Source organism: Anaerostipes butyraticus (assembly GCF_016586355.1).
GTDB lineage: Bacteria > Bacillota > Clostridia > Lachnospirales > Lachnospiraceae > Anaerostipes > Anaerostipes butyraticus.
Map to the genome: position 1 here is coordinate 112853 of NZ_BLYI01000006.1, position 115343 is coordinate 228195.

The following is a 115343-nucleotide window of genomic DNA, read 5'->3' on the forward strand; positions in this document are numbered from 1 at the left end:
TTTTCATTCAGTCCATGATCCCGGAACTGTTCGAGATGACAGCCTATTATATGAATCTGGTAACAGTTTCCAGACTTCAGAGAAATCCGACGGTAAAAAATGAAATTCAGATGCGTAATTTCGAGGCGAGCATACCGGTAGGATTTTTCACCTATCCGATCAGTCAGGCAGCGGATATCACGGCGTTCCGGGCCAATACTGTACCGGTAGGAGAAGATCAGATGCCAATGATCGAACAGACCAGGGAAATCGTTCACAAATTTAACAGTGTCTATGGTGAGGATGTCCTGGTTATGCCGGAGATCCTTCTTCCGGAAAATGACGCCTGCAGACGTCTGCCGGGAATTGATGGAAAAGCGAAGATGAGCAAATCTTTAAATAACTGTATTTATCTGGCAGACACGGAAAAAGAAGTGCAGCAGAAAGTTATGTCCATGTTTACAGATCCGAATCATATTAAGATTACAGATCCGGGACAGGTAGAAGGCAATACTGTATTTACATATCTGGATGCCTTCTGTAAAGATGAGTATTTTGAGGAATATCTGCCGGATTATGCGAGTCTGGAAGAATTGAAAGATCACTACCGCAGAGGAGGACTTGGAGATGTGAAGATCAAGAAATTCTTAAATAAAGTCCTTCAGGAAGAATTAGGTCCGATTCGTGAGAGAAGAGCATACTGGGAAAGCAGAATTCCGGAAGTGTATGAAATCTTAAAGAGTGGAAGCGAGAAAGCACAGAAGGTTGCGGCTGAGACATTAAAGAGCATGCGCACAGCTATGAAGATCAATTATTTTGATGACAGTGCGCTGATTGAAGAACAGATCCAGAAATATCAGGGATAGGATATGAAGACAGGATTCATATCGGATGTGAACCAGATAGCCGGGTTCCTGGCAGAGCGGAATATAGAAACTCTGAGCAGAGAAACCCTGAAGGCAGTGTCTGGACAAGAGCAGGCAGATGCGGTGCTGGTATTTGGAAATGATCTTCCATATACGGCGGAATTTGCGTCTGAAGTATTTAAAAAAGGAATTGCAAAAAAGATGATTTTCTGCGGCGGCATCGGTCATTCCACAGGACGTCTCAGGAAAGCCGTGGGGGAGTCACCTGCATATCCGTGGGATACGCAGGAGCTGGAAGACTTAACAGAGGCGGAAATTTATGCCCGGATTGCCTGTCAGATTTATAAAACGGATCCGGCAGACATTTATCTGGATAAAGAATCCACAAACAGTGGAGAGAATGCAGAAAACGCGCTGAAAATCATAAAGGAGCATGGGATTGGAAAACAGATTTTGATTCTGATTCAGGATCCGCTGCTTCAGAAGAGAGCGTCTGCTTCCCTGAAACGCTATGAGACAGAGAGCCGGATCATAAGTTATGCGCCATTTATTCCCCGGCTGAAGGAAGACGGCGCCTGGCAGACGGAGATAAAAAATTTGTGGAGCAGAGAGAGAATGCTCCAGCTGATTCTCGGGGAGATTTCCAGACTGCGGGATGATGAGAATGGATACGGACCCAGAGGAAAAGATTTTATTGTCCATGTGGATGTGCCGGAACCGGTGATCGGGGCGTATGAGAGATTGAAAAAAGAATATCCGGAGATAGAAAGCGGAGCCAGATAGGCTTCGCTTTTTTGCCTCCATAAGCCCGGAAATCTGTACAGATCCGGTGATATAAGAAATTTGTTTAAAAAAAGTTTAAAAAGTATCAGGAGATTTTTAAATAATTTCTGTTAGACTTTGCGTTAAAAGAAAAAACAGGAGGCGCAGAGCGTATGAAAGAAAACGTATCCGGATTGTCCCTGCAGGAAGTGGAAGAAAGGCGCAGGCAGGGTCAGGGAGAAGGAAAAACAGAAAGTATAACGAAGAAGACATCACAGATCATATATGAAAATATTGTTACCTTATTTAATTTTCTGAACTTTTTGATCGCAGGATTGTTATTTGCGGCAGGCGCATATTCCAATATGCTGTTTATTGCCATTATCATCTGCAATATCTGTATCGGAATCTTCCAGGAATTAAAGGCGAAAAAGCTGGTGGATGAACTGTCTATCTTAAACCGGCCTTCCGTTAAAGTCATACGGGAAGGGAAGGAAGTGCAGATCGAACTGGATGAAATCGTAAAAGATGATCTGATGGTGTTAGAAAGCGGAAATCAGATCTGCAATGACGCGGCAGTTGCGGAAGGGAACCTGGAGGTCAATGAGTCGCTGCTGACAGGAGAAAGTGATCCCATCATCAAAGAAAAAGAAAGTGAGCTTTATTCCGGCAGTTTCGTGATTTCCGGAAAAGCCTATGCCAGAGTGACTCATGTAGGAGAAGAAAATTATGCGGCGAAACTGGCCAGTGAGGTAAAAAAGGAAAAAAAGGTGGCGTCAGAGCTGCTGGGTTCCATGCGGAAAGTAACAAAATTTACCAGTTTTTTTATTCTGCCGCTGGGAATTTTATTGTTCCTTGAGGCATATTTCCTTAGAAATACACCGGCAGATACAGCCATTGTATCCACATCAGCAGCGCTTCTTGGCATGCTGCCAAAAGGACTGGTTCTTCTGATTTCTGTATCACTGGCAGCAGGAGTGATCCGGCTGGCGAAGATGAAGATCCTCGTGCAGAATATATATTCTCTGGAGACGCTGGCCCATGTGGACACTATTTGTCTGGACAAGACTGGAACGATCACAGATGGAAATCTAAAAGTCCGCCGAGTCATTCCCATGTCAGATTTCAATCAGGGAGAGATAGAAGCTCTGGTAAAGTCATATATGGCTGCAAGTGACGACAATAATGCCACATTCCAGGCGTTGAAAGAACAGTTTGCGCCGGAAACGGTTTATTTACCGTCTCATAAAATCTCATTTTCCTCCAAAAGAAAATGGGGAAGCGTAAGCTTTCAGGAAGCAGGAACCATATTTGTGGGAGCGCCGGAACGGCTGCTTGGGGAGCTGCCGGAAAATCTGGAACAGGAGATGGAAAAAGGACACCGCGTAATCGTGATCGGTTATACAGGAAGCGGATGGGATCATGAAGAATCCCTTCCTGAAAACAGGATACAGCCGGTATATGCTGTGGTGCTGGAAGATACCATACGAAAGAATGCCAGGGAAACCCTGGATTTCTTCCGAAAGGAAGGTGTGGATGTCAAGGTGATTTCCGGAGATCATGTAAAGACAGTTTCCATGATTGCGAAAAGAGCTGGATTAAACCGATGGGCAGATGCGCTGGATATGTCGGCTTTGGAAGGAAAGATTGATTATGACAGAATCTGCCGGGATTTTGCTGTATTTGCCAGAGTAACGCCAAAACAGAAACAGGAACTGGTGAAGGCGATGAAACGTCAGGGACATAAAGTGGCAATGACAGGAGACGGAGTCAATGATCTGCTTGCCTTGAGAGAGGCAGACTGCTCCATCGCCGTGGCGGACGGCAGTGATGCGAGCCGTCAGATTTCACAGATCGTTCTGATGGATTCTGATTTTACGAATCTGCCGCAGGTTGTAATGGAAGGAAGAAAAGTAGTGCACAACGTAACAAGAACTGCCGGTGTTTTCTTTATAAAAACGATTTATTCTGTGCTGGCATCCCTGTTTTGTCTCGTGTCCAATGTTCCGTTTCCCTTTATCCCGATACAGATTACATTGATTGATGCTTTTGTGGAAGCATTTCCATCTTTTGTAACGATCCTGGAGTCTGATACAAGGAGAATCCAGGGAACATTTTTAAAGACAGCCCTTTTGAAAGCCATGCCGTATGGAGTGACAGCCGCGCTTATGATTGCACAGATCAGCTGGATGGCACCGTTTACAGAACCGCAAAGACAGACGGTTATGTATCTGCTGTTGATTTTTATTTCTGCTGCTGCGGTCATCAGGAGCTGTATTCCATTTACAAAACTCAGGATAGGAATCTGCACCCTGATGATCATAGGAATCACAGGTTCGCTGATCGTGCTGCCTGGTCTGTTTGAAATTGCTCCGATAACATTCTCCATGGGAGTTTTTGCGGCGGCAGAAGCCTTTGGAACTGTGGCGGCAGTCGCTCTTTTTGAAATGATCCGGAATGGAATTTTTGGAAGAAACTATGGCAAAAGGACAGAACTTCCGGTATGATGAAGAAAAGGACAGGGTAAAGGAGAAAAATATGTCTTTAAAAAAGAGGATGTTTCGCAGCAATATGATGATCTTGTTTCTGGCGCTGTTTTCTCTGATGATGATCATACTGCTTGTGCTGCTTGCATTTGAGGATTCCTTTGAACAACGTCTGGACGCGCTGGAACAGAGGAAACTGGATTCAAATGTTGTACAGGCTGTCTCGGAAATTCAAAAAACAGAAATAGAGAATTTCTCCGGGACACAGCAGAGGCTGAAAGAGTGGGGATATGAAACTGCGGTGATTTCCGGAGGAAAAATAGAACAAGGAAGCAGAAGTGAACAGATGTCAGAACTTTTGGAGGTTACTGCACAGCTGGATTTATCGGAAGAGAAACCGGAAATCTTTTTCCGCCGGAATGTTACATTGATTGCCCAATATCATCCGGAAGGAAAGTATTGTGTGGCTGCGGCGCATTTTCCGAAAGAAGACTGGAAAAAGTCAATGGTAAAAAATTTGTTTCGCCCGTTTTTGATTGCTTTTTTTCTGATCGGCACGGGAGCCATTCTTGTGATTCTCCTTCTGTCTGCTTTTTTTACAAGACGGATGAACCGGGTGGTGATGGAGCCCCTGGAGAAACTGGGAAAAGGAGTCAGACGGATCAAAGACGGAAATCTTCGGGAGGACATTGTATATCAGGGTGAGCAGGAATTTGAAGATGTATGCCAGGTATTTAATGATATGCAGCATACGATCCTTGCGGAGCAGGAGCAGCAGGCCAAAAATAAAAAAGCGAGAACAGATATGGTGGCAGGCATTTCACACGATCTGAGGACTCCACTGACTTCAGTTCAGGGATATATTAAAGGTGTGCTGGATGGGGTGGCGGATACGCCGGAAAAAGAATATCTGTATCTGAAGACTGCTTACGAATCTACAGAAGAGATGAACGTTCTTCTTCAGAAACTTTTTGATTTTTCCAGAATGGAGAGCGGACAGATGCCGTTTCATATGGTTTCTGCGGAACTTGGGGAATTTACCGCAGCCTGTATGGCACAGAAAGAAGCGGTTATGGATTCTAAGCAGGTACAGATTACAATGAAACAGGAACCGGAGTGGATTCCGGAAGTTATGCTGGATGTAGATCAGGTAAGGCGTATTTTTGATAATCTTCTGGAAAACAGTTTAAAATATGCCATGGTCCGGCCGGTGAAAATCCAGATCCGGGTCAGTGAGATAAAAGACTTTGTTTTGCTGGAGTGGAAGGATAATGGAAAAGGGGTTCCGGAAGAAAAACTGGACCGGATTTTCGAACGGTTTTACCGCTGCGATGAATCCAGAAATGAAAAAGGAAGCGGAATCGGACTTTCTGTAGTAAAATATATTATGGAACGCCACAATGGGAAAGTGGCGGCCGAGAATGACCAGGGATTAAAAATACAGCTCTATTTTCCGAAGGAGAGATAAGATGGCGAAGATTTTGATAGTAGAAGACGATAAAAAGATTGCCCAGCTGGAGAAAGATTATCTGGAAAGCAGCGGTTATGAGGCAGATGTCATAGGGGATGGAACACAGGTTATCCCTGAAGTAAAGAAAAATTCCTATGACTTGATTCTTCTGGATCTGATGCTGCCGGGACTGAGCGGTTATGATATCTGCCGGACCATACGGGATGAGATTGATATTCCGATTCTTATGGTAACGGCACGGTCGGAAGCAGCCGATATCATCCGGGGACTGGGGCTTGGAGCGGATGACTATATTACAAAACCTTTCGATCCTTCCCAGCTGATTGCCAGAGTACGTTCCCATCTGAAACGATATGCCCGTCTGACGTCTGACCGGGATACGGGAAGCAAAAATAAGGAAAATCAGGATCAGATTGCTGTGGCAGATTTGATTATAGAACCAAAGACCTGGAGAGTATGGAAAAACGGGAGAGAGATTAAACTGCCTAACAGGGAATTTAAACTGCTTTGTTTTCTGGCGGAAAATCCAAATCTTGTTTTTTCTAAAGAACAGCTGTTTGAAAAAATATGGGGATATGATTATGTTTCAGACGCGGCTACAGTTTCTGTTCATATTAATCGATTGCGGGAAAAAATAGAAGATGACGCAAGAAATCCTCAGATCATAGAAACCATCTGGGGAGCGGGATACCGGCTGAATCTTTAAAAATCAGCAAAGAAAAAGAAACGATGCATTGAGAACGCATCGTTTCTTTTTTATAGATCTGCAGATTATTTCTGGCTTTCCTCAATTTCTTTCATCTTCATAGCGCGAACCTTTAATGGAAGTCCGAACAGAGTGATGAATCCTTCTGCATCATGATGATCATATAAATCACCTGTTGTGAAAGATGCAAGAGATTCGCTGTATAAAGAATATGGAGAAGTAGTTCCGGCTTTGATGATATTTCCTTTGTACAGTTTGAATTTTACTTCACCTGTTACATACTCCTGTGTGGATTCTACAAATGCCTGGATTGCCTCACGGAGAGGAGTAAACCATTTTCCTTCGTATACAACCTGAGCCAGTTTGTTGCCCATATCTTTCTTTACTTCCATGGTAGCGCGGTCTAATACCAGTTCTTCCAGCTGAGCATGTGCTTCCATAAGGATGGTTCCGCCTGGAGTTTCATAAACACCGCGGGATTTCATTCCTACGACACGGTTTTCCACGATATCAACGATACCGATTCCATGTTTGCCGCCCAATGCGTTCAGCTTACGGATAATATCAGACACTTTCATCTTTTCACCGTTGATGGAAGTAGGGATACCTTTCTCAAATGTCATGGTAACGTATTCACCCTCATCCGGAGCTTTTTCAGGAGAAACTCCAAGAACCAGAAGGTGATCATAATCCGGCTCGTTTGCAGGATCTTCCAGCTCCAGTCCTTCATGGCTGATATGCCATAAGTTGCGGTCGCGGCTGTAGCTCTGGTCAGCAGAGAATGGAAGATCGATGCCATGTTCTTTGCAGTATGCAATCTCAGATTCACGGGAATCCATGTTCCATTTGTCATCTCTCCATGCAGCAATGATCTTTAAGTCCGGAGCGAGAGCTTTGATACCAAGTTCAAAACGGATCTGGTCATTTCCTTTTCCGGTTGCGCCGTGGCAGATCGCAGTAGCGCCTTCTTTTCTTGCGACATCAACCAGTGCTTTTGCGATTCCAGGACGAGCCATGGAAGTTCCGAGCAGATATTTGTTTTCATATACAGCGCCTGCCTGTACGCAAGGCATAATATAATCATCGCAGAATTCATCTGTGATGTCTACAATATATAATTTGGAAGCACCGGAATATTTTGCTCTTTCTTCCAGTCCGTCCAATTCTTCTTCCTGTCCGCAGTCAACACAGCAGCAGATAACTTCATAATCATAGTTCTCTTTCAGCCAGGGAATGATGGCTGTAGTGTCGAGTCCTCCGGAATACGCTAAAACAACTTTTTCTTTCATCTTATATATCCTCCTAAGTAAATAAGTAATTGTCTGTCTAATAATATACGTGATATGAGCGGGTTTTGCAAGGACTTTTTTCATTTTGAATGAATATTTATTGGAAAAGAATGAATAAAACGAAAAATAAATGTATATTTATGCAAAACTATTGCATATTTTCAATTTCAGTTGTATACTTAGGAACAATTGATGATAAATATATGAAGAAAAACTAAAGAAAGTGCAGGGATGAGAAATATGATAAAAGCAGGAATCATTGGATCTACCGGGTATGCCGGCCAGGAGCTGGTAAGACTGCTGATGCAGCATAAGGATGCGGAAATTGTCTGGTATGGTTCCAGAAGTTATATTGATCAGAAATATTATGATGTGTTTCATAATATGTTCGAAATCGTAGATGACAAATGTCTGGATGATAATATAGAAGAACTGGCAGAGAAAGCGGACGTTGTATTTACCGCAACACCTCAGGGACTGTGCAGTTCTCTTGTATCAGAAGATGTTTTGTCTAAAACAAAGATTATTGATCTGAGTGCGGACTTCAGGATCAAAGATGTTAACCGTTATGAGGAATGGTATAGATTAAAACATCAGAGTCCGGAATTTATCAAAGAGGCAGTATATGGACTGTGTGAGATCAATCGTGAAGATATTAAAAAGGCAAGGCTGATCGCCAATCCGGGCTGCTATCCGACATGCTCCACGTTATCCATTTATCCAATGGCGAAAGAAGGACTGATTGATATGAACAGTATCATCATCGATGCAAAATCCGGTACTTCCGGAGCAGGACGAGGAGCAAAGGTAAACAATCTTTACTGTGAAGTCAATGAAAATATCAAAGCGTATGGAGTTGCGACCCATCGTCATACGCCGGAGATTGAAGATCAGTTAAGTTATGCGTCAGGAGAAAAAGTCGTATTGAATTTTACTCCGCATCTGGTGCCGATGAACCGGGGAATCCTGGTGACCGCTTATGCGAATCTGAAAAAAGAAGTGTCTTATGAAGAAATTAAGGAAATTTATGATTCTTATTATAAAGAAGAAAAATTTGTAAGAGTTCTGGAAAAAGATGTCTGCCCGGAAACCCGATGGGTGGAAGGAAGCAACTATGTAGATGTAAACTTTAAGATTGACCAGAGAACGGGACGCATTATTATGATGGGTGCCATGGATAATCTTGTAAAAGGGGCGGCAGGACAGGCTGTTCAGAACATGAACCTGATGTTTGGTCTGGATGAAGCAGAGGGACTGGAATTAGTTCCGATGTTCCCGTAAAAGTTATAAGATAGGACAGAAAATGAAATACAGAAAGGAATCATAGAATATGAAGATAATCGATGGAGGAGTTACCGCTCCAAAAGGTTTTCTGGCAGCAGGAATCCGTGCAGGTATCAAACCGGGAAGTGAAAAAAAGGATATGGCCATGATCTACAGTGAACAGCCGGCTGTCCTTGCGGGAACTTTTACAAGAAATATTGTAAAGGCAGCACCGGTTAAGTGGGATCAGAAACTGGTAAAAGAACAGGAAGCTATTCGGGCGGTTGTCGTAAATACAGGAATCGCCAACGCCTGTACCGGGACGGAAGGCTATGAAAATACGCAGGAAGAAGCGGCTCTTGCAGCCGGACTTCTGAACCTGAAACAGGAAGAAATCGCCATTGGCTCTACGGGAGTCATCGGGCAGCAGCTGCCAATGGATATTATTAAGGAAGGAATCCATCAGCTGGTGCCAAAGATTGCTCATGACCGGCAGAGCAGCCGGGATGCGGCAGAGGCAATCCTGACAACAGATACAAAGTCAAAAGAAGCCGCTGTTTCCGTTGAGATTGACGGCAAAGAAGTAATCATAGGGGGCATCTGCAAAGGTTCTGGCATGATCCATCCAAATATGGGCACAATGCTTGGGTATATCGCAACAGATGCAGCCATTGATAAAGAGCTGCTGCAGGAACTGCAGAAAGAGATCGTAGAAGATACATTCAATATGATTTCCGTAGATGGAGATACTTCCACAAATGACACCGTTCTGGTTATGGCAAACGCAATGTCAGGCTGTAAAAAGATACAGGAAAAAGACAGAGACTATGAAGCATTCAGGGAAGGTCTCCTTTATGTAAACCGGGAACTGGCCAAACAAATTGCCGGAGATGGAGAGGGATGCACCAAGCTGTTTGAAGTTCACGTAGAAGGTGCGGATACGAAAGAGAATGCCAGGATCCTGAGTAAATCTGTTGTAACTTCAAGTCTTACCAAAGCGGCGATTTACGGAAAAGATGCCAACTGGGGAAGAATTTTATGTGCACTGGGGTATTCTGGAGTAAATTTTGATCCGGAAAAGGTAGATATTGCTTTTGAAAGTGCTGTGGGAACGATCGATATCGTAAAAGATGGAATCGCGGCAGATTACTCAGAAGAAGAAGCAACAAAGATTTTATCAGAAGAGAAAGTAACAGCAAAGATCCATGTCCACAATGGAGAAGAAGAAGCAACTGCATGGGGATGTGATCTGACACATGATTATGTCAGCATCAATGCAGATTACAGATCATAAAAACTGAAAAAAGAGAAAGAAGGAGAAAAAAGATGAATCAGGCAGAACAGATTGAACAGTCCAAACAGAAGGCGGAAGTACTAACCGAAGCACTGCCATATATCCGCCGTTTTAATAATTGTTATGTTGTTGTAAAATACGGCGGAAGCGCAATGAAAGATAAAGAACTGCAAAAAAGTGTAATCCGGGATGTGGCATTGCTGAAACTGATCGGAATGAAACCGATCATAGTCCATGGCGGCGGAAAAGAGATCAGCAAATGGGTGCGCATGTCAGGAAAGGAACCGGAATTTTATCATGGACTTCGCGTGACTGATAAAGATACCATGGAAGTAGCGGAAATGGTATTGTTTAAAGTAAATCAGGAACTGGTTGCCATGATGGCAGAGGCTGGAGTCAAAGCCGTTGGGCTGTCTGGAAAAGACGCGGAGATGATCCATGTCACTAAAAAAGAAATGCCGGGCAAAGATCTGGGATATGTGGGAGAAGTAAAATCTGTAGATACAGAGCTTCTGGAAGCTCTTATTGAAGATGATTTCGTGCCGGTTATTTCACCGATCGGACTGGGAGATGACTTTGAGCCATATAATATCAATGCGGATGATACAGCCTGTGCGGTGGCTTCTGCGCTGAACGCGGAAAAACTGGTATTCCTGACAGATATCGAAGGAGTCTTTGTAGATCCGGAAGATAAGTCCACACTGATTTCAGAAATGGATCTTGCCCAGGCAAGAGAATTTATCGAAAAAGGTGTTGTAGGAGGCGGAATGCTTCCAAAACTGCAGAACTGCATTGAAGCCATTGAAAAAGGAGTTGCAAGAGTCCATGTGCTGGACGGACGGGTTCCTCACTGCCTGCTTCTGGAGTTCTTTACGGAAAAAGGTGTAGGAACGGCAATCCTGAAAGAGCCATTATTCTAGGAGGCACATTATGAATCAGAAAGATTATATTGAACAGGGAGAAAAATACATATTAAAAACCTACAACAGGTATCCGGTGGTGCTGGAAAAAGGAGAAGGCGTATATTTATACGACGCAGAAGGAAAAAGATATCTGGATTTTGGAGCAGGGATTGCTGTATTTGCTCTCGGGTATGGAAATAAAGCTTATAACGATGCGCTCAAAGATCAGATTGACAAGTTGATCCACACATCCAATCTTTTTTATAATATCCCGGCAGTGGAAGCTGCGAAAAAGATTGTGGAAGCATCCAAAATGAAAAAAGTATTTTTTACAAACAGTGGAACAGAAGCCATTGAAGGGGCGCTGAAAGTTGCAAGAAAATATGCCTATAATAAGGATAAGACAAAAGATTACGAATTTATTGCCATGGATCAGTCTTTCCACGGAAGAAGCCAGGGAGCGCTGTCTGTTACGGGGAACGCCCATTATCAGGATGGATTTATTCCAAAGGAATTTCGTGCTGTCTTTGCAAAATTCAATGATCTGGAAGACGTGAAATCCAAAGTTACAGATAAAACATGTGGAATTATCTGTGAAGTGGTACAGGGAGAAGGAGGAATCTATCCGGCAGAACCTGAGTTTCTTAAGGGGCTTAGGAAACTTTGTGATGAGAAAGACATTCTGCTGATCTTCGATGAAATTCAGTGCGGCATGGGAAGATGCGGGTCCATGTTTGCTCATGATCTTTATGGAGTAAAACCAGATGTTATGACACTGGCAAAGGCTCTGGGATGCGGAGTTCCGGTAGGAGCGTTTGTTGTCAATGACAAAGCAGACGGAGCGCTGGTGCCGGGAGACCATGGAACAACATATGGAGGAAATCCTTTTGCCTGCGCTGCCATCAACGCGGTATTTGAGCAGTTTGAGGAAAAGAAAGTGCCGGAGCATGCCAAAGCGGTCGGAGAATATCTGTGGGATCAGCTGGAACAGCTCAAAGACCAGTATGATTTTATTTCCGGCCACAGGGGAATTGCTCTGATGCAGGGGCTGGAGTTTGTTCCGGAAAAACCTGCGGGAGAGATTGTAAACGCCGCGTTGAAAAAAGGACTCATTCTTATGACTGCGGGAAATAATGTCATAAGATTTGTACCGCCTCTGGTCATCGAAGAAAAAGATGTAGATGAAATGATCCGGATTTTAAAAGAAATCCTGGATGAGGCATAGAAGGAAATTGAATAGAAAAAGCTTTCATGGAAAAACTAAGGGTAATATAGTTTGAAATGGAGGCTTTTTTCTATGTTTGGATTTATAATCGCGCTGGTTTCCGGTGCGCTGATGAGCATTCAGGGAGTCCTGAATACAGAAGTGACAAAACAAAGCAGCACCTGGACGACCAGTTCTTTTGTTCAGTTTACAGGTTTTCTGGCATGCATTTTAATCTGGGCGGTGACAGAACATGACAAGAGCTTTTTAATGCTTGCAAAAGTCCATCCCAGATATCTCCTGCTGGGCGGTGTGATTGGAGCCGCGATTACATTTACTGTCATTAAAAGTATAGGAGCTCTGGGACCGGCACAGTCTGCGATGCTGATCGTGGCGTCTCAGGTCATTGTTTCTTATCTGATCGAGGTGTTTGGGTGGTTTGGAGCAGAGAAAACAGGCTTTCAGTGGATCCGTCTGATTGGTGTGATTTTGTTTGTTGCAGGCCTTGTAATATTTAAATGGAAATCGTAAATATCTCTTGTAAAGTATTATTATTTTCGTTACAATAGTAAGAGATTTACATGTTCAAAGCTCTTTGCAGCGACCGGGAGGTTAACGTTGTTTCAAAGAGTCCGAACCATATTTTTAATATTGATTTTGATGTTTACTGCACCAGCGGGGTGCTCTTCCGGCCATCATGTGGAAGTGTCGCAGGATACGGAAGCGGAGAAGAAGGGAAGCACGGCCAAAGCAGAGAAGAAGATCGTGATCTATATCTGCGGGCAGGTGAAACATCCGGGAGTTTATGAATTTTCTGCCGGTGACAGGATCGCGGCAGCTGTGAAGGCGGCAGGAGGCTTCACTTCAAAGGCGTCCTGGGAGAGCGTCAATCAGGCGGAGAAGATGAAGGACGGACAGCAGATTTATGTTCCGTCAGAAGAAGAAGCGAAGGAACCGTCTTCGCAGAATGCGGCGGAAGGTGCGGGGACTTCTGCCGGAAAAGTCAATATCAATACGGCAGGCAGAGAGGAGCTGATGACTCTCTCAGGAATTGGAGAATCGAAGGCTGAGGATATCATTGCTTACAGAGAGGAACATGGTCCTTTTTCAAAAACCGAGGATATTATGAAGATACAGGGAATCAAGGAAGGAATATACAACAAGATTAAAGACAGCATTACAATATAATAATAGAGGTGTAAGAAATGAAAAAGGTTTTAGTGGTTGATGATGAAAAATTAATCGTCAAAGGGATTAAATTCAGCCTGGAACAGGATGAGATGCAGGTGGATTGTGCCTATGACGGTGAAGAAGCATTAGAAAAAGCAAAAGCGAATACATATGATATTATTCTTCTGGATGTCATGCTTCCGGGGTTGTCCGGATTTGAAGTATGCCAGGCAATCCGTGAGTTTTCCAATGTTCCGATCATTATGCTGACCGCAAAAGGTGAGGACATGGATAAGATTCTTGGACTCGAGTATGGGGCAGATGACTATATCACGAAGCCTTTTAATATTCTTGAGGTAAAAGCGAGGATTAAGGCGATCATGAGGAGAACCGCACATCATGATGCGCCGGCGGAGGAGACACCGAAAGTTGTGGAATACAGAGGCCTTAAGATCGATTGTGAGAGCCGAAGAGTCCATGTTCACGGGAAAGAGGTGAATCTCACCGCAAAAGAATTTGATCTGCTGGAACTGCTGGTGTTCCATCCGAATAAAGTATACAGCCGGGAGGATCTGCTGAATACCGTATGGGGGTATGATTATCCTGGAGATGCCAGAACTGTGGATGTGCATATCCGAAGACTCAGGGAGAAGATAGAAGCGAACCCGGGAGTGCCGGATTATGTACATACGAAGTGGGGGGTAGGTTACTATTTCCAAGGATAAGAAGAGATGGAAGAAGCGGTTTGCCTATTTGGGAAGCCTGCAGTTTCTGATCTGCATTTCAGTTCTTACTGCTTCTGTATTTATTGCTGTCCTGTTCAGCAAATTTTTGAATGACGGATACAGTGAGAAAGCCTTTAATCAGAAGGTAGACAGTGTGGAAGCGCAGTGCAGATGGCTTGGCAATCAGGTTGTAGGGGTGGATTTTATTTTGAATGACAATTCCAATACCCTGTCGTCCCAGACTAATGACCTGGCTGCAAGTATGAATGGGCGGATCATTATCATCAAGAAGAATTATAAGATTATTAAAGATACCCATACGGATTTTCAGGGGAAATATTTCCTGAATCGGGATGTTCTGCGGATTATGAAAGGAAAAGAAGAACGGGTTGTCAATGAAAAAGGCAATTATATTGAGATCATGTGTCCGATTTATTCCGCAGGATCAGAGGGCGGTGAGGTGCTCGGAGTTGTGATTGCCACAGTTCCGCGGGAGGATCTTATGGCCGCGAGCATAGAGATGAATCAGCGCAGGAATATGCTGCTGGTGGCATTTATTGTTTTCGGACTGGCATTTGCGATGGTTGTCAGCTATCTGCTGACAAAAGATCTGAGAAAGATCCAGAAAGATGTGGACTTTATTGCCATGGGGCATGAAGATGAATCAATTGAAGAAACAGGATTTCTTGAGATTCGAAGAATCGTATCCCGGTTCAATGAGATTCTGACAAGGATGCAGGTGCTGGAAGACTCCAGGAAGGAATTTGTGTCCAATGTCTCTCATGAGCTGAAGACGCCGATGACGTCTATGAAAGTGCTGGCGGATTCCCTGCTGCAGCAGGGGGATCAGGTTCCGGCGGAATTATACCGGGAATTTATGTCAGACATGGTAAAAGAAATTGACCGGGAGAATGTCATCATATCGGATCTGCTTTCCCTGGTGAAAATGGATAAGAAGGCGTCAAAACTGGAGATTTCCAATGTTGATATCAATGAACTGCTGCAGATTATCATGAAAAGGCTGAAGCCGATCGCGGCCCAGAGAAATATTGAGCTGATTTTCGAGAGTTTTCGGCCGGTAACCGCAGAGATTGATGAGGTAAAACTGACACTTGCGCTGTCCAATCTGATTGAAAACGGAATTAAGTATAACAAGGACAATGGATGGGTCAGAGTCAGTGTAAATGCCGATCATAAATACTTTTATGTGAAGGTTGCGGATGCAGGAGTCGGCATTCCGGAAGATTGTCAGGACCGTGTGTTTGACCGCTTTTACCGTGTGGATAAGGCAAGATCCAGAGACACGGGAGGTACGGGTCTTGGACTTGCAATCACGCAGAATGCGGTGCTGATGCATAAAGGTGAGATCAAGCTATACAGCAAGCTTGGTGAAGGAACAACGTTTACTGTCAGAATTCCGTTGAAATATAATGCGTAGGAGGGAGTCATGAAGAAAAAGATTGGGTTTATCTTCTTGTGCTGTCTGTGTTTTGCGCTGATATTTGGCGGATGCGCCGGTCAAGATAAGAAACAGACCGACAGCAGCGAAGAAGGAACGGCAGTTTATTATACGAATGAGAGCGGAACCCGTCTGATTCCTGTGAAAAAAAAGCTGGATCTGACGTCAGATGACCCTCAGGAGAATGTGAAGACTATGCTGAAACAGATGAAAAATGTTAATGATGATGCGGAATATAAGTCTGCGATACCGGATGGTGTGATCATTAACAGTGCCGCAGTGAGCAACAACATCGTTGCGGTGGATTTCTCGACCGGATATAATAAGCTGGATGAGAATGAAGATCTGATCTGCAGAGCAGGGATTGTATATACGCTGACGCAGATAGACGGTATTAATTATGTATCGTTCAGTGTTTCAGGGAAGGCAATGCTTGATACCGATGGAAAAGCAATCGGCGCGTTGGGACGTGACAGCTTTGTGTTTGGAGAACTGCCGATGGAATAAAATATGAAAAAAAGACCAGTTGTGTTATTTTTTGCCGGATGTGTTTCCGGCATGGCCGCTGTCTGGAATGAGGAAATTCCAGCGGCGGTTTTTTATTGTCTGGGAGGAGTGATTTTCTGGGGGCGGCAGATCCTCCGGGACCGGAGATATCTGATCGGACTGCTGGGAATGGCCATAGGGATGCTTCTTCTTTTTGCTCAAAGGCATACGGCAGAGCAGGAAATCCGCATGGTGGAGAAAAAGGCCCCGAAGGAAATATCGGGAGTGGTCCTTAAAAGTTCACAGACAGAAAGGAGCATGGCCTATCTGATTCAATGCCAGGGGTGGGATGGGAAACTTCTGCTTTATGATACCAGCAATGCAAAGGTGCGGACAGGAGATTGGATTCAGGCAGAGACCAAAGTAGAAATCCAGGAGAAAGCGGGAAATCCGGGGCAGTTTTCTGCCAGAAATTACTATTTTGCCAGAGGAATTTATTACCGGGGATTTGCAGAAAGAATTTATGTGAAGGGATACAGGAAAAATCCGCTGGAAAATGTTTTGGAAAAATCCAGAGAATGGATGAAAGATCAGATTCAGGAGCAGTACAGTAAAGAGGAGGCAGGGCTGATCCAGGGGATGCTTTTAGGCGATAAGAGCCTTATGGAAGAAGAACAGAAAGATGATTTTAAAGAAAGTGGTCTGATTCATCTTCTGGCAGTCTCCGGACTGCATATTTCTCTGGCAGGAAGAAGCATTTACCGGATTTTAAGGCGGATTGGAGCTGGATTTCTTTTAAGTTCAACTGCAGGTTTTTTCACAGCCCTGTATTATGGCATGCTGACAGGAGGTTCTGTTTCCTCCATCCGGGCTGTCCTTATGCTGGGAATTTATTTTTTGTCACAGGTTCTGGGAAAAAACTATGATCTTTTGTCGTCTGCCTCTCTGGCCGGCAGCCTGATCCTGATCAGGAATCCTCTGTACTTTGGCGACACAGGTTTTTTGCTGTCCTTTTGTGCGGTGATCATCATCGGGTGCATCGGACAGGAAACAGGGAAAAAGAAGAAAGTGTGGGGAAAAGTCTTAAGCCGTATTGTATTTCCTTTAAAACTTCAGATGGGAATGCTGCCGCTTATGATTTATCTTCAGTATGAAACGCCAGTGTTTTCGTTTCTGGCAAATGCGGCGGCGGTTCCGGCGGCGTCTGTGGGATTTGCCATGGCGCTGGCTTTTGTGTGGCTGCCGCCCCTCTTTCTTCATCGGTGGATCCAGGCTTTCTTTTGGGCTGTTCTGAAGATTTCGCAGATCAAATATGGCATGATTACCATAGGACAGGTTCCGTTGTGGTGGGTCGCGGCAGGATATATCGTATTTTACCTGGCAGGAAAGAAAAAAGTGAAAATGCCTTTCTCTGTCCGCGTTGGTGTGATCTATATGGGAATCCTGTGCATGACGGCAGTGCCGGTGATGAGACCAAAGACCATAGCGTTTCTGGATGTGGGACAGGGAGACTGCATGATGGCAGAAACAGCAGGAGGAATGATCCTGGCAGACGGTGGAAGCAGCAGCGTTAAGAAAACAGGGCGGTACCGTATGCTTCCATACCTTAAGAGCCGGGGAAAACAAAAAATCAAGATTGCGGTCATTTCCCATATGGATGAAGATCATTATTCGGGAATACTGGAACTTTTGGAGATGGGCCGGATTGAATATCTGGGGCTTCCGGACGTTCCCCGGGATGCGGCTTATGAGTCGGTAAAAACAGCAGCGGAAAAAGCAGGAACCGTCATATTTCTTCTGGCAGAAGGCAAAGTGATCAAAGGAGCGGATTTTTATCTGAAAGTCCTGCATCCGCCGGCCGGAAGCAGCCTGGAAAAAAATGCGGCATCTCTCGTGCTGCAGGGAAATATCAATGGGAAAAGAATCCTTCTGACAGGAGATGTTGAAAAAGAAGGGGAGAAAGAATTATTGAGAAAGGAACTAAAACAGGCGGATATTTTGAAAGTGGCTCATCACGGATCAAAAAATTCTACATCAGAAGAATTTCTGAGTCTTGTAAAGCCGGTACATGCGGTCATTTCCTGCGGAAAGGAGAATCGTTACGGGCATCCTCACAAAGAAGTGACGGAAAAAATTTTAAAATACAACAGCAGAATACACAGAACAGACAAAGAAGGCGCGGTTATTTTTTGGTAGATTTTTTTATGAACAGGTAAAAAATTTCAATTTAATTGTGGAGAACAGAAAAATAATGATAAAAATAAAAGAGAATCTATTGCATTTTCCACAATGCATGTCTATAATAAAGAATATAATCTTTGTTTTAAAGAAAAAATCTTTGAAATAAACAAAAGGAGGATGTTTTAAATGTTTAATTTACCAATGGATCATATCGGACTTCACTGCAGTGATGTGGAATTGAATGCAAAGTGGTATCAGGACGCAATGGGATTTAAGGTTGCAGGAAAATTCCCGGGAAAAGGCGGACATAATGTCTATTTTCTGGAGAACCCTTCTGACGGAAAAATGTATGAAATTTCTCAGAGGGATCAGCTTCCGGGAGGAGCGACTACAAGAGTAGATCATATTGCGTATCGTTCTGAGGATCTGGAAGCTGATTATGCTTACTGTAAAGAAAATGGATATAAAATCGTATCAGACGGAATCGAATTAAGTCCGAATTTCTGGGAAAAAGGATCCCGCTGTTTTAAGATTGAAAGCCCATGCGGTGAAGTAATTGAAATCTGCCAGAAAGTATCATAATAATGATATTTTCAAAATAAATACCCGTCCGGCCGGTCTGCGGAAGAATTTTCTGCGGATCGGCCTTTTTTGGCAGTATGAGCCAATGATTTTTTTTTAACGGCTGCTGGACGTTCTCTCTGGGATGGGGTATACTTAGGAAAGCAGAAAGAAAGAGCAGGCATAAAAGCAATGAAAAAGATATTAGAACATATAAAAACAAATACATATCCCAGGTTTTATCTGTTTTACGGCAGTGAAAAATACATGATCGCTCAGATGAAAAACCAGCTGAAAAAGGCGCTGGTTTCTCCGGAAGATACAATGAATTATTCTTATTTTGAAGGGAAAAAAGCAGATGTGGAGGAGATCGCGGAACTGGCAAAGACGCTGCCGTTTTTCAATGACCACCGCCTGATCATTCTGGAAGATACAGGGCTTGGAAAGAAAACCAATGAAGATTTCCTGGAGCAGTTAAAAGAATGCGCAGACACAACTGTAATGATTTTTATTGAAGATGATGCAGACAAACGTTCTAAAATTTATAAATTTCTGTCGAAGGAAGGACATGCGGTATCTTTTGAACCGGCAAAAGATGCAGAACTGATTCGGTGGCTTCAGTCGCTTTTAAAAAAAGAAGGGAAGCAGATGTCATCTTCCGTGATCCGAAGTTTTTTAAACCGCTGTGGATCAGATATGTTTACATTGAAAAATGAACTGGAAAAACTGATTTCTTATACAGGAGAGCGGCAGGACATTACGATCAGAGATCTGGATGAACTGACCTCTTCTCAGACAACCAATCAGATTTTTGCTATGCTGGAAGCGATTGCAAGAAAACAGAGAGATAAAGTGCTGGGATTATATTATGATTTGATTGAACTGAAAGAGTCGCCTTTTGGAATTCTTGCTCTTTTGGTCAGACAATGCAATCAGCTGATTCAGGTAAAAGACCTGACATCCAGGAATTCATCCAATGCGGCCATGGCAAAAGCAATGAAAGTACCGCCGTTTGTGGTGGGGAAATTAAAGGATCAGGCGAAATTGTTTCGCATGGAAACGCTTTACCGGATGACGGAAGCCTGTGCCAGAACGGATGAACAGATTAAGAACGGACGGATCAACGACCGGGTCGGAGTAGAGCTTCTCCTGATAGAATTCAGCGGGAAAGAAGCAGAAATCGGATAGGAGAAGTTTCGTTTTCCTTTTTTGCTGGGGCGCTTCGGCCGGCGGATGATACAAATAAAAAAGAAGCCTGACGGTTGGCTTCTTTTTTTATGGGTTAATGATTTGTTTTATATCTATATTCGAATTAAGCTACTTTGTTTACAGCTTTTGTCAGACGGGAAATCTTTCTGGAAGCTGTATTTTTGTGGTAGATTCCTTTAGAAGCTGCTTTGTTGATTTCAGCGATGCATGCTTTTAATGCGTCTTCAGCTGCTGCTTTATCAGCTGCTGCGATGGCTGCTTCTACCTTTTTCACATAAGTTTTAACTTTAGATTTGATTGCTTTGTTTCTTGCTGTTTTTGTTTCGATTACTTTAATTCTCTTTTTTGCAGATTTAATGTTTGCCAATGTGGGCACCTCCAATATGATAACATTCTTTTTATTTGATTCGTTTCGTGATTCATCTATAGCGAGACACGGTTTAAGCCATAGACAAACATACTGTTATATCTTATAGAATTCCGGTTTTTTTGTCAATATCCTGATGGGAAAAAATACATAAATTATTGAAAAAAATACAATACTAACTCAAAAAAAGGAGGCAGCTATGCAGAATCGAACCGATCTGGCTCTGGAACTGAAGGAAGATGCAAAGGAAAGTTCCTTGTTATCCGGAATTGCGGTTACCACAAGGATTGACGCTTCTCATCATATCAAGGAGACGAAGATTACCATTAAAAATAGAAAAGGAGAAGAAGCCCTTGGAAAACCAAAAGGACAGTACATTACGATTGAAACAAAAGATTTGTCGAGAAATGATCAGGGATTTCATAGGGAGATGAGTGATGCGCTGTTTTCTAATTTGAAAAGCATGATCTCAGAAGACAGCAAAATTCTTGTGGCAGGACTGGGAAACGCGGGAGTTACGGCGGATTCCCTGGGCCCGAAAGTCGTAGAAAATCTCTATATTACCCGGCATTTGAAAAAAGAAGGGATGATAAAAGAAGCGAGAGAGTTAAGCGCTATCGCGCCAGGAGTCATGGCGCAGACTGGAATAGAAACCAGCGAAATTTTAGAGGCCCTGGTAGAAAAAACAAAGCCGGATGTTATGATTGCTATTGACGCACTGGCAGCCAGAAGTTCCAAACGTCTGAACCGAACCATTCAGATCAGTGATACAGGAATCGCTCCGGGATCCGGAGTAGGAAATCACAGGAATGAGATTACCAGACATACAGTAGGAATTCCTGTGCTGGCTATCGGAGTGCCAACGGTAATTTCTGTGCCGGCGATTATCAATGATCTTCTGGAAGAGGAAGAACAGGAGACAGCTTATAAGAAACTGGATAAAGAATTTATTTCCATGCATGTTACGCCTAAAAATATTGATGAATCTATAAGAAGGATCAGTTATACGATCTCAGAAGGAATTAATCAATTGCTGCATATTCGTGAAAATCGTGAATAGAATGAAAACATGGGGAAAAAAAAGAGATGGACCATGCTCCTTTGTTTCTGCTTGTTTGTGATTTTCACGGCAGCCGGGACGGTAAGAAACCAGGAATTTGCAGTAGAGGCAGTGACTGGGTATTATGACGGCCTGATGGAAAGTTTTTTTCCGTCCTATCGAAATAAAAGTCAGCCTGTTTATGGGACAGTCCTGTCCAGAATGATCGGAATTTACCGGGAAGAAGTAAACCCGCTGCTTCAGTACAGCAGTGATTACCGAAAGACTACAGGGGAAGATCTGGTATCAGGAGAATACTATTATTTTGAAGATGATGAAGACAGAGACAACAGTGTAGAGGAAGTGGCAGAAGGAACAAAGAAATTTAATCTGAAAAACTGGGAAAAACCGGCATACCTGAGAAAATATATTTACCAGATTGACAGTACGACCATGGTAACCAACAGTGAGATCAATGGAAAAGAACTGCTGGGAATGGATTTAAGTCTTTCAAAATCAGATTCTCCCCAGGTACTGATCTATCATACACATGGAAGCGAGCAGTATAAAGACAGCCGTCCGGGCAGTAAGAGTGATACAGTGATCGGTGTCGGAGATGAACTGACCAGAGAGCTGAAGGAAAGAGGAGTTTCTGTAATCCATGACCGAAAGGTTTACGATATGAGAAATGGAAAAGAAGAGCGTTCCAAAGCCTATGATTATGCGGCAAATGCCATAGAAAAGTATTTAAAAAAATATCCGGGGATTCAGGTGATCATTGATCTTCACCGGGATGGTGTCAATGAAAACACTCATCTTGTGACAACGCAGAATGGGAAGAAAATGGCGCAGATCATGTTTTTTAACGGGGTCAGCCGAACAGCCAGCAATGGAAATCTTTCCTATCTGAAAAACCCAAACAAAAAAACGAATCTTGCTTTCAGCCTTCAGCTTCAGGCAGAGGCTATGAAAAAATATCCGGGATTTACCAGAAAGATTTATATCAAGGGATACCGGTATAATCTTCATTACCGGGGCAGAAGTCTCCTGGTAGAGGTAGGAGCCCAGAATAATACGGTAAAACAGGCAAAAGCATCCATGAGTTTACTTGCTGAATTATTGAATAATGTGTTATACTGAACCGTAAGTTCTATGGAAAGAACGAGTAGATGTGTTTAGGAGGAAACTTATGGCTGCTGATCAGAGCAAAATTCGTAATTTTTGTATCATTGCCCATATTGATCATGGAAAATCAACGCTGGCAGACCGGATCATCCAGATGACAGGAACGCTGACTGACCGGGAGATGCAGGAGCAGGTCCTTGATAATATGGATCTGGAGAGAGAGCGTGGAATCACTATCAAATCTCAGGCAGTGAGGATCATATATAAGGCAAAAGACGGAGAAGAATATATTTTTAATCTGATAGACACGCCGGGACATGTGGACTTTAACTATGAAGTGTCAAGAAGCCTGGCGGCTTGTGAGGGCGCAATTCTTGTAGTGGATGCGGCCCAGGGGATTGAGGCTCAGACCCTTGCTAATGTTTATCTGGCATTGGACCATGATCTGGAAATCATGCCGGTAATCAACAAGATCGATCTTCCAAGCGCTGAGCCGGAAAGGGTAAAAGCGGAAATTGAAGATGTGATCGGGATTGACGCAGAAGATGCGCCGCTGATTTCCGCAAAGAGCGGTCTTAATGTAGATCAGGTGCTGGAACAGATCGTAGAAAAGATACCGGCTCCCCAGGGAGATCCGGATGGACCGCTGCAGGGCCTGATCTTTGACAGCATATATGATGCTTATAAAGGGGTCATCATTTTTACCAGGATCAAGGAAGGCACCATTAAGGCCGGCACCCGCATGAAGATGATGGCAACCGGAGAATCTGCGGAAGTCGTGGAGGTAGGAACCTTTGGAGCCGGGCAGTTCCTGCCGTGTGATGAACTGACGGCAGGAATGGTAGGCTATGTAACCGCAAGCCTTAAGAATGTTCATGGAACCAGAGTTGGTGACACCATCACAGATGTGGATCGTCCGTGTTCCGAGCCTCTGCCGGGATATAAAAAAGTCAATCCGATGGTTTACTGCGGATTATATCCGACAGATGGAGCAAAATATCCGGATCTGAGGGATGCGCTGGAAAAACTGCAGCTCAATGACGCAGCGCTTCAGTTTGAGCCGGAGACGTCTGTGGCGCTGGGATTCGGATTCCGCTGTGGTTTTCTGGGGCTTCTTCATTTGGAGATTGTTCAGGAACGTCTGGAGCGAGAATATAATCTGGATCTCGTAACGACAGCTCCGGGAGTTATTTACCGGGTATACAAAACAGACGGAACGATGGTGGAACTGACGAATCCGTCCAATCTGCCGGATCCGTCTGAGATTGACCATATGGAAGAACCAATCGTGACAGCGGAGATCATGGTGACATCAGAATATGTAGGAGCCATCATGGGATTATGCCAGGAACGCCGGGGCGTGTATCTTGGAATGGAGTATATTGAGGAGACCCGGGCGGTGCTTCGCTATGAACTTCCGTTAAATGAGATCATATATGATTTCTTCGACGCACTGAAATCCAGATCCAGAGGATATGCCTCTCTGGATTATGAAATGAAGGGTTATGAAGAAGCGCGTCTTGTGAAACTGGACATCCTGATCAACAAAGAAGAAGTGGATGCCCTTTCCTTCATTGTCCATGAAGATACCGCATATGAAAGAGGCAGAAAGATGTGCGCCAAGCTGAAGCAGGAGATCCCGAGACACCTGTTTGAAATTCCGATTCAGGCGGCAATTGGAAGCAAGATTATCGCCAGGGAGACAGTCAAGGCTATGCGCAAGGATGTCCTGGCCAAATGTTACGGCGGAGATATTTCAAGGAAGAGAAAACTTCTGGAAAAACAGAAAAAAGGAAAGAAGAGGATGCGTCAGGTGGGCAGCGTAGAGATCCCGCAGGAAGCGTTCATGAGTGTGCTGAAGCTGGATGAAGATTAAAGACATGGAATTATATATTCATATTCCTTTTTGCAGGAAAAAATGCAATTACTGTGATTTCTGCTCATTTTCATCATCCAAAGGACAGGTGGAAGCTTATATGGCACAGCTGGAGTCAGAAATCAGAGCCTGGGGAGAGTCCCTGCCGGGCCGGAAAATTTCCACGGTTTTCATTGGAGGAGGCACGCCGTCTCTTTTAAATGCCGGACAGATCAGACATTTGATGCAGACAGTGAGGGACAGCTTTCAGGTAGAGAAAAAAGCGGAAATCACAATGGAGGCAAACCCGGGGACGGTCTCTTTCGACCGGCTGAAAGGATATCTGGAAGCCGGAGTCAGCCGGCTCAGTTTTGGCCTTCAAAGTATGCAGGAAGAGGAACTCCAGTATCTGGGCAGGATTCACAGCCGGGAGGATTTCCTTTCTGGATTTGAGGCTGCCAGGGCTGCCGGATTTCAGAATATCAGTGTAGATCTGATGAGCGGGATTCCAAAGCAGACAATGGAATCATTTGAAGATACCTTAAGAAAAACGGCAAAGCTTGGACCAGAACATATTTCTGCCTATAGTCTGATCATTGAGGACGGCACGCCTTTTGCGGAGGATGAGAATCTGGAAGAACTGCTGCCTTCGGAAGAAGATGACGTCAGAATGTATGAGATGACGGAAAAAATCCTTGAAGAATATGGATATCATAAATATGAAATTTCTAATTATTCCAAACCGGGATATGAATGTCGGCATAATCTTGGCTACTGGTCCCGGATTCCGTATCTGGGAGTTGGACTGAATGCCGCTTCCTATTTGGAAGAGAAACGGTTTCAGCAGACGGAATCCATGAAGGAATATCTGGATCAAAAAAATTTCCTCAGATATTTTGAGGAAGCGCGGCCATTATCCTGGGAAGAACAGGTGGAAGAATTTATGTTTCTGGGACTTCGCAGAACAGCGGGTGTAAAGGAAACAGAATTTGAAGAGTGTTTTGGACGTTCTATGGAGTCAGTTTACGGACCAGTGATTGAGAAGGCGGAAAAAGGCGGATGGATAAAAAGAAATCCGGACCAGATCGCTTTAACACAGCAGGGAATTCTGTTTAGCAATCAGGTATTAAGTGAATTTCTTTTATCGGAATAAAAAGGAATGTGAGGAACCGATTTTTGAATCGGTTCCTCTTTTTTGGTTATACTTTTAGAAAGGCCGCATTATGGAAGTTCCAGAAGTTTTTGCACATTGATCCGTCCCCAGCCCTGGTGGGATTTTGGTGTGTTAAGCTGATCACAGTTGAATTTCAGCTTCTTTTTTGCGTCCTTATTTGTATAATACGGGTATTTTTCCAGAAGCAGAGCCATGGCTCCGGAAACGACCGGGGTTGCCATGGAAGTGCCGCTTTTCACAGCGTAGCGGTTATGGAGACTGCAGGAATAGATATTGGTTCCCGGAGCGACGACATCCGGCTTCATAACACAGGAACGGGTCGGTCCTCGTCCGGAATAATGACTTGGAAGTCTGCGGTTTCCCCAGATTTTCAGGGAGTCATCGCTGGAGCCCACGGTAATGATCTTATGACTGTTGCCTGGGATTGAGATACTCTGCGGCCGGGGTCCATGGTTGCCTCCTGCGATACAGACGATCAGTCCGTCATCCCACAGCTGGTTTACCTGACGAAGGATTTCGCGGCTGGTCTGGTCTTCGTCAGTTCCCGGACTTCCGATGGAAATATTTACAATACGGATTTGATAGATCCTGTAATTTTCGTGGATCCATTGAAGACCATGGATGAATGCTGAGGGCACGCCGTTTCCAAGAGAATTTAAAACTTTCAGGGATATGATATGAGCTTTTGGAGCGATGCCGATATAATCTTTGCCGGTTCTGCCTGCGGAACAGGCAATTCCTGTGATATGAGTGCCGTGGCTGTTATCATCGTAGCATTCATATTTATGATGAACGAAGTCAACAAAGGCTTCGATACGCTGACTGACAGGGGAAAAATCCCGATGGGGAGACAGTCCGGTATCCAGAAAAGCGATGCCGATGCCGTCTCCCAGAAAGCCGTTTTTATGGGCCAGATCCGCATGGATCTGAGCGGAAACAGGTTGTATCATTTCTTTTCTCCTTTTTGTTCTATTATAGAATACGTAAAAAGGCAGAAAAGGGTTTGTGGGAGAAGTTATGAAATATTTAAAACAATGGATGCTGATACTGATCTTTACTCTGCTGGGAGAGCTTCTGAAGGCGATTCTGCCGTTTCAGATTCCGGCAGGAATATACGGACTGATTCTGATGTTTTTTTGTCTCTGGTCAGGGATTCTGCGAAAAGATCAGATTCAGGAAACCGCAGGGTTCCTGCTTCATATTATGCCGGTCATGTTTATACCAGCGGCAGCAGGAATCCTGCAGGCGGGAGAAGAATTAAGAAAAATCTGGGTGCCGGCGCTTTTTGCAGCTGTGATCGTTACGGCGGCGGTTATGGCCGTGTCAGCGGCGGCAGCTCAGAAAACATCAGGAAAAGGAGAATGAGATGGGTGCGTTTTTTCGAAATTCCATATTTGCAGGCGCGGCTCTGACGCTGGCTTCTTATGAAATCGGACAGATCATCAGAAAAAAATACCGGTCGGCCCTGTTTCATCCGCTGTTCCTGGCGTCAGTGATCGTGATCCTGATTTTGAAAATATTTCAGATCGAGTATGAAGATTATTTCAGAAGTGCCAGGTATATTTCTTTTTATTTAACACCGGCGACGGTCTGTCTGGCCCTGCCGCTTTATGACCAGCTTCATCTGTTAAAACGAAATGCCCGTGCGGCGGCAGCCGGAATCATGTCAGGCACGCTGACCAGTTTTTTGTCCGTGTATCTGCTCGCCAGATGGTTTCGGCTGTCAAGGCAGGAATATGTAACGCTTCTTCCAAAATCCATTACAACCGCCATTGGGATTGAGATTTCAGAAGAACTGGGTGGAATTATTTCTGTAACAACAGCGGTGATTCTTATGAGCGGGATTTTTGGAAGTCTGATGGCAGAATTTATTTTTAAGATTTGTAAGATAGAAGATCCGATAGCAAGAGGAATTGCCCTTGGAACGGCCTCTCATGCGGTAGGGACAGCAAAAGCCATGGAGTCAGGAGGCGAAGAAGGGGCGATGGGAAGTTTTGCCATTGTCGCTTCCGGGCTGGTTTCGGTTCTTCTTGCGCCAGTTTTTGTAAAGTTGTTTTAAGTGAAAATTTTCGACATGCAAAAAGCTGCCGGTTTTAAAAGGCAGCTTTTGTTATGGTTATTTAATTGAACCCGATAAATTTACGGGCAGCTTTGTAGATACCGATCGTTGTTTTCCTTCCGCCGTATCCAGGAAGGTTAACGGCAAATCCGACAATGCTGTGGCGGATTTTGCGGTAAAGCTGTTTGTCCTGATCGTACAGGTAGCGCCATAGTTCTTTCTTCATCTTAAGATGTTCTTTCTTTCCGGATTTCAGTGCAATAATGGAAGAAATGCACATGATGATAGAAAGATAATGACGCATATATCTGGCCAGAGGCTTGCTGTCCAGCTGGAATCCGGCAAGATAATCGATCATGACTTTTGTGACATAAAACTGCTGATCGATTCTCTTGATCATGTTGGCTTCGTTAACAGACTGATCGTCTCTTCCAATAAAATAGCGATAGAAATTTACGTCCAGATAGTACATGGTCTTCACATAAGGAAGAGGTTTGAAGACGTAAATATTGTCAACATAAAAAGTATGTTCCGGAAGCTTTAAGCCGCATTCCCGCAGAAGAGCGGTCCGGTAAATAACGGAATGCATCAGAATATACTGTCCAATCGGAAAACGTTTTACATCGCTCCATCGGAAAATCTTTTCTTTTGGAATAGCGTGACGGTAGTGGATGACTGTCTTGTGTTTTGCGCCCTGTTTCTCATATACATAGTTGGCAAGCAGCATGTCAAGGACAGTACCCTTGTCGTAGAAATCTGAGAGCGTCTCCATGATCTTATCGTATGCGGCACGGTTTACCCAGTCATCACTGTCGACAACTTTCAGGTAGATGCCGGACGCATTGGCGATTCCGGTGTTGACAGCACCGCCGTGGCCTTTGTTTTCCTGGTGGATGGCACGGCAGATGGAAGGGTATTTTTTTTCATATTCATTAGCAATATCGGCCGTATGGTCGGAAGAACCGTCATTGACGATCAGGATTTCCACTTTTTCACCGCCTGCAAGAAGCGTATCAATGCAGTGGCGCATATATTCCTGGGAGTTGTAACATGGTACAACAAAGGATAATAATTTCATAGTTACCTCCAAATTCTGTTAATGATTTTGGTCATTTTCCTATTATAAACTCTTTTTGGGAAATTAGCAAAGAGTTTCCCACTCTTCATATAATTGTTCCAGAGATTCTGTGATGGAAGCCTGTTCTTTTCCGAGTTCCATCAGACGGGAGACGTCTGTAGCAACTTCAGGGGCGGACATTTCTTCTTCCAGTTCTGTCTGGCGTTCTTCCAGCCGGGTGATTTCATCTTCTACTTTTTTCAGCCGGTTTTCTTTTTTTCGCTGCTTTGCCTGAAGTTCTTTCTGCTGCTGCCAGTCCAGCTTTGATTCAGTGGTCTTGGTTTCCTTGACTGCAGTTTCAGAAGAAGCGGCCTCTTTTTCCTTTTGATGAAGGTAATCCTGATAGTTTCCGGGATAGGAAGTCAGTCCGTCTTTGGAAATCTCCAGAATTCTTGTGGCTGTTTTGTTGATAAAATAGCGGTCATGGGAAACATATAAAATAGTTCCCGTATAGGAATTCATGGCGGATTCCAGAATCTCCTTGGACTGGATGTCCAGATGGTTGGTCGGCTCATCCAGGATCAGGAAATTTGCGTGAGAGAGCATGAGCTTAGCTAAAGAGACCCTTCCTTTTTCTCCTCCGCTTAATGAAGAAATCGGGCGAAAGACATCCTCGCCGTAAAAGAGAAAGGCCGCTAACGTATTCCGGATCTTGGTATTGTTTAGATCCGGATGAGCATCGGAAATTTCATCAAAAATCGTCTTTTCATTATCCAGATTGTCCTGTGCCTGATCATAATATCCAATGGATACTCCGGCACCCAGCTGGATGGTGCCGCTGTTTTTGCTGATTTTCCTGCAGATGATCTTTAAGAGAGTCGTTTTTCCGGTTCCGTTTGGTCCGATCAAAGCAACTCTTTCCCCGCGGAACAAATGGCAGGATAATCCGGAAAATAATGGCCTGGATCCGAAGGATTTAGATACATCTGTTAACGTCAGGACATCATTGCCGCTGACAACTTCCGGTTCAATGGAAAGGCGCATATCGCCATGGTATTCCTGAGGTTTTTCAAGAAGTTCCATTTTATTCAGCGCCTTTTCCCTGCTTTCTGCCCGCCGGATGGACTTTTCCCGGTTAAACTGGCGGAGTTTGCGGATTACTTCCTGCTGATGCTTGATTTCCTGCTGCTGATTTTCATATTCTTTTTGACGAATGGCTTTGACCTGATCTCTCTTTTGGATAAACTGTGTATAATTTCCATTAAACAGCATGGAACGGCCAAATTCGATTTCCATGACTTTGTTGACAATCTTATCAAGAAAATACCGGTCATGGGATACAATGATAACAGCGCCTTTATATCTGGAAAGATAGGTTTCGAGCCACTGGATGGAAGCCACGTCCAGGTGGTTGGTCGGCTCGTCCAGAAGAAGAATATCCGGATTCTTCAGCAGAAGCTTTCCAAGAGCGACACGGGTCATCTGTCCGCCGGACAGAGTATGGACTTGTTTTTGAAAATCTTCCTCAGAAAATCCAAGTCCCTTTAGAATCCCCGTTATCTCACTTTTATATGCAAAGCCGTTCATCTGTTCAAATTTATGAGTGGCATTGGTGTACTGGTCCATTTTCTGCTGGAGAGCTTCTCCCTCCAGATGTTCCATCTCTTTTTCGTAGGTGCGCATCTGCTGATCCAGTTCGATGATCTCTTTTTTTACGGATAAAAGCTCATCAAAGATTGTTCGCTGGAAATCATGTTTCTGATGCTGAGCCAGATAGCCGATGGAAGCATCTTTCTTTGTGGAAATTTCCCCTTCATCCGGGCTCAGTTCCCCTACAATGATCTTAAGCAAAGTTGATTTTCCTGCCCCGTTATATCCAATAATCGCCAGGCGGTCATTTTCATTTAAATGAAACGAAATATTTTGTAAAACAGGTTTGTCTACAAATGTTTTGCAAATGTTCTGGCATGATAAAATCATAATTGACTCCTTCTTTTTGGATTGAGCCATCGATAAGATGGCATTATGAATCAGAATATCATATTTTCAGTTAAAATGGAATATTTTATGAAAAAATGTACAGAACCAATTGTGGAATGTTGCCGGGAATGAGATTGACAGATATTAGACAATCTTATATAATAAAAGAAGAAAATTTGTTTGGAGGAAATAAAATGGGGAACTCAGAAAAGAGTATTTCATCGGCGGTCATTAAGAGGCTTCCAAGATATTTCCGGTACCTTGGCGTTTTGAAAGCCAACAATATTACAAGGATTTCTTCAAAAGAACTGAGCGAGCAGATGATGGTGACGGCGTCTCAGATCCGGCAGGATCTGAATAACTTTGGAGGATTCGGACAGCAGGGGTATGGTTATAATGTAGATAATCTTTATACAGAGATCGGCAAGATCCTTGGACTGGATAAGCGCAATGATATGATCATTGTGGGAGCGGGAAATCTGGGTCAGGCTCTTGCGAATTATCAGTCATTTAATGAAGATTATGGATACAAAGTAATGGCTCTGTTTGATGTGAATCCGAAACTGATCGGGATCTCTGTGCGCGGGGTGAAAGTACTGGACATTGATGAGATGGAATCGTTTATCAAGGCCCATGACATTAAGATCGCAGCGCTGACGCTGCCGAAAGATCAGGCGCCGGAGATGGCGAAACGCCTGGTGGAATGGGGAATCAAGGGCATCTGGAATTTTGCTCCGATCGATCTCCATCTGCCGGAGGATGTCACAGTGGAGAATGTACATCTGGCTGAGAGCCTGATGACACTGACTTATAATATCCATAACCGGGAAGAAAGCGGAGATTGACCAGTATGATCGTAGGAATCGGAACAGATCTTGTGGAGATCCGGAGAATGCGGGATATGATGGACCGCCACAGAGGGTTGGAGCGAATATTTACGAAAAATGAATTAGCGCACGCAAAAGACCGGGCAGATGTTCTGGCCGGTACATTTGCGGTAAAAGAGGCCGTTTCCAAAGCGTTTGGAACCGGCTTTTTCGGTGCAGAACCTTATGAGATTGAGGTGCTTAGAAATGAAAAGGGCGCGCCTTATGTCAGGCTGACGGGAAGAGCCCTGCGTCTGGCAGAGACTCTTCATATGGACCGGATCCATGTGTCCATTACCGATACGAAGAAATACGCCCAGGCTTTTGTAATAGGAGAATGTCTATGAAATATGTATTAAAGAATCAGGAAATGCAGGATACAGACTATGAAACAATTCATCAGATTGGAATTCCCGGACTGGTTCTGATGGAAAGAGCATCAAAGGCTGTGGCAGACTGTGCCATGCGGCATGTCAGAGAGAACGGCAGGATTCTTGTGATTGCGGGAATCGGGAACAATGGGGGAGACGCGCTGGCGGCAGCCAGGATTCTCCTGGAAGAAGATAACCGGACAGATTATATGGTCGTGGGGAATCTGGAAAAAGCATCTGAAGATTTGAAACTTCAGATGCAGATCCTTCAAAATCTTGGATATGAACCGGCAGAAGATCCTGATTTTAAGAATTATGATCTTTTGGTGGAAGGAATTTTTGGAGTAGGACTTTCACGGGAAGTCGGAGGCGTTTACCGGGATGTCATCGAAAGGATCAACCAATCAGAAAGACCGGTCATCGCTGTTGATATTCCTTCCGGTATCAGCGGAAATACAGGAAAGGTGATGGGATGTGCTGTAAAGGCCGTGGAAACTGTAACGTTTGGAGGCTATAAGAGAGGGCATCTTTTGTATCCGGGAAGAGAGTACTGCGGAAAGGTTACTTTGGAGAAGATAGGATTCCATGATCAGACCATAGAAAAATATGCGTCAGGGTTTACGCTGGAAGAACCGGAGGGCCTGATGCCGCCAAGGCTTTCTTATTCTAACAAGGGCACTTACGGAAAGATTCTGATGATCACAGGAAATGAAACCATGTCCGGCGCGGCGGCATTTGCCGGCGAGGCGGCGCTGCGTATGGGCGCGGGACTTGTAAAGATTTTGTCAGATGCGTCAAACCGGCCGATTCTTCAGAGCCGTCTTCCGGAAATCTTGTTTGGAGAACGCGGGGACCTGGAAAAATCTCTGGACTGGTGTGACTGTATTTTGTTTGGTCCTGGCCTTGGAGCAGGGGATGAGACAAAAGAAATGCTGGAATATGTCTTAAAACATGGAACCAAACCTCTGATCCTGGATGCAGATGGATTGAACACGATCAGCAGATACCAGATGGAAATCGATTATCCATATGGCGTTATCATGACGCCGCATCTTATGGAAGGGGCGAGACTTCTTTCCAAAGAAATAGATGAGGTAAAAGCGGATATCTGCCAGGCGGCAGAAGAAATTGCCAGCCGCTATCATGCCATTGCTGTTTTGAAAGATGCGGCAACGATAGTTGCGAAGAATCGGGATAAGTTGTATATTAATCAGAGTGGCAATCATGGTATGGCATCTGGCGGAAGCGGAGATGTTCTGGCAGGGATGATCACAGGACTGGCGGGAACCGGATGTGATCTTTATGACGCCGCAGTCCGCGGAGTATATCTTCATGGACTGGCAGGAGACGCTGCCATGAGAGAAAAAGGGCCGTACAGTATGATTGCGTCAGATATTTTACATCATATAAAAGACGTCACAGGAGGAAAAAATGAATCAATATTACCGGGTGAATGCAGTCATTGATCTGGATGCGATCTGTCATAACATAAAAGAGGTAAAGCGGGTAATCGGGCCGGGTGTGAAAGTCATGCCGGTGATCAAGGCAGATGGATACGGACATGGGGCGGTTCCCATAGCCAAGGCTTTAAATGAGATTGGCGTGGACGCGTTCGCGGTTGCAATCATTGAGGAAGGAATCACTCTGAGAAATAATGGAATTACCCAGCCTATCGTAATTTTGGGGTATACTTCAGAATACCAGTACAGTTCTCTGATTCAATACGAGATTCAGCCAACAGTATTTTGTTATGAAATGGCGGAATCTTTATCAAGGATTGCGTCTGCTCTTGGAAAAGACGCAAAAATCCATATTAAGCTGGATACGGGAATGAACCGCATTGGTTTTAAGCCGACAAGGGAATCCCTTGAGATTGTAAAAAGGATTGCAGGGCTCCCTCATATTATCATCGAAGGAATTTTCACACACTTTGCCTGTGCAGATGAAGCGGACAAAACATCAGCGAAAAAGCAGAAAGAAGAATACGATAAATTTGTCGGATGGCTGGAAGAAGAAGGAATCCACATACCGGTAAAACATGTTTCCAACAGCGCGGCGATCATTGATATGGACGGCTGGAGAATGGATATGGTTCGCTCCGGCATCATTACGTATGGACTGTACCCTTCCGAGGAAGTATCAAAAGAAGTGCTGGATCTGAAGCCGGCTATGTCGTTAAAGACTCATATCGTATATATCAAAGAAGTTGGACCGGGAGAAGGAGTCAGCTACAATCATACGTTTGTAACGAAAAGAAATACCAAAATCGCAACGATACCGGTAGGATATGCAGACGGATATCCGAGGGCTCTTTCCTCTAAGGGAAAAGTTCTGATCCGCGGACAGTATGCGCCGATCATTGGAAGAATCTGTATGGATCAGTTTATGGTTGATGTGACCGATATCGACGGTGTGGAGACCATGGATGAGGTAACTCTGGTAGGACAGGATGGCGATCAGCGTATTTCCGTGGAAGAAGTCGCCAGCGAGGCAGGCTCCTTTAACTATGAATTTGTCTGCGGCATCAGCAAAAGAGTGCCAAGAGTCTATATGCAGCATGGAAAAATGAAGAAAGCAGTGGAATATCTGGAAAAATAAAAGCCTTCTTTGAATACTTTTGAAAGAATCGGAGATACTCTTCATAAAATAAATGAAAGAAAGAAATGGAGAGTGAGAAGGCTTATGGTAATTAAGCGAGGAGATATATTTTATGCGGATTTAAGGCCTGTGATCGGATCTGAACAAGGCGGAATACGCCCTGTTATCATTCTGCAGAACGATGCAGGCAACCGTTATAGTCCTACGGTAATCTGCGCGGCAATCACAAGCAAGATGAACAAAGCAAAACTGCCAACTCATGTTCCTCTGGACTGCAGAAAATGTGAGCTGGAAAAAGATTCTGTGATTTTGCTGGAACAGATACGAACCATTGATAAGAGCCGTCTTCGGGAAAAGGTATGTCATTTAAATTGTTCTTTGATTCAGAGAGTAGACCGGGCTTTACGAATCAGTTTAAGCCTTGATACATAGAAGGAAACAGGAACATTGACCTTTTGACCTGAAAATGGTATATTATTTCCAGTTTAAGACATGAAATTTAGAATGGAAAATAGAAACAGAAAGGAAGATAAAAATGTCAGGACACAGTAAATTTGCGAACATCAAACATAAAAAAGAGAAAAATGACGCAAAGAAAGGAAAGATCTTTACCGTCATCGGTCGTGAGATCGCGGTAGCGGTAAAAGAAGGAGGAGCGGATCCGGACAATAACAGCAAACTGCGAGACGTAATCGCAAAAGCGAAAGCAAACAATATGCCAAACGATACCATCGAGAGAGGAATTAAAAAGGCAGCCGGTGATGCGGATTCCGTTAATTATGAACAGATTACATATGAAGGATATGGGCCAAGCGGAGTTGCGATCATCGTAGATACTTTGACGGACAATAAAAACCGTACTGCTTCCAATGTAAGAAGCGCATTTACAAAGGGAAACGGAAATGTTGGAACGCCAGGATGTGTTTCCTACATGTTTGAGAAAAAGGGTCAGATCATCATTGATAAAGAAGAATGTGAAATGGACGCAGATGATCTGATGATGATGGCACTGGATGCCGGAGCAGAAGATTTTGTAGAAGAAGAGGACAGTTTTGAAGTTCTTACAGCTCCGGAAGATTTCAGCCAGGTGCGTGAGGCGCTGGAAAAAGAAGGAATCGCAATGGCAGATGCGAATGTGACCATGATTCCGGGAACAACGGTACAGCTTACAGATCCTGAAGATATCAAAAATCTCCAGAAAACCCTGGATCTGCTGGATGATGATGACGACGTCCAGGAAGTATATCATAACTGGGAAGAGTAATAAGATATTGATATCAGTATGAAAAAGTATGAAAAACAGGGGATACATAAGTGAAAAAGTTTTTTAAGACAAAATATCGTGCTGTCATGGCAGTGGTATTATCTTTACTGGTATTTTCTGCTTATGGAAATATAGTCCAGCTGCAGAAAGCCGGCAATCAGCAGCAGCAGGTGAAAGAGCTGAAGGCTGATTTAAAAAGTAAAGAAGAAGAATACGATAGTCTGAGAGAAGAATACAGCAGTACTTTGTCACAAAAAGCAGATTATGAATCAGATTATTATGATTTATCGGAAGAATATGACGAATTAGAAGAAAAATATAATGAGCTGAATGAGAAACAGAATCAAAAAGAGGAAAAGAAAAGCGCAGCTTCTTATGATACAGCATCATCGGAAGCGCCATCTGCGGCCGTTTCTTCTTATAGTTCTAATCATAGTGATGACTCAGACGTGACGGATTCGTCAGATTCGTATAGTGTACATATTACAAAAACGGGAGATAAGTATCATTCTGCAGGATGTCAGTACTTAAGGCAAAGTGATATTGTGATCACAAAATCAGAAGCGGTACAGCGTGGACTGGATCCGTGCAGTAAATGTAATCCATAACAAATGAGAATCTCAATCGTTTTTTGTAAAGGATAGAGATAAAAATTATTTTATGAAAAAAATCAGGTGTGTGAAAACATCTGATTTTTTTCTTTCACAGGAATTTTCCTGTGAAAGAAAATGTTCCATACGGACAGACTATGGACCGGGGGATATAGATTATTTCAGAATATAAGATCTGATAATTCCGCCGACAGGATTATAAGACAGGATCTTATCGTAAAACTGAATCAGTTCATCCAGTTTGGAAGCGGCAAATTTCTGAAGAATATCCGCAGATGTAATATGAGAGATAAAATCAATTTTGGAGAATGCCCTTTGATACAGTTCTTCTCCACCGGTATAATAGTGATCTGTATCGAGAGCCAGTCTTTGTGCATAATAATGATATCCGATCTGGTGACGTTCCAAAGTGTATTCTCCGGCACGGATTTTCCTTCCAATAATAAAATTAACCGGCTCTTGATTGGAAGCATCAGAAGACATTTTGATCAGAAGGGTTTGGAAAAAATCAGCGTCCAGTGTCTGCCGGGACCGGAGATGCTCAAAGACAAAATCTTCAATATTTACTTTTTCCGGAAAAAGACGGTTGGGATTGAGCGTTTTAATCTGATTCGCTCCGTATGTAACGGCAACGCCGTTGGGAAAAGGAAAAAGTTTTTGAGGTTTTCTCTCAGGATCTTCTACATATTTCCCGTTTTCTTCAATAGACCCTTTGGAATCGGCAATGGCGACAATTCCGTCCTTCGCTTTAAAGATACCTGTAAATGACATAGTGATTTCCTCGTTTCTAATTACTGTCTGAAATTATACACTTGCATAAAAGGGATTTCAAGAAAGAAAAGAATTCATTGAATGATATGAAGAATGATGGTATACTGGCATTTGCTGGAAATTATACTGTTGAAAAAAGGAGATAAGTATGAAAATAAAAATTGGAATATTAGGATATGGAAATTTAGGCCGAGGGGTGGAATGCGCAGTCAGGCAGAATCCGGATATGGAACTGGCGGTTGTTTTTACAAGAAGAAACCCTGAGGATGTTGCGATCCTGACGAAATCCGCGCAGGTGTGCCATGTATCAGAGGCAGAACAATGGAAGGATAAGATTGATGTTATGATCTTATGTGGAGGAAGCGCTACAGATCTGCCGGAGCAGACACCGAGATATGCCGCAATGTTTAATGTGGTGGACAGCTTCGATACTCATGCAAGAATTCCGGAACATTTTGCCAATGTAGACGAAGCAGCCAAAAAGGCAGGAAAGGTAGGAATCATTTCTGTAGGCTGGGATCCGGGAATGTTTTCTTTAAACCGCATGTATGCCAATGCCATTCTTCCGGAAGGGAAAGATTATACATTCTGGGGGAAAGGAGTCAGCCAGGGGCATTCTGACGCAATCCGAAGGGTAGAAGGAGTCAGAGACGGCAGACAGTATACCATTCCGGTGGAAACTGCTTTGGAAGCGGTAAGAAATGGAGAAGATCCGGAACTTACAACGAGAGAAAAGCATACGAGGGAATGCTTTGTTGTGCTGGAAGAGGGAGCAGATGCCGATGCAGTAGAAGCACAGATCAAGAATATGCCAAACTATTTTTCAGATTACGACACAACTGTTCATTTTATCAGTGAAGAAGAGTTAAAGAGAGATCATAGTAAGATTCCGCATGGAGGATTTGTTCTTCGAAGTGGAAGAACCGGATGGGAAGGAGAGAATCATCATTTGATCGAATATCGTCTGAAATTAGATTCTAATCCGGAATTTACATCCAGTGTTCTTATTGCTTACGCAAGGGCAGCTTATAAGATGGCTCAGGAAGGACAGACAGGCTGCAAGACTGTATTTGATATCGCGCCGGCTTATTTAAGTCCAAAATCAGGAGAGGAACTTCGTGCAGCTTTATTATAGAGAGGCAGGAAGCGGAGAACCATTGATCCTGCTCCATGGAAACGGAGAGGATGGGAGTCATTTTGCAGATGTGATGAAGCATTTTGCTTCCCGGTACCGGGTGATTGCAGTCGACACCCGTGGACACGGAAAGTCTCCGAGAGGGGAGGCCCCATTTACAATTCGGCAGTTTGCAGAAGATCTCAGAGAATTTATGGATCAGCAGAAAATTGAGAAAGCAAATCTTCTGGGATTTTCAGACGGAGGCAATATTGCCCTGATTTTTGCCCTTCAGTATCCGGAAAGAGTACTCAGGCTGATTCTAAATGGAGCGAACCTGAATGCGGAAGGCGTCAAGCCGTCTGTGCAGATTCCGATTGAAATCGGATATCGAATGGCCAGAATCTGTTCAAAAATCAGTCAGAGAGCAAAGAAAAATGCAGAGATAGTGGGACTAATGGTCCATGATCCTAATATAGATCCGGATCAGCTTCGCAGTCTCTGCATGCCTGTACTGGTGATTGCAGGAAAGCAGGATATGATCAAACAAAAGCATACGGAACTGATCGCGAAAAGCATTCCGAATGCCTGGCTGTCCATTATCCCGGGAGATCATTTTATCGCTTACAAAGAATCGAAAATGTTCTGTAAAGAGGTGGAAGGATTTCTGGAAAACGCTTAAGTGATCAGAAAATAAAAGATAAAATAGGAAAAAAAGTGACAAATCATACCAAGGAATGAAATGATTCTAAAATAAGTATAAACTCTATTGATTTCGTTATATACTAACGTTATAATGCTATCAAGCAGAGAAGAAAGAAGGGAGCATTTATGTTTTACCCATACGGATTTTATTTTGATGGAACGTATCTTTTAATCATCATAGGAGCGGTTATAACAATGATTGCATCTTCCAAGATGAATTCTACGTTCCGCAGGTATTCCAGAGTGAGATGCCACTGCGGACTGACAGGATCTCAGGCTGCAGAGAGAATCTTGAATCAGGCTGGAATCTATGATGTTTCTGTGCAGCGGGTCAGAGGAAATCTGACAGATCATTATGACCCAAGGAATAAAGTGCTGCGCCTGTCTGATTCTACCTATGGATCAGATTCTATTGCGGCAATCGGAGTCGCAGCCCATGAGTGCGGCCATGCAATTCAGCATCAGAAGGGATATGTGCCTTTGACGATTCGGGGAGCTTTGGTGCCAATCGTCAATATCGGATCCAATTTGTCATGGGTGTTCATTATCGCAGGAATCTTTTTGGGAATGAATCAGTCACTGATTCATTTTGGAATCATTTTGTTCTCTCTGGCAGTTGTTTTTCAGCTGGTTACACTTCCGGTTGAGTTTAACGCTTCAGCCAGAGCATTGAAGATTCTTGGAAATACAGGAATCATGTACGGAGATGAAGTTGCGCAGACAAGGAAAGTGCTGTCAGCGGCAGCGCTGACTTATGTCGCAGGTGCAGCAGCGGCACTGCTGGGTCTGCTGCGCCTTGTCCTTCTGTTCGGAGGAAATGACAGAGACTGATAGTCTTATGGTGATATTTAATCTCATAACAGGAAGAAAAAAACACCTCCAGGCTTTTATGCGGCCTGGAGGTGTTTTTTTGCGGAAATTATGAAAGCGGCTGCTGCCGTTTGTCTTTGTCCGGAAGCGATTCGTGAATTTTTGTTGTTCCGGCCTTCAGAGCAGTTTCATAGTACCAGCATTTGTAATCAATCATTTCCAATGTATGCTTCAGTTCCTCAATTTTTCGCAGGGTTTCTTCCCGGCGTTCCAAAAACATTTCATAGCGGAGTTTGATCGTGGAATCACCTTCAGAACACCAGTCGATAAATTGTTTGATTTTTTTGATAGGCATACCGGTTTTTTTCAGACATTCTATGACAGACAGACGATCAAGATCATCATCATCGAATTTGCGGATTCCAGAGTCCGTACGGCTGACGGATGGAAGGAGACCTTCTTTTTCATAATAGCGCAGGGTAGAAGGTGAAATATTCGTCTTTTTTGCAACTTCTCCTATCGAATACATAATACTCCTTTCTTTCTTGACTTCGAGTTAACTTTAAGTGATAAGATAATTGTACAATGAAAAAGTTCAGTCTGCAAGAATGAATCTTGAGATGTACGGGAATTCGAAGTACAATGAAAAGACGGAATAGAATAGTACGGGAGGTATACGGCTTACAGATGGAAGTACAGGAGATATTATCAAAGGTAAAAGAAGGCACAATGTCTGTAGAAGAAGCCCAGAGGTATCTGAAGAGACAGCCTTTTGAGGAACTGGGGTATGCCAAACTGGATACTCATAGAAAAATTCGTTCGGGATTCGCGGAAGTAATCTTCTGCAGCGGCAAGGCAGATGAACATCTGCGCCAGATTGTTGGGAAACTGTATGAGGAAGAAGGAGAAGTTTTCGGAACACGGGCAAGCAAAGAACAATATGAAATGCTGAAAAAGACGTATCCTGAATTAGAGTATGATGAGATTTCCGGAATTATAAAAATAGAAAAAAAGGGGAAAAAACAGGAAGGAAAGATCGCTGTATGTACCGCGGGAACTGCAGATATATCAGTGGCGGAAGAAGCGGCGCAGACGGCAGAATATTTCGGCTCCAGAGTAGAAAGAATTTATGATGTTGGCGTCAGCGGACTGCATCGTCTGCTGGCGAGACTGGATGCGATTCAAAGCGCCAACTGTGTCATTGCGATCGCAGGAATGGAAGGAGCTCTTGCCAGTGTGATCGGAGGTCTGGTGGATAAGCCGGTTATCGCAGTTCCTACTTCTGTGGGATACGGTGCGAATATGCATGGATTATCGGCGCTTTTGACGATGATCAATTCCTGTGCCAATGGAATTGCAGTGGTGAATATTGATAATGGTTACGGAGCCGGATATATGGCAACGCAGATTAACAGATTGGGGGTAAGACATGAATAAGACACTGTATCTGGAATGCTGCAGCGGAATCAGCGGAGACATGTTTGTCGGTGCTTTGCTGGATCTGGGAGCAGATGAAAAAGGTTTAAAAGAAATGCTGGAGAGTCTGCCGGTGGATGGTTTTGAAGTAAAGATCACCAGAAAGAAAAAGGCGGGACTGGATGGCTGTGATTTTGATGTTGTCCTGGATCAGGAACATGAAAATCATGATCATGATATGGAATATCTCCATGGACATGATCCGGAATATCAGAAGGAACACAGCCATGCCCATGTTCACAGCCATTCGCATGAACATTCCCATGAGCATCCGCATGAACATGCCCCTCACGGGCATCACCATCATGGACATCATCATGCGCACAGAGGACTGACGGATATTTTAGGCATTATTTCCCGGTCAGGGCTGAATCAGCATGCCAGACAGACTGCCTCAGATATCTTTGAAATTATTGCTCAGGCAGAAGCAAAAGCCCATGGAGAACCGGTGGATCAGGTGCATTTCCATGAAGTGGGAGCAGTGGATTCCATTGCGGATATCTGTGCGGCAGCGTTTTGCCTGGATGATCTGGGAATCAGTGAGGTGATCGTTCCGGAATTATATGAAGGAAGCGGCACGATCCGCTGCCAGCACGGCATCATTCCGGTTCCGGTGCCGGCAGTTACTCATATTGCGGCAGATCATCATCTGACCCTGCATATGACAGGGGTTCGTGGTGAACTGGTAACGCCGACCGGAGCGGCTATTGCGGCGGCTGTCCGCACGGCAGATCGCCTTCCGGAAAAATTTAAGATTTTGAAAACAGGAATCGGAACCGGCAAAAGGGATTATGACTGCCCGGGTATTTTAAGAGCGATGCTCATTGAACCGGAGGCAGGAAAAAAAGATGAAATCTGGAAACTGGAAACTAATATTGATGACTGCAGCGGGGAAGTGTTTGGAGGTCTTATGGAAACTCTGCTCCGGGCAGGCGCCAGGGATGTTCATTATTTTCCTGTTTATATGAAGAAAAATCGTCCGGCATATCAGCTGAATGTTGTTTGCGACGAGGACAGGATAGAGCCGCTGGAACAGATTATTTTTCAGGAGACGACAACCATAGGAATCCGGCGGATCCGGATGGAACGTACGGTTCTTTCGCGCAGGGAAACAGAAGTTAAGGGATGGTTCGGTACGGCAAAAGTAAAAGTCTGCAGTCTGCCTTCCGGGGACCGGGCGTATCCGGAGTACGAGAGCGTAAAGAAAATCAGTGAAAAGCACGGAATTTCTTATATGGAAGCCTATCATGAAATCGTACAGGCATGGAAAGAAAGAGGAAAATATGAACAGTAAACAGGAGCATCTTTGTCAGATGATGGAACAATATGCGGCAGATGATGTAATGGTTGCGTTTTCCGGGGGCGTCGACAGCGCCCTGCTTTTAAAACTTGCCTGTGAGGCAGCTAAAAAGACAGGGAAGAGAGTTCATGCAGTGACAGTCCATACAATGCTGCACCCGGCAGGCGAACTGGAAGCGGCAGAAGAAGAGGCGAAAGCGATGGGCGCCATTCATCATGTAATTCAGATGGACGAGCTTAGAGACGCCGGGATTTCTGAAAATCCTCCGGACCGGTGTTACCGGTGCAAACGGCATCTTTTTCTTGAAATCCGGAAACTGGCACAAGAAAATGGAATATCTGTTGTCATTGAAGGAACCAATGAAGACGATCTGCATGTCTACCGGCCCGGAATCCGTGCAGTCAGAGAACTTCAGATCAAAAGTCCGCTGGCAGAGGCGGAGATGACAAAAGAAGATGTCCGTGCTCTTGCAGGGAAATATGGATTAAAGGTTTCATCAAAGCCGTCCATGCCCTGCCTGGCGACCCGGTTTCCGTACGGAGCCAGATTATCTTACGAAAAATTAAAACAGGTGGATCAGGGAGAAATTTTCCTCAGAAATCTGGGATATCGAAACGTAAGGATCCGGGTTTACGGGGATCTGATCCGGATTGAAATTGACAGTGATGAGATGAGGCGGTTTGTGGATCAGAAAGAGGAAATCATTTCCTATTTAAAAGAACTGGGATATTTATATATTACAGTGGATCTGGAAGGCTTCCGTTCCGGAAGCATGGATCTGCAGATCGATCAGCAGAAAGAAGGGAGAAAGTAGTTATGCATATGGCTGACGCGCTGGTAGCGCCGGCGGTTGCGGGAACTATGTATGTGTGTTCCGCAGCGGCAATGACATATTCAATAAAGAAAGTTCACCTGGAGGTGGATACTAAAAAAATTCCTGTTATGGGAGTCATGGGGGCATTCGTATTTGCGGCCCAGATGATTAACTTTACGATTCCGGGGACAGGATCTTCCGGACATTTATGCGGCGGCATGATGCTGTCTGCGATTTTAGGACCGTTTGCGGGATTTTTGACTATGATAGGAGTCCTGCTGGTACAGTGTTTATTGTTTGCAGACGGAGGTCTGCTGGCTCTGGGAGCCAATATATGGAACATGGCATTTTACGGATGTTTTATTGGCGGAATGGTCATCTGGAGGATGATCATGAAAAATGGAATGTCAAAGAAAAAGATTATGGCAGCTTCTGTTTTAGGGTGCATCCTGACGCTCCAGCTGGGAGCATTTTCCGTCACACTGGAAACGTTAGCTTCAGGAATCACAGAACTGCCGTTTGCGGTTTTTGCTGGAACCATGCAGCCAATTCATCTGGCGATTGGACTTGTGGAAGGACTTATTACATCAGCGGTTCTCTGCTTTATTTATGACGCGAGACCGGAACTGCTCTGGATGTATCAGAAAAAAGAAAGAGGGAAGCTTTCTTACAAAGGAACGGTTGGAGCACTGGCCTGCGCTGCGCTGGCGGTCGGAGGTCTGCTGTCCCTGGCAGCTTCTTCCAATCCAGACGGGCTGGAATGGTCCATGGAAAAAGTGTCAGGAACAACAGAATTGTCTGCTTCAGGAACCATACACCAGGCTGCACAGAAAATACAGGAACTGACAGCTTTTCTTCCAGATTATTCTTTTAAAGGATCAGAAGGGGCTGTGGGAACTTCGGTTTCAGGAATTGTGGGAGCAGTGATCGTGGCAGCCTTGTGTATTGTAATCTGTATCTGTATAAGGAACATAAGGAAGAAGAAAGTGAAGTAGCCGTGGGGAAAATCAGAGAAGCAATTTATGGAATTCATCATATGGATGAAACAGCGTCAAAAGATCGATGGATGCAGAATCTCCATCCTCTGGCAAAGCTCCTGACAGCTTTTGTCTATATCTTTGTTGTAGTCTCTTTTGACAAATATGACCTGCCGGGACTTGCGGTCATGGGGCTGTATCTTTTTGTCCTGTTTTTCTTTGGAAAGTTTTCGCTTTTTCGGGCGGTACGGCAGATGAAAGTCATTCTGGCGGTTTCTGCTGCTGTGGGAATTGCAAATCCGTTTTTAGACCACAGCGTCTGGATGGAGGCTGGAGGGTTTGTGATTACCGGAGGAATGATATCCATGATCACATTGATGTTAAAAGGCATTTATGCAGTGCTGGAATCCTATCTTCTGATTGTGTCTACTTCGATTGAGGAAATTTGTTATGCTCTTCAGTGTCTTAAGATTCCGAAGACATTCATCACAGTTATTTTACTGATTTACCGTTATATGATCGTTCTTCTAAAAGAGGCAGAAAGAATCATGCTGGCCTATGAAATGCGGGCTCCCGGTCAGAAAGGCGTCCATTGGAAAGCATGGGGATCCCTGGCAGGGCAGCTGCTTCTGCGGAGCATTGACCGGGCCCAGATTGTTTATGAAAGCATGATGCTCAGAGGATATGACGGAACGTTTCGTCTGATACGGAAAAAAGAAAATACGGCACAAAGTCTGGTCTATGGGATCGGATGGATTCTGATTTTTCTCTTATATCGATGTTTTTGCGAATATTTGAGATAACAGGGAAAATGTTTTCAGTGCCATGATAGGAGGAAATGTGACATGCAGACAATTGAGATCAGTCATCTGTCTTTTGCCTACGGTGATGAGCCGGTGCTTTCTGATGTTTGCTTTCAGGCAGAGGGAGAGGAGACCATAGGGATCATCGGCGCCAATGGAGTGGGGAAATCTACTCTTCTGAAAATCATAGTAGGAATTCTGCCGGAATATCAGGGAAGTTTAAAAATCTGCGGTATGGAGGCAGAAAGGAAAAACCTGGCGCAGATCCGGGAAAAGACGGGTTATGTATTTCAGGATTCTGAAAGCCAGCTTTTTATGTCCAATGTTTATGAAGATGTGGCGTTTGCGCCGAGAAATTATGGATATCCGGAGGAGGAAGTTCGAAGAAGGACGGAAAGAGCTCTGGACATGGTCCATATCAAAGATCTTCAGGAAAAGCAGATTTACCGTTTGTCAGGAGGACAGAAAAAACTGGCATCGATTGCTACGATTTTATCGACGAATCCGGAAATCATTCTTCTGGATGAACCTTCTGTCGCTTTGGATCCGAAAAACCGGAGAAATCTGATTCGGATTTTGAAAGAACTTCCGGGAATGAAGATCATTGCATCCCATGATCTGGATATGGTATGGGATACATGCAGCCGTACGATATTAATGTCAGACGGAAGGATCATAGCGGATGGAAATACAAAAGAACTATTAACAAAGCAGGATTTGCTGGAAGCACATGGACTGGAACTTCCGATGTTCGTGGCAGGACAGCAGAGTATGCAGCAGAAAAAATAACCAGCAGGGGGAATGTTAAATGAAACAGGTGACATTAGGAAAGACAGGGATTACGGTACCGCAGAATGCGTTTGGAGCACTTCCGGTTCAGAGAGTCGGGATGGAAGACGCCGTAAAGATCCTGCGGCGGGCATATGAGGGAGGAATGCGCTTCTTTGACACGGCCCGCGCCTACAGTGACAGCGAGGAGAAGCTGGGAAATGCTTTTGAAGGAATGCGGGATAAGATTTATATCGCCACAAAGACCATGGCAAGAACACCAGAAGATTTCTGGGATCAGCTGGAGACTTCTCTGAAGTTATTAAAAACAGATTATATTGATATATATCAGTTTCATTGTGTGGATGTCTGTTATCGGGAAGGAGACGGCACAGGGATGTATGAGTATATGCTGGAGGCGAAGAAACAAGGAAAGATCCGTCATATTGGCGTAACGGCCCATAAACTCAATGTTGCCAGGGAATGTGTCGAGTCCGGTCTTTATGAAACACTGCAGTATCCGTTCAGCTACCTGTCATCCGAAAAGGAGCGGGAACTTGTGAAGCTGTGCAAAGAGCATAATATGGGATTTATTGCAATGAAAGGACTGGCGGGCGGTCTCCTGAATCATTCCAAAGCAGTATTTGCCTATATGTCTCAGTTTGACAATGTACTGCCGATCTGGGGGATTCAGAAAATGGAAGAGCTGGAAGAGTGGCTGTCCTATATGGATCATCCTCCGGTTATGGATGAAGAAACAAAGAAATTTATTGAAAAAGAAAGAAAAGAACTGACAGGAGAGTTCTGCAGGGGATGTGGTTACTGTATGCCGTGTCCGGCAGGAATTAAGATCAATAACTGTGCCAGAATGTCGCTGATGCTTCGCAGAGCGCCGTCTAAAAACTGGCTGAGCAAAGAATGGCAGGAAAATATGAAGAAAATTGAAGACTGTCTCCACTGCGGACAATGTATGTCCAAATGTCCGTATGAACTTAATACCCCGGAACTGCTGCAGAAAAATTATGAAGATTATAAAAATATTCTGTCAGGAAAAACCGTGATCGAATAAAGCAGCAGGGAGGAGCGGATATGACAGGAATGTTTCTATTGTTTCCGGCATTGATCTGGGGACCTCTGGGAATTTATCTTTATCATATTGTTGTTCGTTTTTTTACTTTGCTGCGGATCCGGGAAAAAACAGCGGTCTCCAGAGTTCTGTCTCTGGCGGTCACTTTGTTCTGCGTTTCCAGAGGCTGGATGCTGTATGGGCTGGGAGCGGTTGTGCTTCTTCATTTTCTGGCATTTTCTGCAGGTATGGAAATCATCTGGCGGATTGTACAGAAACGAATTCATAGAAAAAAAGTCAGAAAAGCATGGGATATAATTTACAGAAGCAGCGTTGTTTGTTTTATTTTGCTTGCAGTTGTCTTTGCTTATGGTGCATACAATATGAGAGATGTGAGAAGGACACATTATGATCTTACGGTTGAAAAACCGGCGGCCAGAGACTTCAGAGCGATTCAGATCTCTGATCTTCACATGGGAACAGCCATGGGAGCCGATAAGCTGAAAGAATACTGTGATAAGATTAAAAATGAAAATCCAGATCTGCTGGCACTGACCGGGGACATTTTTGATGAAAATACAACAAGAAAAGAAATGCAGGCGGCTGCCAGACTTCTGGGTGGAATTAAGACAAAATATGGTGCCTATTATATTTTCGGAAATCATGATTATAATCTTTATACAGACCATCCTTATTATACTCAGAAAGAGCTGAAACAAACATTGGAAAAAGAAGGGATTCATGTATTGGAAGACAGTGTGGTTAAAGCCGCAGACTGGCTGACTGTCGCAGGAAGAACGGACGCATCGATGGAACGGAAAGAAATTGGCGATCTTTTAAGCAAAGCAGACCGGGATTCTTTTATTCTTCTGCTGGATCATCAGCCGAAAGGTCTGAAAGCGAATCAATCAGCGGGGGCTGACCTGCAGCTGTCAGGTCATACTCATGCAGGACAAATCTGGCCGACAGGTCAGCTGGGGAGCCTTTTGGGGATAACAGAATTAAATTATGGCTGCCGGCAGGATGGAAGCTGCCATGTTATCGTTTCCTCAGGGATCGGCGGCTGGGGATATGCCATTCGGACCGGAGGGCATTCTGAATACGTGGCAGTGGATGTTCATGTCAGATCATGATTTTTGGCTTGAGGTTTTTTTCTGTTTCCAGTAGAATAAGGAACGGAATGAAGAAAAGACGATGGAGGAACCACGATGGCCAGTAAATTTTATGCGGTAAAAACAGGAAGAAATCCGGGAATATATCATACCTGGGAGGAATGCAGGAAACAGATTCTTGGATTCTCCGGCGCCAGATACAAAAGTTTTGCAACGATGGAAGAGGCAGAAGCGTTTATAAAACCCGGAGAAAATGAGATGATGGAAGTGGATGAGGATACGCTGACTGCGTATGTAGATGGGAGTTTTTGCAAAGATAACGAGACTTTTTCTTACGGAATGGTCATTGTGCAAAAACAGCAGGATGATCTTTATTTTGCCCGAAAATATGAAGACCCGGATCTTGCCGCCATGAGAAATGTGGCAGGGGAGATCAAAGGCGCAGAAGCCGCCATGAAATATGCTCTGGATCAGGGGTATAAAAAACTTATGATTTATTATGATTATGAGGGCATTGAAAAATGGTGCACCGGGGAATGGAAGACAAATAAAGAGGGAACACGCGCTTACAAAGCGTTTTATGATGAAGAGAAGAAGAATCTTGGAATCAGATTTGTAAAAGTAAAAGGTCATTCCAATGATAAGTACAATGATATGGCAGACATGCTGGCAAAATCAGCTCTGGGAATCGGAGATGGAAGTTTTGAGCCGAAAGACGGAGACCAGTGGGAGATGGTAAAATAGGAGAAAAGGGTCAAGGTTGACAGAAATTTCAGGAGTGATATACTAAAACTGCCGCATCAGTTCCGGAAGGAGTGCAGGCTGCAGCCTGTATCGGAGGTGTCTAAGCTCACTTAAAGATTATTCTTAGAAACACGCTCCGGCTGGTGGGCTTTTTAATATCTGCCGGAAAATATAAAAAAATGCTTGCAAAAAGTTTCATCTTATTATATTATAATATAGCTGTGTACCAGTAACTCAGTGGATAGAGTGGCAGCCTCCGAAGCTGTTGGTCGCGGGTTCAACTCCCGCCTGGTGCATTTTAATTTTATAATTGTCGATTAGGACTATAGATTTTTCTGTTTCTGACTATAAACAGAAATCTATAGTCCTTTTTATTTCTGTTTGAAAGGGAGGAGAAACATTATGGATCAAACTTATATGAAAAAGAAACCGATTTTGCCGCTGCTGATGTCCATGGCACTGCCAATGATCATTTCTATGTTTGTAAATTCATTATATAACATTGTGGACAGCATTTTCGTGGCAAAGATCAGTGAAGAAGCAATGACAGCTTTGTCTCTGGTATATCCGGTGCAGAATCTGGTGACGTCGATCAGTGTAGGATTTGGAGTAGGAATCAATGCGATGATCGCCATGTTTTTGGGAAGCGGAAATGAAGAAAGAGCAGGAGCGGCAGCAACGCAGGGACTGCTGCTGAACGGAATCCATGGAATCTTATTGAATGGTCTCGGTCTGCTTTTTATGCCAGCCTTTTTGCGAATGTTTACTTCCGATCCGAAGCTGATCGATCTTGGCATGCGCTATTCTGTGATCGTTCTCTGTTTTTCTGTCGTGATTACCACAGGGATTACTTTTGAAAAGATTTTCCAGGCAGTCGGAAAGATGATGGTGACGATGGCAAGTCTTATGTGCGGATGTGTGCTGAACATTATCCTGGATCCGGTTCTTATTTTCGGGATTGGACCTTTCCCTGAAATGGGAATTGAAGGAGCGGCTCTTGCCACAGGCCTTGGACAGCTGTCAACTCTGGTAATCTATCTGGCTGTTTATTTCTGGAAGCCGGTCAACGTAAAGATTTCTGCAAAATATCTGAAGCCGGAAGCAAAGCTTTGCCTGAGACTATATTCCATTGGAATTCCGGCAACCTTAAATATGGCACTGCCGTCTGTGCTGATTTCCGCCTTAAATGGAATGTTTGCTGTATACTCCCAGACTTATGTAGTGGTACTTGGCATTTATTATAAACTGCAGACCTTCCTTTATCTGACGGCCAATGGGGTTGTGCAGGGAATGCGTCCTCTGATCAGCTATAATTACGGAGCAGGTGAAATACAGAGGGTGAGAAAGATTTTCCGGACATCTTTGACGATTATTATAGGAATTATGATCGTAGGTGTGATCTTATGTCTGGCTGTACCGGAAATGCTGATGAAAATGTTTACGTCAAATCCGGAGACCATTCAGATTGGAGTAACTGCCATGAGAACAATTTGTATCGGTTTTGTGGTTTCGGCAGTATCTGTTACATCCGCGGGAGCTTTTGAGGCCCTTGGAAAAGGAATTCAGTCCTTTATGATTTCTTTCTTAAGGTATGTGGCAGTCATTCTTCCGGCGGCATTTCTGTTAAGCCGTTTGTTTGGTGCCGGAAGTATCTGGAATGCTTTCTGGATTGCGGAGTTTGTAACAGCGGCCGCGGCATGGGCGCTGTATAGAAAAGTAATGAATCCTAAAGACGAAAGTGAAAAAGAAATTTTGACAGAAAAAAAGGAATAGATTACAATATGGGGCAGGAGGAATGATTATGGAACATATTTCAAAGATTGTAGTAAGATATGCGGAAACGGATCAGATGGGAATCGCCCATCACAGCTGCTACCCGGTCTGGTTTGAAGTAGCAAGAACGGAATTCATCAAAGCTGCCGGCATCTCCTATACAGAAGTCGAAGAAATGGGGATTATCCTGCCTCTTACTTTTCTGGAATGCAGATATAAAACAGCTGCGCTGTATGAAGATGAGCTGGAAATCCATGCGAAACTTACAAAACTTACACCGGTCAGACTGGAATTTTCTTATGAAGTTACAAGAGATGGGGAAGTGATCGCCACTGGAAAGACCGGACATGGAATGGTAAGCAAGGATCTGAAGCCGCTGAATGTAAAAAAAGAACACCCGGATTTGTACCGGATGTTTGAAGATGCATTAGAGACGGCTTAGCTGTTCCGTGAGGATCAGCCGCATAAGCTGATGTGGAAATGTCAGATTTCCAAAACTTAATTTGATTCGGCCTTTGGCGACAACGTCAGGAGACAGTCCGAGAGATCCGCCGATGATAAAGGAAACGCAGGAGATGGAGTCCTGTTTCAGCTGATTCCATGTTTCCATAAATTCTTCGGTGGAAAACGGGGTGCCTTCGATGCACAAAGGAATTACAAAACTATCAGAAGGAATTCGTGACAGAATACGGGTTCCTTCTGTTTTTTTGATTTTATCTTCTTCTTTCTGACTGGCATTGTCCGGTGTTTTTTCATCAGGAAGTTCAATGATCTCAAAATCGTATTTTTTCCGGATCTGTTTTGCGTAACGTGCAATCAGTTCTTTCAAATAAGTTTCTTTTAATTTTCCGACACAAATGATCTGTATTTTCATAAAAGGAGGCTCCTTCTGTATTTTTCGTTTCATTGATTTTACAATAAAGGAGAGAGGAAAGCAACCGGCGGGGACAGTTGTCAGGGGCTTTTTCTGAAATCAGAAGGATTCCCGCTTCGGACTGGACGGGCTATCCGGTATGGGGTATAATATAATGAAATCTGGGATAATATCAGTATAATGGAACTGGAGGAGTGTATTTGAAATTAAAAAAATCAACGATTATGATTCTGGTAATGAGCTGGATCTTATTTTTTGGGGTATGTTTTGCGGCTTTTTATCAGCTGGAACAGATGAAAGAAGCCCGGGCTGCAAATGAAAAGATCTTTAAGGATCAGTCCACAGAGCAGATTTCAGAAGAACCTGCGGAATACGCGGATGTCAGAAAGTTTATGGCTGATTATTATAAAGCCATTCAGAGAGATGACAGAGAAAAATTAAAAACGATGGTAGAGGATTACCAGGAACTGGAAAAACAGCAGGACAGCCTGGAACAGTATATTGAGGAATATCAGGATCTTTCGTACCGGGTGGAGAGCGTACAGGATTCCGGGGATTATATAGTATACGTTTCTTATCAGCTGAAAATAAAAGGAATCAAGACTCCGGCGCCGGGGATGACACCGTATTATCTGGCAAAAAAAGGAGATTCGTTTCTGATCTATAACAATGAGGATCATGATACGGAGGCAGTCAGGACGGCCAAACAGGAAAGTCTGGGGCGCAAAGAAAACAAAGAGCTGATCGAAAAAGTAAATGAAGAGTACGAAGAGGCTTTGAAGACAGATGATCAGCTGAAGAATTTTTTGAAGGATGAGTAAGAAGTATGATGAGAATACAAGTGTATGTACAGCAGAAGAAGGCTGATCCACTTTACCGTAAGGCGATGGAAGAGTATCTAAAACGCCTGGGGGCTTATGCGTCGGTTTCTGTCACTTATCTCAAGAATGAAAAACAGATGCAGAAGAAGGCGGCCGGAAGCAGAAAGAAGTTTTTTGTTGCATGTGGGAAAAAAACAATGACGAGCCCTGAATTTGCCAGAGAGATAGAGAATCTTTCTGTCCGCGGAGCGTCATCGATTGATTTTTTTATTGGGGAACAGCCGGAAGAAGATATGGAAGTATTTCGGATTTCTTCTTTTACGATGGATTCGTCTCTGACGGCAGCGGTGCTTCTGGAGCAGATTTACCGGGCCTACCGGATCATTCATCATCAGGCATATCATAAATAGAAGAACAAAGCAGAAAATATCAGCAAGGAGTATATCATGGAGTTTAAGACACCAACGTTGGGAGACAAAGAATTTATTGACTCGTTTTTTGAGGAAGAATCAACAAGAAGCTGTGATTTTAGTACAGCGAACATTATTTTATGGAATCAGTTTTATGACTGTCAGTATGCAGTTGTCTGTGACACTCTTGTTATGCGGACCGATGAAGAAGGGGAATCTTTTTCTTTTCCAATGGGGAAAGGAGACAAGAAAAAAGCAGTAGAGGAGATCATGAAATACTGCGAAGAGCAGGGCATTCCATTTGTCATGAATGGGATCACCCATGAGACGGAAGAACAGATGAAGGAAATGTTCGGAGACATTTTCCAGGTGGAGTATGACAGGGATGCAGCGGATTATATCTATGAACGGGAGCAGCTTGCCACTCTCCGCGGCAAAAAGCTTCATGGAAAAAGAAATCACATCAACCGGTTTAAAGAAAACCATGAATGGTCTTATGAAAAACTGACAGATGAAAATCAGCTGGAAGCACTGACGATGCTGATGGAGTGGAAGATGCAGAACTGTACTCCGGAAGACCTGGAAAAGCATGAGGAAATATGCGTATCCAAAAACAGTCTGATTTACTATAAGGAACTTGGGCTTGCAGGAGGGATCCTAAGGGCAGACGGGAAGATCGTAGGCTTGTCATTAGGGGAGCCGGCGGTAAATCCGGACACATTTGTTGTTCATATCGAGAAGGCGTTTCCGGATATACAGGGTGCCTACCCGATGATCAATCAGCAGTTTGTTCTCCATGAAATGGAAGGATTTACTTATGTAAACCGGGAAGAAGATATGGGAGAAGAGGGACTTAGAAAGGCAAAAATGTCATACCGCCCTGCATTTATGCTGGAAAAAGGATTTTTGAGGTTTCGGCAGGAGCATAAAATAGTAAGTAAATGAATTGACACTAAGAGTCTAAAAATGTAGAATGAAATTATACCAAATGGGAGTAATGTATGATTTAGGAGGAAATTACGATGAGACATTTGATTGATCCCATGGATCTGAGCGTGGAGGATATCGACCGGCTGCTGAACCTGGCGGATGATATTTCCAAACATCCTGAGAAATATCGGGAGGTGTGCCGCTACAAGAAACTGGCAACTTTATTTTTTGAGCCAAGTACAAGGACCAGGCTGAGTTTTGAAGCCGCGATGCTCGAGTTAGGAGGCAGCGTGCTTGGTTTTTCTTCCGCTGATTCTTCTTCCGCCGCGAAGGGAGAGAGCATTGCGGATACAGCAAGAACAGTTGCCTGTTACGCGGATATCATCGCAATGCGTCATCCGAAGGAAGGAGCGCCGTATGTCGCGTCGCAATTTGTCGATATTCCGATCATCAATGCCGGAGATGGAGGACATAACCATCCGACTCAGACGCTGACGGATCTTTTAACGATTCGAAGGGAAAAAGGACGGCTGGATCATTTTACGATTGGTTTTTGCGGGGATCTGAAGTTTGGACGTACCGTTCATTCTCTGATCAAAGCATTATCCAGATATGATGATATCAATTATATTATGATTTCTCCGGAAGAACTTCAGATCCCGGAATATCTGAAGAAGGATGTTTTTGAGCGAAAAGGCATTCCGTTCCGGGAAGTTGAAAAGATGGAAGAAGTTATGCCGGAACTGGATATCATATATATGACCAGAGTTCAGAGAGAGCGGTTTTTTAATGAGGCGGATTATGTGCGTCTCAAAGACAGCTACATACTGGATATGGATAAGCTTAAAAATGCAAAAGAAGACCTGTCCATCCTTCATCCGCTGCCGCGTGTCAATGAGATTTCTGTTAAAGTGGATCAGGATCCGAGGGCATGCTATTTCAGGCAGGCACTGAACGGAAAACATGTCAGGATGGCGTTGATTATGGATTTGCTGGGGGTAAGCGCAGATGAAGATTGATAGTATCAAGAATGGAATCGTGCTGGATCATATTACAGCAGGAAGAGGAATGGAAATATATAACAGCCTTGGGCTTGACAAGTTAGACTGCAGTGTCGCGATCATAAAAAATGTAAAGAGCAGTAAGATGGGAAAGAAGGATATCATTAAGATTTCGGATAATTTTGAGGTAAACTTCGATGTTCTTGGATATATTGATCCGGATGTAACCGTCTGTGTGATCGAGAACGGAGGAGTAAAATCCAAACATAAGGTGGAACTGCCGCAGATGCTCACCAACATTGCCAAGTGCAGGAATCCGAGATGCATTACATCCGTTGAGCAGGAGATAGATCATGTGTTCAAGTTAGTAGACAGGGAGAAACAGATTTACCGCTGCATTTACTGTGAATCCAAGTTAAAGAAGAACTAAGAAGACAAAGAGGTACTCATGGAACAGGAAAAGAAAAAACCGATCAACCGTGTAAAGAAGGATATCAGCAAGCCGGCGAGCTTTACGCCTCCGGAAGAATTAAAGCAGCAGCTGCTGGATACGATGGAAAAGATATACAATAAAGATGACATTGAATGTGTGAAGAAAGCTTATGATGTAGCTTACAAGGCTCACGATGGACAAAAGAGAAAGTCGGGAGAACCGTATATCATCCATCCTATTTGTGTTGCCATTATTCTTGCAGAACTGGAACTGGATAAAGAAACAATTATGGCAGGACTGCTCCATGATGTAGTAGAAGACACAGAAGTAACACACGATGATATTGTCGAACAGTTTGGAGAAGAAGTCGCTTCTCTGGTGGACGGTGTTACCAAACTGGGACAGCTGAGTTATTCAAAAGATAAGATTGAGGTTCAGGCAGAAAATCTCAGAAAGATGTTTCTTGCCATGGCAAAAGATATCCGTGTGATTTTGATCAAACTGGCAGACCGTCTTCATAATATGAGGACCATGCAGTTCATGCGTCCGGAAAAGCAGAAAGAAAAATCCAGAGAGACAATGGATATCTATGCTCCGATCGCCCACCGTCTTGGAATTTCCAAGATCAAAGTGGAACTGGATGATCTTTCTTTAAAATATCTGAAGCCGGATGTATACGAAGAACTGGAACATTCGCTGAATTCCAGAAAAGAAGAGAGAGAAGCCTTTATCAAGGAAATTGTGGAAGAAGTCGGAGGACATATCAAGCGGGCAGGGATCAAGGCAGAGATTGACGGGAGAGTCAAGCATCTTTTCAGCATTTATAAAAAGATGGTCAATCAGAATAAAACCATTGATCAGATTTATGATCTTTTCGCTGTCAGGATCAAAGTCGATACGGTAAAAGACTGTTATGCGGCTCTTGGAATCATTCATGAGATGTATAAACCGATCCCGGGACGTTTTAAAGACTATATTGCGATGCCAAAGCAGAATATGTATCAGTCTCTCCATACGACGCTGATCGGCCCGGAAGGACATCCGTTTGAGATACAGATCCGGACGTTTGAGATGCACCGTGTAGCGGAATATGGAATTGCCGCTCACTGGAAATACAAAGAAAACAATAATACTCCCGGACTGAACAAAGAAGAGGAGAAACTGAGCTGGCTTCGTGAAATCCTGGAATGGCAGAGAGACATGGATGATAATAAGGAATTCCTGAGTCTCCTGAAAACAAATCTGGATTTGTTTGCGGAGCAGGTATACTGTTTTACGCCGAATGGAGATGTGAAGAATCTGGCCAACGGATCAACGCCGATCGATTTTGCTTATTCCATCCACAGTGCAGTCGGCAATAAGATGGTAGGAGCCAGAGTCAATGGAAAACAGGTTCCATTTGAATATAAACTGCAGAATGGAGACCGTGTGGAGATCATTACTTCACAGAATTCAAAGGGTCCGAGCAGAGACTGGCTGAATCTTGTCAAAACAACACAGGCAAGGAGCAAGATCAATCAGTGGTTCAAACACCAGTTTAAGGAAGAGAATATCGTCAAGGGGAAAGAACTCCTTGAGAAATACTGTAAGAGTAAAAGCATCAACCTTCCAAAACTTATGAAACCGGAGTATATTAAGAAGGTTGAGTTAAAATACGGATTTAAAGACTGGGATTCTGTCTGTGCCGCAGTCGGGCACGGAGGCCTGAAAGAAGGCCAGGTTATCAATAAGATGCTTTCAGAAGACCGTAAGCGTCAGAAAAAGGAAATTACCGATGAACAGATTCTGGCGAAGACACAGGGAGAGCCTTCTGTCGATAAGGGCACAGTGGAGAAGTCCAAAGGCGGAATTGTCGTTCAGGGAGTTAATGACGTATCTGTCCGCTTTTCAAAATGCTGCAATCCGGTGCCGGGAGATGAGATCGTTGGTTTTATTACCAGAGGAAGGGGAATTTCCATTCACAGGACGGATTGCGCCAATGTGCTGAACATGTCAGAACTTGACCGGTCCCGCCTGATTGAGGCCGAATGGCAGGTAAGCGAGGAAGAGACAAATCAGACCTATACCACTGAGATCAATATTTATGCCGATAACCGGAAAGGACTGCTGGCAGATGTGTCTAAGATTTTTCTGGAACTGGATATCGACATTATTACGATCAACGTATCAAATAATAAGAAAGGCAGGGCAACCCTCAGCATGTCTTTTGATATTACCGGCGTAAGCCAGCTGAACCGGATCATTTCAAAGATCCGCAGCGTTGAGGGAGTGATAGACATAGAAAGAACAGCAGGATAGGTGAAAATTATGGAAAAACCTTTAGAATTGCACTGCATTGCCCTTGGGCAGATGCAGACCAATTGTTATATCGTAATCAACCGCAGTACAAAAGAAGCCGTTGTCTTTGATCCGGGAGATCAGGGAGAGAAGATCATGGAGACTTTAAAGAAGGAAGGAGTCCGTCTGACAGCTGTCTGTCTGACGCATGCTCATTTTGATCATATTATGGGACTTCCATATCTGATGGAAGTTAATGATAAACTTCCGGTTTATCTTCATGAGGATGAACAGGATGTTTTGCTGGATCCTCAGTTAAATCTGTCTACCATGGTCGGGCTTACCATTTCTCTCAAGGCAAACCGTATCGTAAAAGATGGAGAGGAGATTGAACTGCTTGGGGAGAAGGTGACATGTATTCATGTTCCGGGACATACAAAGGGCGGTGTCTGCTATTATTTTTCAGCTTATGGGTGGCTGATTTCCGGCGATACGCTGTTCCAGAGGAGCATTGGAAGAACAGATTTCCCAACAGGAGATCTGAATGCGCTTCTGCTGGCAATACGATCAAAACTTTTTGTGCTGCCGCCTGAGACCAGGGTATTTTCAGGACATACCCCGCCGACAACGATTGGAGAAGAGATCCGGAGCAATCCGTTCTTGTTATAAATATGGTTGGATTAATTCAGAACGATACGGTATATGAATACGATATACGCAGTTTAATATTGGCATTTTTGATAGGAGAAAAGATAGAATTGACAGATCATGTTGATTCTATCTATGACTTTGTACTGGATGTTTTTTACGAAGAAGAACAGATGCGCATGACGCTGTATCAGGAAGGATCCGTTTGCGGTGAAAAGATTTTGACCGGAGATTACAGAAATAAAAAAGTATGGAAGAATCCTGTAAAACGGGCTGTGTATCAGCTCTTTTCGAAGGCCCTGGGAAAAGAACTTCCCTGGGGGACTCTGACAGGGATCCGTCCGACCAAGATTGTTTTTGATGGATTTGCAAAGGGTAAGACTCAGGAGCAGATCATCCGGGATTTTCAGAAAGATTATCTGGCTTCGGAAGAAAAAGCCGCCTTATGTACAAAAGTAGTAAAGACGGAACAGGAACTTTTATCCAGGTTTCCGTATGAAGAAGGATACAGCCTGTATGTTGGAATCCCATTTTGTCCAAGTACATGTCTGTATTGTTCTTTTGCGTCCTATCCGATCCGGGCATATCAGGAGCATGTCAAAGCATATCTGGATGCGCTGGAGAAGGAAATTTTGTTTGTAAAGGAACACTACAAAGGGCAGAAGCCTCAGACTCTGTATATTGGAGGAGGAACGCCGACATCACTTGAGGAGAAAGATCTGGAACGGCTGCTGGAGATTATAGACCAGTGTTTTTCGATTAAAGATCTAATGGAAGTGACTGTGGAAGCCGGACGGCCGGACAGTCTCAGCTGGGAGAAATTAAAAATACTGTCTCAATACGGAGTCACCAGGATCAGCATTAATCCTCAGACGATGAATGATGCGACTCTTCGAAGAATCGGAAGAAATCATACAGCGGATGATGTGAGAGAGACATATGATCTGGCAAGAAAAGCCGGATTTCAAAATATTAATATGGATACGATCTGCGGTCTTCCGGAAGAAGGCATGAAAGAACTGGAGCAGACTTACCGGGCAGTCCGGGAGATGGGACCAGACAGCCTTACGGTGCATTCTCTGGCTGTAAAACGTTCTTCCAGACTGAATCAGGTGAAAGAACATTTTCATCATTATGGAGCAACCCCTGAGATGGTGGCATATGCGGGAAAATGCGCTCTGCAGATGGGGCTTGAGCCGTATTATCTGTACCGGCAGAAAAATATTCCGGGGAATCTTGAAAATGTCGGTTTTGCAAAAAAATCAAAAGAATGTCTCTATAATATTTTGATTATGGAAGAATTACATGATATTATAGCAGTTGGCGCAGGAACGTCATCAAAGATCATGGATCAGAGCAGACATTCCATATCCAGAGTCGAAAATCTGAAAGATGTGCTTCAGTATACTGCACGCGTAGATGAGATGATTCATAGAAAAGAAGTAAAGATGAACGGGAAATAGGAGAAATTATGGCAATCAGCTACGGAAGAAAAGATATAGAGACGCCGATACAGGCAGGCCTGGAAGAAACGATCAGCCATGGGATTGTCGTAAGCAACCTGGCTTATCTGGTTGGGCAGGAACTTGAATTAGATGATAAGACCTGTTATGATCTTGCGGTTGCGGGTTTTTTGCATGATATCGGAAAAGTCCGTTTGAATTTTTATATGAATGAAAAAGAAGAAGAAATACTGGCTGTAGATGAAACAAGGTATATGAGGATGCATCCTGCCATCGGTTATGCGATTCTGCTGGATTATGATTATAATCAGACTGTGCTGGATGCGGTGCTGTATCATCATGAACATTACGACGGCACCGGATATCCCCACAATCTGAGAGGAAAGGAAATCCCTCTGGCAGCGAGGATCATGCACGTATGTGACGTGTTTGGAGCGCTGATCTCCAACCGGGATTACCGGGAAGCGTTTGATGTGGAAACCGCGCTGGATGTCATTCTTGATGACGTAAAAAACTTTGATATGAAAGTCTTTCTGGCATTTCAGAGGGTCGCTTTTTCAGGGAGTATGAAAAATGTGATCGAGAAAGCCACGATTGAAGAATTTGAGGAGGAAATAACATGATTACAAAGGCACCAAGAGGAACAAAAGACTGGTTTGGAAAAGAGGTGGAACAGCGCACATATCTGGAAGGAATATTCAGAGAGTTATGTGCTTCATGCAATATTCACGAAATTATCACGCCGGTATTTGAACATACAGAACTGTTTCAGCGTGGTGTCGGAGAGACGACAGACGTAGTTCAGAAAGAAATGTATACATTTTTAGATAAAGGAAACAGGAGCATTTCGCTGAAACCGGAAGGAACTGCAGGAGCAATCCGCGCATACCTGGAACATGGAATGCAGAATGATCCGCAGCCAGTCAAATTATTTTATGTAACTCCTGCATTTCGATATGAGAAGCCTCAGAGCGGAAGATTGAGACAGCATCACCAGTTCGGCATTGAGTTTGTGGGAGCGGAAAGTCCCCTTGCCGAAGTTGAGCTGATTACTCTGGTTTCTTCTTTTATTAAGAAAATCGGATTAAAAGATGTGAAGCTTCATATCAACAGCATTGGATGTGAAAACTGCAGGAAAGATTATAATGAAGCGCTGCTTTCTTATCTGAGAAAACATGAAGAGCAGCTTTGTCCGACCTGTCGTGAGAGGATGCAGAAGAATCCTCTGCGCGTGATCGACTGCAAGGTGCCGGAGTGCAAAGAGATTGTAAAAGATGCTCCGAGAACGATTGATTATCTGGACGATGACTGCCGAGAGCATTTTGAGACATTAAAAGGACTTCTGGAAGCCCTGGAAATTCCATATGAGGTAGACACAGAGATTGTCCGCGGACTGGATTACTATACAAAGACAGTGTTTGAATTTGTAGATAAGGATGGATTTACACTGTGCGGCGGCGGCCGTTATGATAATCTGGTTCATGAAATTGATGGAAAAGTATCCATGCCGTCTGTAGGTTTTGGAATGGGAATTGAGAGAATCCTTTATTTCCTTGAGGAAGAAGGTATCGATCTCCCATGCGGCCGTGACATCGATTTGTATGTAGGAATCCTTGGAAAAGAGGCGAGATCAAAAGCGTATAAGATCGTGACAAATCTTCGGGCAGAAGGTTTTGTGGTAGAGACAGATTATCTGGGAAGAAGTGTAAAAGCTCAGATGAAGTATGCCAACAAGATTCACGCGAAGAATACGATCATCATTGGAGATAACGAACTGGCAGAGAATAAAGGCCGCTTAAAAAATATGGAAACAGGCGAAGAGATCAATGTTTCTCTGGATGCTGTAAAAGATTATTTATAAAATAACAGCTTAAGTTTAAGAAGGAGGAAGAGTAAAATGAGTGAATACGCAATTGTAGCGCCGGAAGATTTTGACGAAAGCGTATTTCGTCTGATTGGAAAAGAGTGGATGCTGGTAACTGCGAAGAATAAAGAGGGAAAAGTAAATACCATGACTGCGTCCTGGGGCGGATTCGGAGTTATGTGGGGCAAAAATGTAGCGGTTACGGTTTTAAGACCTCAGCGTTACACCAAAGAGTTTATAGATCAGACAGATTCCTTTACATTATCTTTTTATGACGATACATTTAAGAAAGATCTGTCTTATCTTGGAAGTGTTTCCGGAAGAGATGAGGATAAGATTTCCAAAACACGTCTGACATCGACAGACGCAAATGGAATTCCTTATTTTGAGGAAGCAAAGATCGTTTTGATCTGCAAAAAACTGTATGCTCAGCCGATGGATCCGGCAGGCTTTACAGAAGCAGGCCGCGAACTGGACGGGGAATGGTATCCGGAAAAGGATTATCATGTACTGTACGCAGCAGAAATTGAGCAGATTCTGGTAAGACAGGATGGGTAAATAACAGAAGCGGGAGATGACATTCATCTCCCGTTTTATGAAAAGATCATGCAGAGAAGCGGTTTTGTCCGCTTTTTTTGCTTTTACTGGAAAAGTTTTTATGCTATAATAACTCACAGTTACGTATGAAGGAGGAAATATCATGGCAGAATCAATGTCAGGTTTAGCCAGAACTCATCGATGTACGGAAGTTTCCAGCCAGATGACAGGGGAAGAAGTTACCGTTATGGGATGGGTACAAAAAAGAAGAAACTTAGGAAGTCTTATATTTATAGATTTACGGGACCGATCCGGTTTGCTGCAGCTGGTATTTGATGAAGAGTCTTTATCTTCAGAAGATTATGAGAAGGCAAACGGATTGAGAAGTGAATATGTCATCGCTGCTGTAGGAACCGTTCAGAAACGAAGCGCAGCGGTCAATGAAAATCTGAAAACAGGAGATATTGAGATTAAAGTACATACATTAAGGGTACTTTCAGAATCTGATACTCCTCCATTTCCGATTGATGCGGATCAGACGGTAAAAGATGAACTTCGTCTCAAATATCGTTATCTGGATCTGCGCCGGCCGAATCTGCAGAGAAATTTAAGGATCAGGGATCATGTAACAAGGATCATCCGCAATTTCCTGTCTGATGAAGGCTTTATTGAGATTGAGACCCCGATTCTTGGAAAGAGCACGCCGGAGGGAGCAAGAGATTACCTTGTGCCAAGCCGTGTGCATCCTGGAAGTTTTTATGGTCTGCCTCAGTCTCCGCAGCTTTACAAACAGCTTTTAATGTGTTCCGGATTTGACCGTTATTATCAGATCGCCAAATGTTTTCGTGATGAAGACCTGAGAGCGGATCGTCAGCCGGAATTTACACAGGCGGATATGGAGCTTTCTTTTGTAGATGTGGATGATGTGATCGATATCAACGAGCGTCTGATGCAGAAAGTATTTAAGGAAGTCCTGGATGTGGACATTCCGCTTCCGATGCAGAGACTGACTTATCAGGAAGCCATGGATCGTTTTGGATCCGATAAGCCGGATACACGTTTCGGCATGGAGCTGGTCAATGTATCAGACACTGTTTCCGGATGCGATTTTATGGTATTTAAAGGAGCTTTGGAACATGGCGGAAGCGTAAGAGGAATCAATGCCAAAGGTCTGGGAGATCTGGGAAGAAAGAAAATTGACGGATTTGTAAGTTATGCCAAGGATTTTGGAGCCAAAGGACTTGCATATATCCAGCTGAAGACAGACGGTACGGTAAAATCTTCTTTTGCCAAGTTTATGAAAGAAGATGAGATGGAAGCTCTGATCAAGGCTATGGATGGACAGCCTGGAGATCTGCTGTTATTTGCAGCGGATCAGGATAAAGTTGTCTTTGATGTTTTAGGCAATTTAAGAATTCATATTGCAAAACAGTATGATATGATTGATGAGTCATTGTTTAATTTCTTATGGGTAACAGACTTCCCTCTTCTTGAATGGAGCGAAGAACAGAATCGTTACACTGCCATGCATCATCCGTTTACGATGCCGTTTGAAGAAGATCTGGAATTTATTGATACAGATCCGGGAAAAGTTCGCGCGAAAGCATATGATATTGTTCTGAATGGTACGGAGCTTGGAGGAGGATCCATCCGTATTCATCAGAATGATATTCAGGAAAAGATGTTTGAAGTTCTCGGATTTACAAAAGAAGATGCTTATGAACGTTTCGGATTCCTTCTGGATGCCTTTAAATTCGGCGTTCCGCCTCATGCAGGACTTGCATATGGACTGGATCGACTGGTTATGTGGCTGACAGGAGAAGACAGCATCCGTGATGTCATCGCCTTTCCGAAAGTAAAAGACGCGTCCTGCCTTATGACACAGGCGCCTGGTACGGTTGATGAGATTCAGCTGGATGAACTGGGAATCGAAATATCCAAAAGCGGAGAGGAGAGTTAATTATGGAGAAAATGTTATTCAGCGGCGTACAGTCCAACTCTGATGTAGCGCTGATCGTAATCAAAGGTTTAAAACATCAGCCGGGAATCGCGGCTAAGATTTTTGGATCAATTGCAGATGAGAAGATCAACGTGGAACTGATTCTTCAGTCCATCGGGCGGGGACCGGAGAAAGATATTTCTTTTGTCGTTGCTCAGGAGGATGCGGACAAGGCAGTGGAGACATTAAAGAAAGCCTTTGCAGAAGATGACTATGAAGAAATCATGTGTGACACAAAAGTCGGGATCGTATCAATTGTAGGAGCCGGCATGATGTCAAATTCCGGAGCAGCCTCCAGAATGTTCGAGGCGCTGTACAACAAAGGAATCAATATTAAGATGATATATACATCTGAGATCAAGATTACAGTCCTGATCAAGGAAAGCCGAGTAGAACGGGCTGTTGAAGCCCTCAAAGAGCAGTTCCAGGAATAGGAATCTGCAAAGAAAGGAGAACACGATGTTTGATTTTAGCGAAGTGAAAAATTATGACAGCGAAATTGCCCAGGCAATGGAAGATGAGATGACCAGACAGAGAAGCAATCTGGAGCTGATCGCTTCTGAAAATCTGGTTTCCAAAGCAGTTATGGCAGCCATGGGAAGCCATCTGACCAATAAGTATGCGGAAGGATATCCTGGAAAGCGTTATTACGGCGGATGCGAGTATGTAGATGTGGTTGAGAATCTTGCCAGAGAAAGGGCTAAAAAACTGTTTGGCTGTGAATATGTTAATGTACAGCCGCATTCCGGAGCACAGGCAAATATGGCAGTCTTCTTTGCCGTTATGAACCTGGGAGACACTTATATGGGAATGAGTCTGGATCACGGCGGACATCTGACCCATGGAAGCCCAGTCAATATGTCAGGGAAGAACTATCACTGTGTTCCTTACGGAGTTAATGATGAAGGCTTTATTGATTATGATGAAGTAGAAAGAATTGCCCTGGAATGCATGCCAAAGATGATCATTGCCGGAGCCAGCGCATATGCAAGAGCCATTGACTTTAAGCGTTTTCGTGAGATTGCAGATAAAGTAGGAGCTGTGCTTATGGTAGATATGGCTCATATCGCCGGTCTGGTTGCAGCAGGACTTCATCAGAGCCCGATTCCGTATGCTCATGTGACAACAACAACGACACATAAGACTTTAAGAGGACCTCGCGGCGGCATGATCTTAAGCAGCAACGAAGTCAATGAAAAATACAACTTTAACAAAGCAATTTTCCCTGGAATCCAGGGCGGACCTCTGATGCATGTTATTGCTGCCAAAGCGGTTTGTTTTAAAGAAGCTTTGTCTGATGAGTACAAAGAGTATATGAAGCAGGTAGTCAAGAACGCCGATACTCTGGCCAATGCGCTGATCGAAGAAGGATTCGATATTGTATCCGGCGGTACAGATAACCATTTAATGCTTGTGGACTTAAAAAAATATGATCTGACAGGAAAAGAAGCAGAGAAGGTTCTGGATTCTGTGCATATTACATGTAATAAGAACACAGTGCCGAATGATCCGAAATCTCCGTTTGTAACTTCAGGACTCCGTCTTGGAACTCCTGCAGTAACGACAAGAGGATTGAAAGAAGACGATATGAAAGTGATCGCAAAAGCCATCCGTCTTACTCTTCTGGATCAGAAGCTGGATGAAGCAGCGGCTATGGTAAAAGAACTGACAGATAAATATCCATTATATGAATAGAAAGAATAGGAGGGAGGCCGTAAAAGGCCTCCTTCTCTTCTGGATAAAAAAGATTGACAATAAATGAAAGAGGATTTATATTATAATTAATAACACCAGTGGAGAAATTAATATGGGAAATAAAAAGCAGCAAAGTCAGATGGAAATGAAAATTGAAAATAGAAGAGCTGTTATGGAGCAGGTAAAGGATGAAGAATATGTATCAAGAGCTTCTCTGGCGAGAGAACTTCGGATGAGCCCAACGAGTATGAGCCGGATCTGTGGGGATTTGATGGAACTTGGACTGATTCATGAAATCCAGAAAGCAGAATCGGCAGGAGTAGGGAGAAAAGCAGTCTGGCTAAAGAAGAATCCGGACGCCTTTTATAGCCTTGGAATTCTGATAAGACAGGATTTTATCGGATGTATCATTGCAGATTATGGAGAAAAAATGATATTTCAGAAGAAATGGGAAGAAGAAGTACCACAAAACAGCAGACGGCTGATTGAGACAGTGGCACAACATATCAAAGAAGTGGAAACACAGCAGCCAGCTTTTTTTAAAAAAGTGGAAGCTGTGGGAATCAGCTTCCCTGGAATCATAGATGTAAAAACAGGGATGATCCGATATTCAGATCTGTTTGGATGGGAAAATACGGCATTTGCAGTGCCATTGTCTGAAATGATCGGAATTCCATGTTATATGGCGAGGGACATCAAAGCTTCTGTAATTGAGGAATATCACTGCGGCGGAAGGAAAGAAAAATCCATTGGATTTCTAAGTCTGAGTCAGGAAGTCGGTGCTGCATGGATCCAGGATGGAAACATCATAAATGGAGCAGACGGAATCTGCGGGGAGATTGGGCATAAGACGGTTATATTTCATGGAAGAAAGTGTACCTGCGGAAAACAGGGATGTGCGGCAGCTTATCTGACGGAGGCTTCCATTCTAAAGCAGGCGGAGGAATCTGGACATTTTTGCGCGTCATTATTCCAGCTTGCACAGGCTTATGAAAGAAAAGAAAGCTGGGCGGAGACACTTCTTCAAAAGACAGCAGAAATTGCAGCATTGTTAGTTGAAGATATGATTGTATGGAATAATCCTGAAAAAATCGTTCTGGGCGGACGAACTGTCAGGCTGTTTCCGGAACTGCTGGATCTGGTACAGGAAGAGGTGGCAAAGTCCAATGCTGGTTTTCCGGCAGCTGCCAGGATAGAAGGTTCTATTAACCCGGGGAATGAGAGCATGATGGGAGCTGCGTATATTGCCATGGATGAAAATGAAAAGGTAAAAATTAATTCATTAAAGGAGATGTGACGCAATGAAAGAACAAAAAGTTGTGGATGTGAAACGAATGGACTGGTTCTGCCGGCCAACAAGTACAACAGGAAAAATGTTTGGACAAAAAAGACTGGTGGAGGATCCTGATATGGGGATGTCCATTGTCATGAACCGTTATCCTGCAGGATTTACGACCGAACGCCACAGGCATCCGGCAGCCCATGGATTTTATGTGCTGTCCGGGCAGATTCGTTCCAATGATGAATACTATGGTCCGGGAACCGTGATATGGTATGAGGAAGGATGTATTGCCGAACATGGGGCTAATGCGTACGAAGACCTGATCTGCTTACAGATTTCAAATAAACATTTTTCCATAGAATATATGGACAGGGAAATGAATTGATCGTCTGATTTATTAATTGCAATATAGAGGAAATTACGATAGAATAGTATTCGACAGAAAATGACAAGCTTTTTATGAGAGAATGGAATCTATATGGAGGATAATGATGAAAATTAATAGGAAGCAGGGGTATATGATTGCCGGAGGGATTGCGATAGCAGCGATTGCCATAGCAGCAGGAGTTCATGTCCATTATTCTGGACGGTGGTATCCGGGAAGCAGGATCGATCAGGTTGATGTATCCGGCATGACATATGAGGAATCTATTGATAAGATTGAAGATCAGGTCAATTCTTATGAATTAACAATAAAAGGACGGAATAATGGGACAATGAAGATATCAGGAAAGGATATCGGTCTTACTCTGGTCGGAGAAGATGAAATCCGGAAAGTATATGAAAAGCAGCATGAGAGCAGTGTGCTGTCATCTCTCTTTGGAAGAGAAGATGATGATGCGGATCAGCTGATTTCTTATTCCAAAGACAAAATCGCGGACGCAGTGGCAAAAGCAGATATGGTTACAGGAAAAAACGGATATAAGATTACGGAACCGAAAAATGCAACGATCGTATACTCACCTGAGAAAAAGTATGGAGTATTGAAAAAAGAAGCAGAGGGCAACAAACTGGATCAGGACAAACTGGTGCAGGCCATTGCCGGCAGCGTGGAAGAACTGGATACAGAGATGGATCTTACCGATTCAAAAGCCTTTCCTGGCGTGTATCAGGAGCCTTCTCTCAGAGAAAATGATGATAAGCTCAAAGAAATGCAGAAAACTTATAATCAGTATCTTCTCCACTGGATTCAGTGGAAGCTGGGAGATGGAGTGACAGAAACTCTGACGCCGGACACATTAAAAGACTGTATCACGGTTGATACGAAGAATAAAACCGTCAAGATCAGTCAGTCTAAGGTAGAAGACTGGATCGAAGCTTTCTGTCTGAAGTATAAAACACAGGGAATCGCAAGAAACTTTAAGACTCATGACGGCAGAACCATCCAGGTCAGCGGCGGAGATTATGGCTGGCGTCTGGATTATGATAAAATTGTAAACCAGGTTATGGCGGAACTTAAGAAAGCTCCTGATGAGAAAGCCGCAGAAGCTTATATGGAAAATCCGACAAATGCCAGCGCCAAAGCACTTAAAACATCTTTAAAACCGGTATACAGCCACGAAGGATACCGCATGGACTTTGATAATCTTCAGAATGACTGGGATACAAAGAATTACAGCGAAGTAGATCTGTCTGCCCAGCAGGTTTTTATCTACAAAGATGGAAAGCAGGTATTCAGCTGCAAGTGCATTACCGGAAAAGATGAGCCGGATCGTATTACAAGAACCGGCGTCTATGACGTCAAAGAGAAAAAGCTGACAAAGACTCTGGTTGGAGAAGATTATGAAGTTCCGACCAAATACTGGACCAGGATCATGTGGACAGGAACAGGCTACCATTACAGCAGCCGGAATGACTGGAACAGGTGGTCTACCACCTATTACAAGACAGCCGGATCTCATGGCTGTGTGAACCTGACTCTTTCAGACGCAGAATCCGTATACAATCTGACAAAGATCGGTGATCCGGTATTTATCCATTATTAAACGAAAGAAAAGGAAGAATGTGCGATGGGAACATATGAAAAACAGGAAAAAGTGTTATGGTATATTCAGATTCTGATTTTTGCGGCAGCAATCTACATTTATTTTCAGATGGGAAACCGGGAACTTCTTCAGGTAATTCTTGCGGCGGTATCAATGATTTCCCTGACTGCGGATCGATTCTATTTCAGCAGCAGGATCGGACAGGAAGTATATTTTTCCTATTCAATAGCATACGGAGTGATTCTTCTGTTTGGTATTGTTCTGATCCTGGATTTTGCAGGAGTTTTTCATTTCGAAGTGCTGAATACCACAGGAAAGATGCTGTGGGCACTGACGCCGGCACTGGCACTGCTTTGGAAGACAAAATTTATCGCGTTTCGTGAGTGGGATCAGAATCAGTAGAGAAGAAAAGACAAAAAGGCTCGAAGCACAGGGAAATCAGCCCTGATGCTGAGGGCCTTTTTTGATTTTCCGGTAATAATCTCTTGGGGAAATCCCCATGACTTTTTTAAACGTTTCAGAAAAATAGCTGCCGCCTGAAAATCCGGTTTTTGCGGCAATGTCTGCCATAGACAGTTCGTGGGCTGCGATCAAAGGAAGACTGTGAAGGATCCGGACTTTGATCAGGCAGTCAACCGGACTGCAGTGGAGGATTCTCTGAAAAAGCCTGGAACATTCACTGCGGCTGAGCATGCATGACTGAGCGATATCGAGGAGTGTATGTTTCCGGGCATAGGTTTCTTCCAGATATGTCATTGCGGTTTTGATCCGGGCAATATCCTTTTTCTGCTGTCTGGACAATTCAGGGAGGGCAGACAGGTTCTGAAGGATATAATAGAAAATCTCATTGACAAAATGATGGATTTTAAATTCATAACCATACTGCATTGTCCGGCAGGTCTCCATCATTTTTTTTACATTTTCCAGAATATATTTCTGCCATGGAATCCGGGGAATCAAAGTAAGATGACAAAAAGAAGGATTTCCGGTCACAGGCCGAATGTATTTCTGGAAGATCTGATCATCATTTTCCGGATAAAGAAGACTCTGGCTGATATGGATTATAAGAAAACGGCACGGATAAGACTTGTATTTTTCCGCAAAATAGACCTGCCCTGTGTTCAGAAAGAACCCCTCGCCAGAGGATGCAAGATAAGTTTTATGATTGATATGAAAAACCAGCGTTCCGGAAAGAATATAGACGATCGTAAAATCCTCATGCCAGCAGGGTGCCAGTGTTGTAAAAGGCAGATCATCAATTTCATAGACCGTTTCTTCAAAATTTTTCTTCATGTATTTCTCCAAAGTAATATTGTTATAAAACAGGCTTAAAAATAGTAGAAATTACAATTATATTACAATGATTGTGATAAAAATGCAAGAAGTCCCGAAAGGAGTCTTTGCTCTTTCCAGGACTTCAAAAGGAACCTGCATCTGTTGGTGCAGATTAGTATCCGAGAGATTCTCCAACGAGGATAACCTTGATCCTGCCCCGCATGGCAGCGCTCTGACGTCTTGTTACAACGATATCGCTGCAGATACAGGTATCGCCGTAGCAGTCTGCGCATCGTCCGGTAATGGAACAAGGAGTCTCAAGGCCAAGCCGGATGCAGTTTGGAGGTGTTGCAATATTGCGGACTCTGGCAATTCCGTCTTCTGCATTGCTTACGACCTTGTTCATTCCGACGATCATAATGACATGTTTTGGCCCGTAACAGAGAGGGCCTACCCGGTTGCCGGTTCCATCAATATTGATCAGTTCGCCGTCTAAGGTAACTGCGTTGGAACTCATAAGGAAATAATCGGACAGCACAATTTTAGAGAAAATTTCTCTCTGTTCATCGTAGTTTTTCGCAATGGAACGGTCGATAACCTGATAATCTCCGGCTTTTACGGCATCTATAAGACCGATTTCCTCAATGCTCATGGATCCGCCCCAGGATACGGAAGATCCTTTCTCAATATAAGATAACGCCTGCTTCAGGGCGTCTTCTTTTGAAGCGCAGTATACGCCTTCCATATTTCGTTTTTCAAGATTCTTGATGATTGTTTTTGCTCTTGCTTCATTTGCTTTTGCGGTACTCATAGAAATCTCCTTTCTTGATTTTTATTCTCGTTTAGTATATCATGAATTTTCACGGTATGGTACAATACAAAAAATAAAATTGAAAGCAGGTAAGTGTTTGAAATCATTATTTATTACGGAAAAACCAAGCGTGGCAAGAGAATTTGCGGCCGCGCTCCAGATAAATGCAAAAAGCCGGGATGGATATATGGAAGGGGAAAAAGCCGTGATCACATGGTGTGTCGGACATCTGGTGACGATGTCATATCCTGATGAGTATGATCCGGCACTAAAGAGATGGGATTTGGAAACCATCCCTTTTATTCCGGAAACATTTAAGTATGAAGTCATTCCCGGTGTGAAAAAGCAGTATAATATCGTTGCCTCTCTGCTGAATCGAGAGGATATTGATACAATTTATGTATGCACTGACTCAGGACGGGAAGGAGAATATATTTACCGGCTGGTGGATCAGGAAGCTCATGTAAGCAGTCAGAAAAAGAAAAAAAGAGTCTGGATTGATTCTCAGACAAAAGAAGAAGTTATCCGCGGAGTAAAAGAGGCAAAAGATCTGAGTGAATATGATAATCTGGCGTCTGCGGCATATTTAAGGGCAAAGGAAGATTACCTTATGGGAATTAATTTCTCCAGAGTCCTGACTCTAAAGTACGGCTGGACCATTGCCAACTATCTGAATCAGAAACGCAGCGTCGTAGTTGCGGTCGGCCGTGTGATGACCTGCGTTCTTGGCATGATCGTAAAAAGAGAACGGGAGATCAGAAATTTTGTTCCTACACCGTTTTACCGGATTCTGGGACATTTTGACTGCAGCGGCTTTGAGGTAGAAGCAGAATGGAAGGCAGCAGAAGGGTCAAAATACTGGAAATCGCCAAAACTATATAAGGAAAATGGATTTCTGGAGAAGAAAGACGCAAAAGATTTTATAAACTATCTGGAAGAAGGGACTGACAGAGAAACTGTTGTGGAATCCTCTTCCAGGAAGAAAGAAAAGAAAAATCCGCCGCTGCTTTATAACCTGGCGGAACTGCAGAATCAGTGTTCTAAGATGTTTAAATTAAGTCCTGATGAGACGTTGAAGATCGTACAGGATCTGTATGAGAAAAAGATGGTAACATACCCAAGGACAGATGCAAGAGTGCTGTCCACAGCCGTCAGCAGGGAAATATACAAAAATATCAAAGGGCTGATGTCCTATGGACCGCTGAGTGAGGCAGCCTCAGGCATACTGGAAGAAAAGAAATATCAGGGACTTGCAAAAACAAAATATGTGGATGATAAGAAAATCACAGACCATTACGCTATTATTCCTACGGGCCAGGCAGTGGGAAGTCTTGCGGGGCTTCCGGTGACCGCTCAGAAAGTTTATGATGTCATTGCCAGAAGATTTTTGAGTATCTTCATGCCGCCGGCAGTGTATACAAAGATACGTCTGGAAACAAGGACGAAAGGGGAGTCTTTCACAGCAACATTTAAAGTATTATCTGATCCAGGTTATTTAAAGATTGCCGGGACGGGGGGACAGAAAAAAGAGGAACCCCTGACAAAAGAGCAGATGGATGCCATTGCCTCTCTCCGGAAAGGCATGAAACTCCCGGTCAATGATTATAAGATCAAGGACGGAACAACGACGCCGCCAAAACGATATAATTCCGGCTCTCTGATTCTTGCCATGGAAAATGCCGGACAGCTGATCGAAGATGAAGATCTGCGGGAACAGATTAAAGGAAGCGGGATTGGAACAAGTGCCACCCGGGCGGAGATCATTAAAAAACTGATTACCAATCAATACATAGCCCTGAATAAAAAAACTCAGATCGTTACACCGACTCTGACCGGAGAAATGATCGTAAATGTGGTAAATGCTTCTATCAGTTCTCTGCTGAATCCGACTCTCACTGCCAGCTGGGAAAAGGGGCTTACCTATGTGGCGGAAGGAACTGTTTCTGAGAACGAGTATATGCAGAAACTGGATCAGTTTGTAGCTCAGAAGACGAATAACGTAAAACAGACAAATTTTCAATATGAACTGAGAAGATCTTTTGATCAGATTGCTCCGTTCTATCAGAAAAGCGGAAGAAAAAAGAATGGAAAAGAGAAGAAATAAGAAAAAGAATCCTGAGGCCGGGATTCTTTTTTTTAGCATAATTTAAGGCTTTTCCCATATATTTGATTATACAGAGAATGGGAGGGCTTATGAAGGAAGGACGAGAGGTTTTTCAAATACTGCCGCTTACGATAAGAGGGATATTGTCGAAATATCATCTGGAAATAGAAAAAATGCAGGAAATCCGTCTGAGAGTCCAGAAACCGGTTCTGATCCGGTATGAACATCAGGAATATTTTATTTCAGAAAGACGGGGACTGACGACGATACGGGAAGGTGCGCAGATTTTCACAAAGGAAGAGCTGAGACAGGCTATGGAATATATCAGCGGATATTCGCTCTATGCATATGAAGAACAAATGAAACAAGGTTATCTTACAATACAGGGAGGCCACCGGGTCGGACTGGCTGGATCAGCAGTAATGGAAAATGGGAAAATAAAGACAATGAAGCATATTTCCTGTCTGAATATCCGGATTGCTCATCAGATCAAGGGGTGCGCCGGTGAAATGTATCAGAAATGCCAGTCGGAAGGAAGGCTCCTTCCAACGCTGATCGTCTCACCTCCGGGATGTGGAAAGACGACTCTGCTGAGGGATCTGATCCGCACGGTTTCTGAAAAAGGACAGACTGTGGGAGTTGTGGACGAGCGCAGTGAAATTGGAGCAGCATATCAGGGAATTCCCCAAAATGATCTGGGGATTCGTACAGATCTTCTGGATGGCTGCAGCAAGAGTGAAGGAATGAATCTGCTGATCCGCTCGATGGCGCCTGAGATCATTGCTGTGGATGAGGTGGGAACCAGAGAAGATGTGGATGCATTATTTTTTTGTGCTTTCCGGGGCTGTACTATACTGGCAACAGCACATGGAAGAAGCAGGGAATCCCTGATGAAGAATCCATATATGAAAGAGACCCTGAAAAAGAAGATGTTCCAGAGATATGTGATTTTGGATCACAGGGAAGAACCGGGAAAGATAAAGAAAATTTTCGATGAAAACGGGGTGGAACTTTATGTTTAAGATCATAGGAATTTTGCTGGTCGTGACGGCAGGCATCAGCTTTGGGTTTTCAAAGGCAGGGAAGGAACAAAAAAAACTGGAACAGGGGATTGCCCTGAAGCGGATGCTGTATCTGCTTCAGGGAGAAATCCGGTATGGATTTACGCCGCTGCCGGAAGCTGTCGCGGTAATCGCAGAGAAGACTGCGCCGGAATTCCGGCCGTTTTTAAATCAGATAGCGAAACGGCTGAAAAGTTATCGTGAGGAGTCGTTTTTTGCAGTATGGAAGGAAGCATTGGAGGAACAGTTAAAACCGCAGATCATTGAGCCGAAATTTCTGGAAATTCTTATGTCCATGGGAGAGACCATCGGATATCTGGATAAAGAAATGCAGGAAAAAACCATTGATTTTGCGATTGAGCAGATTGAAGATGTTATTTTTCAGATGAAGGATCAGGTCATAAAAAACTGCAGGATGTACCGGTCTCTCGGACTTTCCTTCGGGCTGCTTGTCGTGATCATTTTAGTGTAAGGAGGAAGGAATGGACGTAAATATCATTTTTCGAATTGCAGCGGTGGGCATCCTTGTAACGATTCTGGTTCAGCTTTTGAAACATTCCGGACGGGAGGAGCAGGCGTTTCTGCTGACGCTGGCGGGACTGATCCTGGTTCTGTCATGGGTGATTCCGTACATATATGATCTGTTCGAAAGTGTACAGACGCTTTTTACGATCTCTTGAAAATGGGGGTGGGTATGTGATACAGGCAGCACTGTTTGGGATCATCGCCAGTCTGGCAGCAATGAAGATCAAATCCATCCGTCCGGAAATCGGACTGGCCATCGGGCTGGTATCCGGCATGATTCTGGCCGGATATGCACTGAATGAAATGCGGGAAGTGCTGGAAGTTTTTGAAACCATACGAAGTTATTCCGGGATTCCAAAGAGCTATTTTCAGATTCTGTTAAAACTGATCGGCATATCTTTTTTGTGTGAGATCACCTCCAATCTCTGCAGGGATGCAGGACAGGAAACCATTGGGAAGCAGATTGAACTAATCGGGAAATTATCAATTCTTGCAGTCAGTGTGCCGATTTTTCAGGCGTTTCTGGAAACTGTGCAGGAACTTTTGGGATAGGAAAATATGAGAAAATGGTGTATATGTTTTATGATCTTTATGATCCTGGCATTTCCGAAGCCGGTTTCTGCCGCGGAAGAAGAACTTGATTATGATTCGCTCAGTCAGGTGGAATCTGTTCTGGAAGAGCAGGATGAAGATTTTTCCTTTGCACAGATCGTAAAACTGCTGATGACAGGAAATGTCAAAGGAGCTTTGCAGTCTCTGTGGGAAAAATGTACTGGAAACTTTGTATCTTCGTTTGTCCTGCAGAAAGAATTCTTAAAACAAATGATGATTGCCGCAGTGATCGCGGCGGTCTTTAAAAATCTGTCTGACGCTTTTCTCCAGGGGAATGCAGGAAGTGCGGGATTTTATGTGACCTATATGGTTTTTATCGCGCTTATGACGGATTCTTTTTATTATCTGAATGAAACCGCTCAGGATTTGATTCAGCTGATCATGGATTATATCAAGGGAATGATCACGGCGTATTCGATTGCAGTGGTATCAACTTCGGGGGTAACCACTTCTACAGCGGTTTATGAGTTTTATCTGATGGTCATTTATGGAATGTCCCTTCTTACGGATTATCTGATACTGCCGATGATCCGAATTCTGTTTGTTCTAAAGATTGTAAACCACATTTCGGAAGAAGAGCATTTTTCCAGGCTGTGCAGTACACTGGAAAAAGCCGCAGGATGGCTGATGAAAGGTTTTTTGTCTCTTGTCCTTGGGGTGCAAATGATCCAGTCTATGATTCTGCCGGCAGTGGATTCTCTGAAAAATACGGCATTGGAAAAAGGAATTTCATCCATACCCGGAATAGGAGGAGGGTTAAATACAGTTATGACAACGGTCATAGGTTCAGCTGTTGTGATCAAAAACAGCATCGGCGCAGCTGGAATCCTGATTCTTCTGGTGCTGGTTCTTCCGCCGCTGTTAAAAATCGGGACAGTTGTGCTGGCTTACATAGCGGCCGGAATCCTGCTTCAGCCGGTTTCTGACAAGCGGATTACCGGTGCCATAGACGCCGTGATCAAAAGCGGAAAACTCATGATGCAGATGATCATCACGATGACGGTATTGTTTATACTGTCTATTGCGCTGATTGCTTTTTCGACAAACGTAAATTATTATGCGGGGTGATGCAATCTTGGAAATGATACGGGCAGTTATTTTTTTCCTGATCTTGTCAACGGTGGCCGGACAGCTGGTCGAAGGAACGAAATTTAAGCCATATGTCAGTCTGGTAGCAGGATTCATGCTCTTGATCCTGATCATACGTCCGGTGATGGAATGGATGGGAAAAGACACAAAAATACAAGATGTGGTTTCACAGATTTCTCAGGAAACGGATGCCATATCGTTTGAAGATGATGCAAGGGAAGCCAGAGAAAAGCAGGTTCAGAAAGGGGTCAGGTCGATTCTGGAAGAGTATGGAATGAAAGCGCAGGAAATAAAGGCTGATGTAGATGAGAAAGGAGAAATCCAGGAAATCACCATAACGGCAGATGATGGAAAGAGTCAGGAGAGGAGAATAAAAACCCTGGTTTCCAGATTCTATAATGTGAAAGAAGCTAATATAAATATAAGTGAGTAGAGGAAATATGATAGATAAGAAAAAACTGCAAAACATCATAGAAACCATTGGAATCAGGAAGCTGCTCCTGATCCTCGCCCTTGGGATCTGTCTGATGGTTTTCAGCGTTCCATCTCCGGAAAAGAGCCAAAAAGAAGACGCAGCGAAAGAGACACAGGACGAAGAGGATTCAACGGATGACTATGTAAGAAAACAGGAGGAGCGGCTGGTAAAAGCATTAAAACAGGTCGAGGGGGTCGGAAAGGTCAAAGTCATGATCACAGTCAAGTCTTCTTCGGAAGCAGTGGTCAATAAAGACAGTCCTTATGAAGAAAGTACGGGAAAGGAAGAAAAGAGTGTGAAGGAAGATGAAGAAACTGTCCTGATTGAGGAAGACGGGAAAAAAGTTCCATACGTCATCAAGGAGCTGCAGCCGGAGGTGGAAGGAGTCGTTGTGGTTGCCCAGGGAGGAGGAAATGATATCGTTAACCAGAATATTGTTGATGCAGTATCTGTTTTGTTTCATATTTCATCCTACAAAGTCAAAGTCTTAAAAATGGAGGATTCCTAAATGAAGAAATTGTTTAGAAAAAATCAAATGATCATTACGACCCTGGCAATCATAATTGCAGTCGCAGGGTACGTAAATTACAGTGGAAAATTCGATTCGGCATCCGGCAGCAAGACAAAGACAGTATCTAATACGGCAAAGGAAACCGCAGGAGAAGTAACGGATGATATTACAGACGTTGGAGAGGCGGTCCTTACCAACGCGCAGGTCAGCAGCTATGTTGCAAAGGCAAAATTAGAAAGAGAACAAACCCACAGCAAAGCAAAGGATACTTTGGAAGAAATTATCAGCGATGATTCTGTCAAAGACAGTGTCAAACAGGATGCTGTTGATAAACTTTCAACCCTGGCAGAGCAGATGGAAATGGAAACGGCTTCTGAAAATCTTCTGGGCGCAAAAGGGTTTTTAAATTCCATTGTCACGATCAGCAACGGAAATGTGGATGTCCTGGTAAATAAAAAAGATCTGTCAAAAGTGGAACGAAGCCAGATTGAAGATATCATTGTGAGAAAAACAGGCTGTCAGTTAGACAAAATTGTCATCACATCGATAAAAACAGAAGATTAATATTTTTCCGGCAGTAAATAATAGTAGAAAAGCACTTTTCGATTTGATATAATAGCATAGGAAGAGTGCGGAGATACAGGAGGCTTTTTATGGAAAATAAGAACAGCTATAAGATAAAGGAAAAAGGAATTCACGGCGATGTGAAGATAGCGGATGATGTGATCGCGATCATTGCAGCACTGGCAGCGACAGAAGTCAGCGGCGTGGCAAGAATGTACGGGAATATTACCAATGAACTTGTCAGCAAGCTGGGGATGAAGAAGCTGTCAAAAGGAGTCAGGGTCAAGATTGAAAAAGACGCGATCATTGTTGATCTGGCAATCGAGCTTGAATATGGAGTCAGTGTTCCGGAGATATCTTCCAAGGTCCAGGATCGGGTAAAAACCGCGATCGAAAACATGACCGGGCTGAAGGTAAAAGAGGTCAATGTCCGGGTTGCCGGAGTGGCAGTGGATGACGAGTAGAGCGTCCGGCCCTGCAGTATGATAAAGACAGTATTTTCAGACGGGACTGTATCAGTTCCGTCTTTGTATCGTAGAAAGGAAATCAAATGAAAAGAAGTGAAGTAAGAGAGCATATTTTTAAGATTCTATTCTCGGTGGAATTTTGTGAAAGAGAAGAATTTGAGGAACAGGTCAGCCTGTATTTTCAGGAGAATGGCTATATCCGAAAGAAACAGCAGGAAGAAATTGCGGGAAAAGTAACAGATCTGATCGCCCATCTGGACGAACTGGACAAAGAAATCTCTGATCATGCCAAAGCATGGAATCTGGCAAGGATCGGAAAAGCCGAGCTTTCCATTCTCCGTCTTGCCATCTATGAGATTTTAATGGATCCGGAAGTTCCAAGGAAAGTAGCGATCAATGAGGCAGTAGAATTGTCAAAGAAATACTGCAATGAAAAAGCGGCCGGCTTTATTAATGGAATTTTGGCAAAGATTGGACAGGAACAGGATGAAGAATAAGGTTTTTTCTGTAACGCAGATCAATTCCTATATTAAGAGGATGTTTCAGAGTGATTACGCCCTGAGGCGGATTTCCATCAAAGGCCAGGTATCCAACTGTAAATATCATTCTTCCGGGCATATTTATTTTTCCCTGAAGGATGAGGGAAGTCAGATTTCCTGTGTGATGTTTGCAAATGCCCGGTACCAGGGACTTAAGTTTGATATGGAAGACGGACAGGAGGTAATCGTAAGCGGCAATATCAGCGTTTATGAGCGGAGCGGAAGTTATCAGCTGTACGCAGATGAAATCCGTCTGGATGGGATTGGAGAACTTTATATCGCATATGAACAGTTAAAGCAGAAACTGTATGAAGAAGGACTCTTTGACCATGAAAAGAAAAAGCCGATTCCCAAAGATCCAAAGAAGATCGGGATTGTGACGGCAAAGACCGGCGCGGCGATCCATGATATCATAAGCACCGCAAAACGGAGGAATCCGTTTGTTCAGCTGATTCTGTATCCGGCCAAGGTTCAGGGGGAAGGAGCAGCCGCAGCGATCGTTAAAGGAATAGAGACACTGGACCGGTATGGAGTTGACATCATTATCATCGGAAGGGGCGGCGGCTCCATCGAAGATCTGTGGGCATTTAATGAAGAAATCGTGGCAAGAGCCATTGCTGCCGCAGAGACTCCGATCATATCCGGCACCGGCCATGAAGTCGATACAACCATTGCAGATTATGCGGCAGATCTTCGTGCCGCAACGCCAACTGCGGCATGTGAACTGGCGGTTCCCGATATCCGGGAAGTGCTGGAAGGAATCCGCAGCCGTGCTCAGACTCTAAATACGTATTTGAGACAGGTTTTAAGGAGATATCAGCTGAAATTAAAGCAGTATCAGCTGGAAATTGGGAAATTTGATCCGAAATTTCAGCTTCAGGAACAGAAAATGCGGCTGGCTGAACTGGAGGACAGGCTTTCTCTCCGCATGAAGAATCTTATGACAGAGTACCGGCACCGGCTGGAACTCTATACGGGAAGGCTGCATGGATTGTCACCAACAGCAAAACTGGTAAATGGATTTGGATATCTGGAGTGTGAAAATGGTGAACCGCTGGGGTCTTCCAGAAGCGTAAAGAAGGGGGACAAGATATCGGTTATCATTTCGGATGGTACATTAGAAACCAGAGTGGAAGAAGTGAAACCGCATCAAACAGAAGAATGACAGGACGAAAGATAAAAAAACTGATTCTGATGGCCGCCTTTGGAATCATACTCTGTATGACTCTGCAGGTAACCTGTCTGGCGAGGGCAGGAGGCGGAGGAAGTGGAAGCGGCGGCGGTTCCGGCGGAAGCGGAGGCTCCCACAGCAGCAGCCGGTCCTATGGCAGATCCAGAAGAAGCAGTCCGATCGGCGCTCTGATCAATAATGGGATCATTGTTTTTATGGTATGCGGAGGAAGCATTGCTTTTGCCTGGAAAGTAAGAAAAGCAGGCTGGGCCAGTAAAAAGCAGATCCGGGCGTTTGAAAAAACAGACGGCAACTGGAACTACAAAGAAATGCAGGGTTATGTGCGCCAGGCTTATTTTGAGATCCAGGAATGCTGGAGGAGACAGGATGTAGATTATGCAAAGGATTATTTAAGCCGGGAGCTCCGGGAAAACTGGAGAACGAAGCTTGCCTGGATGGAAATGCGGGATGAGGAAGAAGTGCAGGAAGATGTCCGGCTGTTGAGCGCAAGACCGGTGAAGGCAAAGAATCCTGAAGGAACCGAAGGAGATCACGTCTGGTATGTGATCCATGGAAAGATGAAAGATTATCGTATCAGAAAGTCAACAGGAGAATTTCTGGAAGGCAATGAAAGAGCCGTGGCTTTTTATGAATACTGGAAGTTTGTCTATGAAGATGAGCGATGGAAACTGGATGAGATTAAACAAAAGAACGAAATTAATCTGGAACATTTGCAGTAACAGGAGATGAGAAGATGACGGAAGAGGAATGGATGGAGCAGCTGTTTGAACGGCTTGGCAGATCAAAATTCCGCAGCCGTTTTCATTTGGGTGAAAAAGACAGGAAATATGTCAGGGAAAAGGGAATGAATCAGATTCGCTCCCATGCCTGGGATTTTGTTGAAAAGCGGCTGGCGCCGGCAGTGATTCCCAATGATGGAAAGCAGACGCCGATGAAAGGACATCCGGTTTTTCTTGCCCAGCATGCGACTGCCACCTGCTGCAGGGGATGTATCAGGAAATGGCATAAGATTTCTCAGGGAAGAGAACTCACATTCCGCCAGAAAGAATATCTGGTCAGCGTTATAATGCGGTGGATTGAAAAAGAAATGAAAGAATGATTGTTGAAAAAACAGAGACACCTTTGCGGGGAAACCTGCAGAGGTGTTATTTTTTTTCAAAAAATTTCAGGAAAAACAGGCCAAAACAAGTTTTTCTGGGAAAAAGAGTCTGACTGTTTCGGCTGTATTGAGACAAAAAGCCGGGCGGATTATGATGGACTCAGTTAAGAAAACAAGGAGAAAAACAAGGAGGAGAATAAGATGAAAGAAGCAGTCAAAATCGTGACCATCGGCGGCGGAAGCAGCTACACACCAGAATTAATGGAAGGATTTATCAAACGTTATGAAGATCTTCCAATCCGGGAAATCTGGCTTGTGGATATTGAAGATGGAAAAGAAAAAGTAGAGATTGTCGGAGGACTTGCACAGAGAATGTGGGATGCTTCCCCATATGATGTGAAAGTGTACACGACACTGGATCGAAGAGAAGCACTGAAGGACGCGGATTTTGTTACAACACAGTTTCGCGTGGGACTGCTGGATGCAAGAATCAAGGATGAAAGAATTCCTTCTCTTTACGGAATGCTCGGACAGGAAACCAATGGTGCCGGCGGAATGCTGAAGGCCTTTCGAACGATTCCTGTCATAGGAGAAATCATCCGCGACATGAGGGAACTGTGTCCGGACGCATGGCTGATCAATTTTACAAATCCAAGCGGTATGGTAACCGAAGCGGCCATCAAACATTTCGGATGGAAAAAGACCATTGGATTATGCAACGTTCCGACGATTGCAATGATGGCAGAGCCAAAACTTGCAGGAAAAGATCCAAAAGACTTAAATTACCGTTTCGCGGGGATCAATCATTTCCACTGGCACAAAGTGTTTGACGAAAATGGAAAAGATCTGACGCCGGAATTGATCGAACATATCAATGAAAAGAATGGCGGTACACCGGCTAATATTTATCAGGCAGAGTTTCCGATGGAACTGCTTAGAAGCATGAATCTGCTTCCTTGCGGATATCACAGATATTATTATGTAAAACAGACGATGCTGGATCATGCCCTGGAAGAATTCAGGGAAGGCGGAACCAGAGCGGAACAGATGAAGCAGACCGAAAAAGAATTATTTGAGCTTTATAAAAATACAGAGCTGCATACGAAGCCGGAACAGCTGTCAAAAAGAGGAGGAGCCTATTACAGTGACGCAGCCTGCGAATGCATCCGGGCAATTTACGCAAATCAGAAGATCCATATGGTAGTAAGTACACAGAACAATGGCGCGATTTCCTGTCTGGATGATGACTCCATTGTTGAGGTATCATCCATCATATCCGCTGCAGGAGCACAGCCGATGGCTTTTGGAAAACTTCCGCCGGCAGAAAAAGGATGGCTTCAGATGATGAAAGCAATGGAAGAATGTACGATTCAGGCAGCTCTGACCGGAGATTACGGCATGGCTCTGGAAGCATTTGTTTTGAATCCTCTGGTGGAAAACAACAAAGATACACAAAGGGTGTTAGACGAGCTGTTAGTGGCGCATGAAAAATATCTGCCGCAGTTCTCAGAAAAAATACAGGAGCTGAAAGCAGCTGGTGTTCATACAGAAGACCCTGCAGTAGAAGATTTGATGAAACATGGAAGGTAAAGAAAAATGAGTGTCAAAATAGAGAAATTTGGAGAGCTTCCGGATGGAAGAACCGCCAGTCTTTACCATCTGAAAAATCATCGGGGATTTGAAGTCTGTGTCACTGATTTTGGAGTGAACATCCAGTCGATTCTTGTCAGAAACTGCCGTGGTGAAAAGACGGATGTGGCGCTGGGATTTGATCACCTGGAAGATTATCTGGAAAACAACGGCATGTTTGGCGCTACGGTAGGAAGAAATGTAAACCGGATTTCCAATGCGGAATTTCAGATAGACGGCATAAAATACCATCTGGCAAAAAACAGAGGAAAACACAATATCCACAGTGATAAAGAACACGGATTTCATAAAGTATTGTGGGACGCAGAAGTAATTGATGAAAACGCAGTCAGATTTTCATATATCAGTCCGGATGGGGAACAGGGATTTCCGGGAGAACTGAAGGTTTCTGTGATCTATACGGTAACAGAAGCCAATGGACTGATTCTTTCTTATGAAGCAGTAAGCAGTAAAAAAACACTGATCAACCTGACGAATCATAATTATTTCAATCTTGGCGGACATGAAAGCGGAAATGTCGAAGATACGGAAGTAAGGATTCTGGCGGATCAATTTACACCGGTGGACGAAGAAACCATTCCTACCGGAGAAATCAGAAAAGTAGAAGGAACTCCAATGGATTTTCGGGAACGCAGGACCATTGGAAGAGACATTTTAAGCGAAGATGATCAGATTCGCTTCGGAAAAGGATATGATCATAATTTTGTGATCCGCAGCCCTCACTGCGGCATCCGGAAGGCAGCAGAAGCTTTCCACAGGCAGCAGGGAATTCTGATGGAAGTTTATTCAGATCTGCCGGGACTTCAGTTTTATACAGGAAATACGATCAGGGACGTAAAAGGGAAAGGAGATATTGTTTACAAAAAGAGAAGTGGATTTTGCATGGAGCCACAGTATTTTCCTAACAGCATAAATACAGAGACGTTTGAGGCGCCGGTATTTGAAGCGGGAGAAACATATCATGCAGCAGTTATATATCAGTTTGTATCAAGGGAGGAGAAAGAAAATGGCCAATAAAAAAGAAAAAGGATCCGTGTTTGCAGTCGTTCAGCAGATTGGAAAATCCTTCTTCCTGCCGGTTTCCGTACTGCCGATCGCAGGATTGCTTCTGGGATTAGGGTCATCGTTTACCAATGAAAAAACGATTGCGGCATATCATCTGCAGGGAATCCTGGGAGAAGGAACCATATTAAACGGTCTGCTGACCATTATGTCACAGGTAGGAAATACGATTTTTGGAAATCTTCCGCTGATCTTTGCTTTGGCAGTGGCGCTGGGAATGGCAAAAAATGAGAAAGCTGTGGCAGTATTATCTGCTGGCATATCATTCTTCGTTATGAATTCCACGATCAACGCGATGTTAAAACTGACAGGAAGCATCCTGCCGGATGGAAGTTATGCCCCGGATGTTCTGGAAGGTTCCATTACCAATGTCTGCGGAATTGATTCCCTTCAGATGGGCGTATTTGCCGGTGTTGTTGTCGGTCTTGTGACAGCAGCGCTGCATAACCGGTTTTACAAACAGGAACTTCCGGCAGCTTTATCTTTCTTCTCCGGAGTCAGATTTGTGCCGATCATCAGTGTAATCGCTCACATCGGAGTCGGAATCATCTGTTTCTTCATATGGCCGACCATCCAGAATGGAATTTTCGCGCTGGGAGATCTTGTTTTAAAATCAGGATATTTCGGAACCTTCATTTTCGGATTTTTAGAGAGGGCTCTGATCCCGTTTGGTCTTCACCATGTATTTTATCTGCCGTTCTGGCAGACCGCTCTTGGAGGTACCGCGGTAATTGATGGCGTTACAGTATCGGGCGCCCAGAATATCTTTTTCGCTCAGCTGGCATCTCCGGATACGGTAAAATTCAGTGTAGAAGCATGCCGCTTTATGTCAGGAAAATATTCCTTTATGATGGCCGGACTTCCGGCAGCCGCTTACGCCATGTATCGATGCGCGAAACCGGAAAACAGAAAAGTAGTGGGAGGACTGCTTTTCTCTGCCGGATTAACATCATTCTTAACAGGTATTACAGAGCCGATTGAATTTACCTTTTTATTTATTGCCCCGGGATTATTTATCCTTCACTGCGGGTTTGCAGGATTGTCCTTCCTTTTGATGCATCTTCTGAAAATCTGTATCGGAACCACATTCTCCTGCGGTCTTATTGATTTTACATTATATGGAATCCTGCAGGGACAGGAAAAAACAAACTGGATGATGATCCTTCCGGTATTTGTGGTATATGCGTTCTTGTACTTCTTTGTTTTCAAATTTATCATTGAAAAATTTGATCTGCCGACTCCTGGAAGGGAAGATAACGCAGAAGATATTAAACTGTATACCAAGGCAGATTATCAGAAGAAAAAGGGAAAAGGAAAAGAAGATTTTGTATCTCCACTGATTCTGAGGGGACTGGGAGGCGTCTCCAATCTGACAGACATTGACTGCTGTGCTACGAGACTTAGGGTAACAGTGGAAGATGAGACAAAAGTAGAAGATGAATTTCTGACCCGGTCCGGATCCAAAGGAATCATTCGGAAAGGAAATGGAATCCAGATCATTTACGGACCACAGGTTTCCATCATTAAGAGCAATTTTGAAGAGTATGTTCAGGACTGCGCGCAAAGAGGAATCGAATTTGAAGAGATCGAAGAATCCGGCGCAGAACCTGAGAAAAAAGAGACGGCAGAGGTACACGGTCATGGGAAAATGGTGGCTCCGGCTGATGGAAATGTGAAACCGATGGAAGAAGCCAGAGATGAAGCCTTTGCCTCCTGCGCCATGGGAAACGGCATTGTGATCGAGCCGGAGGATGGAACCATTGTATCACCGGCTGACGGTATCATTACAACAATAATCGAACCATCGCTCCATGCTGTTGGAATCCAGACAGAGGATGGAATCAATATCCTGATCCACATTGGAATCGATACGGTAAAAATGGACGGAGATGGATTCCGGAAGTGGGTTTCCACAGGACAGAAGGTAAAAGCAGGAGACCGTCTGATTACCATGGATCTCGATAAAGTAGAAAAAGCAGGATATCTTACGGATGTTATGGTTGTTGTCTTAGAGGAAGGCGGACTTCCGGACATTGCTTATCAGACAGGAATGAAAGCAGAAAAAGGGATAACGACAATAGCAGAATACTAGATCATCAGAAAACAGGCATTTGCTGTGAGCAGATGTCTGTTTTCCTGCAGCAGACAGCTTGTGAGGAAATTTGTAATTTGTTATGATAAAGAAAAAGAAAGGGATGAAACTATGGATCTGGAACATAGAATCCGCATGGCAGAAGGGCTGACGCCTCTGGAAGCTGAGATTGGGAGTTTTATTCTGAGAAATCCCATGACAGCGGAAAATGCTTCGATTATAGAGCTCGCAGATGAAATCCATGTATCAAAATCAGCAGTATATCGTTTCTGCAGGAAAATCGGACTGAAGGGATTTAATGACCTTAAAGTGCTTCTGGCAAAGGAGCTGACAGAAAAAAAGGAAAACATTGAAATGATCGATGTGAATTATCCTTTTAACCGGGAAGATGGACCGCAGGTGATTGCTGACAAGCTGTTAAAACTTTATGAGACGGCAGTGCGTGATACGAACCGCTGCATTGATGCCATGGAACTTCAGCGTGCCGCAAGGATGCTGCATCATGCCAGTGTGATCGATATTTATACTCATGCCCATAATCTGAATGCGGCAGAAAATTTTCAGGATAAGATGCTGACCATTGGAAGAACGGTCAACTGCCCGAAATCTTTTTACAAACAGCGGTCAGCTGCTCTGGCTGCAGATCAGAGCCATGGCGCGATCGTGCTGTCATATTCCGGAAAAGCGACTTATATTCCGCCGATTCTCAAAGCGCTGTATCAGAAGAAAATACCGGTCGTGCTGATTGGAAGATATGGAAGCAATCTGTATCCCCAGTATATCACCCATGCCCTGTATATCAGCGGCAGAGAGAATTTAAGAGACAGGATTTCCCAGTTTTCATCTTATATTTCCATGCAGTATATGATGGATGTTCTCTTTGGATGTATTTATAATATGGACAGGGAGAAGAATATTGAATACCTGAAAAATGCCATAGATTTTATGGATGACAGACAGGTAGAAGAGGAAGACCGGTAAAATTTCATAAAAAAGCCAGAGACAGATTACAAGGAAAAAAGTTTGTATCTGTCTTTTTCTATGATATAATATACACAAAAAACAAGGAGTACAGATATGGCGAAGAAAGAATTTAGTATCGATCAGGGCTTTGAACAGCTGGACGATATTTTAAAAAAACTGGGGAGCGAGGATGTAAAGCTGTCAGATGCGGTGAAACTGTATTCTGAAGGTGTCAGTGTAGTAAAAGAGTGCAAAGATTCTCTGGATCAGGTAGAAAAAGAATTGATAATTTTAAATGAGAATGGGGAAGAAAATGAAGTTTAAAGATGAGATGAAAGAACGGATCGGCCATATTGAGGCAGTCCTTGACTGGTATCTGCCCCGGCCGGAAGGACTGCAGAAAACAGTTCTTACGGCGATGAATACCACAGTAAAATCAGGGGGAAAGCGTCTGCGTCCGATGCTGATGGAAGAGACGTATCATATGTTTGGAGGAGAAGGAGAAGTGATCGAGCCTTTTATGGCGGCGATTGAGATGATCCATACGTATTCACTGATTCATGATGATCTGCCGGCGCTGGATAATGATGATTACAGGAGAGGAAAGAAGACCTGTCATATTGTTTACGGGGAAGATATGGCAATTCTGGCAGGAGATGCTCTTCTTAATTATGCTTACGAGACAGCTTCCAAGGCCTTTGACATGGCTAAGGGACAGGAAACAGAACGAGTGATCCAGGCCATGAAGATTCTTGCGTCAAAACCGGGGATTTATGGGATGATCGGAGGCCAGACAGCCGATGTGGAGTTAGAAGGAACACCGCTTACGATGGAGCAGATTCTTTTTATTCATAAGAATAAGACCTCTGCGCTGATCGAGGCATGTATGATGATCGGAGCCGTGCTTGCCGGTGCAGATGAAGATGAGGTCAAACGGATGGAACAGTGCGGAGAAGCCATCGGGCTGGCATTCCAGATTCAGGATGATATCCTGGATCTGGTGGGAGATGAAGAAGAGATCGGCAAGCCGGTCGGCAGTGATGAGAGGAATCATAAAGCAACATATGTAACTCTCAAAGGGCTGGAGCAGTCCAAAGAAGATGTCCGGGAAATTTCAATGAAAGCTATCGATATCCTGAAAGACTATGACCAGGAAAATGGCTATCTTACAAGACTGACAGAATATCTGATCAGCAGGACAAAATAAATCAACCCGAAAGAATCCGGGTTTCAGGAGGAATCAGCATGTTAGAAAAAATCAATCATCCTAACGACATTAAAAAGATCCGGCCGGAAGATTACAAACTTCTGGCAAAAGAAATCCGCCGCTTTCTTTTATATCATATCAGCAGGACAGGAGGGCATCTGGCGTCCAATCTCGGAATCGTAGAACTTACGATGGCGCTTCATCTTGTACTGGATTTTCCAAAAGACCAATTGATATTTGACGTAGGGCATCAGTCCTATGTCCATAAGATACTGACCGGAAGAAAGGCAGGATTTAAGACCCTGCGGCAGTTCCATGGCATGAGCGGTTTTCCAAAAAGAAAAGAAAGTCCCTGTGATGCGTTCCACAGCGGCCACAGCTCCATGTCGCTTTCTGCGGCTTTGGGATTTGCGGCAGCAAGAGATATCAATCACACAGACGAGACGATCGTGGCAGTGATCGGAGACGGCGCCCTGTCTGGAGGAATGGCTTATGAAGCTCTTAACAACATGGCCCGTCTGAGGGCAGAAAAGAAGAATCTTATTATCATCCTCAACGATAATAAGATGTCCATCGCGGAGAACGTAGGAGGAATGTCCGCATATTTAAATAAGGCACGGACTCAGAAAGGATATGTGGAGTTTAAAGGAAATGTAGAGCAGTCTTTATCGAAGATTCCGGGAGTTGGAGAACGGCTGATCCGGGTTTTGAAAAAGTCCAAAGATTCCATCAAGCAGCTGTTTATACCAGGCATGATGTTTGAAGATATGGGAATTACCTATGTAGGGCCGATTGATGGTCATAACATTCCGCAGATGCTGGAAATTTTTCAGCGGGCAAAGCAGCTGGATGAGCCGATCATTATCCATGTAGTAACGAAAAAAGGGAAGGGATATCTGCCTGCAGAGAAAAATCCGGCGAAATTTCATGGAGTCAATCCATTTGTTGTAAAGACCGGTGAGAGCAAAACGAAATCTTCCGGGCCGACTTATACAGATATTTTTGCCAAGACTCTGGCAGAAGCGGCAGAAGAAGACCCAAAGATTACGGCGGTAACAGCGGCTATGCCGGATGGAACCGGACTGCAGAAATTCGGAGAAGTATTTCCGGACCGCTTTTATGATGTGGGAATTGAGGAAGAACACGCAGTCACATTTTGCGCAGGCATGGCGTCCAGAGGACTGAAGCCGGTGTTTGCGGTGTATTCTACCTTTTTGCAGAGGGGATTTGATCAGATCCTTCATGACACGGCAATCGGCAGTTATCCGGTGCTGTTTGCCCTGGACCGTTCCGGGCTGGTCGGCGCGGATGGAGAGACCCATCAGGGAATTTTTGATATCCCGTATCTGTCCATGATTCCCAATATGGCAGTTCTTGCGCCGGTCAATGGAAAAGAATTACGGGAGATGCTTCTTTATGTTCTGAAGGATCCCAAATGTCCAACGGCAGTTAAATATTCCAGAGGAGCTGCAGAGACGCTGTATGAAGACCAGGTGGAGAAGATTGTATGGGGGAAAGGGCAGGTCTTAAAGGAAGGAAAAGACGCCGTGATCCTAAGTGTCGGAAACATGCTTCCTGAGGCTGTCAAGGCAGCGGAGATCCTGGAAGAACAGGGATATCGGATTGGTCTGGTGAATCCAAGATTTATCAAACCAATGGATACAGAACTGCTGGATCAGCTGGGAGAAGAATATTCTCTGATCGTAACGCTGGAAGAAGGAATTCTAAACGGCGGATACGGATCTATGGTCATGCAGTATCTGATGCAGAAAGGATATAAAGGAAGAATTCATAATATTGGCATCGAAGATCAGTTTGTGGAGCATGGCTCCATTTCAGAGCTGCGAAAGATGCTGAAGATAGACGGAGAAAATATTGCTGCTCGTATGAAGCAGTGGCTGGAGAATGAAATATGAAGAAAAGATTAGATGTATTACTTGTAGAAAAAGGGCTGGCGGCATCCAGGGAAAAAGCAAAGGCAATCATTATGTCAGGTGTTGTCTTTGTGGACGGCCAGAGAGAAGATAAGGCCGGTTCTGCTTTTGATGAAACAAAAGAAATCATAATCAAAGGAAAAACATTAAAATATGTAAGCAGAGGCGGTCTGAAACTGGAAAAGGCCATGAAAAATTTTGATATATCACTGAATGGGAAGGTCTGCATGGATGTAGGCGCCTCCACCGGCGGTTTTACGGACTGTATGCTGCAGAACGGCGCTGTAAAAGTTTACTCAGTCGATGTGGGACACGGACAGCTGGACTGGAAATTAAGAAATGACGAAAGAGTTGTCTGTATGGAACGGACCAATATGCGCTATGTAACGGAAGACGATATTGAAGAACCGGCACAGTTTGTTTCTATTGACGTTTCTTTTATCTCTCTTACCAAAATCCTGCCGGCGGTTTACCGGGTCTTGGAAGAAGGCGGAGAAGTCGTGGCACTGATCAAGCCTCAGTTTGAAGCAGGAAGAGAAAAAGTAGGGAAAAAAGGCGTCGTAAGAGACAAAAAAGTCCATGAAGAAGTCATTGAAAAGATCTGCAGTTTTGCGGCCTCCAATGGATTTGAACTGCTGCATCTTGATTATTCCCCGATCAAAGGACCGGAAGGAAACATTGAGTATCTGCTCCATATGAAGAAAACACCGACAATGGAAAACGGACACGATCTGGAAAAAGAGATTCCGAAAGTCGTAGAGGATTCCCATCAGGATTTGGCATAAAGAAGGAACATTATGAAAAATTTTCTAATATTGACGAACGAAAAGAAGGATCCTGGACTTCGGATCTCGAAGCACATCCAGGAATACATTGAAAAATCCGGAGGCACCAGCTACCGGATGTGTGATTTTACAAGAGATATCCAGGAAAACATCAATTGTATCACAGACCTGACAGAGTGCGTGATCGTTCTGGGAGGCGACGGCACTATGCTTCATGCAGCAAGGCTGCTTGCGTCCCATGATCTTCCAATTGTAGGGGTGAATCTCGGAACGCTGGGATTTTTAACAGAAATTGAAGTTCCGAAATTGTTTGAAGGGCTTGACTGCCTGCTTAAGGATCAGTTTATCATTGAGGAAAGATCCATGCTGGAAGGAACTGTGTTTCATGAAGCCAGACCAACATATCATCTTCTGGCTTTAAATGATATTGTGATCACAAGAAGCGGCTTTTCCAGAATCATTACCATGCGGATCATGGTAAATGGGAAGTTTCTGGATGATTTTGCGGCAGACGGCGTGATTATTTCCACACCAACGGGATCTACCGGATATAATCTGTCCGCCGGAGGTCCGGTCGTGAATCCGAAAGCAAAGGTCATTCTGGTAACACCGATCTGTCCTCATTCACTTCATGCCAAAAGCATGGTCCTTTCAGAAGAAGATGAGATCGAGATCTATCTGGAAAATGTCAGGGAAAATCAGCTGGAAGAAGCATACGTTACTTTTGATGGACAGGTGGCGCAGAAACTGAATCCGGGAGATGTATTAAAGATTGGAAATTCCAGCAAGTCAGCCAGAATCATCAAAGTAAACGGCGATAGTTTTTATGAGACTTTAAGAGTGAAAGTTGGGGGAAACTATGAAGAAAAATAGACAGGAAGCAATTATCGAATTAATTCAGAAATATCCCATCGAGACCCAGGAAGAGCTGCTGTCAAGACTTCATGAGATGGGATTTCAGACAACTCAGGCAACCATATCCAGAGACATTCGGGAGCTGGAGCTTACCAAAGTGCCCATTTCCGATGGAAAACAGGCCTACAGCCTGCTGAGCAGACAGGATAAGGATAATCGAAAGTACAGACGGATTCTTTCAGAAGCGATCGTTTCCATGGAACTTGCAGAAAATATGCTGGTAATTAAGACAGTTTCCGGCATGGCGATGGCCTCAGCGGCGGTTCTGGACGCAATGGAGATTCACGGAATGGTAGGGACCATTGCGGGAGACGACACGATCATGTGTGTTATGAAAGATAAAAATATTGGAAAAACCGTAATGACAGAGATTGAAAAGATGATGAAAAACGCAGAAAGATAAACGGTGACAGACATATGCTACAAAACTTACATGTAAAAAATTTAGCTTTGATTGATGAAGTGGAGATCACATTCCACGAGCATCTAAATATTCTCACCGGCGAGACCGGAGCAGGAAAATCGATCCTGATCGGATCCATCGAAAGTGCTTTGGGGAAAAAGGTATCGAAAGATATGATCCGGCCAGGAGAAAAAGAGGCAGTCATAGAGCTTCTGTTCTGGATCGATGATCCGGAACTGATCCGGGAAATCGAATCCTTTGATCTGACGGTGGAAGAAGGACAGGTATTTATCAAGCGGGTAATCCATGAAAAAAGAAGCATCAATAAGATCAACGACAGCACTGTAACGCTGCAGACGCTGAGAGAAGTATCCCATCGTCTGTTCGATCTCCATGGTCAGCAGGAAAACCAGACCCTGCTGAAAGAGAAAAATCATCTGACGATGCTGGATCATTTTCTGGAGGAATCTGATCGTAAGAACTTAAGAGAGTGTCAGAAAACTTATCAGGAATATACGAAGATTTCTCAGGAAATCGAAGAGCTGGCCATGGATGACCAGAAGAGACTGAGGGAAATCGGTTTTCTGGAGCATGAGATCAATGAAATCGAAGCGGCAGAACTGGTTTCCGGGGAAGATGAGGAACTGGAGCAGCAGTACCGGAAAATGCTCCACAGCAGGGAAATTGCCGCAGCATGCGGAGCAGCCAGCCGACTGACCGGATACGAAGAAGATACCGCCATCGGCAATCAGCTGACGGAAAGCATCCGGCAGATCCAGGAAGTCAGTCATCTGGATGAAAAAGTAGAGCAGTTCCACGAACAGCTGCTGCAGATTGAAGATCTTCTGGGGAGTCTTCATCAGGAAATGGCAGATTATATAGAAGATATGGAATTTGACCCTCAGACATTTGCAGAAACAGAAGAACGGCTGAATCTGATCAACAGTCTGAAAGATAAGTATGGAAGGACGATTGAAGATGTTGTGCAGTATGCAGAAACATCGGCAAAACGGCTGGAAGCACTGCAAAACGCAGAAGAGCAGATTCAGAAGCTGAAACAGCAGAGAGAAAAAATCCGGGAACAGTATCATAAATCCGCGGTCCGTCTTTCTGCCGCACGCAAAAAAATCGCAAAAATGCTGGAGAAGGAGATTACAAAAGCATTGGAGGATCTCAATTTCCTGTCTGTTGCCTTCAAAGTTCAGGTAACAGAAGAAGAGACTATGACTTCAGATGGAATCAACCGAATCCGTTTCCTGATCTCAACCAATCCGGGGCTTCCGCTGCGGCCGGTGCAGGAAGTGGCCTCCGGAGGAGAACTTTCCAGAATTATGCTGGCGATGAAATCTGTCCTGGCAGAAGTTGATAAAGTGGAGACGCTGATCTTTGATGAAATTGACACAGGAATCAGCGGAGAGACCGCTAACCGGGTAGCAAAGAAAATGGCAGTAATTTCCAGAAAGCATCAGGTTATCGCAATCACTCATCTGCCGCAGATTGCAGCAATGGCAGACAGCCATTATTATATTGAAAAGAAGACTGATCAAAATAAGACAGCAACAGAGATCCGGCAGTTAAGCGAAAAAGAATCACTGGAAGAAATTTCCAGAATGATCAGTGGAAATGAGAGGACAGAAACATCGATGAAAAATGCAGAAGAAATGAAATCTTTAGCAAATGACGCAAAATTATACTGATTTGATCCAAGAGAATAGACGCATAATAAAAAGGATGTATCACAAAAGAAGGTACGTCCTTTTTTTAGGAGGTAAATTTATGAGGAAAATCTATTATCGAAGGATTTTGTTTGTGCTTCTGCTGTTGAATCTTCTGGCATTTGCCTCGCTGTATGTCAAGTACTGCAGAGATCAGCTGCCTTCTTCGATCCATATCGAACAGGGAGAAGAAACCTGTTTTCAATATGATGTGCCGGTTACAGCGACCATCAATCACCAGACCATAAAGCTGGATCAGCCTTTTGTATTTAAGGAAGACTCTACGGGACAGTATGAAATGGACGCCAGTCTTTTTGGAAAGATTCCGTTAAAAAAGATAAAGGTAAGTGTTGTAAAGAGTCAGGAAGTCATTCCCAGCGGCAAAGTTGTCGGAATTTATGTGGAAACCGACGGACTTCTCGTGCTGGACACCGATACCTTTACAGGAATTGACGGGGCAAATCACACTCCCAGCAGTCAGAAACTGTATCAGGGTGATTATATTTTAGCCATTAACGGTAAATCCATACCTTCTAAGGCTGATTTCATGAAAGCGGTCAACCAAAGCAGCGGGGAAGAAGTAACGTTGAAAGTAAAACGAAATGAAAAGGAAATTTCCATTAAAGTAAAACCGGTAATGTCAGCTACAGACCATCAATATAAGATTGGAGCCTGGGTCAGAGACAATACACAGGGAATCGGTACACTGACTTATACAAGTGGTGAAAATTTCGGGGGATTAGGCCATGGCATTTGTGATATGGATACAGGGGATTTAATGAAAATCAAAGGCGGTTATCTGATGACTGCCAACGTGGACACGATCGCAAAAGGAAAATCAGGTTCGCCAGGGGAAATTGTTGGCAGTATCTATTATAAGGAAGAAAATTTAATAGGATCCATTGATAAGAACACAGAAGTCGGCATATACGGAAGCTGTAATCCATCCAGTCAGAAAAAATATAAAATCGGCTACCGGCAGGACATCAAAGAAGGGAAAGCATACATTATTTCAGACATCAGCGGAGAGTCAAAGCAGTATGAAATCAAAATCCGAAAAGTCAGCCAGGACAGTACCAACACAACGAAAGGAATGGAAATCGAGATTACGGATAAAGAACTTCTGAAGTTAACCAATGGCATCGTCCAGGGCATGTCGGGAACGCCCATCGTTCAAAACGGAAGATTCATAGGCGCCATCACCCATGTCTTCGTCAGTGACCCTTCCAGGGGTTATGGAATTCTGGCAGAAACGATGCTTTATGAAATGGAAAAATAAAGAGAACAATCTACCTGCAAATAAGAAATATTCATAGGTAGATTGTTCTTTTTTTCATACTTTTTCTGATGATATAAGAATAGTCCGAAAGTATTACACTATTAGATTTCATAAAAACACTCCCCTGTAAATATAGCTTTTTAACGATCTGACGGCTTATTTTGACGGTAAATGAAAGGTCTAATCCCCCAGCTATGCTGGGGAGAATGGAGTAAGCAGGAGCGTGTAAGATATTAATAAAAAGCCTCCTATGCTAAAATGAGAATGGTGTCGCAAGCCAAACTCAAAAATTAGTATAGGAGGCGGTCCAAAATGGACAATAAGAGTTTATCACACGTACGGTGGAAATGCCAATACCATATAGTTTTTATTCCGAAATACAGGAAGAAAGTACTGTATGGAAAGTTGAAAGCAGATGTAAGAGATATAATTTCTACATTGTGCAGATATAAAGACGTAGAGATTATAGATGGCGCAGTATGTGAAGATCATATACATTTAAGCGTAGCTATTCCGCCCAAGTATAGTATTTCAAAATTTATGGGGTACTTAAAAGGAAAGAGTACGCTAATGATATATGATAGACATCCAGAATTGCAGAGCAAATGGGATAAAGCATTCTGGGCCAGAGGATATTACGTTTCAACAATTGGTAATATCACAGAAGATGCAATAAAGAAGTATATAAGAGAGCAGGCGGAAGAATCAAGGAAAGAAGATTCAAGTAGTACCGCTTTATAAGCGGACCAGTAACAACGCTTGCGATACCCGCCCTTTTGGGCGAGCATGTAACCGGCCCTTATGAGGGCCAACCCAAACCACCACTTGAAGTGGTGGTTGTGACTTAGAAGCGGATGCCAGCCTCTCTATTTGTTCCCGTTTAGAATCCATTGACGGATGGACATATCTCTGAAGAGTGGTACTTACATTGGCATGTCCCAGAATTTCACTGAGCGCTTTTACATCAAAACCGTTCTCCACACATCTGGTAGCAAACGTATGCCGAAGGCAGTGAAACGTATAATCCCCCAGCCCTGCGTCCAGTAAAATCTGTTTATATTTTCTTAAATATATTCGCGGTTCCATGAAATGCTTTGTTCCGGTCAGAAAATATGCTTCCTTTTCCTTTCGGATCGGTTTTAAATGCTCCGTCAAAAAATCTGGCAGTGGGATCATACGGATGGAAGTATCCGTCTTTGGTCGATCTATGATCACTTTTGTTTTTCGCCTGGAGTTTGAATTCAATTCAGGTATTCGGATGATCGTTTTTGTAACCTGCAGATTTCGTTCTTCAAAATTGATATCCTGCCACTGCAGGGCACAGATTTCTCCAATCCGCAGCCCGCTGTACAGCGCCAGAAGAATTCCTGCTGATACAGAATCACTGGCTGCAAATACAATTTCCTCCAGCTTATGTTGTTCCCGTCTGGACAGAACCTGGACTCTCTTTGAATGCAGAGATGGATAGAAAATATCTCCACTGTCAGCACAGGGATATTTTTTACTGCGGGCAAATTTAAGCCCCATCAGTAAAATAGAGCGGATATCCGCTACAGTTTTTGGTGACAATCCTCCTCTGTGATCCATGCGGCCGCAGCGCAGCTTTTCTTTTAAATATGCATCAATACGCTCTGTTGTCAGAGTCATCATACGGCAGCTGCCTAACTCGGGTTTCAGATGTCTTTCATACAGGCACTTATATGTCGTGTAAGTAGATTCTTTCAGGGAATCCTTCCGGGTTTCCAGCCACTCCTGCATTACTTCATCCAATGTAATCTTCAAATAATTTCTTTGAAAATTTCGTGTCATGGTAGAAGTTTGAAGTTCTGCCAGAAGAGTATTCTTCTTATTTTTTGCTTCCTGATATGTTTTCCCATAAAGATAGCGGTAGCATGCTTTTCCTTCCGGGGTGTAATCGAAAATAATTCTCGCTTCCCATCTTCCGTCTTTTCTCTTGTAAATGTTTTCTCCTCGTCTTGCCATTGTTTACCTCCTTTTTCTCTGCTGATATACTCGGTTTCAAGCGATTCTTCTGACCAGAATTTTGACTGCAAATCAAAAGAAAAAATAAAAAAATCAACCGCATTTCTTAAATTTTTTAAAAATTTTTTTGTAACAAAATTGTAAAATACGTTGACAAATCGCCTGATTTGTTTATAATGTTTAGCAGAATGTATTACATTTTACAGTTTTTTGTCAGACGCAAAGTGTAATACTCTAAGAATATTCTTACCCAAATCATACAAGATGATAAGGGATTCGATAAGAGAAATTTGTAAAAAAATGGGGAGTATAAAGAAAAGGGTGAAAGCGAAGTGGAAATGAACCATTCACAGATGCAAAATTTGATTCTGTACATATGGGATGTCATAGGAATTACCGCAGGGTATTTTATGATGACCTACATACGTTTCTATTCAAGTGGGCATACAGACTGGATCGGTGATAACAGGGTGTATTATCGCTGGATTTTCGCAGTCTTTATGCTGACACTGGTCTATCTGATATTTTATCCCAACAAAGACTTTTTTAAGCGCAAATTTAAAGAGGAATTGATCCATAATCTTAAAACCAACGGGATGACAGGGGTTTTTATGGCAACAGTGGCATATTTGATCAAGGATGCCGATGATTATTCCAGGTTCATCTATTTGGGAACGATTGTCTTTAGTTTATGTTGGATGCAGATTGTACACAGTATTTATAGAAGATATGTACTGGATAACCGTCAGAAAGTGCGGACGACACGCAAGATTCTGATTCTTTGCAGAAAGGATCGGGCAGAAGAGATTGTATTAAACATTATAAAGGAAAAAACATACGATCTCTGGGTCGAGGGGATTATTGTTATAGATGAGGATATGGTAGGACAGACGATTCACGGCGTGCCGGTTGTCGCCAACTGTCGTTCCATGTATTTGTATGCCGCAAGGACTGTTGTGGATGAAGTATTTATTCAGTCCAACAGTTTTGAGGAATATATGATGCAGGAAGTGATTTCCAAATTTGAAGAAATGGGAATCAAAGTGAACTTAAGCATTGATCTTCTGAATTTAAGCATGGAGAAGCAGAGACGTCTGGGAAAAGTTGGAAGCTATTATACGATTGCTTTTACAGACAAAGAAGTTCCGCTTCGTATGCTGTTTGGCAAAAGACTGCTGGACATTGCAGGAGGAATTATCGGAGTCATTCTGACAGGATTTCTGACGGTTATTCTTGGACCTCTGATTAAACTGGAATCTCCAGGACCGGTCTTCTTTTCGCAAAAACGAGTAGGAAGGAACGGAAGAATTTTTAAGATTTATAAATTCCGTTCCATGTACACAGATGCAGAAGAACGGAAAAAAGAATTAATGGCTCAGAATGAGATGAATGGGCTGATGTTCAAGATAAAGGATGACCCTAGAATCACGAAAATCGGAAAATTTATCAGAAAAACAAGTCTGGATGAATTTCCTCAGTTTTGGAATGTGCTCAAAGGTGATATGAGTCTGGTTGGAACAAGGCCGCCGACAGTGGATGAATTCCAGCAGTATGATCTGCATCATAAGAAACGGCTTGGCATGACGCCGGGACTTACCGGAGTATGGCAGGTCAGCGGCCGCAGTGACATTACAGATTTTGAAGAAGTCGTCAATATGGATGTTGAATACATAGAAAACTGGAGCCTGAAACGGGATATTGGAATCCTGTTTAAAACCGTTCAGGTTGTATTAAGCAGCGAAAGCGGTGCGAGATAGCTTTATGAATAAAGGTGAGAATCTAGGGGACTTGGTCTGAACCTTTTTACTGTGTACATATATGGTACAGAGCAGCAAAAACTTCGGGACAGGTGTTCCGAGGAGGTTGAGAATGGTTTGTGATGAAAGATAAGTGGGTTTAGGAGAATGAATTATGAGAGAGTTTAAAGATTTGAGAATCGCAGTAGCGGGAACAGGCTATGTCGGTCTGTCGATTGCAGTACTTTTGTCTATGCATCATGATGTTTGCGCAGTTGATATTGTGCCTGAAAAGGTGGATATGATAAATTGTCGGATTTCCCCAATTGAAGATGAATATATAAAGAAATATTTTGCAAAAAAGGAGCTTCGTCTGAATGCAACGCTTGATGCTGAGACGGCATATCGTGATGCAGACATTGTTGTGATTGCGGCTCCAACAAATTATGATTCACGGACACAGCGTTTTGATACATCAGCAGTCGAATCAGTCATCAGACTTGTGACGCAGTATAATCCGGAAGCTGTCATGGTTATTAAATCTACGATTCCGGTCGGATATACAAAGTCTGTGCGTGAGAAGACCGGCAACTGCAATATTATTTTTAGTCCGGAGTTTTTGAGAGAATCAAAAGCGTTGTATGATAATTTGTATCCGAGTCGTATTATCGTAGGTGCAGATATGGAAGATAAGCGTCAGGTGGAAGCTGCGAATATTTTTGCAAGGCTGCTTCAGGAAGGTGCCGTCAAGAAAGACATCGACACTTTATTCATGGGATTAACAGAAGCGGAAGCGGTGAAACTGTTTGCAAATACGTACCTGGCACTGAGAGTCGCCTATTTCAATGAGCTTGATACGTATGCAGAAAGCAAAGGATTGAATACACAGCAGATTATTGAAGGTGTTTGCCTTGATCCTCGCATTGGCAATCATTACAACAATCCAAGTTTTGGGTATGGAGGCTATTGCCTTCCAAAAGATACCAAACAGCTTCTTGCAAATTATTCAGATGTCCCGGAAAAGCTGATCGAGGCCATTGTTGAGAGCAACCGGACAAGAAAGGATTTTATTGCAGACAGAGTATTGAAACTTGCCGGATACTACGATTATTACAGTAGCGGTGAATACAATGCAGACAAAGAAAAAGAATGTGTGATTGGTGTATATCGGCTCACAATGAAATCAAACAGCGACAATTTCCGTCAGAGTAGTATTCAGGGCGTGATGAAAAGAGTAAAAGCCAAGGGGGCCCGGGTAGTTATTTATGAGCCGACGATTGAGAATGGCAGTACATTTTTTGGCAGTAGGGTTGTGAATGATCTCGAAGCATTCAAGAAAATGAGTCAGGCAATTATTGCCAACAGGTATGATGCCTGCCTGGATGACGTTCGGAGCAAAGTATATACGCGGGACATTTTTCAACGAGATTAACGGCAGGAGGATAAAAACATGGCAGATCAGCTGAAAATATGTTTTGCTGCATCATCAGGTGGTCATTATGAACAGCTGATGATGTTGAAACCATTGATGAAAAAGTACTCAGGATTTGTGCTGACGGAAAAGACGTTATACAATGCTGAAATAGAAGGCGAGAAAACATATTATCTGAGTCAGGTAAACCGCAGAGAAAAATCTTTTCTTCCAAGAATGATTATAAACTGTATAAAGTCTTTAGGAATATATCTGAAAGAAAGACCGGATGTTGTCATTTGTACCGGCGTACTGGCAACGATACCAATGTGCTTAATCGCGAAAGTGTTTGGAAAAAAACTGATTTATATTGAATCTTTTGCAAAGGTCACTTCACCGACGGAGACTGGAAAGCTTCTGTATAAGTATTCCGACAGATTTTATGTGCAGTGGGAACAGATGAAAGAGATATATCCAGATGCTGTATATCTTGGCGGGATATATTAATATTGAAGGAGAACAGATATAGATGATTTTTATAACGTTAGGGTCTCAGAAGTTTCAGTTTAACAGGCTGCTTCGTGCAGTAGACCGGCTTACTGCATCCGGCGACATCGATGATGAAATTTTTGCACAGATTGGATACAGTGACTACAGACCTGAGAATTACAGATTTAAAGAGTTCTTGGACCGCCAGGAATTTTCTGATATGACAGACCGGGCGGGTATTGTAATTACACACGGTGGTACGGGGGCAATCATAGGAGCACTGAAAAAGAAAAAGAAAGTTATAGCAGTACCGCGCAGAGCGGAAAATAAAGAACATGTAGATGATCATCAGCGGCAGCTTGTAAAAGAGTTTGGAGATTTGAATCTTATCTATGAATGTGATGACTGTAATCAACTGGGAGAGGCACTGAAAAAAGTCCAAAATATGCAGTTTGACTCATATCAAAGCAATACGGAAGCATACATTGCCAGCATTGAAGATTTTTTGAAGCAATGAAACAGGTGATTTCATGAATAAAGTCGAAAAATATATAGATTATGTAACAACCAAAATAAGACAGTTTCTGAAACAGAGAACATTTGTCAGCAAAAAGCAAAATGTAAGTTTAAAATATATGCTGGAGAAAAACAGGTCTTCCCGTATACTGATCGTAGTCTTTAGCGCATGCACTCGAAAAGGAGTCAAAGCCAGATATAACTATGTCCGCACGCTGAAAGATGTGAAAGAAAATAAACTGTTTATTTTGGATGATTTTAGTGCTGATCACAGAGGAGCATATTATCTTGGACAAAATGGCGGTAATGAAATTGAGTTGGCATGTCAGGAGTTGATCATGCAGAAAGCAGAAGAATTGAGAGCAAAAAAGATTATTTTATGCGGAAGTTCCAAAGGTGGATGGGCAGCCTTGAATCTGATGACAGATATCAAAGATGCGGATGCCATAGTAGGTGCGCCGCAGTATTATCTTGCAAATTATCTTCTGGCTCCGCCTCTGAAGATATGTCGGGAATTTATCATGCCGGATGTCACAGAACAGAAAATTAAAGGATTAAATGAGTATTTAAGAAATAAACTGAAGAAGAAAGCAGGAGACAAACATAAGATTTATCTTCATTATTCGGATTCAGAACATACATATAATGAACATGTTCGGTTTCTGATCGAGGATTTGGAAAGTTTTGGATATGATGTAGCGTTTGACTGCAGGCATTATACAGAACATTGGGATGTAAGCAGATATTTCCCTGACTATTTGCTCGATTCGTTGACCGGATGCTGTAAAGGAGAATAAAATAATGAAAAGCAAAGTATCTGTATATTATGCGAAAGTTCCTAATATGGGAGATTTGCTGAACAGAGATATTATAGAAAAATGTTTTGGATATGATGTTGAACGAAGAACATATCTTACAGGAAAGGTCAGTGGTATTGGAAGCGGCCTGGGGAATTATACATATGAAGAGGGAAAATGGAAAAATATGCTGAAGTTTATTTCCGGGATCTTTTTCCCGGAAGCATATATCTGGGGAACGGGTTTTGTACGGTACAAAGATGCTGATACAAAATTTTACAAGAAGAATATGCATTTTTGTGCAGTTCGAGGAGAATTGAGCAGGAAACGGATAGAAAAAATGCTTGGACATGACCTTGATATTCCGACAGGAGATGCGGGGATTCTATCCTCTTTTCTGTTGGATCAGATGCCGGAAAAAAAATATAAAGTTGGAATAATTGCTCATTATAAAGAACAAGATGAACCGGCTTTTCAGACATTATGTGATAAGTTCCAGGGTTCAAAGTTTATTGATGTTCGTAATGAGCCGGAAGAAGTCACCCAGCAGATTGCAGAATGTGAGGTTATTCTTTCCAGCAGCCTGCATGGACTTATTATCGCAGACAGTTTAAGAATTCCTAACAGACATATTGTAGTTACTGATAATTTACTCGGCGATGGATTTAAATTTGATGACTATTATTCTGCATATGGTCTTGAGCACAGCTTTACAGATCTTAATATTGAAAAGATTGATTCACTGGAAGAAGTATGTGATCAGTACCGTATTACAGATGAGATGGCAGAAACGAAGAAAAAGTTGATGCTGAAAAGTTTTCCGTTTCCGCCCCTGTCTGGCAGTGTTCAGTAACAGGATGTTAAGATGACTTGAAACAAAAGCAGGAAGGGTTTTACAGATGAAATATTTAGTTTTACTTAATCGAAGATTTCCATTCAGATACGGGGAAGCGTTCCTGGAAAATGAAATTGATGAGATATCAGAGAAGTTTGACCGCATTATTATTTACCCAAGTGATGCTCGTATCGGTGATAAGCAAAACAGAAAGATATCATCGCAAAATGTGACGGTAAGAACAATTGAAAAAAGTTCACTGAAGTTAAGAAAAATTAAATATTTATGTAGTGCGCTGAGATATATCAGTAAATCCAGACAGCCGAAGCTGCTGCATAAGCTGTTGGACGGATATTTTTTGGCTGCGGCATATGACCAGATGGGTAAAATCAGAAAGGATCTGGGAAATTTTCCTGTCCGTTCAGGAGATACAGTTTATTTTTACAGCTACTGGCTTTATATCAATGCCAAAGTGGCATGTCTTCTGAAGGAATATTATGAGAAAAAGGGAATCCATACAGTTGTGTTTTCCAGGGCACATCGATTTGATATATATGAGGAGAAAAGAAGATTTGCTTATCTGCCTGAAAGAATAAATCTTCTTGGACATCTGGATCATGTTTTTGCATGCTCCGACAATGGGTCTGATTATCTGAAGAAGCATTATCCGAAATCTAACAGAAAGATATCCACATCATACCTTGGTACATACGATCACGGTCTGGGAACTGTGGAGTCCAGAAAGAAGTTCCACATCATATCTTGTTCCAGAATGAGTAGTGTCAAAAGGGTAGATCTTATTATAGAAGCATTAAAGCTGTTGAAGAATGAGAATCTTTCCCTGGTATGGACACATCTTGGCGGCGGAGAGTTGTATGATGTGATTACAGAGAAGGCAAAAGAGCTGGACTGGATGGAAGTACACCTTGATGGTGCTGTTCCCAACAAAGAAGTATATGATCATTACAGAGACTGTCCGGAACATCTCTTCGTAAATGTAAGTTCTTCTGAGGGATTACCCGTATCTATTATGGAGGCCATTAGTTTTGGTATTCCGGTAATTGCTACAGATGTCGGAGGAACAGCAGAAATTGTTCTCGACGGCGTGAATGGGAGACTGCTGGATGCAGACTTCCAGCCGGAAAAACTGGCAGAGCAGATAAAGTATTTTGTTTCATTAACTGATGAGGAATATCGTAAATATCGAATGAATGCGAGGGGAACATGGGAGAAATATTTCCAGGCTCCGGTGAACTATAAAAACTTTGTTCATGATATCCATACATTATATAAGGAAGGAAAAGAATAGATGCAGGGGTGTAGTACAAAAAGAATTAAAATCTCGGTTATTGTGCCTGTATATAAAGTGGAAAAGTATATAGACAGATGCGTGAAATCTCTTCTCCAGCAGAGCCTGAAGGAAATACAGATTATACTTGTTGATGACGGATCACCGGACCGTTGTGGAGACATCTGTGATCGGTATGCAGAGAAGGATCAGCGTATCAAAGTGGTTCATAAGGAAAACGCAGGGCTTGGTTTCGCACGCAATACGGGAATGGAATATGCAGACGGAGAATATATAGCATTTGTTGATTCTGATGATTACATCAGTGCAGACATGTTGGAACGATTGTATCGCTTTGCTTCCGAGGAGAATTTGGATGCAGTATTCTGCGGTTTTACTGTAGTAACCAGAGACAATAAACATATGGATCGCCAGGAAGTGTGTAAGATTACTTACTTTAATAACAGGAAAGAACGGGAGAAATATCTGTTGGGAATGATTGGTGCGGAACCGGAGTATCCGAAAGATGCCCGTTTTACTATGTCTGTATGGAGAGGGATTTATAAAAAAGAAGTAATCGATGCCGGTCAATGTATGTTTCCATCCGAACGGAAAGTAGTTTCAGAGGATATTATTTTTCATATTCAGTTTCTGCATTATGCAGAACGAATAGCCGTTCTGCCTGAATGTTACTATTACTACTGTGAAAATCAAAGTTCTCTGACACATACCTACCGGGCAGATCGATTTGAAAAAGTTTTAAATCTGATTGCACTGATTGACCAGATGATGAAAGAGTATGGATTTCAGGATCCTGAAAATATGAGCAAAGACAGGCTTCTTCTTGCAAGATCAAGAAGCGCCATCCGGCAGATCTGTTATCATCAGTATATGCTTGGAAAGAAAAAAGCAGATAAGGAAATCTATAAGATAATGACCTCACCGCAGCTTCGCCGCTGTATTGGTGAATATAGGTGTGCAAAACTTCCGTTTGTACAGAAATGCTTTTTCTATGCGGTCAAATGGAAGAGTGTGAAAGGATCTAAACTGTTAATCAGGATAAATGATATAAGAAAAAGAAAGGGACGATTAGTTAGCAGGCATTTGAGGAAATAGTTATGAAAATATCAGGAAAACAAATGTTATATTTTGAATTGATATGTATTTTTACAGTTCCATTCTGTACTTCTGTTTTTGGGCTTCCCAGGCCTCTTCTGTACATAATGGATCTTATTAACATTTTCCTGCTTTTGCTGTGTCTGGGATATTTCGGACTGCGTAGGCAGTCGGTCATACAGATATTAATAATTGCCGTATTAATTACAGTAGTTGGTCTGGCTGGATATATGTCCTGGGGAACATCTTTTGCTCAGTATATCTGGGGAATGAGGACGACCTTAAGATTTTTTATTTTTCTGATTAACTGTTATTACATATTTGATATGGAAGATATTTGTAAAATTTGGAATGTTTTGTATAAATTATTATTTGTTAATGTTATATTTGCTACATATCAGTACTTTGGAAGGGGAATCTCAGGAGATATGCTGGGCGGCACTTTTGGAACATTAATGGGAGCCAGTGGATATCTGGTTGCTTTGCTTTCACTGGTCTTAACTTATGTTACTTCATTATATGTATATAAAAAGATTAAAATATGGAAAGTATCATTGACATATGCAGGAGTTTTGTATATTTCTATTCTTGCCGAACTCAAAGTCATCTATCTGCTACTGGTTTTAATTATTGTGGTGTCTGCCATTATTTCAAAACCAGATCCAAGAACCATTCTGATTGTGGCAGCAGCAGTGATACTGCTGATTGTGGCACTGAGAGCTCTTGCAGTTCTAAATCCAGTCTCTTTCGGGTATATGTCAAGCTGGGAAGACCTGATCTTTTATCTAAATAACAGTTATACATCAGAAGGAGGATTCAGTCGGATGGACAGCATCCCGAGGATTAATGAATTATTTTTCAAAGGGTCTTTTTCGAAGGAAATGTTTGGATATGGTCTTGGTCAGTGTGACAATTCGAATATTGAGGTGTTGAATTCTATATTTTACGAGAGATATGGGCATTACAATTATAGATTATTCTTCTATGCAATGACCTATCTGGAGATGGGTATTGCAGGACTGTTTATATACTTAATGTTCTATATAGGAATACTAATAAATACAGTGAGATGTAGTTTCGCAGAATATAAAGAGTATAAGCTTATGTCAATATTAAATATTTTGATCATTTTTATTATGTTTGTTTATAATTATACGTTAAGATCAGATCCTGGATATATCTGGATGTTGGCATGTGCGGTTCCTTTGGTCTGTAGCAAGGTGAAACGAACAGAGACGACAACGAAGTAAATGGAGGTGAGTGGTAAATGCAGGATTATAAAGGATGGATTACGATTGAAAAGCAGAAATACATCGATCAGATGGGTGGGAAGAAACAGTTTTTATTAAGAAGAATAAAATTGCATCCGGACTATTATTCTTGGAAATATATCAAGAGCCTCAGAAAAGCTGGTTATTATTACGACAGAAGAAAGAAGAATATATTTTATATGATGCGCTATCTTTTGGCATGCAGAAGAAAAAACAGACTTGGGAGAAAACTGGGAATTGAAATGGGAGAGAAATGTGCAGATTTAGGGTTGATGATTTATCATACGCAGGGCATTGTTGTTAATGGGAATGCGAGACTTGGAAAAAACTGCAAATTACATGGAAACAACACAATTGGGAACAGCGGAAAAGATAATGCAGTTCCGAGGATTGGAGATAACGTTGATATAGGAGCCGGTGCAAAAGTAATCGGCGATGTACAGATTGAAGAAAATGTGACAATTGGGGCAGGAGCAGTTGTTGTAGATTCGTGTCTGGAAAAAGGAGCCATTCTTGTCGGTGTTCCTGCGAGACCGCTGAAAAGAAAGTAAAAAACTGCAGGACTGTTGGGATGGGAGGACAACATGATACCGAAAAAGATTCATTATATATGGATAGGAAAAGGACCGAAAGGGAAAATAGCGGAAATCTGTATTAATTCCTGGAGACGCGTGATGCCGGATTATGAGATCATAGAGTGGAATGAAGATACATTAGATTTGCCAACGCTCTGTAAGAAGAACAGGTTTTTGAAAAAATGCTGTGAATTAAAGTTATGGGCATTTGTGTCGGATTATATTCGTTTGCATGTGTTGTATCAGGAAGGCGGCATTTATATGGATACAGACGTAGAGGCAGTAAAGGTATTCGATGATTTTTTATCTGATTCTGTCTTTATGGGATATGAAGCAGGTGACTATATTGGAACGGCCGTGATCGGAGCAGAAAAAGGGAATAATCTGATGCAGAGGCTGCTGAGATTCTATGATGAGGAAATCTGGAATGTCCGCTTTATTAATAATCCGATTATTTTTAAATATGTAATAGATCGGGAGCCAGACTATTTTCAGCATTGCAAAATATATCCTATCAATTATTTTTCACCATATAATGCTCAAAAATCCTATGATTGTATCGTCGATACAGAAGAAACATATGCCATTCACTGGTATACACAAAACTGGAATATGAGCAGAAAAGGGTATGTTTTTATGCATACGAAGCATGTCAAAAATCCTTTGAAAAAAGGTGCTTTGATTATTAGAAAAAATATAGGATACACAAAAAAACAATGGAAGAAAAAATACTCGTGAATGACAGATGAGGTGTGTGAACGGAATGGGAAAATATAAATATCTGATAAAGAATATAGGGCTTCTTACATTAAGCAGTTTTGGAACAAAACTTCTGACATTCTTTTTGGTTCCGCTTTATACCAGTGTCTTAAGTACATCAGAATATGGTACGTTTGATCTAACCTATACAACAGTGAGTTTGCTGATTCCGATTCTAACAATGAGTATTGTGGAATCAACATTACGTTTTTCACTGGACAAAAATGCGGATCAGCAGGAAATATTCAGTATATCGTTAAGGATCGTTATACGAAGCAGCATTATTTTCATTGCATGTATTGTCCTAAATTATTATTTGGAACTGTTTCCTTTTATCAATGATAATATTGTATTTTTTTGCATGTATTATATTGTCATGCTTTCTCAGCAGCTGCTTCAGGCATTCGCAAGAGGGATTGACCATGTTGCGGATATAGCAGTTTCAGGTGTTCTTAATTCTGCAGTGATGATCACACTGAATATCGTATTTTTATTATATTTTCGCCTGGGACTGACAGGATATTTTCTGGCATATATTATCGGGTTGCTGACCACAAGCATCTATTTGAGTGTAAGAATAAAAATATGGAAGTATATACGGTTCTCCAAACTAAGAAAGTCAAAAGAGAAAGAAATGTTGTCTTACAGCAAACCACTGGTAGTAAACTCAATCAGCTGGTGGATTAATAATGCTTCTGACCGATATGTTGTAACGTGGATTTGTGGTCTTGCTGCAAATGGTGTATATTCTGTCGGCTATAAGATTCCTTCTATCTTGTCTGTTTTTCAGACGATTTTTAATACCGCCTGGCAATTATCTACAGTTCGGGCATACGACAGGGAAGATGCCGATGGATTTTTTAAGAATATATATAGTCTTTATAATCTGGTGATGGTTTTTGGGTGTTCGTTAATGATTGTGTTGACTCGTCTGTTGGCACGGTTTTTATATGCAAAGGATTTCTTTGGGGCATGGCGCTATGTTCCGTTTTTAATGATGGCAGTTGTATTTGGAGCTTTGATCGGAGTTTTCAGTGGTGTTTTTCAGGCGGTCAAGGATTCGAAAAGTCAGGGAAAGATAACAGTTGTCGGTGCATTGATTAACTTGGTTCTGAACATCATTCTTACTTTGTGGATTGGTGCAATCGGAGCAGCGATTGCTACTGCCGTTGCATATTTTATCATGTGGCTTTTGAATTTGTATTATATTAGAAAATATATTGTTATTAAGATACGGCTGAAGCGTGACATTTTATCATATGTGCTGCTATTTCTTCAGACAGTATTAATGCTGTGGTTTGCAGATTCCATACCGCTTTATTTGGTACAGCTTATAATATGTGGAATCATATTGTTGTTATATTCAGAAGAAGTCAAGACAATCTTACAGCGATTTGTGTTAATTATTACAGGAAAGCGCGAATAAATATTATTTACAATAGATAGTACATAAGTGGAGTTTGAGTAAAGATAGTATTGAATGGGGAGGCATTATGAGAGATGAGGAAAAACTAATATGAACAGCTATCCGAAAGCACCGTTATTATTCAGGTTTATAATGCTCAGGATGTAGTTTATGATTTGTTGGAGAATATCAGAAATCAGACATTTACAAATATTGAAGTCATTATGGTTAATGGTGGGTCAACAGATAACAGCGGAGAAATCTGCAAAGAGTTTGCAGAAAAAGACAGTAGATTTATTTACCTGTATCAGGAAAACAGCGGTGTTTCTGATGCAAGAAATTATGGGGGTTCTATTGTCACAGGATATTTATTATATTGCGTTTCTGGATGTGGATGACAGAATGCCGCTGAATCGTTTTGAAATCATGATAAAGATCATGGAAGATGACAAAACAATTGACCTTGTGCTCAGTTGCTATGTTGTTAAAGTGAAAAACGGAAAGTTTCTTTATTCTTTATGGCAGTCTGAAGCAAGTGGAAAACAGTCTGAAGAAAAACTGATTATGGATTTTGCCAGATCAATGATCAGTTTTTATTATGGAGGTATCTGGAATAAGTTGACCCGTTGTATTAGTGCGATTTGTGTTGATTAAAAACATATAAAGGCCCATAGTATCTCCTGAAATAAAAAATTATTACCATATAAATACTTGAAGGATAAAGAAAAATTATTCTTTTCAATTATTAAGAATAGAATATAAATAATTTTTGAAATGTGAAAATAACATATAATGAGGGATGAACGTGAGGATAATTTTTAATGATTTGTTTTTTTCGGTATATCAATATCTGGGTTTTGGAATAATATTTGCTGTTATTACAATGTTAGCTTTACCCAATCTTGAAAGAGAAGGAATTGCAATATCACTAAAAAAATTATGGAATAAATTAAAATCAGATAACAGACAAATATGGAAATTTATATTTTTTGTTTATTTTTTTATGGTTTTGTCAAGAACTTTGATTTGTAGAAATATTTGGAAGTCACCATGGGAAAATGTAATTGGGGAATGGGGATTATATACTTCGTCAGGCGAAGTTAATGCAGAAGGGATTTTAAATATTTTATTATTTTTTCCATTAACCCTTTTTTGGTGGTTGGGATTTAATTTTTTGAAGAGAAATGAAAGTGAAAACAAAGTGATACGTATTACTTTGAAATATTCGTTTTTGTTTTCAATAATAATCGAACTTTTACAACTATTTTTACGATTAGGGACTTTTCAACTATCAGATATAGCGCAAAATACTTTTGGCGGATTATTAGGAGCAATCTTATATATTGTTTTATGTAAATTTAAAAATATAAAAGATAACAATTATTTATTAAGGGAGAAACAAATGAATACTACACTACTTATCATGGCTGCCGGTATCGGTTCTCGTTTCGGCGGCGGTATCAAACAATTAGAGCCGGTTGGCTTAAATGATGAAATTATCATGGATTATTCCATTCACGATGCCATTGAGGCAGGTTTCAATAAGATTGTCTTTGTTATCCGCAGGGATATCGAAGCAGATTTCAGAGAACGGATCGGCAGTCGTGTGGAAGAACTCTGTCAGTCTTTAAATGTGGAAACAGCTTACGCTTTTCAGGATCTGACTTCCATTCCGGAAGGCTTTCAGGTTCCGGAAGGACGTACAAAACCCTGGGGAACAGGACAGGCTGTTCTGGCGGCAAAAGATCTGATTCACGAGCCTTTTGCGGTCATCAACGCTGATGATTATTATGGGAAAGAGGCATTCCGCCAGCTGCATGACTGGCTGGTGCTGGATCATGAGGAAACAGCCCTTGCCATGGCAGGTTTCATTCTGAAGAATACACTCTCAGATAATGGCGGAGTGACCAGAGGGGTATGCAGTGTAGAGAAAGGGCATACCCATCTCCTGGATGTGGCAGAGACCGGAAACATTGTAAAAACAGTGGATCCTGCATCAGGAGAAACAGGAGCCGAAGCCGATGGTGTGAAACTGGATCCTGAATCTTTTGTTTCCATGAATTTCTGGGGATTCCCGGCAAAGGAAAATGAAGATCCGGCATTTTTGACTGTGCTGGAGCAGGAATTTAAGACGTTTTTCCAGGAGGATGTTCCGGAAAATCCACTGAAAGCAGAGTATCTGCTGCCGACACTGATTGGCGGATTGTTAAGAGAACAGAAGTGTATGGTTAAAGTCTTAAAGACCAATGATACCTGGTTTGGGGTTACTTATAAAGAGGATAAAGCAGACGTGGCAGAAAGTTTTAAGAAGCTGATTGCCGACGGTGTTTATCCGAAAGATCTGTATTCAGATTTAATAAGAAGCTGATATCACAAGAAATATAGAAGCAGAATCAGCAGGAAGGGAGAAAAATAACAGAATAAAGGGTTAGAGAAGGAAGGGCATACTATGAAACTGACAGATATACATACACATATTTTATATGGGGTGGATGATGGAGCACAGACATTAAGCGATTCCATGGATATGATTTCAGAGGAATGGAAACAGGGAGTGCAGGATATTTTTCTGACGCCTCATTATGGTCATAAATATGGATATGTAGATCGAAGGGTTCTGGAACAGAGATTTCAGAAGATACAGCAAGAAGCTTCAAAACATTTTCCGGAAATCAATTTGTATCTTGGAAGTGAATTATACTATCAGAGCAATACGATACAGCATTTGAGAGAAGGGAAAGCACTGACCATGGCAGGCAGTAAGTATGTGCTGGTGGAATTTGGAACCGGGGATTCCTATTTTGATATTTTTCAGGCAGTCCACGACATGGTCTATGCCGGATACCTTCCGATTATTGCGCATATTGAGCGGTATGATTCCATTCGAAATTGTATGAAGGCGGTCAGGGAGCTGATGAAATCAGGCGCCTGTCTTCAGATTAATGCGCAGAGCATTTTGGAAAGATTTCCATATCGTAAAACATTGTTTTGCAGGAAACTGCTGAAAGAAGGTCTGGTATATTTTATCGGCAGTGACTGCCACGACATGGAGACAAGGAGTCCGAATCTGGAACGGGCATACAGAATGCTGAATAAAAAAGAGGGACAGCAAAATAAATTTGGGTTTTACGCAAAGAAGGTTATAGAAGGAAGTTACATATAAGGAGAAAGAGACATGTATGAATTGGAAAACGATGAGATCGAAATTGATTTGGGAGAATTATTCAGAATTTTAAAAAGCAAGATTCTGATCATTCTGCTCACCGTGGTTATATTTGCCGGAGCAGCCGGTGTGATCACAAAATTTGCGATTACACCAGTGTATTCTTCTTCTGTGCAGCTGTATGTTGCGTCAAGTGATGGAATCTCCAGTCTGCGGGATTTGACGAAAGAAACCCAGCTGACCCAGGATTATATGGCGATTGTAAAGACAAGAACTGTTTTGGATCAGGTCATTGACAGTATGGATCTGAAAATGGATGATCAGCAGCTGAGTGGAAAGGTTGCTGTTGAGAATCCGGCAGATACCAGAATTCTGAAAATTACGGTTACAGATGAAGACCCGAAAGAAGCAAAAGAAATCGCACAGGAGATTGCGAAGATCACAGCGAGTACAGTTTCTTCCAAAATGGATACGAAAAAACCGGCGATCATAGAAAATGCTTATCTTGCAGATGCGCCGGACAGCCCTAGCCTGAAGAAAAACACAGCTATTGGCGCTCTGATCGGGCTGGTATTATCTGGCGGGTACATAACGCTTCGTTTCATTTTTGATGATACGATTCGAAAAGAAGAGGATATTGAAAAATATTTGAAGATTAACACCCTTGCAAAACTGCCGTTGGCCAGGGGAGATGAAAAACGCAGGAAGAAAGTCAGAAAGGTGAAAGAAGCGATATGAAAAAAGTAAAAATGAACATCCCGGACCAGGGAGATTATCAGTTAAAAGAAGGATTAAACCAGTTAAAAACCAATGTGGCATTTTGCGGGGAAGGAATTAAAGTCATTTCCATAACAAGCAGTGTCATGAATGAAGGAAAAAGCTCCGTTGCTTTCAGCCTCGCAAAAACACTGGCAGCAGATGGAAAGAAAACATTACTGCTGGATGCGGACCTGAGAAAATCGACTCTGGTTGCAAAGTATCACATAGAAGGAATCGAGAAAGGGTTTTCTCATTATCTGACCGGACAGGCCGGGAAAGAAGATATTATTTATGCAACAGAATATGATGACTTTTATCTGACCGTTGCCGGTCCGCTTGTGCCGGATCCGATCCGGCTGTTAAACTCTGATCTGTTTGGTACATTTATGGAGCAGATAAAGGAGAAGTTTGATTATGTGATCGTCGATACCCCTCCGCTGGGGCTGGTTGTGGATGCTGTTATTATCGGACAGCACACAGATGGAACGATCGTTGTCATTGAACAGGGAGTGATTAAGCGGAAAATCCTGCAGGATGTGGTAAAACAGTTGAGAACAGGAAATGTTCAGATTCTAGGAGCTGTTTTAAATAAGGTAGACCAGGTATCCGGCGGATATTATAAATACAGCTATTACAGTGAGGGATATTCCCATGGAAAACATAAGAAAAAACAAAAATAAGATTTTAATTCTTTTGATCATCCTGGCATGTGTGGTTTTTGTGAAATTGATCTTTTTTACGGAAACGAAAGAGACAGGACAAAAGGAAGGCGGACAAGAAGATGCACCCGCTGAACAATACTCTGAAATCACGGAAGGAGCAGACACTTTCGTGATTTTTGGTGTAGATTCCCGGTCTGATGATGTCGGAAAAGGAACCCGGTCGGATTCTATTATGGTGGTAAATGTGAATCATGAGACAAAAGAGATCAAAGTAGCTTCTATATATCGTGATACATATGTGGACATTGACGGACACGGTCTGAATAAAATAACTCATGCCCATGCCTATGGCGGACCTGTATTTGCAATGGATACCATAAACCGTAATTTTGATCTTGAGATTGGCAAATATATTACCGTAAACTTTGGAAATGCAGCTGAAGTGATTGATGACATCGGGGGAATCGAGCTGGATATCACTTCTTCGGAGCTAAAATATATCAATGGTTATATTGATGAGATGAATCAGGATAATGGTACCAGCTCTGCACATCTGACAGCGGCAGGAACACAGAAAGTAGACGGAACGCAGGCAGTTGCCTATACACGGATCCGATATACAGCAGGCGGAGATTATAAGCGTGCCGAACGCCAGAGAACGGTTCTCTTTCAGATGTTTGAGGCCGCCAAGAAGCAGAGTACTACGAAACTGCTGCAGATTATGGACAAGATGATGGATCAGATTGGAACCAACTATTCATCCGGGGAAGTAACTGAGATTCTGTCTTATCTTGCCAAATATAATATGGAAGAAACAAAAGGCTTTCCGAACAGGTTATGGGGCGGAACCATAGACGGTACATGGTATGCAGTGCCGGTGACGCTGGAAAGTAACGCGAAAGCACTTCATAGTTATCTATATGGAGATGAAGACTATGAACCGTCTGATAAAGTAAAAGAAATCAGCAGTGAGATTGAAAAAGTCGCCTCCACGCCAAATGAAGAATTGGAATAAACAAAAAATGTCGTCAGTCGATTACCGGCTGGCGATTTTTTTATAATCTGGAATTGTAAAAAACAAATTTTCCAAATCAGAAGATATGATAAAACCATCAAGAACAGCGGAACAGTAAAAGCTGAAAATAGAGGATAAGAATAAGGAGGAATTCGATATGTTAAGGAAAGACTTATTAAAAAGAGGATGGCTGTTTAGAGGAATGAGGATTGGGATTGCAGCAGCGACGATGGTAATCAGCATGACAGCAATGCAGGGAACAGCATCGGCGGATATGAAAAATGGAAGCTTTGTTTCCATTTCAGGTGGAAAAGTTGATAGTATCACAGTGAATGGTGTAACCGTAGACGCCTTGTATGAGCCGTATGATTATGGAACCAATACGGATACAACCTATTCCTGC

The 115343-nt window shown here is 43.0% G+C and carries 120 protein-coding genes, 1 tRNA gene and 1 pseudogene (2 of these 122 running past the window's edge); 111 read left to right on the forward strand and 11 right to left on the reverse strand.

Annotation, left to right across the window (positions count from 1 at the left end; genetic code table 11):
* From trpS to JMF81_RS01520, 5 genes are all read left to right on the forward strand, one after another.
* Positions 1–845: the 3' portion of a tryptophan--tRNA ligase gene (gene trpS, locus JMF81_RS01500; RefSeq protein ID WP_201309700.1), read on the forward strand. 244 nt of this gene lie to the left of the window's left edge; the window shows 845 of its 1089 coding nt (coding positions 245–1089); its start codon lies beyond the left edge, outside the window; the stop codon is at positions 843–845.
* Between the two features lie 3 nt (positions 846–848).
* Positions 849–1628, forward strand: coding sequence for a YdcF family protein (locus JMF81_RS01505; protein ID WP_201309701.1), 780 nt, complete (start codon positions 849–851; stop codon positions 1626–1628).
* A 152-nt stretch (positions 1629–1780) separates the two neighbouring features.
* Complete coding sequence (locus tag JMF81_RS01510) at positions 1781–4114, forward strand: cation-translocating P-type ATPase (RefSeq protein WP_201309702.1); 2334 nt, start codon at positions 1781–1783, stop codon at positions 4112–4114.
* A complete protein-coding gene (locus JMF81_RS01515; protein WP_201309703.1) occupies positions 4086–5561 on the forward strand; it encodes a HAMP domain-containing sensor histidine kinase in 1476 nt (491 codons plus the stop codon). Before JMF81_RS01510 ends, JMF81_RS01515 begins: the two co-directional genes overlap by 29 nt.
* Position 5562: 1 nt before the next feature.
* On the forward strand, positions 5563–6270 hold the full coding sequence (locus JMF81_RS01520) for a response regulator transcription factor (RefSeq protein WP_201309704.1): 708 nt from the start codon (positions 5563–5565) through the stop codon (positions 6268–6270).
* 65 nt (positions 6271–6335) lie between these two features.
* On the opposite strand, the gene JMF81_RS01525 is transcribed toward JMF81_RS01520, so the two are convergent.
* Positions 6336–7559, reverse strand: coding sequence for an argininosuccinate synthase (locus JMF81_RS01525; RefSeq protein WP_201309705.1), 1224 nt, complete (start codon positions 7557–7559; stop codon positions 6336–6338).
* 240 nt (positions 7560–7799) lie between these two features.
* On the opposite strand from JMF81_RS01525, the gene argC reads away from it, so the two are divergent.
* From argC to holA, 12 genes are all read left to right on the forward strand, one after another.
* Positions 7800–8840, forward strand: coding sequence for an N-acetyl-gamma-glutamyl-phosphate reductase (gene argC, locus JMF81_RS01530; protein WP_201309845.1), 1041 nt, complete (start codon positions 7800–7802; stop codon positions 8838–8840).
* Positions 8841–8889: 49 nt separating this feature from the next.
* On the forward strand, positions 8890–10116 hold the full coding sequence (argJ, locus tag JMF81_RS01535; RefSeq protein WP_201309706.1) for a bifunctional glutamate N-acetyltransferase/amino-acid acetyltransferase ArgJ: 1227 nt from the start codon (positions 8890–8892) through the stop codon (positions 10114–10116).
* A 32-nt stretch (positions 10117–10148) separates the two neighbouring features.
* Positions 10149–11036, forward strand: coding sequence for an acetylglutamate kinase (gene argB / locus JMF81_RS01540; RefSeq protein WP_201309707.1), 888 nt, complete (start codon positions 10149–10151; stop codon positions 11034–11036).
* Between the two features lie 10 nt (positions 11037–11046).
* Complete coding sequence (locus JMF81_RS01545) at positions 11047–12243, forward strand: aspartate aminotransferase family protein (protein ID WP_201309708.1); 1197 nt, start codon at positions 11047–11049, stop codon at positions 12241–12243.
* Between the two features lie 72 nt (positions 12244–12315).
* On the forward strand, positions 12316–12753 hold the full coding sequence (locus JMF81_RS01550; protein ID WP_201309709.1) for a DMT family transporter: 438 nt from the start codon (positions 12316–12318) through the stop codon (positions 12751–12753).
* An 87-nt stretch (positions 12754–12840) separates the two neighbouring features.
* A complete protein-coding gene (locus JMF81_RS01555; RefSeq protein WP_243282505.1) occupies positions 12841–13410 on the forward strand; it encodes a helix-hairpin-helix domain-containing protein in 570 nt (189 codons plus the stop codon).
* 17 nt (positions 13411–13427) lie between these two features.
* A complete protein-coding gene (locus JMF81_RS01560; RefSeq protein WP_201309710.1) occupies positions 13428–14117 on the forward strand; it encodes a response regulator transcription factor in 690 nt (229 codons plus the stop codon).
* A gap of 28 nt (positions 14118–14145) precedes the next feature.
* Positions 14146–15555: a sensor histidine kinase gene (locus JMF81_RS01565; RefSeq protein ID WP_243282506.1), complete on the forward strand. Its 1410-nt coding sequence runs from the start codon at positions 14146–14148 to the stop codon at positions 15553–15555.
* A 9-nt stretch (positions 15556–15564) separates the two neighbouring features.
* Positions 15565–16083 carry a GerMN domain-containing protein gene (locus JMF81_RS01570; protein WP_201309711.1) on the forward strand — a complete coding sequence of 173 codons (519 nt, stop codon included), beginning with the start codon at positions 15565–15567 and terminating at the stop codon, positions 16081–16083.
* A 3-nt stretch (positions 16084–16086) separates the two neighbouring features.
* A complete protein-coding gene (locus JMF81_RS01575; RefSeq protein WP_201309712.1) occupies positions 16087–18258 on the forward strand; it encodes a DNA internalization-related competence protein ComEC/Rec2 in 2172 nt (723 codons plus the stop codon).
* Positions 18259–18429: 171 nt separating this feature from the next.
* Positions 18430–18825 carry a VOC family protein gene (locus tag JMF81_RS01580; protein WP_201309713.1) on the forward strand — a complete coding sequence of 132 codons (396 nt, stop codon included), beginning with the start codon at positions 18430–18432 and terminating at the stop codon, positions 18823–18825.
* Positions 18826–18996: 171 nt separating this feature from the next.
* Positions 18997–19992 carry a DNA polymerase III subunit delta gene (gene holA, locus JMF81_RS01585; protein WP_201309714.1) on the forward strand — a complete coding sequence of 332 codons (996 nt, stop codon included), beginning with the start codon at positions 18997–18999 and terminating at the stop codon, positions 19990–19992.
* Between the two features lie 124 nt (positions 19993–20116).
* On the opposite strand, the gene rpsT is transcribed toward holA, so the two are convergent.
* A complete protein-coding gene (gene rpsT, locus JMF81_RS01590) occupies positions 20117–20380 on the reverse strand; it encodes a 30S ribosomal protein S20 (RefSeq protein ID WP_201309715.1) in 264 nt (87 codons plus the stop codon).
* Positions 20381–20579: 199 nt separating this feature from the next.
* Here rpsT and gpr point away from each other — a divergent pair, with 199 nt between their 5' ends.
* From gpr to hemW, 4 genes are read left to right on the forward strand one after another with little or no spacing between them, the layout of a single operon-like run.
* On the forward strand, positions 20580–21440 hold the full coding sequence (gene gpr / locus JMF81_RS01595) for a GPR endopeptidase (RefSeq protein WP_201309716.1): 861 nt from the start codon (positions 20580–20582) through the stop codon (positions 21438–21440).
* Positions 21441–21449: 9 nt separating this feature from the next.
* A complete protein-coding gene (gene spoIIP / locus JMF81_RS01600) occupies positions 21450–22559 on the forward strand; it encodes a stage II sporulation protein P (protein ID WP_243282507.1) in 1110 nt (369 codons plus the stop codon).
* A gap of 49 nt (positions 22560–22608) precedes the next feature.
* Positions 22609–24420, forward strand: coding sequence for a translation elongation factor 4 (gene lepA / locus JMF81_RS01605; protein WP_201309717.1), 1812 nt, complete (start codon positions 22609–22611; stop codon positions 24418–24420).
* Complete coding sequence (gene hemW / locus JMF81_RS01610) at positions 24410–25552, forward strand: radical SAM family heme chaperone HemW (RefSeq protein ID WP_201309718.1); 1143 nt, start codon at positions 24410–24412, stop codon at positions 25550–25552. Before lepA ends, hemW begins: the two co-directional genes overlap by 11 nt.
* Before the next feature lie 68 nt (positions 25553–25620).
* On the opposite strand, the gene JMF81_RS01615 is transcribed toward hemW, so the two are convergent.
* Positions 25621–26523 carry a S8 family peptidase gene (locus JMF81_RS01615; RefSeq protein ID WP_201309719.1) on the reverse strand — a complete coding sequence of 301 codons (903 nt, stop codon included), beginning with the start codon at positions 26521–26523 and terminating at the stop codon, positions 25621–25623.
* 67 nt (positions 26524–26590) lie between these two features.
* Here JMF81_RS01615 and JMF81_RS01620 point away from each other — a divergent pair, with 67 nt between their 5' ends.
* The gene (locus JMF81_RS01620) at positions 26591–26938 is read left to right on the forward strand and encodes a CidA/LrgA family protein (RefSeq protein WP_201309720.1); all 348 of its coding nucleotides are present in this window, start codon (positions 26591–26593) and stop codon (positions 26936–26938) included.
* 1 nt (position 26939) lies between these two features.
* The gene (locus JMF81_RS01625) at positions 26940–27632 is read left to right on the forward strand and encodes an LrgB family protein (protein ID WP_201309721.1); all 693 of its coding nucleotides are present in this window, start codon (positions 26940–26942) and stop codon (positions 27630–27632) included.
* Positions 27633–27693: 61 nt separating this feature from the next.
* Here JMF81_RS01625 and JMF81_RS01630 read toward each other — a convergent pair whose 3' ends face one another.
* Together JMF81_RS01630 and JMF81_RS01635 are read right to left on the reverse strand one after the other, a co-directional pair.
* Positions 27694–28710, reverse strand: a complete 1017-nt coding sequence (locus tag JMF81_RS01630) for a glycosyltransferase family 2 protein (protein ID WP_201309722.1) — start codon at positions 28708–28710, stop codon at positions 27694–27696.
* 63 nt (positions 28711–28773) lie between these two features.
* Positions 28774–30669 carry an ABC-F family ATP-binding cassette domain-containing protein gene (locus JMF81_RS01635; RefSeq protein ID WP_201309723.1) on the reverse strand — a complete coding sequence of 632 codons (1896 nt, stop codon included), beginning with the start codon at positions 30667–30669 and terminating at the stop codon, positions 28774–28776.
* 194 nt (positions 30670–30863) lie between these two features.
* On the opposite strand from JMF81_RS01635, the gene JMF81_RS01640 reads away from it, so the two are divergent.
* The 7 genes from JMF81_RS01640 (at position 30864) to JMF81_RS01670 (ending at position 36376) form a co-directional block, all read left to right on the forward strand.
* Entirely contained in the window at positions 30864–31514 is a 651-nt protein-coding gene (locus JMF81_RS01640) for a redox-sensing transcriptional repressor Rex (protein WP_201309724.1), read from the forward strand.
* 5 nt (positions 31515–31519) lie between these two features.
* Positions 31520–31882: a holo-ACP synthase gene (gene acpS / locus JMF81_RS01645; protein WP_201309725.1), complete on the forward strand. Its 363-nt coding sequence runs from the start codon at positions 31520–31522 to the stop codon at positions 31880–31882.
* Positions 31879–33372 (forward strand): NAD(P)H-hydrate dehydratase, encoded by a 1494-nt coding sequence (locus JMF81_RS01650; protein WP_201309726.1) that lies wholly within the window; start codon positions 31879–31881, stop codon positions 33370–33372. Before acpS ends, JMF81_RS01650 begins: the two co-directional genes overlap by 4 nt.
* Positions 33338–34504 carry an alanine racemase gene (gene alr / locus JMF81_RS01655; protein WP_201309727.1) on the forward strand — a complete coding sequence of 389 codons (1167 nt, stop codon included), beginning with the start codon at positions 33338–33340 and terminating at the stop codon, positions 34502–34504. Before JMF81_RS01650 ends, alr begins: the two co-directional genes overlap by 35 nt.
* A gap of 84 nt (positions 34505–34588) precedes the next feature.
* Positions 34589–34936 carry a type II toxin-antitoxin system PemK/MazF family toxin gene (locus JMF81_RS01660; protein ID WP_201309728.1) on the forward strand — a complete coding sequence of 116 codons (348 nt, stop codon included), beginning with the start codon at positions 34589–34591 and terminating at the stop codon, positions 34934–34936.
* A 103-nt stretch (positions 34937–35039) separates the two neighbouring features.
* Complete coding sequence (locus tag JMF81_RS01665; protein ID WP_201309729.1) at positions 35040–35768, forward strand: YebC/PmpR family DNA-binding transcriptional regulator; 729 nt, start codon at positions 35040–35042, stop codon at positions 35766–35768.
* 50 nt (positions 35769–35818) lie between these two features.
* Positions 35819–36376 (forward strand): hypothetical protein, encoded by a 558-nt coding sequence (locus JMF81_RS01670; protein ID WP_201309730.1) that lies wholly within the window; start codon positions 35819–35821, stop codon positions 36374–36376.
* 159 nt (positions 36377–36535) lie between these two features.
* Here the strand turns inward: JMF81_RS01670 and JMF81_RS01675 are convergent, their stop codons facing one another.
* Complete coding sequence (locus JMF81_RS01675) at positions 36536–37150, reverse strand: hypothetical protein (RefSeq protein WP_201309731.1); 615 nt, start codon at positions 37148–37150, stop codon at positions 36536–36538.
* Positions 37151–37298: 148 nt separating this feature from the next.
* On the opposite strand from JMF81_RS01675, the gene JMF81_RS01680 reads away from it, so the two are divergent.
* The 3 genes from JMF81_RS01680 (at position 37299) to JMF81_RS01690 (ending at position 39800) form a co-directional block, all read left to right on the forward strand.
* Positions 37299–38285 carry a diaminopimelate dehydrogenase gene (locus JMF81_RS01680; protein ID WP_201309732.1) on the forward strand — a complete coding sequence of 329 codons (987 nt, stop codon included), beginning with the start codon at positions 37299–37301 and terminating at the stop codon, positions 38283–38285.
* Entirely contained in the window at positions 38269–38946 is a 678-nt protein-coding gene (locus tag JMF81_RS01685) for an alpha/beta fold hydrolase (RefSeq protein ID WP_201309733.1), read from the forward strand. The genes JMF81_RS01680 and JMF81_RS01685 overlap by 17 nt, the downstream gene beginning before the upstream one ends.
* Positions 38947–39095: 149 nt before the next feature.
* Positions 39096–39800, forward strand: a complete 705-nt coding sequence (locus tag JMF81_RS01690; protein ID WP_201309734.1) for a zinc metallopeptidase — start codon at positions 39096–39098, stop codon at positions 39798–39800.
* 88 nt (positions 39801–39888) lie between these two features.
* Here JMF81_RS01690 and JMF81_RS01695 read toward each other — a convergent pair whose 3' ends face one another.
* Complete coding sequence (locus JMF81_RS01695) at positions 39889–40308, reverse strand: MerR family transcriptional regulator (protein ID WP_243282508.1); 420 nt, start codon at positions 40306–40308, stop codon at positions 39889–39891.
* 158 nt (positions 40309–40466) lie between these two features.
* Between JMF81_RS01695 and larB the strand changes: the two genes are divergently transcribed.
* The 12 genes from larB (at position 40467) to JMF81_RS01755 (ending at position 51054) form a co-directional block, all read left to right on the forward strand.
* Positions 40467–41216: a nickel pincer cofactor biosynthesis protein LarB gene (larB, locus tag JMF81_RS01700; protein ID WP_201309735.1), complete on the forward strand. Its 750-nt coding sequence runs from the start codon at positions 40467–40469 to the stop codon at positions 41214–41216.
* Positions 41209–42549 carry a nickel pincer cofactor biosynthesis protein LarC gene (gene larC / locus JMF81_RS01705; RefSeq protein ID WP_201309736.1) on the forward strand — a complete coding sequence of 447 codons (1341 nt, stop codon included), beginning with the start codon at positions 41209–41211 and terminating at the stop codon, positions 42547–42549. The genes larB and larC overlap by 8 nt, the downstream gene beginning before the upstream one ends.
* On the forward strand, positions 42539–43369 hold the full coding sequence (gene larE / locus JMF81_RS01710; protein WP_201309737.1) for an ATP-dependent sacrificial sulfur transferase LarE: 831 nt from the start codon (positions 42539–42541) through the stop codon (positions 43367–43369). The genes larC and larE overlap by 11 nt, the downstream gene beginning before the upstream one ends.
* Positions 43370–43371: 2 nt before the next feature.
* The gene (locus tag JMF81_RS01715) at positions 43372–44364 is read left to right on the forward strand and encodes an energy-coupling factor ABC transporter permease (protein ID WP_201309738.1); all 993 of its coding nucleotides are present in this window, start codon (positions 43372–43374) and stop codon (positions 44362–44364) included.
* Complete coding sequence (gene cbiQ, locus JMF81_RS01720) at positions 44310–45149, forward strand: cobalt ECF transporter T component CbiQ (RefSeq protein ID WP_243282509.1); 840 nt, start codon at positions 44310–44312, stop codon at positions 45147–45149. Before JMF81_RS01715 ends, cbiQ begins: the two co-directional genes overlap by 55 nt.
* Positions 45150–45191: 42 nt before the next feature.
* Complete coding sequence (locus tag JMF81_RS01725) at positions 45192–45938, forward strand: energy-coupling factor ABC transporter ATP-binding protein (RefSeq protein WP_201309739.1); 747 nt, start codon at positions 45192–45194, stop codon at positions 45936–45938.
* A 19-nt stretch (positions 45939–45957) separates the two neighbouring features.
* Positions 45958–46986: an aldo/keto reductase gene (locus JMF81_RS01730; protein WP_201309740.1), complete on the forward strand. Its 1029-nt coding sequence runs from the start codon at positions 45958–45960 to the stop codon at positions 46984–46986.
* A 20-nt stretch (positions 46987–47006) separates the two neighbouring features.
* Positions 47007–48116, forward strand: coding sequence for a metallophosphoesterase (locus JMF81_RS01735; protein ID WP_201309741.1), 1110 nt, complete (start codon positions 47007–47009; stop codon positions 48114–48116).
* A gap of 75 nt (positions 48117–48191) precedes the next feature.
* Complete coding sequence (locus JMF81_RS01740; protein ID WP_201309742.1) at positions 48192–48839, forward strand: ribonuclease H1 domain-containing protein; 648 nt, start codon at positions 48192–48194, stop codon at positions 48837–48839.
* A 223-nt stretch (positions 48840–49062) separates the two neighbouring features.
* Positions 49063–49135 (forward strand) — tRNA-Arg (locus tag JMF81_RS01745).
* 106 nt (positions 49136–49241) lie between these two features.
* Positions 49242–50612 (forward strand): MATE family efflux transporter, encoded by a 1371-nt coding sequence (locus JMF81_RS01750; protein ID WP_201309743.1) that lies wholly within the window; start codon positions 49242–49244, stop codon positions 50610–50612.
* A 28-nt stretch (positions 50613–50640) separates the two neighbouring features.
* Positions 50641–51054, forward strand: coding sequence for an acyl-CoA thioesterase (locus JMF81_RS01755; protein ID WP_201309744.1), 414 nt, complete (start codon positions 50641–50643; stop codon positions 51052–51054).
* Here the strand turns inward: JMF81_RS01755 and rlmH are convergent.
* Positions 51040–51486 (reverse strand): 23S rRNA (pseudouridine(1915)-N(3))-methyltransferase RlmH, encoded by a 447-nt coding sequence (gene rlmH / locus JMF81_RS01760; protein ID WP_201309745.1) that lies wholly within the window; start codon positions 51484–51486, stop codon positions 51040–51042. The genes JMF81_RS01755 and rlmH overlap by 15 nt on opposite strands.
* A gap of 200 nt (positions 51487–51686) precedes the next feature.
* Here rlmH and JMF81_RS01765 point away from each other — a divergent pair, with 200 nt between their 5' ends.
* The 18 genes from JMF81_RS01765 to JMF81_RS01850 all read left to right on the forward strand — a co-directional run bounded on the left by JMF81_RS01765 (position 51687) and on the right by JMF81_RS01850 (position 69233).
* On the forward strand, positions 51687–52307 hold the full coding sequence (locus JMF81_RS01765; RefSeq protein WP_201309746.1) for a CHASE3 domain-containing protein: 621 nt from the start codon (positions 51687–51689) through the stop codon (positions 52305–52307).
* Positions 52308–52312: 5 nt separating this feature from the next.
* Positions 52313–52717, forward strand: a complete 405-nt coding sequence (locus tag JMF81_RS01770) for a 23S rRNA (pseudouridine(1915)-N(3))-methyltransferase RlmH (protein ID WP_201309747.1) — start codon at positions 52313–52315, stop codon at positions 52715–52717.
* Between the two features lie 36 nt (positions 52718–52753).
* Positions 52754–53662 carry a DUF2156 domain-containing protein gene (locus JMF81_RS01775; RefSeq protein ID WP_201309748.1) on the forward strand — a complete coding sequence of 303 codons (909 nt, stop codon included), beginning with the start codon at positions 52754–52756 and terminating at the stop codon, positions 53660–53662.
* A gap of 77 nt (positions 53663–53739) precedes the next feature.
* Positions 53740–54666: an aspartate carbamoyltransferase gene (pyrB, locus tag JMF81_RS01780; protein ID WP_201309749.1), complete on the forward strand. Its 927-nt coding sequence runs from the start codon at positions 53740–53742 to the stop codon at positions 54664–54666.
* Complete coding sequence (locus tag JMF81_RS01785; RefSeq protein WP_201309750.1) at positions 54656–55078, forward strand: aspartate carbamoyltransferase regulatory subunit; 423 nt, start codon at positions 54656–54658, stop codon at positions 55076–55078. The genes pyrB and JMF81_RS01785 overlap by 11 nt, the downstream gene beginning before the upstream one ends.
* Before the next feature lie 18 nt (positions 55079–55096).
* Positions 55097–57379: a RelA/SpoT family protein gene (locus tag JMF81_RS01790; RefSeq protein WP_201309751.1), complete on the forward strand. Its 2283-nt coding sequence runs from the start codon at positions 55097–55099 to the stop codon at positions 57377–57379.
* A gap of 9 nt (positions 57380–57388) precedes the next feature.
* The gene (locus JMF81_RS01795; RefSeq protein WP_201309752.1) at positions 57389–58027 is read left to right on the forward strand and encodes an MBL fold metallo-hydrolase; all 639 of its coding nucleotides are present in this window, start codon (positions 57389–57391) and stop codon (positions 58025–58027) included.
* A gap of 89 nt (positions 58028–58116) precedes the next feature.
* Positions 58117–59469: a coproporphyrinogen dehydrogenase HemZ gene (gene hemZ, locus JMF81_RS01800; protein ID WP_243282510.1), complete on the forward strand. Its 1353-nt coding sequence runs from the start codon at positions 58117–58119 to the stop codon at positions 59467–59469.
* An 8-nt stretch (positions 59470–59477) separates the two neighbouring features.
* Positions 59478–60092, forward strand: a complete 615-nt coding sequence (locus JMF81_RS01805; RefSeq protein WP_201309754.1) for an HD-GYP domain-containing protein — start codon at positions 59478–59480, stop codon at positions 60090–60092.
* Positions 60089–61330, forward strand: a complete 1242-nt coding sequence (gene hisS, locus JMF81_RS01810; RefSeq protein ID WP_201309755.1) for a histidine--tRNA ligase — start codon at positions 60089–60091, stop codon at positions 61328–61330. The genes JMF81_RS01805 and hisS overlap by 4 nt, the downstream gene beginning before the upstream one ends.
* A 36-nt stretch (positions 61331–61366) precedes the next feature.
* Positions 61367–61891 carry a flavin reductase family protein gene (locus JMF81_RS01815; RefSeq protein ID WP_201309756.1) on the forward strand — a complete coding sequence of 175 codons (525 nt, stop codon included), beginning with the start codon at positions 61367–61369 and terminating at the stop codon, positions 61889–61891.
* Between the two features lie 142 nt (positions 61892–62033).
* On the forward strand, positions 62034–63830 hold the full coding sequence (aspS, locus tag JMF81_RS01820; protein ID WP_201309757.1) for an aspartate--tRNA ligase: 1797 nt from the start codon (positions 62034–62036) through the stop codon (positions 63828–63830).
* A 2-nt stretch (positions 63831–63832) separates the two neighbouring features.
* The gene (locus JMF81_RS01825; protein ID WP_201309758.1) at positions 63833–64303 is read left to right on the forward strand and encodes an ACT domain-containing protein; all 471 of its coding nucleotides are present in this window, start codon (positions 63833–63835) and stop codon (positions 64301–64303) included.
* 25 nt (positions 64304–64328) lie between these two features.
* Positions 64329–65564: a serine hydroxymethyltransferase gene (glyA, locus tag JMF81_RS01830; RefSeq protein ID WP_201309759.1), complete on the forward strand. Its 1236-nt coding sequence runs from the start codon at positions 64329–64331 to the stop codon at positions 65562–65564.
* A gap of 112 nt (positions 65565–65676) precedes the next feature.
* Entirely contained in the window at positions 65677–66861 is a 1185-nt protein-coding gene (locus JMF81_RS01835; protein WP_201309760.1) for an ROK family transcriptional regulator, read from the forward strand.
* Positions 66862–66865: 4 nt separating this feature from the next.
* A complete protein-coding gene (locus tag JMF81_RS01840) occupies positions 66866–67231 on the forward strand; it encodes a cupin domain-containing protein (RefSeq protein ID WP_201309761.1) in 366 nt (121 codons plus the stop codon).
* Positions 67232–67334: 103 nt separating this feature from the next.
* Positions 67335–68831: a L,D-transpeptidase gene (locus tag JMF81_RS01845; RefSeq protein WP_243282511.1), complete on the forward strand. Its 1497-nt coding sequence runs from the start codon at positions 67335–67337 to the stop codon at positions 68829–68831.
* Between the two features lie 24 nt (positions 68832–68855).
* Positions 68856–69233, forward strand: a complete 378-nt coding sequence (locus JMF81_RS01850) for a hypothetical protein (protein WP_201309762.1) — start codon at positions 68856–68858, stop codon at positions 69231–69233.
* A gap of 36 nt (positions 69234–69269) precedes the next feature.
* Here JMF81_RS01850 and JMF81_RS01855 read toward each other — a convergent pair whose 3' ends face one another.
* The gene (locus JMF81_RS01855; protein WP_201309763.1) at positions 69270–70124 is read right to left on the reverse strand and encodes an AraC family transcriptional regulator; all 855 of its coding nucleotides are present in this window, start codon (positions 70122–70124) and stop codon (positions 69270–69272) included.
* 154 nt (positions 70125–70278) lie between these two features.
* Entirely contained in the window at positions 70279–70917 is a 639-nt protein-coding gene (locus JMF81_RS01860; RefSeq protein WP_201309764.1) for a lactate utilization protein, read from the reverse strand.
* 97 nt (positions 70918–71014) lie between these two features.
* On the opposite strand from JMF81_RS01860, the gene JMF81_RS01865 reads away from it, so the two are divergent.
* The 27 genes from JMF81_RS01865 to tnpA all read left to right on the forward strand — a co-directional run bounded on the left by JMF81_RS01865 (position 71015) and on the right by tnpA (position 95901).
* On the forward strand, positions 71015–73021 hold the full coding sequence (locus JMF81_RS01865; protein ID WP_243282512.1) for a DNA topoisomerase: 2007 nt from the start codon (positions 71015–71017) through the stop codon (positions 73019–73021).
* Between the two features lie 89 nt (positions 73022–73110).
* Entirely contained in the window at positions 73111–74043 is a 933-nt protein-coding gene (spoIIIAA, locus tag JMF81_RS01870) for a stage III sporulation protein AA (protein WP_201309766.1), read from the forward strand.
* Positions 74036–74554, forward strand: a complete 519-nt coding sequence (locus JMF81_RS01875; RefSeq protein WP_201309767.1) for a stage III sporulation protein AB — start codon at positions 74036–74038, stop codon at positions 74552–74554. Before spoIIIAA ends, JMF81_RS01875 begins: the two co-directional genes overlap by 8 nt.
* Positions 74555–74564: 10 nt before the next feature.
* On the forward strand, positions 74565–74762 hold the full coding sequence (spoIIIAC, locus tag JMF81_RS01880; RefSeq protein ID WP_201309768.1) for a stage III sporulation protein AC: 198 nt from the start codon (positions 74565–74567) through the stop codon (positions 74760–74762).
* 16 nt (positions 74763–74778) lie between these two features.
* Positions 74779–75159 carry a SpoIIIAC/SpoIIIAD family protein gene (locus tag JMF81_RS01885; protein ID WP_201309769.1) on the forward strand — a complete coding sequence of 127 codons (381 nt, stop codon included), beginning with the start codon at positions 74779–74781 and terminating at the stop codon, positions 75157–75159.
* Between the two features lie 6 nt (positions 75160–75165).
* Positions 75166–76287 (forward strand): stage III sporulation protein AE, encoded by a 1122-nt coding sequence (locus JMF81_RS01890; protein ID WP_201309770.1) that lies wholly within the window; start codon positions 75166–75168, stop codon positions 76285–76287.
* Positions 76288–76300: 13 nt separating this feature from the next.
* Complete coding sequence (locus JMF81_RS01895) at positions 76301–76741, forward strand: stage III sporulation protein AF (RefSeq protein ID WP_243282516.1); 441 nt, start codon at positions 76301–76303, stop codon at positions 76739–76741.
* 7 nt (positions 76742–76748) lie between these two features.
* The gene (locus JMF81_RS01900) at positions 76749–77291 is read left to right on the forward strand and encodes a stage III sporulation protein AG (protein ID WP_201309772.1); all 543 of its coding nucleotides are present in this window, start codon (positions 76749–76751) and stop codon (positions 77289–77291) included.
* On the forward strand, positions 77292–77858 hold the full coding sequence (locus JMF81_RS01905; RefSeq protein WP_201309773.1) for a SpoIIIAH-like family protein: 567 nt from the start codon (positions 77292–77294) through the stop codon (positions 77856–77858). It abuts the gene before it with no gap.
* 89 nt (positions 77859–77947) lie between these two features.
* Entirely contained in the window at positions 77948–78322 is a 375-nt protein-coding gene (locus JMF81_RS01910) for an Asp23/Gls24 family envelope stress response protein (RefSeq protein ID WP_201309774.1), read from the forward strand.
* A gap of 86 nt (positions 78323–78408) precedes the next feature.
* Positions 78409–78822 carry a transcription antitermination factor NusB gene (gene nusB, locus JMF81_RS01915; protein WP_201309775.1) on the forward strand — a complete coding sequence of 138 codons (414 nt, stop codon included), beginning with the start codon at positions 78409–78411 and terminating at the stop codon, positions 78820–78822.
* Positions 78812–80029, forward strand: coding sequence for an exodeoxyribonuclease VII large subunit (xseA, locus tag JMF81_RS01920; protein WP_201309776.1), 1218 nt, complete (start codon positions 78812–78814; stop codon positions 80027–80029). Before nusB ends, xseA begins: the two co-directional genes overlap by 11 nt.
* Positions 80026–80775: a Tim44 domain-containing protein gene (locus JMF81_RS01925; protein WP_201309777.1), complete on the forward strand. Its 750-nt coding sequence runs from the start codon at positions 80026–80028 to the stop codon at positions 80773–80775. The genes xseA and JMF81_RS01925 overlap by 4 nt, the downstream gene beginning before the upstream one ends.
* A 14-nt stretch (positions 80776–80789) precedes the next feature.
* On the forward strand, positions 80790–81155 hold the full coding sequence (locus JMF81_RS01930; protein WP_201309778.1) for a DUF4186 domain-containing protein: 366 nt from the start codon (positions 80790–80792) through the stop codon (positions 81153–81155).
* Positions 81156–81356: 201 nt separating this feature from the next.
* Complete coding sequence (locus tag JMF81_RS01935; RefSeq protein WP_201309779.1) at positions 81357–82745, forward strand: 6-phospho-beta-glucosidase; 1389 nt, start codon at positions 81357–81359, stop codon at positions 82743–82745.
* Positions 82746–82751: 6 nt separating this feature from the next.
* Positions 82752–83822 (forward strand): aldose epimerase family protein, encoded by a 1071-nt coding sequence (locus JMF81_RS01940; protein ID WP_201309780.1) that lies wholly within the window; start codon positions 82752–82754, stop codon positions 83820–83822.
* A complete protein-coding gene (locus tag JMF81_RS01945; RefSeq protein WP_201309781.1) occupies positions 83812–85959 on the forward strand; it encodes a PTS transporter subunit IIABC in 2148 nt (715 codons plus the stop codon). Before JMF81_RS01940 ends, JMF81_RS01945 begins: the two co-directional genes overlap by 11 nt.
* Positions 85960–86019: 60 nt before the next feature.
* Positions 86020–86940 (forward strand): MurR/RpiR family transcriptional regulator, encoded by a 921-nt coding sequence (locus JMF81_RS01950; protein ID WP_243282513.1) that lies wholly within the window; start codon positions 86020–86022, stop codon positions 86938–86940.
* A 96-nt stretch (positions 86941–87036) separates the two neighbouring features.
* Positions 87037–87246: an exodeoxyribonuclease VII small subunit gene (gene xseB / locus JMF81_RS01955; RefSeq protein WP_201309782.1), complete on the forward strand. Its 210-nt coding sequence runs from the start codon at positions 87037–87039 to the stop codon at positions 87244–87246.
* Positions 87236–88129, forward strand: coding sequence for a polyprenyl synthetase family protein (locus tag JMF81_RS01960; protein ID WP_201309783.1), 894 nt, complete (start codon positions 87236–87238; stop codon positions 88127–88129). Before xseB ends, JMF81_RS01960 begins: the two co-directional genes overlap by 11 nt.
* 38 nt (positions 88130–88167) lie before the next feature.
* Entirely contained in the window at positions 88168–90045 is a 1878-nt protein-coding gene (gene dxs, locus JMF81_RS01965; protein ID WP_201309784.1) for a 1-deoxy-D-xylulose-5-phosphate synthase, read from the forward strand.
* Positions 90042–90848: a TlyA family RNA methyltransferase gene (locus JMF81_RS01970; RefSeq protein ID WP_201309785.1), complete on the forward strand. Its 807-nt coding sequence runs from the start codon at positions 90042–90044 to the stop codon at positions 90846–90848. The genes dxs and JMF81_RS01970 overlap by 4 nt, the downstream gene beginning before the upstream one ends.
* A 12-nt stretch (positions 90849–90860) precedes the next feature.
* Positions 90861–91721, forward strand: a complete 861-nt coding sequence (locus JMF81_RS01975; protein ID WP_201309786.1) for an NAD(+)/NADH kinase — start codon at positions 90861–90863, stop codon at positions 91719–91721.
* A complete protein-coding gene (gene argR, locus JMF81_RS01980; RefSeq protein WP_201309787.1) occupies positions 91708–92166 on the forward strand; it encodes an arginine repressor in 459 nt (152 codons plus the stop codon). The genes JMF81_RS01975 and argR overlap by 14 nt, the downstream gene beginning before the upstream one ends.
* A 14-nt stretch (positions 92167–92180) precedes the next feature.
* Positions 92181–93863: a DNA repair protein RecN gene (gene recN, locus JMF81_RS01985; protein WP_201309788.1), complete on the forward strand. Its 1683-nt coding sequence runs from the start codon at positions 92181–92183 to the stop codon at positions 93861–93863.
* Positions 93864–93942: 79 nt separating this feature from the next.
* On the forward strand, positions 93943–95160 hold the full coding sequence (spoIVB, locus tag JMF81_RS01990) for a SpoIVB peptidase (RefSeq protein ID WP_201309789.1): 1218 nt from the start codon (positions 93943–93945) through the stop codon (positions 95158–95160).
* A 312-nt stretch (positions 95161–95472) separates the two neighbouring features.
* Positions 95473–95901, forward strand: a complete 429-nt coding sequence (tnpA, locus tag JMF81_RS01995; protein ID WP_087418399.1) for an IS200/IS605 family transposase — start codon at positions 95473–95475, stop codon at positions 95899–95901.
* Here tnpA and JMF81_RS02000 read toward each other — a convergent pair.
* Positions 95896–97143, reverse strand: coding sequence for a tyrosine-type recombinase/integrase (locus JMF81_RS02000; RefSeq protein ID WP_201309790.1), 1248 nt, complete (start codon positions 97141–97143; stop codon positions 95896–95898). The two genes, tnpA and JMF81_RS02000, sit on opposite strands and share 6 nt — an antisense overlap.
* Positions 97144–97481: 338 nt before the next feature.
* On the opposite strand from JMF81_RS02000, the gene JMF81_RS02005 reads away from it, so the two are divergent.
* The 21 genes and pseudogenes from JMF81_RS02005 to JMF81_RS02100 form a co-directional block, all read left to right on the forward strand.
* The gene (locus JMF81_RS02005; RefSeq protein ID WP_243282514.1) at positions 97482–98900 is read left to right on the forward strand and encodes a sugar transferase; all 1419 of its coding nucleotides are present in this window, start codon (positions 97482–97484) and stop codon (positions 98898–98900) included.
* Between the two features lie 154 nt (positions 98901–99054).
* Entirely contained in the window at positions 99055–100311 is a 1257-nt protein-coding gene (locus JMF81_RS02010; protein WP_279323880.1) for a nucleotide sugar dehydrogenase, read from the forward strand.
* Between the two features lie 18 nt (positions 100312–100329).
* Entirely contained in the window at positions 100330–100797 is a 468-nt protein-coding gene (pssD, locus tag JMF81_RS02015) for a PssD/Cps14F family polysaccharide biosynthesis glycosyltransferase (protein ID WP_201309792.1), read from the forward strand.
* 22 nt (positions 100798–100819) lie between these two features.
* On the forward strand, positions 100820–101296 hold the full coding sequence (pssE, locus tag JMF81_RS02020; RefSeq protein ID WP_201309793.1) for a PssE/Cps14G family polysaccharide biosynthesis glycosyltransferase: 477 nt from the start codon (positions 100820–100822) through the stop codon (positions 101294–101296).
* A gap of 13 nt (positions 101297–101309) precedes the next feature.
* Complete coding sequence (locus JMF81_RS02025) at positions 101310–102092, forward strand: hypothetical protein (protein ID WP_201309794.1); 783 nt, start codon at positions 101310–101312, stop codon at positions 102090–102092.
* 4 nt (positions 102093–102096) lie between these two features.
* Positions 102097–102945 carry a polysaccharide pyruvyl transferase family protein gene (locus tag JMF81_RS02030; RefSeq protein ID WP_201309795.1) on the forward strand — a complete coding sequence of 283 codons (849 nt, stop codon included), beginning with the start codon at positions 102097–102099 and terminating at the stop codon, positions 102943–102945.
* Positions 102946–102991: 46 nt separating this feature from the next.
* Complete coding sequence (locus tag JMF81_RS02035) at positions 102992–104236, forward strand: glycosyltransferase (RefSeq protein ID WP_201309796.1); 1245 nt, start codon at positions 102992–102994, stop codon at positions 104234–104236.
* Entirely contained in the window at positions 104237–105331 is a 1095-nt protein-coding gene (locus JMF81_RS02040; protein WP_201309797.1) for a glycosyltransferase, read from the forward strand.
* A 2-nt stretch (positions 105332–105333) separates the two neighbouring features.
* A complete protein-coding gene (locus JMF81_RS02045) occupies positions 105334–106581 on the forward strand; it encodes a hypothetical protein (RefSeq protein ID WP_201309798.1) in 1248 nt (415 codons plus the stop codon).
* A gap of 17 nt (positions 106582–106598) precedes the next feature.
* Positions 106599–107153, forward strand: coding sequence for a serine O-acetyltransferase (locus tag JMF81_RS02050; protein ID WP_201309799.1), 555 nt, complete (start codon positions 106599–106601; stop codon positions 107151–107153).
* Positions 107154–107186: 33 nt separating this feature from the next.
* The gene (locus tag JMF81_RS02055) at positions 107187–107915 is read left to right on the forward strand and encodes a glycosyltransferase family 32 protein (RefSeq protein WP_201309800.1); all 729 of its coding nucleotides are present in this window, start codon (positions 107187–107189) and stop codon (positions 107913–107915) included.
* A 25-nt stretch (positions 107916–107940) separates the two neighbouring features.
* Complete coding sequence (locus JMF81_RS02060) at positions 107941–109362, forward strand: oligosaccharide flippase family protein (protein WP_201309801.1); 1422 nt, start codon at positions 107941–107943, stop codon at positions 109360–109362.
* Positions 109363–109520: 158 nt separating this feature from the next.
* Positions 109521–109739 carry a glycosyltransferase gene (locus tag JMF81_RS16870; RefSeq protein WP_378171642.1) on the forward strand — a complete coding sequence of 73 codons (219 nt, stop codon included), beginning with the start codon at positions 109521–109523 and terminating at the stop codon, positions 109737–109739.
* Positions 109663–109995, forward strand: a complete 333-nt coding sequence (locus tag JMF81_RS02070; RefSeq protein WP_201309802.1) for a glycosyltransferase family protein — start codon at positions 109663–109665, stop codon at positions 109993–109995. Before JMF81_RS16870 ends, JMF81_RS02070 begins: the two co-directional genes overlap by 77 nt.
* Positions 109996–110344: 349 nt before the next feature.
* Positions 110345–110680, forward strand: a pseudogene (locus JMF81_RS16875) (VanZ family protein); the annotation flags it as partial.
* 63 nt (positions 110681–110743) lie between these two features.
* Entirely contained in the window at positions 110744–111709 is a 966-nt protein-coding gene (locus JMF81_RS02075) for a sugar phosphate nucleotidyltransferase (RefSeq protein WP_243282515.1), read from the forward strand.
* Between the two features lie 81 nt (positions 111710–111790).
* Positions 111791–112504: a CpsB/CapC family capsule biosynthesis tyrosine phosphatase gene (locus JMF81_RS02080; RefSeq protein ID WP_201309804.1), complete on the forward strand. Its 714-nt coding sequence runs from the start codon at positions 111791–111793 to the stop codon at positions 112502–112504.
* Between the two features lie 12 nt (positions 112505–112516).
* Complete coding sequence (locus JMF81_RS02085; protein WP_201309805.1) at positions 112517–113242, forward strand: YveK family protein; 726 nt, start codon at positions 112517–112519, stop codon at positions 113240–113242.
* Positions 113239–113943: a CpsD/CapB family tyrosine-protein kinase gene (locus JMF81_RS02090; RefSeq protein WP_201309806.1), complete on the forward strand. Its 705-nt coding sequence runs from the start codon at positions 113239–113241 to the stop codon at positions 113941–113943. Before JMF81_RS02085 ends, JMF81_RS02090 begins: the two co-directional genes overlap by 4 nt.
* Entirely contained in the window at positions 113915–114940 is a 1026-nt protein-coding gene (locus JMF81_RS02095) for an LCP family protein (RefSeq protein ID WP_201309807.1), read from the forward strand. The genes JMF81_RS02090 and JMF81_RS02095 overlap by 29 nt, the downstream gene beginning before the upstream one ends.
* 157 nt (positions 114941–115097) lie before the next feature.
* A protein-coding gene (locus JMF81_RS02100) for a hypothetical protein (RefSeq protein ID WP_201309808.1) crosses the window boundary here: on the forward strand, positions 115098–115343 show its 5' portion. Its footprint extends 765 nt past the window's final position; the window shows 246 of its 1011 coding nt (coding positions 1–246); the start codon lies at positions 115098–115100; its stop codon lies beyond the right edge, outside the window.

Bases quoted from the DNA above. Each gene is read 5' to 3' on its own strand.
- JMF81_RS02005 (WP_243282514.1), top strand. From the start codon at position 97,482: ATGAACCATTCACAGATGCAAAATTTGATTCTGTACATATGGGATGTC.
- spoIVB (WP_201309789.1), top strand. From the start codon at position 93,943: ATGAGGAAAATCTATTATCGAAGGATTTTGTTTGTGCTTCTGCTGTTG.
- JMF81_RS01515 (WP_201309703.1), top strand. From the start codon at position 4,086: ATGGCAAAAGGACAGAACTTCCGGTATGATGAAGAAAAGGACAGGGTA.
- JMF81_RS01650 (WP_201309726.1), top strand. From the start codon at position 31,879: ATGAAATATGTATTAAAGAATCAGGAAATGCAGGATACAGACTATGAA.
- JMF81_RS01850 (WP_201309762.1), top strand. From the start codon at position 68,856: ATGGGAACATATGAAAAACAGGAAAAAGTGTTATGGTATATTCAGATT.
- JMF81_RS02040 (WP_201309797.1), top strand. From the start codon at position 104,237: ATGCAGGGGTGTAGTACAAAAAGAATTAAAATCTCGGTTATTGTGCCT.
- JMF81_RS02075 (WP_243282515.1), top strand. From the start codon at position 110,744: ATGAATACTACACTACTTATCATGGCTGCCGGTATCGGTTCTCGTTTC.
- JMF81_RS01785 (WP_201309750.1), top strand. From the start codon at position 54,656: ATGAAGATTGATAGTATCAAGAATGGAATCGTGCTGGATCATATTACA.
- JMF81_RS01550 (WP_201309709.1), top strand. From the start codon at position 12,316: ATGTTTGGATTTATAATCGCGCTGGTTTCCGGTGCGCTGATGAGCATT.
- JMF81_RS01750 (WP_201309743.1), top strand. From the start codon at position 49,242: ATGGATCAAACTTATATGAAAAAGAAACCGATTTTGCCGCTGCTGATG.
- larB (WP_201309735.1), top strand. From the start codon at position 40,467: ATGGAAGTACAGGAGATATTATCAAAGGTAAAAGAAGGCACAATGTCT.
- JMF81_RS01805 (WP_201309754.1), top strand. From the start codon at position 59,478: ATGGCAATCAGCTACGGAAGAAAAGATATAGAGACGCCGATACAGGCA.
- JMF81_RS01755 (WP_201309744.1), top strand. From the start codon at position 50,641: ATGGAACATATTTCAAAGATTGTAGTAAGATATGCGGAAACGGATCAG.
- JMF81_RS01525 (WP_201309705.1), bottom strand. From the start codon at position 7,559: ATGAAAGAAAAAGTTGTTTTAGCGTATTCCGGAGGACTCGACACTACA.
- JMF81_RS01520 (WP_201309704.1), top strand. From the start codon at position 5,563: ATGGCGAAGATTTTGATAGTAGAAGACGATAAAAAGATTGCCCAGCTG.
- spoIIIAA (WP_201309766.1), top strand. From the start codon at position 73,111: ATGAAGGAAGGACGAGAGGTTTTTCAAATACTGCCGCTTACGATAAGA.
- recN (WP_201309788.1), top strand. From the start codon at position 92,181: ATGCTACAAAACTTACATGTAAAAAATTTAGCTTTGATTGATGAAGTG.
- gpr (WP_201309716.1), top strand. From the start codon at position 20,580: ATGCAGAATCGAACCGATCTGGCTCTGGAACTGAAGGAAGATGCAAAG.
- JMF81_RS01970 (WP_201309785.1), top strand. From the start codon at position 90,042: ATGAAGAAAAGATTAGATGTATTACTTGTAGAAAAAGGGCTGGCGGCA.
- JMF81_RS01770 (WP_201309747.1), top strand. From the start codon at position 52,313: ATGATGAGAATACAAGTGTATGTACAGCAGAAGAAGGCTGATCCACTT.
- tnpA (WP_087418399.1), top strand. From the start codon at position 95,473: ATGGACAATAAGAGTTTATCACACGTACGGTGGAAATGCCAATACCAT.
- JMF81_RS01665 (WP_201309729.1), top strand. From the start codon at position 35,040: ATGTCAGGACACAGTAAATTTGCGAACATCAAACATAAAAAAGAGAAA.
- nusB (WP_201309775.1), top strand. From the start codon at position 78,409: ATGAAAAGAAGTGAAGTAAGAGAGCATATTTTTAAGATTCTATTCTCG.
- JMF81_RS01840 (WP_201309761.1), top strand. From the start codon at position 66,866: ATGAAAGAACAAAAAGTTGTGGATGTGAAACGAATGGACTGGTTCTGC.
- JMF81_RS01775 (WP_201309748.1), top strand. From the start codon at position 52,754: ATGGAGTTTAAGACACCAACGTTGGGAGACAAAGAATTTATTGACTCG.
- glyA (WP_201309759.1), top strand. From the start codon at position 64,329: ATGTTTGATTTTAGCGAAGTGAAAAATTATGACAGCGAAATTGCCCAG.
- JMF81_RS02010 (WP_279323880.1), top strand. From the start codon at position 99,055: ATGAGAGAGTTTAAAGATTTGAGAATCGCAGTAGCGGGAACAGGCTAT.
- argJ (WP_201309706.1), top strand. From the start codon at position 8,890: ATGAAGATAATCGATGGAGGAGTTACCGCTCCAAAAGGTTTTCTGGCA.
- JMF81_RS01740 (WP_201309742.1), top strand. From the start codon at position 48,192: ATGGCCAGTAAATTTTATGCGGTAAAAACAGGAAGAAATCCGGGAATA.
- JMF81_RS01505 (WP_201309701.1), top strand. From the start codon at position 849: ATGAAGACAGGATTCATATCGGATGTGAACCAGATAGCCGGGTTCCTG.
- JMF81_RS01560 (WP_201309710.1), top strand. From the start codon at position 13,428: ATGAAAAAGGTTTTAGTGGTTGATGATGAAAAATTAATCGTCAAAGGG.
- JMF81_RS01845 (WP_243282511.1), top strand. From the start codon at position 67,335: ATGATGAAAATTAATAGGAAGCAGGGGTATATGATTGCCGGAGGGATT.
- JMF81_RS01715 (WP_201309738.1), top strand. From the start codon at position 43,372: ATGCATATGGCTGACGCGCTGGTAGCGCCGGCGGTTGCGGGAACTATG.
- JMF81_RS01625 (WP_201309721.1), top strand. From the start codon at position 26,940: ATGGGTGCGTTTTTTCGAAATTCCATATTTGCAGGCGCGGCTCTGACG.
- JMF81_RS01935 (WP_201309779.1), top strand. From the start codon at position 81,357: ATGAAAGAAGCAGTCAAAATCGTGACCATCGGCGGCGGAAGCAGCTAC.
- JMF81_RS01825 (WP_201309758.1), top strand. From the start codon at position 63,833: ATGGAGAAAATGTTATTCAGCGGCGTACAGTCCAACTCTGATGTAGCG.
- JMF81_RS01570 (WP_201309711.1), top strand. From the start codon at position 15,565: ATGAAGAAAAAGATTGGGTTTATCTTCTTGTGCTGTCTGTGTTTTGCG.
- JMF81_RS02045 (WP_201309798.1), top strand. From the start codon at position 105,334: ATGAAAATATCAGGAAAACAAATGTTATATTTTGAATTGATATGTATT.
- JMF81_RS01945 (WP_201309781.1), top strand. From the start codon at position 83,812: ATGGCCAATAAAAAAGAAAAAGGATCCGTGTTTGCAGTCGTTCAGCAG.
- JMF81_RS01855 (WP_201309763.1), bottom strand. From the start codon at position 70,124: ATGAAGAAAAATTTTGAAGAAACGGTCTATGAAATTGATGATCTGCCT.
- JMF81_RS01790 (WP_201309751.1), top strand. From the start codon at position 55,097: ATGGAACAGGAAAAGAAAAAACCGATCAACCGTGTAAAGAAGGATATC.
- JMF81_RS01510 (WP_201309702.1), top strand. From the start codon at position 1,781: ATGAAAGAAAACGTATCCGGATTGTCCCTGCAGGAAGTGGAAGAAAGG.
- JMF81_RS02060 (WP_201309801.1), top strand. From the start codon at position 107,941: ATGGGAAAATATAAATATCTGATAAAGAATATAGGGCTTCTTACATTA.
- JMF81_RS01545 (WP_201309708.1), top strand. From the start codon at position 11,047: ATGAATCAGAAAGATTATATTGAACAGGGAGAAAAATACATATTAAAA.
- JMF81_RS02025 (WP_201309794.1), top strand. From the start codon at position 101,310: ATGAATAAAGTCGAAAAATATATAGATTATGTAACAACCAAAATAAGA.
- JMF81_RS01640 (WP_201309724.1), top strand. From the start codon at position 30,864: ATGGGGAACTCAGAAAAGAGTATTTCATCGGCGGTCATTAAGAGGCTT.
- JMF81_RS01895 (WP_243282516.1), top strand. From the start codon at position 76,301: ATGATACGGGCAGTTATTTTTTTCCTGATCTTGTCAACGGTGGCCGGA.
- spoIIP (WP_243282507.1), top strand. From the start codon at position 21,450: ATGGGGAAAAAAAAGAGATGGACCATGCTCCTTTGTTTCTGCTTGTTT.
- rlmH (WP_201309745.1), bottom strand. From the start codon at position 51,486: ATGAAAATACAGATCATTTGTGTCGGAAAATTAAAAGAAACTTATTTG.
- JMF81_RS01660 (WP_201309728.1), top strand. From the start codon at position 34,589: ATGGTAATTAAGCGAGGAGATATATTTTATGCGGATTTAAGGCCTGTG.
- JMF81_RS02080 (WP_201309804.1), top strand. From the start codon at position 111,791: ATGAAACTGACAGATATACATACACATATTTTATATGGGGTGGATGAT.
- pssD (WP_201309792.1), top strand. From the start codon at position 100,330: ATGGCAGATCAGCTGAAAATATGTTTTGCTGCATCATCAGGTGGTCAT.
- JMF81_RS02085 (WP_201309805.1), top strand. From the start codon at position 112,517: ATGTATGAATTGGAAAACGATGAGATCGAAATTGATTTGGGAGAATTA.
- JMF81_RS01675 (WP_201309731.1), bottom strand. From the start codon at position 37,150: ATGTCATTTACAGGTATCTTTAAAGCGAAGGACGGAATTGTCGCCATT.
- argB (WP_201309707.1), top strand. From the start codon at position 10,149: ATGAATCAGGCAGAACAGATTGAACAGTCCAAACAGAAGGCGGAAGTA.
- pyrB (WP_201309749.1), top strand. From the start codon at position 53,740: ATGAGACATTTGATTGATCCCATGGATCTGAGCGTGGAGGATATCGAC.
- JMF81_RS01940 (WP_201309780.1), top strand. From the start codon at position 82,752: ATGAGTGTCAAAATAGAGAAATTTGGAGAGCTTCCGGATGGAAGAACC.
- JMF81_RS01630 (WP_201309722.1), bottom strand. From the start codon at position 28,710: ATGAAATTATTATCCTTTGTTGTACCATGTTACAACTCCCAGGAATAT.
- hisS (WP_201309755.1), top strand. From the start codon at position 60,089: ATGATTACAAAGGCACCAAGAGGAACAAAAGACTGGTTTGGAAAAGAG.
- JMF81_RS01815 (WP_201309756.1), top strand. From the start codon at position 61,367: ATGAGTGAATACGCAATTGTAGCGCCGGAAGATTTTGACGAAAGCGTA.
- JMF81_RS01730 (WP_201309740.1), top strand. From the start codon at position 45,958: ATGAAACAGGTGACATTAGGAAAGACAGGGATTACGGTACCGCAGAAT.
- JMF81_RS01695 (WP_243282508.1), bottom strand. From the start codon at position 40,308: ATGTATTCGATAGGAGAAGTTGCAAAAAAGACGAATATTTCACCTTCT.
- JMF81_RS01680 (WP_201309732.1), top strand. From the start codon at position 37,299: ATGAAAATAAAAATTGGAATATTAGGATATGGAAATTTAGGCCGAGGG.
- xseB (WP_201309782.1), top strand. From the start codon at position 87,037: ATGGCGAAGAAAGAATTTAGTATCGATCAGGGCTTTGAACAGCTGGAC.
- JMF81_RS01635 (WP_201309723.1), bottom strand. From the start codon at position 30,669: ATGATTTTATCATGCCAGAACATTTGCAAAACATTTGTAGACAAACCT.
- JMF81_RS01735 (WP_201309741.1), top strand. From the start codon at position 47,007: ATGACAGGAATGTTTCTATTGTTTCCGGCATTGATCTGGGGACCTCTG.
- spoIIIAC (WP_201309768.1), top strand. From the start codon at position 74,565: ATGGACGTAAATATCATTTTTCGAATTGCAGCGGTGGGCATCCTTGTA.
- JMF81_RS01615 (WP_201309719.1), bottom strand. From the start codon at position 26,523: ATGATACAACCTGTTTCCGCTCAGATCCATGCGGATCTGGCCCATAAA.
- JMF81_RS02050 (WP_201309799.1), top strand. From the start codon at position 106,599: ATGCAGGATTATAAAGGATGGATTACGATTGAAAAGCAGAAATACATC.
- aspS (WP_201309757.1), top strand. From the start codon at position 62,034: ATGGCAGAATCAATGTCAGGTTTAGCCAGAACTCATCGATGTACGGAA.
- JMF81_RS01690 (WP_201309734.1), top strand. From the start codon at position 39,096: ATGTTTTACCCATACGGATTTTATTTTGATGGAACGTATCTTTTAATC.
- JMF81_RS02090 (WP_201309806.1), top strand. From the start codon at position 113,239: ATGAAAAAAGTAAAAATGAACATCCCGGACCAGGGAGATTATCAGTTA.
- acpS (WP_201309725.1), top strand. From the start codon at position 31,520: ATGATCGTAGGAATCGGAACAGATCTTGTGGAGATCCGGAGAATGCGG.
- JMF81_RS01795 (WP_201309752.1), top strand. From the start codon at position 57,389: ATGGAAAAACCTTTAGAATTGCACTGCATTGCCCTTGGGCAGATGCAG.
- alr (WP_201309727.1), top strand. From the start codon at position 33,338: ATGAATCAATATTACCGGGTGAATGCAGTCATTGATCTGGATGCGATC.
- JMF81_RS01620 (WP_201309720.1), top strand. From the start codon at position 26,591: ATGAAATATTTAAAACAATGGATGCTGATACTGATCTTTACTCTGCTG.
- dxs (WP_201309784.1), top strand. From the start codon at position 88,168: ATGTTAGAAAAAATCAATCATCCTAACGACATTAAAAAGATCCGGCCG.
- JMF81_RS01890 (WP_201309770.1), top strand. From the start codon at position 75,166: ATGAGAAAATGGTGTATATGTTTTATGATCTTTATGATCCTGGCATTT.
- JMF81_RS01860 (WP_201309764.1), bottom strand. From the start codon at position 70,917: ATGAGTACCGCAAAAGCAAATGAAGCAAGAGCAAAAACAATCATCAAG.
- JMF81_RS01925 (WP_201309777.1), top strand. From the start codon at position 80,026: ATGACAGGACGAAAGATAAAAAAACTGATTCTGATGGCCGCCTTTGGA.
- JMF81_RS01910 (WP_201309774.1), top strand. From the start codon at position 77,948: ATGGAAAATAAGAACAGCTATAAGATAAAGGAAAAAGGAATTCACGGC.
- JMF81_RS02000 (WP_201309790.1), bottom strand. From the start codon at position 97,143: ATGGCAAGACGAGGAGAAAACATTTACAAGAGAAAAGACGGAAGATGG.
- JMF81_RS02030 (WP_201309795.1), top strand. From the start codon at position 102,097: ATGAAAAGCAAAGTATCTGTATATTATGCGAAAGTTCCTAATATGGGA.
- lepA (WP_201309717.1), top strand. From the start codon at position 22,609: ATGGCTGCTGATCAGAGCAAAATTCGTAATTTTTGTATCATTGCCCAT.
- holA (WP_201309714.1), top strand. From the start codon at position 18,997: ATGAAAAAGATATTAGAACATATAAAAACAAATACATATCCCAGGTTT.
- JMF81_RS01960 (WP_201309783.1), top strand. From the start codon at position 87,236: ATGAAGTTTAAAGATGAGATGAAAGAACGGATCGGCCATATTGAGGCA.
- hemW (WP_201309718.1), top strand. From the start codon at position 24,410: ATGAAGATTAAAGACATGGAATTATATATTCATATTCCTTTTTGCAGG.
- JMF81_RS01580 (WP_201309713.1), top strand. From the start codon at position 18,430: ATGTTTAATTTACCAATGGATCATATCGGACTTCACTGCAGTGATGTG.
- JMF81_RS01725 (WP_201309739.1), top strand. From the start codon at position 45,192: ATGCAGACAATTGAGATCAGTCATCTGTCTTTTGCCTACGGTGATGAG.
- larE (WP_201309737.1), top strand. From the start codon at position 42,539: ATGAACAGTAAACAGGAGCATCTTTGTCAGATGATGGAACAATATGCG.
- argC (WP_201309845.1), top strand. From the start codon at position 7,800: ATGATAAAAGCAGGAATCATTGGATCTACCGGGTATGCCGGCCAGGAG.
- xseA (WP_201309776.1), top strand. From the start codon at position 78,812: ATGAAGAATAAGGTTTTTTCTGTAACGCAGATCAATTCCTATATTAAG.
- JMF81_RS01975 (WP_201309786.1), top strand. From the start codon at position 90,861: ATGAAAAATTTTCTAATATTGACGAACGAAAAGAAGGATCCTGGACTT.
- JMF81_RS01905 (WP_201309773.1), top strand. From the start codon at position 77,292: ATGAAGAAATTGTTTAGAAAAAATCAAATGATCATTACGACCCTGGCA.
- JMF81_RS02055 (WP_201309800.1), top strand. From the start codon at position 107,187: ATGATACCGAAAAAGATTCATTATATATGGATAGGAAAAGGACCGAAA.
- JMF81_RS01875 (WP_201309767.1), top strand. From the start codon at position 74,036: ATGTTTAAGATCATAGGAATTTTGCTGGTCGTGACGGCAGGCATCAGC.
- JMF81_RS01835 (WP_201309760.1), top strand. From the start codon at position 65,677: ATGGGAAATAAAAAGCAGCAAAGTCAGATGGAAATGAAAATTGAAAAT.
- JMF81_RS01900 (WP_201309772.1), top strand. From the start codon at position 76,749: ATGATAGATAAGAAAAAACTGCAAAACATCATAGAAACCATTGGAATC.
- JMF81_RS01575 (WP_201309712.1), top strand. From the start codon at position 16,087: ATGAAAAAAAGACCAGTTGTGTTATTTTTTGCCGGATGTGTTTCCGGC.
- JMF81_RS02095 (WP_201309807.1), top strand. From the start codon at position 113,915: ATGGAAAACATAAGAAAAAACAAAAATAAGATTTTAATTCTTTTGATC.
- JMF81_RS02035 (WP_201309796.1), top strand. From the start codon at position 102,992: ATGAAATATTTAGTTTTACTTAATCGAAGATTTCCATTCAGATACGGG.
- pssE (WP_201309793.1), top strand. From the start codon at position 100,820: ATGATTTTTATAACGTTAGGGTCTCAGAAGTTTCAGTTTAACAGGCTG.
- larC (WP_201309736.1), top strand. From the start codon at position 41,209: ATGAATAAGACACTGTATCTGGAATGCTGCAGCGGAATCAGCGGAGAC.
- JMF81_RS01930 (WP_201309778.1), top strand. From the start codon at position 80,790: ATGACGGAAGAGGAATGGATGGAGCAGCTGTTTGAACGGCTTGGCAGA.
- argR (WP_201309787.1), top strand. From the start codon at position 91,708: ATGAAGAAAAATAGACAGGAAGCAATTATCGAATTAATTCAGAAATAT.